Raw genomic sequence first — 115,343 nt, forward strand, 5'->3', positions numbered from 1 at the left:
GCAGTTGATGATAATGGTACTATGAGAAACACTATTTTTCTCCAAAAAATGGGAGCCAATTACATTAAAGATTGCTACCAATGGGCCAGAGATGCTGCAAATGCAGCTGGTGACACCAACTTAATATTGTTCTACAATGATTATGCTACATCAACTAATATCCCTAAACAGGACAAAGTGTTTAGTATCGTAGATGATTTAATGACAAGTAACCTTATTGACGGTGTTGGTTTTCAGATGCACAATACTTACTTAAGCCCTACTAAAGAACAAATAGAAACCGATATTAATAGAGCTGTTGTTTTAGGGTTAAAAGTTCATGTTTCTGAGTTGGATATTCAAGTGAATCAAAATAATGATATCACTCACCTTACAGAGGAAAGAAATTTGGCTCAAAAAGATAAATATAAAGAGATTGTTACAATATATAATGCACTTCCTAAGGCAAATAAATATGCCTTAACAGTGTGGGGATTTAAAGACAATGAGTCTTGGATACCTTTTAGTACAGATTTAAATCATCCAGGAGATGACTGGCCATTATTATATAATAATAAATTTGAAATTAAAAGTGCCCATACAGGGTTTTTAGAGGGATTAGATTGAGTTTTGTTAGTATTGGAGGATCGTCTGGAGAGAAATTTTCAGGCGATTTTTTTTGCGCTAAGATTAAAAATTTTACGCAATATTTATTTAAAGAATTTATAGCCTAAAGATGTTATTTCTTTGCACTGATTACATTTTTTATACGCAGTAAGGTTCGCTTATTGGTTTATGACTTTTTTTCTATTACACACTTATTTAAATTACTGAAACCATTTTTTGATGAAGAATAAATGCGTAATTCATTTCTTTTTCTAAATATCATTTTTATAAAACAGTAAAATATATTAAAGTACTAGAACTCTTTTTTAGAGAAAGGAACCATGTAAAAAAAGAGTCATTTAACATTCTTAAATTCTATTAAAAATATTTCTCAGGCACCAAAAATAAATACGTTTTAAAATCAAAGAAAAATCTCAGATTAGTAACCTAACCTGAGATTTTAAAGATAATTGTAATGGGGATATGTTTTTTTTAGTGTAGTGTTAAAATTACTTAACACTTATTGTTATGGTTTTAGTAACGTTGTTAGAAGCATTACCTACGTAAACTGTATAAGTTCCTTTTTCAATATTCCAATTAGAAATAGATTCATCATAAAAAGCTAATGAACTTATAGGAATACTTATATTAATAATTTTTGAATCTCCTTTGTCAAGATTTACTTTTTCAAAACCTTTTAATTCTTTTAAAGCACGTTTAACTTTAGATTTTTCTTTTCCTATATAGATTTGAACAACTTCGGAACCTTTAATTTCTCCTGTATTAGTTACTTTACATGATACATTTATAGTATCATGTAAGGAATATTTTGTTTTATTAGTTTCAATTTCAGAAAGGTTAAAATTTGTATAAGATAAACCAAAACCAAAAGCATATTGTGGTTCAATTTCTTTTGTGTCATGCCAACGGTAACCAACTAAAATGTCTTCTTTGTAATATTGATTTGTACCGTCTCCAGGGTACGATAATTCACCATAAAAATGAGCGCCATTGTCTTTTAATTTCTTTGGAAATGAAAAAGGTAATTTCCCTGAAGGATTTACATCTCCACTAACAACATCTGCAATAGCATGACCAGCCATACTACCTAAATACCATGTTTGTAATAACCCATCAATTTTAGATAACCAAGGCATATCTACAGCATTTCCTGTTACTAAAAGCATTCCTAATTTGGGATTTATAGCTTTTAATTGATCTATTAATTCTTCTTGATTATATGGTAATTTATAAGACTGCCTGTCATCACCTTCACAATCTTGCAAATGGCTTTTGTTAAGTCCGCCAATGTACAATATAATATCTGCTTTTTTTGCGATTCCTAAGGCTTCTACTCTAAGAGAATCTTGATTAAATTTAGATGGAATTACATTATCATAAACAGATGGTCCGGTTGCATAACCCATGGCATGAATTATTTTAGCTTTTTTGTAGCGTTGTTTTAAGCCTTCAAGTGGTGAAATTTCAAATTGAGGTTTTAGTTCTGAAGAACCTCCGCCTGCTGTCATAGAACGTGTAGCATTTTCACCAATAACGGCAATAGTTAAACCTTCTTTGTCTTCAATAGGGAAAAAATTATTTTCATTTTTTAACAATACAATGCCTTCTGTAGCTACTTTTTTAGCAACATCATGGTGTTCCTTATTATTTATTCTACCAAAGCCTCTACTTAAATTCATATTAGTACGATATCTTAAACGCAAAATTCTTCGAACCTTATCGTTAATAATTGACTCCGAAATATCTCCTGATTTTAATAATTCTAAAAATGGGTTTGCTAAAAAATAATTATCATAATGGTTTTTAGAGTTTGACCCTAACCCATCGGTACCTGTTCCCATTTCAATATCTAATCCATAAAGTGCTGCTTCTTTAGTAGAATGAGCAGAACTCCAATCGCTTATTACTACTCCATCAAACCCCCAGTCTTTCTTCAATATTTTATAAAGTGTAGGATTATGAGTAGTATATGTACCTCTAAATTTATTGTAAGCACCCATAATAGTCCATACTTTTCCTTCTAGTACAGCTGCTTTAAATGCAGGCAAATATATCTCATACAAAGCTCTATCACTAACTTCTACGTTAATAGTATTTCGCAAATGTTCTTGATTGTTTAAAGCAAAATGCTTTACACAAGCAGCAACCCCATTTTTTTGTACACCTTTAATATATGGAACTACCATTTTTGAAGCTAGATACGGATCCTCCCCTAAATACTCAAAGTTTCTTCCGTTTAAAGGTGTTCTGTATATATTTACACCTGGTCCTAATAATACATCTTTCTCTCTATAAAGTGCTTCTTCACCTATACTAACACCAAACTGAGAAGATAACTTAGGGTTAAATGTTGCTGCTAAACATGTAAGCGCAGGAAAAGCAGTTATAGAATCATTGGTCCAACCAGCATAGTTCCATGAATCCCAGCTTATTTCTGCTCTAACGCCATGGGGACCGTCAGACATCCATATTTCTGGAATACCTAATCTTTCAACACCCTTTGTGCTAAACTTTGATTGTGCATGGCACATAGCTACTTTTTCTTCTAGCGTTAGCAACATTAGAATACTATCTATTTTTTTATCAGAAACTTTTGGAATTATTTTTTCTAATAAATTGTTTTGCGAGAATATAATGTTAAAAAATAAAAATAATATTACCGAAATATAACGATGCTTTAGAGTACTCTTCATGAATAATTAATTTTAAAAAATGAATAGCTGTAAAACTACTTCAAAGACCAGTATTGCTTTAATACAAATTAAGCATTTGTTAGAATTTTTATTGTAACAACTAGTTTTACTAGTTACCTATATGTGCAGATATTTTTTAATTCCTATTTAAAAGTATAAAGATAATTTAGCATTATTAAGTTACACCTTTTACCATTTAAGTTTTGGAGTTTTTAACAATGATTTTATATAAGGTTTTATTATTTACCCCTTAGTTTAATTTTTCTTTTTTTAAATATATGTTCTTCAAATTTTCTTTTTTCCAATACCTTGCCTTCTACTAAAATTATTAATATACTAATGGAAAAATCTAGTTTTTATTTACATAATTACACTAGTTTATTAAATGGACTAGCATCAACAATTCGGTACTAAAAGAAAGAAGACTAATAGCCTTTGCTTGAATAAGGATATATTACTTAAGAACTCATACAAAAATTTAATAGTTTTTAAAAAAGCTCTAGTATTCCTAAAACCCAATTATAAGAAACAACGCAGGCAAAAATAAGAGCAAGCCATAACCCTGCTTTTATCCAAATACTTGTCTTATTTTCTTTCATAATTATCATATTGTCTAGGATTAATAATATTCCTATAATTACCATTGGTAATACAAACACATTAAATACTTGAGATAGTATTTGCATTTACCGCAAATTCCGAAACTGTACTATAGTTTCCATGTGGTTCTACAGTGGAAACAAAAAGTGTATTCTGTGTTTTGGTCGTAGAATAATTAACCCTGCATCTCTTCTTAAATTATTTTCTAGATCATTTACTCCTACTCTAGAAAAAATTAATTCATCTGTTTCTTTTGTTATTGTAGTAAATGAATAGAATTTGCCTTAGTTTAACCCAAGTTAGCCTACTATTATTTTTGCCATAAATTGTAACCTAAGTATCTGGCTCGTGACGCCCTGGGTTAGTAAAAGTATAAATAATACATTCTTTTAGTCTACAGTTAAAATAATTGGTTCTTCCGCTGTTCGTTTAGCTTCAAACAACGGCTAGGTATTTTCACAAACTCCGTTTGCTAATGTAATTACATCAACAGGTTTAGTTTCTTTTACAAGCATATTAAAATATATTACAGTAAAAACTAAAGATTCTTCTTCTTTTTTCTTTGAGCAAGAAGAAGTTAAGATTCCTAAAAATAATACGGATAAAATTAGAATTTGCTTTATAATTACAAATTATACAAAATCACAAAGCTTATTATGGCATATGCTAATACCATGTTGTAATTGTATTATACTTTCAATACACTATTGAAAATTATTTTTTAAATCCGTAATAATACTATCTGTAAGAGGCTTAGCTATAAAATCTTTTACCAAAAAATATTCCTTAGCACGCTCAATATCCCTAGAATCTATGGAAGAACTTAGAATATAAATTTTTGTATTTACTTCTTTAAAAGATTCTTTAAATGCACCCAAAAATCCCCATCCATCTAAAACTGGCATATTTAAGTCTAGAAAAATTAACTCAGGAAGTTTATTATTTTCTTTAAAAAAGGACTTTAAACATTCTAGGCCTTCTTCACCGTTATTACTTACCAAAATTGTATCGCAAAAATTATTATTCTTCAATAAAATCTTGGTTCCAAAAACAAAAATTGGATCGTCATCTATTATACAAATAGTTTCTATACTCATCCTATTTTAAAATATGTTGTGAACTTGGTTCCTAAATGTTCTTTACTTTCTACTTTAATTTTACCGCCCATAGCCTCCAGTTGGTTCTTAACAAGAAATAACCCAATTCCTTTAGCATCTTTGTGCGCATGAAAAACTTTATATAATCCAAACAGTTTATCACCATGCTTATTTAAATCTATTCCCAAACCATTGTCTTCTACACTAAAAACTACATTGTCCCACTCTATCTTTGCAGTAATATATATTTTTAAGCGGCGATCAGGCATTCTATACTTTATTGCATTTGTAATTAAATTAAGTACAATACTTTCTAAATAAGCCTGTATTGCCAATACAGATATGCCTTTGGGAACATCTATAGCTATTTTTGCATTTGCCTCTTTTATTAATGAATTAGTGTTTTGGATAGATTTGTCTACAAAATCTATAAGTTTATAAGAAGACAAACTTGCACTAATATTAGATTTTATTTCTACAATTTTGTTAAGATCATAAATAGTATCATTCATATTATCAGATACTATTTTTATATTTTTAAGAAATTGGTTCTCCATTATTTTTGGAAAATCTTTGCCTGTTAAATCTAAGAGCATAGATATATTACTAGCGTGTGAGCGTAGGTTATGAGAAACTATGTGTGCAAAATTTACTAGACGATTATTATGTTCTTTTAAATTTTCTGTAAGTAATTTATTTTTTGTTGTATCATGAACTTGTAGTAACATGTGCACTAGCTTTCCGCTATCATTTTTTACAGCAGAAATTACAAGCGTTACCCATATTATGCGCCCATCTTTATGTATAATTCTTATTTCCCCTTTTACAGAGCTTTTTTTATTTGTAGAAACATCATTTAATAAAATCTTTGTTTTTTCTTTATCTTCTGGGTGTGCTAAACTACCATAAGTTAATCTTAATAATTCGTCTTTAGAATAACCTACAATTTTTGATAACGAATTATTTACTTTTAACACTTTGGCTTCTTGCCCTATAAATGCCATTCCTATAGATGCTTGGTTAAAAGTGTTACGAAGTTCTTCTTCTTTAATTGTTAATTCTTTAGAAACTCTAGTCTTTTTATCTACATCTTGGAAAAAACCATATAATCTATTACATTTTCCTTTAGAAAACTCTACAATTCCTGTAGTTCTTGCCCATATATACTTATTCCTTGGTTTAGAAAAAACCTCTAAAAACACATCAAAACCTACTCCTTTTTCTAAAGCATTTTTAACAGCAAGTGTAATTGTATCTCTAGAATATCCTTCTTTAAAATATGATATATCCTCTTCTAGTGTTGCGATATAATCTGCTGGTACCCCAAGCATCTTTTTTATGTTAACGTCCCAATAAACTTTATTATTTTCTAAATTTAACTCCCATATACCTATTTTAGCAGCGGTATTTATACGCGCCATTAAATTAGAGTAATCTGCTAGTTTAAGTTCTGTTTTCTTTTTTTCTGTTACATCTAACATTTGGATTAATAAATGTATAAGTTCCCCTTTGTCATTCTTTATAGCCGACAAATTCATAAACACCCATATTTCTTTTCCAAATTTGGTAACCCCTCTTACCTCTCTAGAGAAAAAATTTCGCCTTCCTTGTATTACCTCCTGAATTAATGGCATTGTAATATTATAATCCTCAGGATGCATTATACTCTCATAAGGTACTTTATAAGCCTCTTCTTTAGTATACTCAAATATATTAACAAGACTATTATTGGCTTCTTTTAAATTATTTTCTAAATCTACAACCCCCATGCCTATAGTTGCTTGATTAAAAGTTTGTCTAAATTCCTCTTCTTTAAATGCTAAGGTTTGTGATAATCTTGTTTCCTTATCAACATCTAATAAAAACCCAAATAAACGAATACACTTCCCATTTTTAAATTCAGACATTCCTATTATCCTAACCCATTTTGTTTTCTTTGCTACTCTTGTTAAAATTGGGTAAATAACATCATAGTCTTCCCCATATTTAATTGCTCTTTCTATGGTAGCCTTGTACTCCTTTTTGTTTTCTTTTCCTTTTATTATATCTATAGATTTACTAAGTGTTGGATGAAAGCCATTTGGAATCTCAGTTAGTTCTTTAAAACTATCATCTATTGTTATAGATGAGTCAAATACTTCATTATAATTAATAACTATATCCCATAATCCTATTTTAGCTACATGATTTATTTTTTTTATAATATTAGAGTAATCTAAAAGTAAAAGTTCATTTGTTTTTCTAGAAGTAATATCATATAAAAAACCAGAAGCTAATTTTGGAGTACCATCCTCGTTAACATCTGTTAATTTTCCAGAACTTATAACCCAAACCCAATGCCCTTTTTTATGTTTTAATCGCAATTCATTATCACAAGTATCTATGTTTTCTAATATAGAGGCGTATACTTTATGCATACTATCTTTATCCTCAGGATGCATTAAACTACTCCAACTCTCTATAGTTAATGAATCTAATTCAGAGACTTTATATCCTAAAATTTTTGAATAATTCTCATTAACACTAACTACACCAGTATTGTAATTAAGTTCCCAAGTGGCTACATTACCTCCTTTAATTATATTTTTATAGTAGTTTACTTTTTGCTCTAACTCTTGTTCTTTTTCTTTGATTTGTGTTACTGAAATTGCAGAACCTAATATTTTACAATTACCTTCTTCTTGGCTTATTATTTTTCCTCGTAATTTCATCCAAACAATTCCCCTTTTGGCATAAAATCTTATCGTGCAATTAAGAGTATCAGAATCATTTTTAATTTTATTACAAACAGAAATAAAATGTTCTCTGTCTTCATTATGAATTAAAGAAAGTAAGGTTTTTTTATTAGTAAATACTTTTTCTGATGTATACTCCAAAGTATTACAAAATTTTTGACTAAACCAAAAATCTTCTGAAATGGCAAGATTTATTCCCCAAAGACCATCAAAAAAAAATTCATCTATTGTAGTATCTCCATCAAGATTTCCTAACCAATTTGAAATATTGCTCTTTGTTCGAATCATACTTACCTTTTAAAGCGAAACACACCTAGTAAATGTAAGAAAATCAATCTATTTAATTTGTGCATTATAGGGTAAAACCATTAAAAAAGAAAAAGAAAACTCATTTTAGTGTTAGTTTTAAAGCTAAAATGTTTTCTATAAAACTATAATATTTGTATTCTTAATACTTAGAAAAATAAAATCTATTCATAGGCAAACTCTTTTAAAAGCAATAAAAAGATCTTAGTTTTCTAATTATCAAACACTTAAGATTTTTTTAAGTTTATTAATAAGTGACTTTAAAAAAAGGATAAATTATTTAATAATTTTTCTTTTAAAAATCTATATTTTTATTACCTTCGCCGCACCATTTAAAGAATGGTGGCATAGCTCAGCTGGATAGAGCACCTGCCTTCTAAGCAGGCGGTCGAAGGTTCGAATCCTTCTGCCATCACAAATAATTGGAAAAGCCTCAGAAGTTATATACCTCTGGGGCTTATTTTTTATAGCATATTTTTTAAAAAATTGTTAATCTTTCTTCCTAAAATAAATCTACTTTAATATGTTGTAAATTTGTTTATCTACTTCTTTTATAGAAGTTCTGCGAATTTTGGAACATAATTTGTAATTCCATAAAATAAAGAACCTAAATAAAAAATAAAATGAAAAATATTTTAAGCCTATTTTTAATTGCATTTATTTCTTTTACAGTTACTGCTCAAAGAAAAAACACAAAAGATTTAAAAAAATTTACCCAACTAAAAGTATATGACCGCATTATTGTTAGTCTTGTAAAAAGCAATGTTAACAAGATAGTAATTACTGGTGATGATAAAGATGAGGTAAGTATTTCTAATAAAAATGGATTATTAAAAGTACGTATGGAATTTGATAATTTTCTTGATGGCGGAGAAGCAAAAGCAACTTTATACTATACTGAAAGCCTTAGTTTAATAGATGCTAATGAGAACGCTAAAGTTACTTCAGAGGAGACTTTTAAAGGAAATTATACACAAATAAAAGGCCAAGAAGGAGGAAAAGTAGATTTAAAAGTAGACTTAGAAAGTGTGTATATAAAATCTATCTCTGGTAGTGAAATTACACTTTCTGGAAATGCTAACAAACAAGAGATTAATGTAAATACAGGTGGTAAAGCATTCAACAAAAACCTAGAGACAAAAGATACTAATGTAGTTGTTATGGCAGGCGGAAGAGCCGATGTTAAAGCTAGTGACAATGTTGAAGCGAAAGTAAAAGCAGGCGGCTATATTTACATTTATGGTAACCCCAAAAACATAGAAAAAGACAAAATGTTTGGAGGTAAAATAAAAATAATGGATTAAAGATATTTGTTTACTGCTCTATACTATTTGCAGTAACGCTTTGTAGTTCTTTATTTAAAAATACAGGTGTTATTTCTATAGGATTACAACATACCTCACAATCCTCTACATAGGTTTGGTTTGGTATGGAATTGTCTAGTAGCATAGAAATTTGTTCCCAACAATATGGACATTGAAAAAAATGCTCTTCCATAATTTTCTTATTAAAAAGGAACGTTTAAAAGTTGCCCTGTTAACTGTAATAATTGTAATTCTGATAATTTTGCATCATACTTAGCTAAATTTTTATTGGTCTGCGCATTTAATAAGTTAATCTGCGCTTGTCTAAATTCTATAGATGTTATTCTTCCTAATTGAAATTGTTCTTTAGAACGCTCAAAATTATTTTTATTTGTAATAACATTTTGTTCTTGAATTTTAAATATACGCAGTCGGTTTTCATAAATTCCTAGTGCATTTTCAATATCTCTATTAACCTCTAAAGTTATTTGTTTTTCTAAAAGCTCTTGATTTTGTTGGGCTATTTTAGCATTTTTTACTCTAACCGAAGTTCCTCCACCATCAAAAATATTCCAAGATAAACTTGCTCCTAACGCTATATTATAGGAAGTTCTATTGGTCCCTGGGAATACTTGTCCTGGAATAAAAGAAAAAGGTGCACTTTGATTTAAGTTCCAGCCATAAGAACCTGTTAAACCTACGGTTGGTAAATATCCAGATTTATTAACCTTAATATCGTAATCATTAATTTTTAATCCTTTATTTACAATTAATAAGTTTATATTATTTTCTTGTGCTTTTTTTATATACTCTTCTAATTGTAGCTTAGGCAAAAAATGCACTAAAGTGTCTACCATATAAAAAGCATTTAAATCTTGATTAAGAACTACATTTAAATCTCTCTTTGCATTGTACAAAGATTGTTTTGTAGTCATTACATTTATACTATCATTAGTAACATCTACTTGAGCATTTAATACATCTAACTTAGTACTTTGTCCATATTCAAAACTATATTCTTCTCTTGTCATTCTTTGTTTAGAAATTTTTAGTGCTTGTTCTAAAACTTTTTTATTTTCTTCTAATCTTGCTACTTCATAATACACACTAAACAATTGTATTACTGTGTTTTCAATTGTTTCTCTTGCCTGTAATTTACTTAAGGCATGTTGTTCTTTTAATCTCTTATAATTATATAAACGGCCTAAACCATCAAAAAGAGTGTAATTAATTGCTAACCCAGCATTATAGGTTTGAGATTCTGCATCTTTAATTTCAATATCTGCCCTTGGTGTCCCATCAGTTTCAAACTGACCAGGGTATTCTGTGGTACTATTTATTAAATCATTATAATTAGCCCCAGCATTTCCTGTAAGCGTTGGCAAATATCCTGTATTAAGAACGCTTTTGTTATTCTTGGCAATTTCGGCTCTGTTTTTTGCCATTTTAATACCATAGTTATTTTCTAATGCTATAGAAACTGCACTTTCTTTTGCTAATATATTTTCTTGCCCTATTATTTCTAAAGGAAAATACACACTAAGAATAATAAAAACTACACCTATTTTTTTTTTCATCTTTTTTATATCATCTAAATATAAATACATACGCTACGCGTTAAGAGTTGTGTTCTTGCTCTTTTTGTTCTTTTATTGTTCGCTCTACCTCTTCTTTAGAGACTTTATTACCTGTTGCTAACCACTTAATACTGACTTTTAATTTATTACTAAAAGATAAAAATATTGGTAACATTACAAGGGTTAATATTGTTGCAAACCCAATACCATAAGCTATAGAAATTGCCATTGGCTTTAAAAACTGTGCTTGCCTACTTGTTTCTAACATTAAAGGCGCTAAACCAGCAATGGTAGTAACCGATGTTAAAAATATTGCTCTAAAACGAGATTTTCCAGCATTAAACAAAGCATCATCAAAAGGCATTCCTTCTCTAAGATTACTATTAAATTTACCTATTAGCACTAAGCCATCATTCACCATAATACCTATTAAAGCAATGATACCTAACATAGATAAAATATTTACAGGAAAATCATGAATCCAATGTCCCCAAGCTACAGCTGTTAAACTAAAAGGAACTAGTAGTAATAACATTAAAGGCTGACTAAAACTTCTAAAAGTAAAGGCTATTGTTATGTATATTAATACTAATACTGTAAGACCTACTGATGTTAAAGAGTCTAACATTTTACCTGCTTCTCTATTTTGCCCTTCATATAATGGGGAGACTGTTGGGTATTTAGAAACAATATCTGGCATAATATTCTTTTGAATATCCTCCATAATATCTGTACCACTAGTTTCTTTTTCATTAACTAAATCTGCAGAAATTTGTATTTCTCTTCGCCCTTCTAACCTATTAATTGCCACATCACCACGTTCTATAACATAGTTTGCAATTTCTTTTAAAGGAACACGACTACCGCTAGGTGTAACTATTCGCATTTCATCTAGGTTTGTTATAGATGATCTATTATCCCTATCATACCTAACCCAAACACGAATTTCATCTTGCCCTCTTTGAAAACGCTGTGCTTGTACTCCAAAAAAACCAGCTCTTACCTGAGACATAATATCTCTTAGATTTAACCCTAATAAATAGGCATTTTCTTTAAGCTCTAATCGTATTTCTTTTATTCCTTCTGGGTCATTATCTGCAATATCTTTTAAGTTGGCATTATTTAAAAGTGCGTCTTTTAATTCCTTTTTAGCAGCTTTTAACTCTTTTATATTATTACTTAAAAGCGATACTGCTACAGGAGAACCTCCAAAATTACCTCCAGAGCTATATATTAAACTTTCTGCGCCTATTACAGGCCCCACAAGCTTTCTTAATTTTCCTGTTACCATATCTGCCCGTATAACATCTGGCCTTTCTTCTCCTGGAAGAAGGTTAATTGTTAGGGTTGCAGAGGAAGACCCTGGTCCTAATCTTTTAATCACATTCTCGAAAAGCATTTTATCTTGCTCATTAAGGTATTCTTCTGACAACTCCCTATTTACAATTGCCGCTTTTTCTTCTATTAAAGAAATTATAGAATCGGTAACTTTTTCATTTGTACCATTCGGCATCAACAATTCTACTTGTAATCTATCACTAGCTATTCTAGGGAAGAAAGATGTTCTTATTATTCCACCACCAACAGAACCAAAAGTTAAAATTAAGGTTGCCGCAAAGATTGCAAAGGTTAATAATTTATACTCCATAGAAAACTTAAGTAGAGGGCTGTATAAATTGTCTCGCATGCTTTTCATGAAATGATCACCCATCTCATTAATAACTCTTAATTTTGCAAACGCTTGTCCTATACGTGTTTTTGGCTTTTTTGCCATAGGCTGCAACGCTTTTGAATGCGCTAAATGGGCTGGCAATATAATTAAAGCTTCTACTAAAGAAACAACAAGAGTTAGTATTACTATTACTGATACTTCTCCAAAAAATTCTCCTATTCTACCATCTAAAAAGAGGAAAATAGAAAACGCCAAAATTGTAGTAATAATTGCAGATACAATAGGAGAAATTACTTCTAAAGTACCATCTATTGCTGCTTGTACTGGAGATTTCCCTTTTTCGTAATGTTGGTAAATATTTTCTGCTATTACAATACCATCATCTACTAGAATACCAATAACAATAATCATCCCAAAAAGAGACAACACATTTATTGTAACATCAAAAAAGCCTGCAAAAACAAACATTCCTAAAAAAGAAATTGGTAAGCCAAATGCTACCCAAAAAGCCAATCTAGTATTTAAGAATAGAGATAAAAAAATGAGCACCAATATCATCCCCATTACTGCATTTTCTGTAAGTAACTCAGTTCTTTGTATTAACGTTTTAGATTGATCGCTTACAACGTTTAATTGTATGTTATTGCGTTTTTGGTTAAAGGTTTCTATATACACTTTAACTTTTTCGGCAGAGTCTATTAAATCTTCCGTATTTGTGCTTGTAATACTAATATTTACTGCTAAATCTCCATTAAAATAAGACCCATTTGGAGTTTCGGCAAAACGATCTCTTAGTATAGCTACATCTTTTAGTCTAATTGTTCTCCCAAAAGCATTAGCCTTTACAATTAAATTTGAAAGCTCATCTCCATAATACGCTCTATTATTAGCTCGTATTAAATATTCTTCAGCATCTGTTTTTATATTACCTCCTGTAACAAGAATATTAGCGTTACTTACGGCTTGCGCTACTTCTGAAAAGGAGATGCTGTATGCCAACAAACTATTTTCATCTACAGCTATTTCTATTTCTTCATCTGGGTAACCTGTAATAGTTATTTGCGATATTCCATCAATTGCTCTAATATCATTTTCTATTTCTCTTCCTATTTGTTTTAAAGTAGCTAAAGGAACTTTGTCCCCGCTTACTGTAAAACCAATAGTTTGTCTTATGGCTTCTAATTTAGATACTATTAAAGGTTCCATTCCTGTTGGAAAGGTTGGTACACGATCTACAGCATTTTTTACTTCTAAGAGCATAAAGTCTATATCTCTACCTTTTTCTATTTCTACATTTATATTTCCACTATTTTCTTTAGAGGTTGATGTTACACGATCTACCCCTTCTAAACCTTTTAAATTATCTTCAATTTTTAAGACAATACCTTCTTCAATCTCTTGCGGAGATGCTCCAGGGTAGCTTATATTAATAGATATATTTTTAGAATCTGTTAATGGAAAAAAAGAAGACTTTAAAGTAATTGCTCCTGCAATACCAAAAATAGTTACCGCAATAATTAAGACACTTACGGCAACATGGTATTTTATAAAATACTCAATTATTTTACGCATTATTCCCTAGATTTAACTTGCTTCTTTTTATAAACTTTAACTGCCATTCCTGCATAAGAACCTACTACAGGTTTTGCTAAAATTACTGCTTCATCTGGAACTTGTTTTAGTACTACTTTCTTATCAGAAAAATATATTGGCCTTACATCTATAACCTCTAAAATTGAATCTTTTACAACATATATTTTGTCCCCTTCTAAAAGTAAACTTCGGTCTATTTCTATAGCATTTTCTTCTGGTTTTGCACTAAGATTAGCCTCTAAGTACATACCTTCTTTTAAGCTACTATCTTTTATTTCTATAAAGGTTTTTATGGTTTGAGAAGCAACATCTACTTTACCATTAACCCTTACTACTTTTCCTGTATACGTTTGGGTTTTATCTAAATTACTAAGTATTACTTTTTCGTTTATCTTTAATAAATCGCTATATTCTTTACTAATAGAAACTTCTAACTCATAAACGTCTGTATTAATAAATTCTCCTAATTTTTGCCCTGATCTAACTAAAGTTCCTTCTGTTACTAAAGCCTCTGTTACTACTCCTTTAAAAGGAGCTACTATTCTATATTTAGACAATCTTTGTTCTAAATTTTTAACATTATAATAATTAGTTAAAACACCTCTCCCAGAAATAAAAAATTTCTCTTTTTCGGAACCCATTTCTGGTAACTTCGGTGTAGCCTTATCTATATCAAAACCAGCTAAATAGGATTGCCATTTAGGGTAAATGTCTGGGTAATCTAAACGAACATCTGGCATCATAGAAGTAATTTGGTTATACAAATTACTTTTAGCAGATTTTACAGAAGCAATATATTCTGCGTTATCTATATTTATAATAGTTTCTCCTCTACGGTATACCGTTCCTGCTTTAAAAAGTTTACTTCCAGTTTTAAAAACACCCTGTACCTCTGCATAAATATCTACACGCCTTTTTGCTATTAAATTTCCATTAGCAGGTATTATAATTGGTATCGTTTTATTTTCTGCTTTTTCTACAAATACAGTTTTTACTACCTTTTCTACTTTAGGCTTCGGTTTTTTTTTGTTTGCTATTAGTTTTTGTGCAAGAAAAAATGCTCCAACAATTAACAGAACTCCTATTACAGATAAAATTATTTTTCTCATAGTTGGTTGTTATAAAGGCTCTTTTTGTAATGTAATATTATATTGAATTTTCTTTAAAATTTTAATAGCAATTTGTTTTTCTTCTACAGTAATACCGTTTTCTAAAAATGAAATGCAATTTTTTAAAACAGGGATTGTTTTTTTATATACTGCTCTTCCTTTATCTGTTAAAAAAACATGGCTTATTCTCTTATCTTCATTACTTCTTTTTCTTTTTATGTAATTTTTTGCTTCCATTTTAGAAAGCAGTCTTGTTAAGGTAGATTTATTTCTGAGGGTTAAAAAAGCTAACTCATTTTGATTTAAACCATTTTTTTGATGCAATTTTTTTAAAACAATTACTTGTTCTTTACTCAAATCTAAATTGTGCTTTTTTAAATCTTCGTGAAAATAATAGTCTATAATCTTTGATGTTTTCCCTAACCAAGGAATTATTGCGTTATCAAAATCGACAAAATCTTCAGAAAATTTCATAATACGAAACTAACACAAAACTATTTAGTTGTATACGCAACTAATGTTAAAAAAACCTTAAGACCTTATAGAAAAACAGAAAAGGGATGCTAATTAGCATCCCTTTTCTATAACTTTATTACTTAAAAGTTATTCTTTAATTCTTTTATCTTCATATTTAGTGTCTGCTAAACGAGAAAATGAAAATCTTGGGTTATTATATTTAAGATTTAAAGCGTCATTATCACTATCAAAAGTTAATAGTGTTTCGCTCTGTAAGTGCTTTAAACCTTTATAGGAGCTAAATTTATTTCCTTGTATTTGAACAAATTTTAATTTAGTTAAATTTTGTAAACTCTCGGGGGCTACTCCATCAAAATTATTATACGCTAAAACTAGCGATGTTAAACCAGATAATTTACCTAAATCAATATTTATTTGTCCAGAAAACTTATTACCAAAAAGCTCTAATTGTTCTAAGCTTGTAAGAGATTCTATTGCTTTTGGCAAATTTCCTGTAAAATAGTTACTAGATAAATTAAGTAATACTAAATTTTCTAAATCTTCTATTCCACTTGGAATTTCGCCTTCTAGTTTATTATTAAAAAGTGTTAACTCTTCTAAATTATTACACTTAGAATAATCTTCTGGTAAAGTTCCACTTAAACTATTCATTTCTAATTTTAGAACTTTAAGGTTTTCTAATTTTGTTATTTCTTCTGGTATTGTACCTTTTATATTATTAAAAGCTAAATTTAATTCTTCTAAATACTTTAAACCTTTAATGTCTTTGGTAATTTTACCATCTAAATTATTTCTATGTAAATTAATCGAAACAACGTGATTGTCTACCATTTGTACTCCATACCAATTACTTACTTGCTCTTTTAAGTCCCATGAATTAGTCCATCCAGCTCCATTGGTAGAATTATATAAGCTTAATAATGCTGCTTTTTCTTCTTTTGATACTTGTGCATATATAACACTTGTAAAAAGCAAAAATAAAAGAACCTTTAAGGGGAGTAAAATTCGTTTCATAATATATTATTGTTAGTGCTTGGCTTTTAACATATAATAAAAACAGCCTAATTTGTTATTTAGCTGGCAATTATTAAACTATAATAATATAGTACTAACGTATAATATTTAGTTTTCTGATAAATTATAAGCTATTTTTACTAATATGGTAATGATAAATAAAAAAAGGGGTGCACCACACACCCCCACCATTAACCAAACTAACTAAAATTATTTTTAATCCTCATCATTAAATTTTGTATCTGCCATTCTAGACTTGCTAAAGTTTAAATCTCTAAAATCTAAATTTTCTTCATCTTTATCGTAATCAAAAACCAAAAACTGCTTGCTATCCATCATTTGTAAATTCTTAAATGAGTTAAATTCATTATTTTGAATTTGCAGAACTTCTAAACTTGCTAATTGACCAAATTCTTCTGGTATAGCCCCATTTAATTGGTTATTTGCTAAAACTAATTCTTTAAGGTTACTTAAATTTCCCATTTCATTTGGGATAGAGCCATACAAAGAGTTTTCAAAAAGACCTAAAACTTCTAAGTCTTCTAAACTTCCTAATGAATTTGGAATTTCTCCTCTTAAATTATTACTAGATAAGTTTAATACTTTTAAACTTGCCATTTGTCCAATACTCTCTGGTATTTTTCCAGTAATAAAATTATTAAACATTGTTAATTCCTGTAAACCTGCCAAATTTCCTAATTGTTTAGGTAAATCTCCTTTTATACGATTCATCTCTAATTTTAATGTTTTTAGATTGTCTAAAAACACTATTTCTTTTGGAATTTCTCCTGTTATAGAATTAAAAGCAAGGTTTAATTTTGTTAAATAGGTTAACTTACCAATACTAGCTGGAAGTTTTCCCATTAAATTATTCCTAAATAAACTAATTTCTACTACATGATTATCTTCTACAGTAACTCCATACCAGCTAGATACTGGTGCATTTAAATCCCATTTTTTAATCCAATGCGCTCCGTTTGTACTTTCATACAAATCTATTAATGCTTTTTTTTCTTTTTTAGAAACTTTAGCCAACACTAAATTTGATGTTATAAATGCCAGAAATAAAATATATAATCCTCTTTTCATATCTATATTTTTACGCTTCTTGTAAATCTAATCAATAATTAAATACTGATGATTAAGAATTACCTTACAAATATGAGTAATTAACGGCTAAAAATCAAAAATAATCGGTGAACTACTGTATTTTGTTGTGTAGATACTGTTTTTTGTGGTGTAGGAATTTTACTACTATTATTTTTATTGTGTTTAGCTAATTCCTTCTAACTCTGTTGTTAAATTTTCCCAGTTCTGCATTAAATCTTCTAAATATTTTTTCTTTTTTTCATAACCATCAAAGAAGTTTGGCTTTGCTATAGTTTCATCATAGTTCATTAATAAGGAATGGTCTATTTCTGCAATCTCCTTTTCTAAACTAGATATTTTACTTTCTACAGAACTTAATTTATTCTTTAATGATTTAACTTTTTTCTGATCTTGAAAGTCATTTGTATTCTTAGAAACCACTTCTTTTTTCTTAGGATTGGTTTCTTTTTTCTCTATATTTCTAAAATTCTCTTCTTTACGCTGCTCTAAGTAATAGTCTACATCTCCAAGATATTCTCTTATACGCTTATCTTTAAATTCATATACACTATTAGTTAAACCTTGTAGAAAATCTCTATCATGTGAAACTAATATTAAAGTACCTTCAAAATTTTGTAATGCTTGTTTTAGTACATTTTTAGATTTAATATCTAGGTGGTTTGTTGGCTCATCCATTACCAATACATTAAATGGTTGTAGCAACATTTTTGCTAATGCTAACCTATTACGTTCTCCTCCAGAAAGGACTTTTACATATTTCTCCACATCGTCTCCTCGAAAAAGAAAAGACCCAAGTATATCTCTTACCTTACTCCTATTTTTTTCATTTGCAGCGTCTATCATAGTATCTAATATGGTTTTACTACCATCTAAATACTCTGCTTGGTTTTGCGCAAAATATCCTATTTGTACATTATGCCCTAATTTTAGATGCCCATCATGCGTAATATCGCCAACCATTATTTTTGCTAAAGTAGATTTTCCTTGGCCGTTTTGACCTACAAAAGCGGTCTTGCTATTCCTTTCTATTAGCAAGTTTATATTTTCTAAAACTTGTTTTTCTCCATAGCTTTTTGCTAAATCTTCTATCTCTACTACAACTTTTCCTGGAGTTATAGATATAGGAAAGCGTAAATTCATAACACTATTATCATCCTCATCTACCTCTATACGATCCATTTTGTCTAGCTTCTTCATTAGGGACTGCGCCATGGATGCTTTTGTAGATTTTGCTCTAAACTTTTCTATAAGTCTTTCAGCTTGCTGTATTTCTTTATCTTGGTTTTTCTGAATACTTAGCTGTTGATCTCTTATCTCTTGTCTTAAAACTAAATACTCTGTATAAGGTTTATTATAATCATATATTCTCCCTAAAGAAATCTCTATAGTTCTATTAGTTACATTATCTAAGAACATTTTATCATGCGATACAATAACTACTGCCCCAGAATAATTATTTAAAAACTGCTCTAGCCAAATAATAGATTCAATATCTAAGTGGTTTGTAGGCTCATCAAGCAACAATACATCATTACTTTGTAATAATAGCTTAGCTAGTTCAATACGCATACGCCAACCTCCAGAAAAAGTCTCTGTCTTTTTATCAAAATCTTCGCGCTTAAAACCTAAACCCTGTAAAATTTTTTCGGTTTCCCCTTGGTAATTATATCCTCCTAATATCTCATAATGATGCGTAGCATCACTTAAATCTACTATAAGTTGGTTATAACTTTCGCTTTCATAATCTGTACGTTCTGCTAATTGATGATTTATCTCATCTAATTTAAGCTCTAAAGCCTTTATTTCTTCAAATGCCTGGTAAGACTCTTCTAAGACCGTTCTACCCAATACAAAATCAATATCCTGTCTTAAAAAACCTATTTTAATATCTTTCTCTATTGCAATAGTACCAGAGTCTATTGGCATATCTTTAGAGAGTAATTTAAGTAAGGTAGATTTTCCTGCACCGTTTTTTCCCACTAACCCAACTCGGTTACCTCCGTTTAATCTAAAAGATATTTCTTGAAATAAATATTCGCCTCCAAAAGAAACAGAAAGGTTATGGATATTAAGCATTTTTTATAATTGATTTATATATTAAATAGTACACATTCTTGTACTTTTACAAAAACATTTTGCAAATGTTAAAAAAAGGAAACAAACTCTACAGTATTTTAACAGGAACTTGTCCTAAATGTCATGAAGAAAGCATGTATTTAGACAAAAACCCTTTCCATTTAGGAAATGTTTTAAAAATGCATGAACGTTGCTCCCATTGCAATACAAAATATAAGATAGAACCTTCTTTCTTTTATGGTGCAATGTATGTAAGCTATGGCGTTGGTATTGCCTTTGCTGTAGCTGCTTTTATTATCTCTAGATTTTTTATACAAACTACACTTTTAAACAGCTTTTTTATTATAATGGGTACTTTGGTTGTTTTTATGCCAATTATAATGCGCCTGTCTAGAAATATATGGATTAATCTTTTTATAAAATATGATGCTACTGCAAAGAAAAAAGTACGACACTAAATAGGTTTATAGTATTTTTTTGTAAATCTAGAAATATCTATCTCGGTAGGTAATGCCTTATTATTTTCTATATATTCTAATAATACCTTTGATGCATAAGGAGCAATCATAACTCCTCTAGAACCAAAACCATTTAAAATATACATATTTTTATGTTTAGGATGCTTACCTAATAAAGGTCTTCTATCTGCTACTGTTGGTCGTATTCCTGCAACATGATTAATAATAGTGTAATTACATTTTAAAAAAGCACTTAATTTTTCTAACAATTCAGACTTAGCTTCTTCTGTCGGGGTATTGCTCTTATCTTTCCATTTATAGGTTGCTCCTATACGGTATAAATCTTCTCCCAAAGGAATAATAAATACCGATGATTTTATTACATTATTTTCCTTTAACTCTGGCGTTTTTATAGTTAAAAGCTCTCCTTTTGTACCATTTAATGGCAAATAATTAAAATACGGGTTGTTTTTTAAACCATAGCCAGTGGCAAAAACTATTTTTTTTGCTTTTATAGTTTTATAAGAAACATGGTCTTCTTCTAAAATAAGTACATCATAATTAAAGGTTTCCTCTTTTAATACATTTTTCTCTTTTAAAAAAGATTGATACATATTTAACAACACCTTTGTATCTATTCTACCAGTATCTAAAACTTCTCCGTAACCAAAGGGAGCATCAATTGCAGTATTATTATTTGCTTTTATTTGGGTGGATAAAAAAGGTTGTAACGTATTCTTATCTGCCGCTTCAAACCACATATTTTGTTCTTCAATAGATGCAAACCTTCTATATACCGGAACTTTATAATCTAATTTAGTTTTTAGTTTTTCTTCTAAATTTTGATAAAAAGGCTTTGCCAATTCTAATTGATGCTTTGCATTCCATGCCAAAGTAAATCTCTTAAGAATTACTGGATTATACAGTCCCCCAGCAACTATAGAAGATGTTTGAGAAGCATCACTAATTACTTTAAACGTTTTATTATTTTTTTCTAATTGTTCGCAAAAAGATATTCCAGCTAATCCTAAACCTACTACTAAATAATCTACCATAGCGCAAAGGTATTATAAGTTTAAATGAAATGTCTGACCTATTTTAAAATAAAAAAATCCTCAGTTTTCACTGAGGATTTTCATCATATTATATTGAATTGGAATATTCTGTGGTTAATATGCCCACATATCTTGTTCCCTGTCTCGGATAACCTCTTTTATACGTTTGGCTTCCAATAATTGAAACAATGCATTATCTGCAATATAATCGCTTACCTTACGGTCTCCATGCACATTATCTTCTCTATAAATTACGGCATTAAACCTTCTTGCATTAAGTAACATATCAAAAGATATTGGCTGTGCAGAGTTACGTTGGTTAAAAACTTTTGCTTCGTGCAGAATTTGTCTTGCACTTGGGTACCATACCCAGAAAAGTTCTACTTTCGCATCTCCTGGATCCATAGATTCATCATCAATAAAGTTAACATCTGGCGCAACTGGAGCAATACCTAATAAACGATATTTTAATTCTCCTTGTCTTTTGTCAAAATACCAGATTCCTTTAATACGGTACTCTTCTATATCTGCAGCAGTTAAATCTCTTCTGTTTATATATTCTTCAGAAATTTGTTCTCCTGCATTTAATTGCTCGTATCCGTAATCTGTTGTATCTACTTTTTGTAACGTAGCTTCTAAATCGCTAAATTTTCTTTTCTCGGTAAAATAAGAATCCACATATACATCTTCTAGTTTCCCGTTTTTAATGTTTTTAATTAAAACATCGTATAACGATCTTCTATCTGCTCCTATATCAATAGTATCTATAGGGTAGTATAATGGAAAATTTACACGCTCATCTAAATCTACTGTCTCCCATATAGTTTTAGACCAAAGAATGTCTCTGTCATCTACATAACCATATTTTAAAGGAGCATCATTATCTAAAGCTTTTTGCTCTGTTGTTCTAATCCCAATATCTTGCGGCTTTTTAGCGTTCAAAATGTTCGCTTGGGCCATCATAGATAATGGTAAAAAACTAACAGCTCCGATTAATAAAACTTTTTTCCAATTCATTTGTAACTATTTAATGTTTTTACTTTTTAAAATGTAATGAGCTATTTAAAAAATAACTCATTACATTTTTGTATTTATAAACTATTAGTTAGTAATCTCAACAACTACTGGAGATACTTTCTTTAATTTATAACCTTTATTGTTTGTGATATATGCGTTAATATCAAATATTTGAACTGCATCACCTCTTTTAGCTCTCTTAAGCGCAGATTTAGCTCTTGAGTCTAATCTACTACCTTTAACACTAACTGTAGGTTGTCCAGGAACTTTAAATTTAAATCCGCTTACTTTTAGATTTAAGTCAAAATCAAAGTCTTCTAATAATGCACCAACTGTAGACATTTCTAAGTTTTTTCTTGGCATTTTAGCAGAACCAGATTCTCCTCTAATAGCTCCAGATGGTCTTGGAATATCTTTAATTCTAAATTCAGATTTAGAAGATACTCTTTGTCCGTCAGGTAATGTACCAGAAGCAACAATACTAACTGTTCTTCCTTTTCCAGGGGTCATAATATACTTGCTACCAGAGCTTTTTCTAAGACCAGCTGCAGATGCACTAACTTTATTGTTAGGTATACCAGGTATAGAGATAGACATTGGGTTAGGAACACCACGATAAACAACGTTCATCTTATCTGCTGCAATTAATGCTGCATTAGGCTTAGATATTGTTGCAAATGTTGAAGATACAGGTACTTCTGTACGCTCTCCATCTTGCATAAACACTAGATTACCTTCAATCTTATGATCTCCAGGGGCACCAGCGCTAACTAATAACTTTACCTGACCATCTTTAATCTCGTAATCTTTTCCTTCTACTAATTTTCTACCGTCTAACTTTAAGTTAACTTCATTTGGCTTTGTAGTAGCATCTTTACGACCTAATACTACGCTTCCTGAAAACTTTTCTCCTGCATAGAACGCAGATTTCTCTTGCTCTAATAAAGTAGTATAGTTTGTCATAGAAACTTCACTACTTAATTGTCCTTGTAACATAGATTTTAAAGCATCTTCTTCTGTAGCTTTAATATCAGACTGTAAAGCTGTGATTTTAGCTAAAGAAGCAATTAATGGGAAACCTTCATAATGATAGTTAATCCAATCTTGCTTAGTACCATCTCTCTTTTCAACTTTACCATTAGCATCACCAGTTTCAAATCTAGTAACAACAGAAGACTTAACATCTTTCATGTTTGCTGGTAAAACAGCAGATACTTGTGTACGATAATCGTTAATTCTTTTTAAGAATTCTTGGCCACCTTCGGCAAGGTTTTCTCCTTGAAAGAATTTTTGATCTAAGAAATCTGATTTATCCATTACTGCATAATCCGTTGGATCTTCAACGCCTGTCATCATTTCTGACTTAAGACCTTCCAAGTAATCATAGTAATCTTTAGATAATTCTTTTATCTTCTTTGCATCCTTATATAAAGGACCAAATTTTTCAGCATTTTCTGATGCTTTTGTTTCTAAACCTGTTAAGAAAGCTAGGTTACTTTCTGTGGTTTTTGCATTAGAAGCTTCCATTTTTACATTCATAATACCGAATGCTGCTAGAACTTCTTTACTCATATTTAAAGCCAGCATACAAATGAAAACCAAATACATTAGGTTTACCATTTTCTGACGTGGTGACTGTTTTCCTCCTGCCATGTTTTTCTAATTAGATTTTGTTATTAATTTGGGGTTATTTACTAATCTCTAATTAGTTTTTGCTCATTGCAGATAACATTCCACCATATACTCCATTTAATGAAGATAAGTTTGTAGATAAAGAAGCCATTTGCTCTTTTAATGCACTTGCATTTTGTACTACTTCTTCATTTACAGAAGCTTGCTTACTTGCACTTTCTAACTGTACTTTATAAAGACTGTTTAAAGATTCCATTTGAGCGGCAGCATGTACCATTTCTTCAGAATACTTTTTAGTAGACTCCATTGCATCTACAGTAGGTGCAATTCCTTTTGCAGCTCCTTCAAAGTTTTTAATACTAGAACCTAAGCTCTCCATTAAGTTAGCATCTACACCTGCTTCTTGTAATAAGTTATCTAATTTTTTAGATAAAGATGCTTCTGCTTCTTTAACTTCAGCAGCTTCACTTGCAGCTCTTGGAGAACCTTCTCCACCTGCTAATTCTGGATATACTAAAGACCAATCGTACTCGTCCTCTATTGGCTCGAATGCACTAATAGCAAAAATTGCTGCCTCTGTAATAAGACCTATCGCTAAAAGAACTCCTCCATTTAATGGTCCTAATTCCCAGTGAAGGATTTTAAATAATGCTCCGATAATTACAATAGATGCCCCAAGACCGTAGGCCATATTAAATAATTTCTTTGTTGATTTTGACTGTGCCATAATTTAATTTAATTTAAGGTTTAATAAATAATAAAGATTTGGTTAAAATTTGATACTTGTTTAATTATAATTGTTTAAAATAATTCTTATCTAGTTGAATCTTCTTCTCCCATGTAATCTTGTACGGTTCTAAAACCAACATAACTACGTGCAGAATCTGCATATTCATAATCTCTTGTACTTACTTGTAGGAAATAAGCAACATCTTTCCAAGAACCACCTCTAATAACTTTTCTTTCGTTACTACCATCGCCACCATTAGGGTTCATAGTAGATACATATTCGTAAGAGTTTGGATCATAGCTAGAGTTTGTCCATTCCGAAACATTACCTGCCATGTTATACAAGTTAAAATCATTTGGTTCGTATGATTTAGCTTCTACAGTATATAATGCTTGATCGGCTGCATAATCTCCACGTTGTGGTTTAAAGTTTGCCATAAAACATCCTGTATCACTAATTACATAAGGACCACCCCATGGGTACGTTCCTCCTTCAATACCACCTCTTGCTGCATACTCCCATTCTGCTTCTGTAGGTAGTCTAAATTTATTTACAAATTGCTTTCCTTTACTTTTTTGGTCGTCATTTTTGTGTTTAGTTCTCCAGTTACAAAAAGCTTGTGCTTGCTTCCAAGAGATACCAACTACAGGGTATTCACTATATGCATCATGCCAAAAATAATCGTTGTGCATTGGCTCATTATAAGAATACTCAAAATCGCGAATCCATACGGTTGTATCTGGATAAATTTCTAACTCTTCATGACGAATAAAATCTTTTCTACTCTTATTTTCTTTTCTAGAAGAACGTGCAGCAGCTTCAATATCCATCCAACTATACTTATATTTAAGTTTAGTTACGTCTATTGTTCTTTGCCCATTGTATGATTCTTCTTCAGGAATATAAAGAGAGTCCATTACTTCGGTATAATATTCATCTGGATATTCTGAAACGTCCCAAATAAGATTTTCATCTTTATTAAGCGCTCTTCCTTCAAAACCAGTTTCTCCCATACCAGAATAGTTATCTAACATATACTTGTCATAAACTGAGGCTTTGGTTGTATCTGCATCTTTAAATACAAAATCTCCTATTCCTCCTTCTTCTGGACCAATACCTAACTCATCAGCAAGAATAGCTAATTTTGTTCTAGTAATAGAATCTTTTACCCACTCTACAAACTGACGATATTCGCTATTTGTAATTTCAGTATCATCCATATAAAAAGAACGAACGGTTACTGTTTTTGTTGGTGCGTTAAGAACTTTAGCTTGGTCTTCCTCACTTTTACCCATAATGAAAGATCCTCTTGGGATTAATTCCATTCCGTAGGGTTTTTCCGGATACCACTTCTTTCCTTGGACTCCGACTAGCTCTCCTTTAGTTTTAGACCCACAACTCGTGAGTAAAAAAACAAACGCTATAGATGATAACAATAGCTTCTTCATACTTTAGGTTAAATTTCGATTATGGTTAAAAATTGCAAACACAATTGTTTATTCTACTCTCTAAAACTACGTTTTGAGCAAATTATTGTATTGTACTTGTAATCCTTTTAAAAAAATTTTATGTTAATTAAAGCCTTTCTTATATGCTTTAAACCACCTTTCCGGAATATTTTGATTACATGCATCTAAATAGTCCTTTTCTGTGCATGGTAATAACGCAGGTGAATTTGTTTTAGTATGTGAAGATATTATTGATGGTACTTCTACCCACCACCTTTCTGTTAATAAGCTTTTATGAAAAATAAGTTCCTCGGTCTCATTAGGTACTATATACTTATTAAAGTCTGTATTTGAGTATGGAGACTCTTCTATTCTAAAGTTAAAACCTTCTACAAAATACCACATCATTTGTGCAATTAATTGGCAAGATTGTACTGTATTTTCCATTTCATAAACACCAAATACACTAACTTTATCACTAATGCCTGCATATCTTGCAATAGCACAAATTTCAGGCCCACTAAACCCGTTTGGAGAAAAATTTGCAGATAGGCATATTTCACTAGCTCTTATTGCTCTTGCATCTAAGCTTACCATATGTGCATTTCTTAACACTGGTTCTGACAAAGTAATGTCATTAACTATTTCTCCTAACCTATAGGAATCAAAAAAAAGGCGCTCCATAAGATCTAATTCTTCTTGCGCATTAAAATAACTTTGATATCCTATGTTAGAAAAGTTAAATAAATTATTAGGCTTATCTGTAATAATTTTGCTCATATAGGAATGAGAAGAAATAAGTTCATCTTCCATTCCAAAATCAAAGCGGCTATCTACAGCTACTAAATTAATCATGTCTTTTATCCCATCAAAAGCTCTGTAAGCCGCATAGGTAATATCTTGTGTTGCTCCTAAAATAATAGGAACAATATTTTCTTCTAATAATCCTGCAACAATTTCTTTTACTACAAAATAGGTATCTTCAACAGACTCTCCTTCTTCAATGTCTCCCATATCTACAATGGTAGAATTCCAATTACCAGACATTAATTTGTAAAACTGTATCCTTATAGCAGAAACATCTAACTTTTCTGTTTTCTTTTCAAAAGCATTCCTAGACTCTTTTACTCCTAAAAGGGCTATAGATGCATTTGCTAATACTGGTAAACCATCTCTTTCTGTATGTGCATAAATATTTTTCCCTAAAGCTTGCTCTGGTAATAACTCACAATGTGCCATTACTTTATCTTCCACAGGCACTAAAAAATCATACGCCATATTATTTCTTAGCTTTTGGTTTTGCTTTCGCTTTTGGTTTTGCTTTCGCTTTTGGTTTAGCCTTTGCTTTTTTCTTTGGCGTTTTTGCCTCTATTAACGCTTTTGCTTCTTCTAAAGTCATAGCGGCAGCATCCACTGTTTTAGCTAGCTCTACTTTAATTTTACCTTTTAAAACATTATGCCTTCCCCATCTTGCTTTTTCTATACGAATACCTTCTTCTTCCCAGTTATGGACAACCTTATCTATTTCTTTTTGTTTTTTAACCTCTATAAGTTCTTCTATGTTTTCTTGAGTAAGGTTATCAAAATCGTACTTTTTGTTAACATTAATAAACATACCATTCCATTTTATAAATGGCCCAAAACGCCCTACGCCTTTAACTACATCTTTATCTTCATAAGAAGCAATTGGTGCATCTGCTTTTTGCTTTTCTATAATAAGTTCTATGGCTCTTTCCATAGTAATGTTCATAGCACTTTCATCCTTTGGAAGAGAAATAAATTTCTTTCCAAAACGAACATAAGGCCCAAACCTACCAACATTTGCTGCAACTTCTTCTCCTTCATAAACTCCTAAATCTCTAGGTAATTTAAAAAGTTCCATTGCCTCTTCATAGGTTATACTTCCCAAATTTTGTTCTGGTAATAAACTAGCAAATAGCGGCTTCTCTTCTTCTTCTGCAGTACCAATTTGTACCATAGGCCCAAATCTTCCTAAACGTACAGATACTTGTCTGCCAGATTTTGGGTCTTTACCTAAAATTCGTTCCCCGCTTGCACGCTCTGCATTTGCTTCTACATCTAGAACTGTTGGATGAAAATCTTTATAAAAAGTTTTCATTACTTTTTTCCAGTCTTCTTCGCCTGTTGCTATTTCATCAAAATCTTCTTCCACTTTTGCTGTGAAATTATAATCTAAAATGTTTGCAAAATTACTTACCAAGAAATCGGTAACAATCATTCCTATATCTGTAGGAACCATTTTACCTTTATCAGAACCTACTGTTTCTGTAAGGTTCTTTTCTGATACCGTATTAGATTCTAAAACTAATTGCGTATATTTTCTTTCTACACCTTCTATAGTTCCTTTTTCTACATATCCTCTATTTAAAATTGTAGATATTGTTGGCGCATAGGTAGATGGTCTTCCAATTCCTAATTCTTCTAATTTCTTAACTAAAGAAGCTTCTGTAAATCTATATGGTGCTCTAGAAAAACGCTCTGTAGCAGTTATATATTTATTGCTTAAAGCTTCCCCAACTTCCATTGCAGGTAACATGCCTTCCTGCTCTTCTGCTTGATCCTCATCATCAGAACTTTCTAAATATACTTTTAAGAAACCATCAAATTTTATAACCTCTCCATTTGCTGTAAATTCTTCAGAATGGGTATTGGTTTTTATTTTAACATTTGTTCTTTCCAATTGCGCATCACTCATTTGGGATGCTATAGTACGTTTCCAAATAAGCTCATATAACTTAGATTGATCACGTTCTAAAGAAACCGATGAACGCGACATATCTGTAGGTCTAACAGCTTCATGCGCTTCTTGTGCTCCTTTTGTTTTCCCAGTAAAATTACGTACTGTACTATAGGATTCTCCGTAGTTTTGAATAATAGCGTCCTTTGCTGCATTAACCGCCTCGGAAGAAAGGTTTACACTATCTGTTCTCATGTAAGTAATAAGTCCTGCTTCATATAAGCGCTGCGCTACTTGCATGGTTCTACCAACCGAAAAATATAACTTTCTTGCCGCTTCTTGTTGTAGGGTTGATGTTGTGAATGGTGCTGATGGCGATTTTTTAGCTGGTTTTTTATCTAAATTACCTACTGAAAAATTAGCATCTATATTCTTATCTAAAAACGCTTGTGCTTCTTCTTTAGAAGCGAATGTTTTATTAAGTTTCGCAGTAAACACGCTACCTTCTTTAGTAACAAATTGTGCTGATATTCTATAGGAAGCTACTGGTGTAAACGCTTCTATGCTACGTTCCCGTTCTACAATTAGACGTACTGCTACAGATTGTACTCTACCTGCTGAAAGTCCTGGCTTAATTTTTTTCCAAAGTACTGGTGATAATTGGTACCCCACCAAACGGTCTAACACCCTTCGGGCTTGTTGGGCATTTACCAAATTATAATTTATTTCTCTTGGATTTTCAATTGCTTTTTGAATTGCCGATTTAGTAATAGAGTTAAAAACAATTCTTTTTGTTTTGTCTTTATCCAATTTTAGCTCCTCTGCTAAATGCCAAGAAATAGCCTCTCCCTCACGATCCTCATCACTCGCTAGCCATATAGTATCTGCTTTCTTTGCTAAATCCTTTAGTTTTTTGACTAAGGCTTTCTTATCCTTATCTACTATATATTTAGGTTCAAAATCTTTGTCGACATCTACACCTAATTCTTTAGAAGGTAAATCTGCAATATGCCCAAAACTGGACTCTACTTTAAAATCTTTACCTAAAAACTTCTCTATGGTTTTTGCCTTTGCTGGCGACTCTACTATTACTAAATTCTTAGCCATTCATTCCTTTTTGAAGCAACAAAAGTAGTCGAAATTTTTAATTAAATGTTATACCTAATATATATGTATAAAAAAAGCTCCTTTTTAAAGAGCTTTTTACTAAGTATTACAGCACTCTAATTTAGCTCTAAAGTGCTTATTAACTTTATGTTATTATTTAAATACTCGTATTGATATAAAATTTCATCGCCTACCATTAATAATTGGTTTTCTAACGGAATTACATCAAAAGTATCTATATCTTTAAAATGATTTAGCTCTTTTAAATTCTCAATATTTGTTTTATCGTATACTTTTAATCCTGCTTCACCATCACAAATAAATAGTTTTTCATCTTTTATCCCCAAACCATAAGGGCTCTCTAAAGGATAATTTTCTGCTAAAACAGGGTTAGATATTACAGAAATATCTACAATAAATAAACCGCTCTCTGTTGCACCACAAGCATTGCCTCCTCTTAAAGTAACATACGCATAATTGCCATCTACTACAACGGGATCACATGCAGTACCGTGTTGAAATTCTGAAACAAAAGTAGGAGTAGCTGGTGTAGTAATATCATAGATATACATACCGCGCATACTTCCTAAAAAAAGATGATTTCCTTTATTAAAAATAGTTTCAATATCAAAACCTGCAAATACATCTTCTAAATCTTTTGGCGCACTTAAATCTTCAATATTAAAAACATTTATAGTATGACTATCTACCGCATATAAATAATCTTCCACAATCTTAAAACGTGCTAAAGACCCTCCTTGCCCTACAGAACGAGCATTTGTATCTTCAAAAAGAACAATGTCTGGCCCTCCAAAACGCTCCTCATACTCTTCTATTAAACGTCTTTCTGTTACAGTTTCCCAACCAATAACAAGTTCATTTTCATAATCTACCTCATCATATTCATAAAAATCTGCCACTGGCCACACCACATTATCTCTTAAAACATTCTTTAAACGATTTACAATTTTAATAGTATTAATATCCGATATATCTAATACCATTAAATCTGTAATACTATCTGCATATAAATAATCATCTTTTATAGATATATCTACATTACCAGCTATTTTAATAAAGGCTATTTTCTTTGGAGAAGCCGGATTTGTATTATCTATTACATGCACCCCTTTGTACTTGTCATTTATAAAAATATAATTCTTATAAGCATATATTTTTCCAGACTCATCTATAGGCATAGGAGCAATAATATCTACTCCTTTATTAAATTCCGTTTTAGATATTTTTAAAGGTCTTGCTACTAAATAATCGGCATACTTACCATCCTCCTCTTTTTCACAAGAAAGAAGTCCAAAAGTTATAGCAAAAACGAATAAAACAATCTTAATTTTCATAACTATTTATTTTTAAGTGGTTATAAATTAGATGCATTACTTAGAAGTTGGTTGCAATATTTCTTTATTTGTCCTTAAAAATTCTGATACAAATTGGTTAAAATTGCGCTTTTACTATCGTAAGAAGAGATTGTTAAATTTTTAATTAATTTGGTTTTTGCTAAAAAAGGCAGTTGTAAAATATCTACTCCGCTGTTCTTTTTTAATCGTATTCCTTGACCAGATATAATATCTTTATTTGGAACAAAACTATGTATAGGTAAGTGCTCTGTAATTATAAGATATTTGTACTTTCTTAGTTTTTCAAGAAGGCTCATAATTTCTGCATTACTTATGTGTTGCATTACCTGCCTAACAATTGCACAGTCTGCATTTGGCAATTTATCTTTGCTGATATCTAAACACAAAAACTCTAAATTATCTTCTTTAAAAAGATGTTTATTCCGTTCAATAAGGTTAGGAACAATATCAACCGCAATATATTTTTTAGTTAAAGGCACTAATTGTATCCCAACATTAAAATCTCCACAACCCAAATCACAAACCTCCAAACGCGTATTAAAAGAATTTAAAAAAAGAGAAACTTCTTTTACATAAGGGGCTACAAATTTTGAAGAATGAGAACCCAAACCAGAATAAAAATCAACATCTCCGCCCCACATCTTTTTTTCGTAAATCTGTTGCATTACTGCCTTTGTAGGCCATGGTTCTTTTTTGCGTTTTATTGTCATAAAAAAATTAATTTCAAATTTTTTAAGTAAAAGTATCTTTTAATTTATAAATAGTTCTTTTTACATCGCAACATTTAAGAAATCCTCCTTTAATTTTATAAAAATTTTACAACTGTCAATTTGTCATAAATTTGTTTTTAGCGTTATCTTTGCAATTCTTTTAAAACTAAATGAAGCCAGCAACTCCATGGAGAAAACCATAGACGAATCGATACAAGGAACCACCGTTTCTATTGAAACTAAAAATAGTAGTAGCCGCAAGCTTTATTTAGAAAGTTACGGCTGCGCTATGAATTTTGCCGATAGTGAAGTTGTAGCTTCTATTTTAACTAAAGAAGGTTTTAGCACAACTCAAAAACTAGAAGATGCAGACTTAGTTTTAGTAAATACTTGTTCTATTCGTGATAAAGCAGAACAAACAGTTCGTAAACGTTTACAAAAATTTAACGCCGTAAAAAAAGATAGACCGCATTTAAAAGTTGGGGTTTTAGGTTGCATGGCAGAAAGACTAAAAAGTAAATTTCTTGAAGAAGAAAAAATAGTAGATATGGTGGTTGGTCCAGATGCCTATAAAGACCTTCCTAATCTTATCCAAGAAATTGATGATGGTAAAAATGCAGTAAACGTAATTTTATCTAAAGAAGAAACCTATGGAGATATTGCTCCAATACGTTTACACACCAATGGCGTAAATGCTTTTGTATCTATTACCCGTGGCTGCGATAATATGTGCACCTTTTGCGTAGTTCCTTTTACTAGAGGAAGAGAACGCAGTAGAGAGCCACAATCTATTTTAGAAGAAGTAAACGATTTATGGAACAAAGGATATAAAGAAATTACCCTTCTTGGTCAGAATGTAGATAGTTACTTATGGTATGGAGGTGGATTACGAAAAGATTTTGAAAATGCCTCTGAAATGCAAAAGGCAACAGCTGTAAACTTTGCAAACTTATTAGCTACAGTTGCTGAGGCGCAACCAAAAATGCGAATTCGTTTTTCTACTTCTAATCCGCAAGACATGACTTTAGATGTTATTAAAACCGTGGCTAAGTATAAAAACATTTGCAACCATATTCATTTACCATTACAAAGTGGTAGTAATAGGATTCTTAAAGAAATGAACCGATTACATACGATTGAAGAGTATTTTACTTTAATAGATAACATTCGTGAAATTCTTCCAGACTGTTCTATTTCTCAAGACATGATTATTGGTTTTCCAACAGAAACAGAAGAGGACCACCAAGATACGCTTAAGGCTTTAGAATATGTAAAATATAATTTTGGTTATATGTACGCCTATTCCGAAAGACCAGGAACTATGGCAGCAAGAAAATTAGAAGACGATATTCCCCAAGAAATAAAACAAAGAAGACTTGCAGAAGTAATTGCTTTACAAAGAGAGCATTGTCATTATAGAACGCAAACGCATTTAGGAAAAGTGGAAGAAGTTCTTATTGAAGGTTCTTCTAAAAAATCGGACGAACATTGGATGGGAAGAAACTCGCAAAGCACCGTAGTTGTTTTTCCAAAAGAAAATTACAAAATAGGAGATTTTGTAAATGTAAAAATTGAAGATTGTACCTCTGCAACGTTAAAAGGAACTGCTGTAGGATATTCTGATAACAATTAAAGTATACCATGGAAAGCATTCAAGCCATAAAACAGCGATTTGAAATTATTGGTAACGACCCAAAACTAAATCGTGCCTTAGAAAAAGCAATACAGGTTGCCCCTACCGATATTTCTGTTTTGGTTACAGGAGAAAGTGGTGTTGGTAAAGAATCTATTCCGAAAATTATACACTCTTTATCGCATAGAAAACACGCAAAATATATTGCTGTAAACTGTGGAGCCATTCCAGAAGGCACTATAGATAGTGAACTTTTTGGACATGAAAAAGGTGCCTTTACTGGAGCTACATCTACTCGAAGTGGGTATTTTGAAGTTGCAGATGGCGGAACCATTTTTTTAGATGAAGTTGGCGAATTGCCCCTTACCACACAAGTACGTTTATTACGTGTTTTAGAAAATGGCGAATTTTTAAAAGTAGGCTCCTCCCAAGTGCAAAAAACAGATGTTCGTATTGTTGCTGCTACAAACGTGAATATGTTTGAAGCTATAAAAAAAGAAAAATTTAGAGAAGATTTATATTATAGGTTAAGCACTGTAGAATTAAATATTCCACCTCTTAGAGAAAGAGAAGGAGATATTCATTTACTATTTAGAAAATTTGCTTCAGATTTTGGTCAAAAGTATAAAATGCCAACTATTAGGCTAGATGATAGTGCAATACAATTATTATTAAAATATAGATGGCCAGGAAATATCCGCCAGCTAAGAAACATTGCAGAGCAAGTTTCCGTATTAGAAGAAAAAAGAAATATTACTTTAGAAACACTAAACGGATACCTTCCTAATGCTAGCAAAAACAATTTACCAGCTGTAATTGGGCAAGAGAAAAAAGAAAGTGACTTTAGTAACGAACGCGAAATTCTTTACAAGGTTTTGTTTGATATGAAAGGGGATTTAAATGACCTTAAAAAACTAACCATGGAGTTGTTAAAAAACAACGACACCCAAAAAGTACAAGAAGAAAACGAGCACCTTATTCAAAAAATATACGGTGACACTAACGCTAACGACAACGAAGAATCACAAACAGAAGATTCTATATTACCTATTTTACAGTTACCAGAACCAACAACAGAGAAAGCAAATATAACTAGACCCCTATCTACTATAGATGATAAATACCATTTTGCAGAAGAAATTGAAGAAGAAGAAACCCTATCTTTACAAGAAAAAGAAATAGAATTAATTAAAAAATCTTTAGAACGCAATAGAGGTAAACGTAAAGCTGCTGCATCTGAATTAGGCATATCTGAAAGAACATTGTACAGAAAAATTAAACAATACGATTTATAAAAAATGAAAGTATTACTTAAAATAAAAAATAGTGTATTACTTATTTTTATTGCCTTGCTCCTAAATGGCTGTGGTGTTTATAATTTTACGGGCGGTAATCCTGGTACTGCAAAAACATTTCAAGTAAGCTATTTTCAAAACTATGCTTCTCAGAGTCCAGGCTCTACTTTTGAACCAGGTATGGATCGCGATTTTACATTAGCATTACAAGACCGCATTTTAAACCAATCTAACTTAGACTTAGTAAATAATGGCAACGCAGATTTATTATATGAAGGCGAAATAACAGAATATCGTATTTCCCCTATGACTGCTACAGCACAACAAACAGCAGCGCAAAACCGCTTAACTGTTCGCGTAAAATGTCGCTTTTTTAATAACACTAAAGAAGATGTAGATTTTGAACAAAATTTTTCCTTCTTTTACGATTTTGATGCCAACTTACAGTTAATTAATGTAAAAAGTACCGCGCATGAAGTTATTTTTGAACGTATAACCCAAGATATTTTTAACGCCTCTTTAGCAGATTGGTAATTTCTTATGAATGTAGAAGATTTCACATATTTGTTAAAAAATCCGAATAAGGTTGTTACTCCTATTCAAACAAATCAATTAGAAGAAATTCTTGACGAATACCCTTATTTTCAAGCTGCAAGAGCACTACACTTAAAAGGATTAAAAAATTTAAATAGCTATAAATATAATAATGCATTAAAAATTACTGCTGCCTATACTACAGATAGAGACGTTCTTTTTAATTTTATAACAAGTAAAGACTTTTTACAAAGAACAAAAGAATCTAACCCCCCCTTTAAAGAAGTAGAAATAGCCGATTTAAACGTTCGTGCCGAAGAAATAAAAATTCCTAAGAAAGAAGAAAAACTTCTTATAGAAAAATCTGAAGACAAACCATTACCGCAAGACAAAGAGGACGCCAACAAAATATTAGACCCAAAACTTTTTAAGAGCAAAGAAACGCCAAACACCTCAAATACTGAAAAGAAAAATATAGACCCTATACAATCTCCCAAAGACAAATTAGAAATTGGAACTCCACTACCTTTTGATAAAAAAGAAAAACATTCTTTTGCACAATGGCTTCAATTAACATCTTTCAAAGAAATTAATAGAACAGAAGACCCCACTAAGCAAAAAGAAACAAAAGAAGCAACTAGTAAGGAGCCCGAAAAAAAGGTTTCTAAAAACAAAAAATTTGATCGTATAGATAAATTTATTGCAAAAAGCCCTAAAATTGTACCGCAAAAAAACACTACCCCAAAAATAGATATAAAAGCCTCTACGACCATTAATAAAAATGAATTAATGACACAAACCTTAGCCAAGGTTTATCTAGAACAAAAAAAGTACAAAAAAGCAATACAGGCCTATAAAATATTAAGTTTGAAATATCCAGAAAAAAGTAGTTTCTTTGCAGACCAAATTAAAGCGGTAGAAAAATTACAACAGGATAATAATTAAGCACAATGAGCACCTTTTCCATTTTTTTGATTCTTATAATCATCGTATGTTTCTTACTAATATTAGTAATAATGGTACAAAACCCTAAAGGTGGAGGACTTTCTTCTTCTTTTGGTGGCGGTGGCACACAAGTAGTGGGCGGTGTTAAAAAAACCGGTGACTTTTTAGATAAAAGCACATGGACACTAGCTGCTCTTTTAGTTGTTTTAATACTAGCATCTAACATTGCTTTAAAAGGAAACTTTGGTGATGCAGATTCTAAATTATTACAAGGAGATGATATAGAAACCGTTGTTCCTGAAGAAACAGCACCTATAGAAACGACAACTCCTGCTCCAGCAACACAAGAAACTACTCCAGCTGAGTAACAACTACAGAAAATATATTTTAAAAAAATGCCAGCTTTATGACAAGCTGGCATTTTTTATTTAAATATGGCAGAAAAATAGCAATGGCATAATTACTGCCTAAATAAATCTAGAATTTAATAAACCAAATTAAAAATTTATATAATGGCAAAAGTAAAAATTCAACCATTAGCAGATAGAGTTCTTATAGAGCCAATGGCTGCTGAGACTAAAACTGCTTCTGGAATTTATATCCCAGATACCGCAAAAGAAAAACCTCAAAAAGGGAAAGTTGTTGCAGTTGGCCCAGGAACTAAAGATGAAGCTGTAACTGTAAAAGTTGGAGACTCTGTCCTTTATGGAAAATATGCAGGAACCGAATTAAAATTAGAAGGAACCGATTATTTGATGATGCGTGAAAGCGATATTCTAGCAATTGTTTAATTGCTTTTGGCTATTAGCTTTTGGCTATTAGCTTATTTTATTAATTCTAAAAGCCAATGGCTAAAAGCTAATGGCTAAAAATAAATTTACACACAATGGCAAAAGATATAAAATTTGATATTGACGCAAGAGACGGCCTTAAAAGAGGTGTTGACGCTCTAGCAAACGCAGTAAAAGTTACCTTAGGACCTAAAGGTAGAAATGTAATTATTAGCAAATCTTTTGGGGCTCCTGCAGTTACTAAAGATGGTGTTACAGTTGCAAAAGAAATAGAATTAGCAGATGCTCTTGAAAATATGGGCGCTCAGATGGTTAAAGAAGTTGCTTCTAAGACTAATGATTTAGCTGGTGATGGTACCACTACAGCAACTGTTCTTGCACAAGCAATTGTAAAAGAAGGGTTAAAAAATGTTGCCGCAGGTGCAAATCCAATGGATTTAAAAAGGGGTATAGACAAAGCGGTTGAAGCTATTGTTGCAGACCTTGCTAAGCAATCTAAAAAAGTAGGAGATTCTTCAGAGAAGATTAAGCAAGTTGCTTCTATTTCTGCTAATAACGACGAAACTATTGGCGATTTAATTGCTAAAGCTTTTGGAAAAGTTGGTAAAGAAGGTGTAATTACTGTTGAAGAAGCTAAAGGGACAGATACGTATGTAGATGTTGTAGAAGGTATGCAATTTGACAGAGGATACCTTTCTCCTTACTTTGTTACAGATTCTGAAAAAATGATTGCCGATTTAGAAAATCCATACATCTTATTATTTGATAAGAAAATATCTGCAATGAAAGATTTACTTCCTGTATTAGAGCCTGTTGCTCAATCTGGGAAACCATTATTAATTATTGCAGAAGATGTAGATGGCGAAGCATTAGCAACTTTAGTGGTAAACAAATTAAGAGGTTCTCTTAAAATTGCTGCTGTAAAAGCTCCAGGATTTGGAGATCGTAGAAAAGCAATGTTAGAAGATATTGCAATCTTAACTGGCGGTACTGTTATTTCTGAAGAAAGAGGTTTTTCTTTAGATAATACTACATTAGAGATGCTTGGTACTTGTGAAAAAGTTGCTATAGATAAAGACAACACAACTATTGTTAATGGTGGTGGCGATGCTAAAGTAATTAAAACTAGAGTTAACCAAATTAAAGCGCAGATAGAAACTACGACATCTGATTATGATAAAGAAAAATTACAAGAGCGTTTAGCTAAATTAGCTGGCGGTGTAGCTGTTCTTTATGTTGGTGCTGCTTCTGAAGTAGAAATGAAAGAGAAAAAAGACAGAGTAGATGATGCTTTACATGCAACTAGAGCTGCTGTCGAAGAAGGCATTGTTGCCGGTGGTGGTGTTGCTTTAGTAAGAGCTAAATCTGTTTTACAAAAAATAAAAGCAGAAAATGCAGACGAAGAAACAGGACTACAAATTGTTGCTAGAGCTATTGAGGCTCCTATAAGAACTATTGTTGCCAATGCTGGTGGTGAGGGCTCTGTTGTAGTTGCTAAAATTTTAGAAGGAAAAGGCGATTTTGGTTATGATGCTAAATCTGAACAATATGTTGAGATGATGAAAGCTGGTATTATTGACCCTAAAAAAGTAACACGTGTTGCTTTAGAAAATGCTGCTTCTGTTTCTGGAATGATACTTACTACGGAATGTGCTTTAACAGATATTAAAGAAGATGCTCCTGCTGCTATGCCTCCAATGGGTGGTGGTGGAATGCCAGGCATGATGTAAGACTAATACATAGATATAATTTACTAAAAACCGTTTCTAAAATTTAGAAACGGTTTTTTTTATAGCCACATACTTACCCCCCTAAAAAGAAATACAAAAAAATGTTTAAAAACAGAAGAAAATAAATTTATAACAGTCTTAGCTATTAACTAATATTATTTATTTTTCTTATACTTTATCGTTAGTAAAAAAACACATCAACTTGTTTCATATTAGAACTTTAAATCAAATTTTAATAGTAAACTTATATACTGATATAATCACTAAGACACCCTGAAAAACTCAAACTATTTACTATATTTGGTAGTATTCTTTTTTAAGAATTCACTAATTTCCATTAGGGTTTTTCAATATCATATATATCCTAAAGAAATGGCGTTAAAATAGATTATTCACTCGAAAAACTAAATATGAGATTTACTCTTCTTTTAATACCTTTTTTTTTGATTTTCGCAACTGGATGTAATACAGATAAATCAAAAATATCTGAAGTTATAAAATTGACTAGCAGTAATAAAAATAATTTAAAAAAAGTTATTGAAGCTTATAAAAATACTGATTCTAATAAACTAAAAGCTGCTTCTTTCCTAATAGAAAACATGGATAATCATTATTCTATAGAAGGACACGATGGTTACAATAAAGTATTTAAAAGTGTTACTAATTATCTTAAGAACAATAAATTTGAAAAAGATACCATTACTAAAATATGGAATTTAGCAATGGAAAATAATCCTAGTGTTAGTTTAATTAAAAAAAAAGATGTAAACTCAATTAATGCCGATTATTTAATAGAAAACATAGAAATGGCTTTTAAAGCTCGAGAAAGGCTACCAGAGTCTTTTCGTTGTTCTAATGATTTGTTCTTAAATTATGTACTCCCTTATCGAATAGAATCAGAACCACTAGAGAAAGGCTTAAGAAAAAAACTTCATGAAAAATATTCCTGGGCATATTCTGTATTAAATGAAACTAAATCGCTAGAGAGAACTATATGTCAGCTCTATGACTCTCTTAACGTACAATTTGCAGGTAAAATAAGATACCCTGCCGACTTACCAATAAGCCAACTAGAAAAAATTAAAGGTGCTAATTGCAGCAACCTTGTTAATCTGGTAGTTCATGTTCTTAGAAGCATTGGAATCCCATGTACTAAAGATTATACTCCACATTGGGGAAATCATCTTTCCAATGGACATGCATGGCTGGTTATCTTTATTAGAGATAAAGCTATTCCTGTAGATGTAATTGACACCAGAATTCTAGATAGCTTATACGCTAAAGCGAGTATCCCAAAAGTTTACCGCAAAGTATTTTATTCAAATCGTAAAGGCGGAATTAAAGGAAAACAAAAAGATGTTACCCATTTGTACAAGTCTAAAAACAATATTGAAATTGATATCATAGTGGATGGCCGTACCGCGCCACTCTATGTCTTTGAAAGAAATGGAAATTGGAAGACAGTAGGTTATTCTGAAAAAGGTAACAAAAAAATTACATTTACCAACATTGGTAAAAACATAGTATACGCAACTCAGAATCCGAAAAATCCCGAAGTATTTTATCCCTTTTATTTAGATAATAACTCTAATGTACAACCCTTCATTCCAGATTATAAAAACACGATTTCTACTGCTGTAATTACTAGAAAATGGCAACCTTACAAAGCTAGAAATCCTGTTAAATTAGATTGGATTTATTCGGTTAACGGCTGCAAAATAATGGGCGCAAACAAGAGTGATTTTTCGGATGCACAGTTCATTGCTGAAGTTAATTTAAGTAATTCAAGAAGACAGATTATACATTCGAAAAACCAAAATAAATATTCATATTATTTTCTAAAAACACCTGAATCTAAGGAAACCCCCGTTCATCTTTCCAGTTTTCATCTTTTAAATGAATCAGGAGAAATTATTCGTACAAATTCTACAGTAATGTCTAATGATGTTGAATTGAGTATGACAGAATCCAATACGGTTACCGATACTCTTCCCCTTACTTTTATTGAAAAGAAAAAATTAAAGGTTATTTACCATTTTCCAGAGCAACAGAAAATTAATTATTTTGCAGTACAATCAAGAAATGATGATAATAATATTCGACCGCATGATGAATATGAGCTTATGTTTTGGGATAAAAGCTGGATATCTACTGGTCGTAAGGTTGCAAAAACAGATTCATTAATTTATTCCAATTTACCTTCTAAAACAGCTTATTGGCTAAAAAACCACACTAGAGGTAAAGAAGAACATATTTTTATGATTGACTCCAATGGAAAGCAGTATTGGCCAGTATCTGTATATGACAAAAAAGAACATTATGACAAACATATGATTTTTAAGCAACCGCAGCTATGTAATATTAAAGTGAAACTATAAAGTTTAGGTTAAAAACACACTACAATTTAATTTATATAAAGAACTGACCAATCTCAGTGGTATAAAATTTAAGGTACCTTGCTCATTTTTAGTACTCCAATTAAAAGGGTAACCTTACAACCCAAAAGTACAAGGCTTTAAAATTTAACTATTTAATTCTATTTACTACATAAGCTTCATCCGTTGCTTTTAGCTCTTTGGCATCATGCCCAACACTTACAAGTGCTGTTTTTATTTGCATAGAATCTATCTTACGTTCATCTACCTCAAAAGACGTTTTTTAATGAAAAAGAGCATGAAATTATTTTTCAAGCAAGTTTAACTAATCTTTTTTTTAGCTTATTCTTTGTAAGTTGTAGTACTAACGACAACTCTATTTTCTATTTCCCAGATGAGCTCAATAAACTCTATTAAGTGGGTTTTTTCATTAAAAAAGCGTATTTTTCTAAAGATATAACTCAAAGATAACATTAGAGCCCATTTAAAAGTGCTTTTTTTGCAAAACCAAACTAAAAATATAGTAAATGGATTTTTCTCTTGTTGTTATATATTTAGGGTTTACCCTAGCAGCTTACTCTGTAGTTGGAAATGACACCATACAAACACTTGGAACATTCTTAAGTTCTAATGAAAGAAAAAAATGGTGGGTACTATGGCTATTTGCCGGCGGTATACTAAGCGTCACTCTTATTTACGGATATATTACACATGCTGGTGATGTCTCGTATGGGCGTTTAGAAAAATACCCAATGCCAGACCCATTTGCATGGTATTATATACTCCCTCCTATAATATTAATGCTCTTAACAAGAACGGGAATCCCAGTTAGTACTTCTTTTATGGTACTAACTTTCTTTAATCAGAAAAATTTAAATGACATGATCATTAAATCTATTTCTGGTTACGCCGTAGCTTTTATTGCTGCAATTATTTTATATGCTATTGTAGCTAATTTATTAGAAAAGAAATTTATTGAAAACCCAATAACTCCAAAACAAAGAAAAATATGGACAACATTACAATGGTGTTCTACAGGATTTTTATGGTCGCAATGGTTAATTCAGGATTTTGCTAACATATATGTGTATTTACCAAGAGAGTTAAAAGTATGGCAGCTATTATTTTCTTTAGTTATTATTCTTGGAATGTTAGCTTTTATTATTGCCAAAAAAGGTGGAGAAATTCAAAAAATTGTAAAATCAAAAACGAACACTGTAGATATTCGTTCTGCAACATTAATAGATTTATCTTACGGTATTATTCTTTTCTATTTTAAAGAGTTAAACAATGTTCCTATGAGTACCACATGGGTTTTTATAGGTATTCTAGCTGGTAGAGAAATAGCATTGAACTTTATGCTCAGAAAAAAAGAAAACCGAAAAAATATGTTTAAAAATTTAGGAATGGATTTATTAAAAGTTTTTATTGGTTTAATAGTAAGTATTGTTTTAGTGTATGTAGTTAAATATTTAGCTACTCTATAATTAGAAGCGCTATATATTTTATTAAAAAGAAAAGAGATGAAAAGTATATTATTCCCTACCGATTTTACAGAGCTATCCTTAAATGCTTTTACATACGCAATGGAATACGCTCAAAAATCTAACTCAAAACTTATTGTTTACCATACGTATTCTGAAGATAGTGATATCCCGGAAGAAGCACAACAAGTTTATGACAAAGTAGATATACAGAATTTTAGAAACAAAAAAGACAAATTCCCTCCCTTTGAAAAATTAATAAAAGAAAGTAAAGCTGGTAACTTAAAGGTAAAATACGTTGTTAATGAAGGTAATTTTATTGATTCTTTAAAAAAATACATTACCCGTAAAGAAGATAAAATAGATTTAATTATAATGGGTACCCAAAACAAAGAAAATAGCTTGTTTAATATTTTCATGGAAACCAATACAATTAAAATACTTCAAGAAATAAATAAGCCAGTTATTGCCATTCCTGAAAAAGCTACTTTTGATGGTTACCTAAATAATATTGCTTTTTTAGTAGATTATCGTGAGGATGAAAAAGAACCTTTAGAGCAAGTAATCTTAAAAACCCAAGAATTTAATTCTATTTTACATGTTATACATTTTGATTTAGCACATGGTGAATCCATATCGCCTTTAATGAGTTCTTTTAAAGACTCATTGCAATTAAAAAATTTAAATAACACCAAGTTTATATCTATTGACACTATTAATCTAAAAAAATCATTATCAGAATACTGTGTTAATAATACTATTGATATGATTTGTGTTATTAACCATAAACGTAATTTTTACCAACGATTATTTTCTCTTAGTTTAGCGGAAGATATTTTAAATCATTTAGACATTCCTGTAATGGCTATTTATAGTGAATAAATATGAAAGCGGCTTTTATTTAAAGGCACAAATTAATGTGCTGCACCATCATCCGAATTATCTTCTCTGTATTTACAACATGGATGAACACTGTTATAAGCTTCTTCTGTAGCTTTTAATTCTTTTGTATCATGCCCTACCCCTACAATTGCCGTTTTAATCTGCATGGCATCTGTTTTACGCTCATCCATAATTACAGATAATTGATGCGTAGGTATATCCCAAGATGCATATTTTACTCCTTTTACGTTCAATGCTGCTTTTTCAATACGCTCTTTACACATGCCGCATTTTCCATTTACATCAAAAGTCATTTTTTTATTCTTTTCCTGAGCAAAGGTAATTACTGTAAACAATGCCATTGTTAAGGTTAAAATTGTTGTTTTCATTTCTCTTATTATTAATTAATATTAAATTTTAAATCTAAATCCGCCATAAAACATTCTTCCCATTATAGGTGCATATATAATGGTAGTATCAAAATTAGAGCCAAAAGGATTATCTGCTCCTAAAACAGGACTAACCTGCTGCACATTAGAAAGATTTTCTCCACCCACGTACACTTCAAATGCATTGGAGAAAACTTTTGTTATTTGTGCATTCATATGATTATAGGGCAATGAATACGCTCCTAATTGATATTCTTCAGGATTACTACTGGTATCTGGCAACCTTTTTTTCCCCATACTATGAAGCGTATAATCAAACTTCCATTGCGCTTTATTCTCTTTGGCTTCCGTTTCATATCCTAAATTAACAAAGAAGCGATGTTGTGCTAATAAAGGTTTTTGAAGATTCCCACTCCTATAATCGGTAGAAACGTCATAAAACTTATAGGATGTTCTTAGGTTTAAACGAGATAGCAATTCATAATTCACCTCTACCTGAAAACTCTTAGCACTACTCTCTCCATCTAAATTATAAAAGGATACCTCCTGCGGATTTTCCCAATCTACTACTATCTGATCTTTAAAATCTGTAATGTAATAATCTAACGAAATATCTCCTTTTTTATTTAAGAAATTAAATCCTTGCAAAAAGCTTAGTCCATAGTTCCATGCATCTTCGGGCTTTAAACCGTAAACACTACCACCGGTATCTGCAATATTAATTGTTCTAGCGGACCCAAATAATTGCTGGTTTTCTGCAAAAATATTGGCAGCCCTTTTTCCTCTACCAAAAGAACCTCGTAAGCTTCCTTTTTCCCATGGTGTATATCTAATATGAAATCTTGGTGTTACAAAGGTTCCTAATCTATTATGAGTATCTACACGTAACCCCGCAGTAAGACTCACTTTCTCCAAATTCTCATAGCTATATTCTAAAAAGGCTCCTACAGAATTATCTACTCTAGAGTAATCTGCTGTACGCACCACTTCATCATATCCATCATACGCAAAAGTAATCCCAGTTTTAAACTTGTTTCTAGTATCCCCAATAATAGAATTAAATAAGAGATTACTATACAAACTTTCGTGTTTAATATCATAGGTTCTATAGCCAAAATAAGAATCTTGCTTATGTAAACTATAGGAAGTCTGAAACCCAAAACTTTGAAACGGTAATTCAGGAAAAACATAGCCTAATTTCAGTGAAGTACCAAAACGACGCGTGTTAATTTCACTACCCCACACTTCGACTCCGCTCAGTGCAGGTTCTTCGGCTCCGCTCTGTAAAGGCCTATTACTATCTAATCTATGTATACTAGGGTCAAAATTGGTTTGTCCAACTTGTTTTTCATCATTTAAAAAACGAATATTAAAGAAACTCACCCACCCTTTTTCTGTATCTTGATATTGCCAACGGTTCATTACATTAATCTGGTCTGCTAAAGGCGCATCTAAAAATCCGTCCTTATTATCATCTTCCTTTTGGGTTCGTTTATTACCATGTATATATAAACCTGTACTCCATTTATCAGTAAGTTTTTTATTAAAATGGGTATTGAGCTCATAACGTCCATTTTGGTTTGCATACCCATTTACAAAAACAGCATTATCCGTTAGTGGTTTTACCAACTCTGTATTTATTTGCCCAGATATACTCTCGTAACCATTAACCACACTACCCGCCCCTTTGGTAATCTGAATACTTTCTATCCATGTACCTGGAGTAAAGGTTAATCCGTATGCTTGTGATGCCCCACGAACCATAGGAATATTCTCTTGGGTAATTAATAAATACGGACTAGTTAATCCCAACATTTCAATCTGCTTTGTACCTGTTAATCCGTCTGATAAGTTTACATCAATTGCCGGATTGGTTTCAAAACTCTCTGCTAAATTACAACAAGCCGCTTTTAGTAATTCTGCGCTATTTACCGTAATTACATTTTGCGAACTAAAATATGCTTTTTGTACATTTTCTCTTTCTTGCTTAACCACCACCTCATCTAATTCGTTTGATGGTTTTAAACTATGATGTATAGTTCTTGGTGTATTAACTGTAAGCGTATCCGACTTATATCCTATGTAACTAATAACAAGTTTATTATAATCCTTTAAATATGGAATAGTAAATAACCCATCAGCATTTGTAACCGTACCTGTTTGCGAGTATAACCAATACACATTGGCCCCTTGCAATGGAATATGTTTTTTAGCAATATTTGCTTCCATAACCATTCCTTCTACTTTCTCTTGTGAAACACAAAAAAAAGGAAGCACTACAAATAGTAGTAAATAAATATTTCTCATAATTCCTAGCTCTATACATTTAATAACATTACAAGAGCCATTACAATCATAATAGCATTTTCTATAAAAGTAGCTTGTGTCATAGGTAATTTTAATGCCGTACCTAAACATGCACATTGTATACTTTTTTTACCCAACAAAGATTTAAGCACGCCTATTGTAGTTACCCCTAGAATTATAATGGTTACTACAAGTGCCATAGGTATCTTAAATCTCATTAAAAAGCATAGTCCTAAAGCTATTTCAATAAAAGGATATACCCAACCATATAATGGAAATACTTTTGCTATTGGATCATACATTCTAAAACTTTCAGGAAACCCTTTTAAATCTAACAATTTAAAAAAGCTAAATACTATATAAAAAAGCCCCATAAAGTCTAACATAAAACTAGTAGTACTCCATACTTTTATGTGTAACAAAATTGCTGCAACAAATAGGTATAGAAAAATAAGCAACAGTGGTTTTAACTGTTGAATTTTTGACTTCTCGTTGGTTGAATTTTGGAGGTTAAAATCAACGCTAATACCATCTTTTTTTTCAGAAACAGTATACTTGTCTCCTAATGCAGATTTAAAAATTTCAATTTCTAAAGGACTCTCTAACTGCACTAAAGCTTCGGAAGTTTCTAAAGAAACGGTAGCGGAAACAACACCATTTATCTCGTGAAGCTTTTTCGTAACGGAAGCCACACAGCCACCGCACGTCATCCCATTAATACTATATATTTTTTTCATGTTTTTCTTTTAATGATTTATAATTTGCTTTCCTAAAAAAGCAGAAAACAATAACACATACGCCATTTTCAAATAAGAAAACAACGTTATTTGTTAAAAATCAAATTAAGAAAACATTATCAAGCAGCTGAATGTCCTCGATAATTTTTGGTGGAATGTATTTTGCATAGGGTTGGTTTTTTTCTACAGAAGAAACAAACAAACCTATAAAGGATTGGATATAGGTAACTAAAAATCTTTGATGCTCTAAATCAAAATCATTAAAAGAAGGCTTAACATTGTTTTGCCCTTCAAAAGCTATTAATTCCTCATCACAACAAGATTTTTTTTGAACCTTAGCTATTTCTTTAGAATTAGAAGACATATCCATTCCGCAATCTTGAGCATCCACAAAAAAAGCAACATCTACCAAATGCCCCATACAATAATGCTTCTCTACTTTCCAAGAGGTAGTAGAAAACAAAACTATAATAGCCATAAGGCAAGAAAAATAGCGATGTAGCTTTTCTTTCATGACAACAAAGGTACTAAATAACAGTATTTAAAATAATTTTTAGCATTCTATTAACTAACCTCTGCAAAAAAGAAAGAAAAAAAACACAAAGTAGTATACTTAAAACCTAACATTAAAGTTAATAAGGCTATATGCACATAACCGCATTTTTAAAACTATAAAAACATAAGTATGAGAAAGAGCATGAAATTATTTTCAAAAGTAAGTTTAGCTAGTATTGTTTTTAGCTTATTCCTAGTAAGTTGTAGCAGTGACGATGGTTCCATTTTTGATTCCCCTGGTGATGACGATACTGTTGCCACACTGGTAATAAACCAAGGAGATCCTTCCAAAGACATTTTTACAGCAAAAGCAAATGGCCAAGTTGGCACTAAAGTACCAGGAAGGGTTATTTACACCTCAACAGATATTACACAACGCAGATTATATATTACTCAAAATATTTCTGGAGCAGGAGATATGCCTTTTAATGATTTTGATTTAACAAGTAGTGACTTAAAAAAAGCTTTAAAAGCAGATGGTTCTATAGATTTAGATGGTGCTACCAAAAAAGAAATAGATTTTACTTTTGACCTACCTGTCCCAAATATAGATAATGGTTCTATAGTTTACAGCTTTTGGACAACAACAGGAAAAGGGGATTTTAGAGACCCAAACAAAAGAAAAGCTCTTGGGGTAGGTACAATAACAGTAACAGTTGGTACAGGAACAAATCCTAAAGCAGAAGTACATTCGTATACCGGAGTAAAATTATACGCTCCAGATGTAGAAGGAAGAACAGAAACCTTCTTTTCTCTATTAAATGAAACTGTTTATAAAATTAATGTAGGCCCAGAATTTAGAGCTTTTTGGGATTTTGGATACTATTACGGTGTTTCAGGAGCTTCTAGTGGAGAATTAGCTTCTTTTTCTTCCACTGCAACTTATGATGCTAATTTTGGTTTCCCTGTAGAAGGACTTAAACCTAGCGATACTGAAGATGCAGATGAAACTTTAAACGAAATGTTTTTTGGTTTATCTAATTTTGATGTAACTGCATTTGACAACATAACACTTTCTGGTGATTTAGATGTAGTTGTTAAAACTAACAGTCAAAACATAACAAACTTAGAAGTTGGTGATGTTGTGGAATTTGTAGATAATTATGGCAAAAAAGGTCTTATAAAAATTACTGCTATAAAAGCAGGGTTTGGAAACAATGACTTTATAGAGTTTGATGTTAAAGTACAGCCATAACAAAAGATTATTGTAAAATGTTAAAAAGTGGGTATCTAAAGCTATAGACACCCACTTTTTATTTTGTGCCTATCCGTTTTAGTGAAACAATTGTTAATAAATTAAGGGAGAAAGAAAAGATAACTTTAGAAGGTTGTAAATTTGGCTCTCACTTTTTATAATTATTGTTATTATGTTTGCTATATTAAAAACCAAAGTTTCTACCATTCTTAATTCTTCCAAAAAAGACACAGATGAAAAGCTAAAAGAAATTTGTGACCTTTTACAAGAATCTGTCCCCTATTATGACTGGGTTGGTTTTTATTTTAAAAATGGAGACAAAAAAGAACTTAAACTGGGTCCTTATGCTGGCGCACCTACAGACCATACTATTATTCCTTTTGGCAAAGGTATTTGTGGCCAAGTAGCAGAAAGCAATGAGAATTTTGTGGTACCAGACGTTGCTGCGCAAGACAATTACATTGCTTGCAGTGTTACGGTTAAGGCAGAGATTGTAGTTCCCTTATTTGTAAACGGAAAAAATATAGGGCAAATAGATATAGATTCTAACACACCAAACCCGTTTTCTGAAGAAGATGAGCGTTTTTTAGAATATGTAAATGAAAAAGTATCACAAATTCTTTAAAACTTTAGGTTTATTGTTAATAAACTACCTCCTTTTTTAGTTTCAAAAAAATTACTTTTGCAAGCTTAGAACTTTAATTTTAAGCAAAGTAAAAATGAGTACCAAAAAAGCAACATCAGCCTTAATATCTGTATTCCATAAAGACGGATTAGAACCAATTGTAAAAAAGTTTAGTGAACTTGGAATAACTATATACTCCACAGGAGGAACAGAAAAATTTATTAAGGACTTAGGAATAGATGTTGTACCTGTAGAAGACGTTACTAGCTACCCATCTATATTAGGTGGTAGAGTAAAAACATTGCACCCAAAAGTTTTTGGAGGTATCTTAAATAGACAAGACCATGATGGTGATGTTGCGCAATTAGAAGAATTTAATATTCCGCAAATAGATATTGTAATTGTAGACCTTTATCCTTTTGAAAAAACGGTTGCAAGTGGTGCTCCAGAACAAGATATTATAGAAAAGATAGACATAGGTGGTATTTCTTTAATACGTGCTGCTGCTAAAAACTTTAAAGATGTTCTTTGTGTTTCTTCTATGGAAGATTACAGTGAGGTTTTAGAACTAATTACAGAAGGTAATGGAACTACAACTTTAGAAGACCGTAAGCGTTTTGCAGCAAAATCTTTTAATGTTTCTTCACACTATGATAGTGCTATTTTTAACTACTTTAATAAAAATCATGAAGAGGCTGCTCTAAAAATTAGCGAGACAAAAGGAAAAGTATTACGTTATGGAGAAAACCCACACCAAAAAGGATTTTTCTTTGGCGATTTTAATGCTATTTTTAATAAACTTCATGGTAAAGAATTATCATACAACAATTTATTAGATGTAGACGCTGCAGTAAACTTAATGAATGAATTTAAGAATGATGCTCCTACCTTTGCTATCTTAAAACATAACAATGCTTGTGGTTTAGCGCAACGCGACACATTACACCAAGCGTATGTAGATGCATTAGCTGGCGACCCAGTATCTGCTTTTGGTGGAGTTCTTATTAGTAATAAAGAAATAGATAAAGCTACAGCCGAAGAAATTCATAAGCTTTTCTGTGAAGTTGTAATTGCACCTAGCTATGCTCCCGATGCTTTAGAAATTTTAAAAGGGAAAAAGAACCGTATTATCTTAATACTAAATGATATTGAGTTACCAAAAAACAATGTACGCACTTGTTTAAACGGAATTCTATTACAAGAAAAAGATGCTAAAACTGATGCTCTTGAAGATTTAAAAACAGTAACTACACTTACACCTTCTAAGGAAGATTTAGACGATTTAATATTTGCCTCTAAATTATGTAAGCATACAAAAAGTAATACTATTGTTTTAGCAAAAAACAAGCAATTGTGTGCTAGCGGTACAGGGCAAACCTCTAGAGTAGATGCCTTAAACCAAGCTATACATAAAGCAAAGTCTTTTAATTTTGATTTACAAGGTGCTGTTATGGCAAGTGATGCTTTTTTCCCATTCCCTGATTGCGTAGAAATAGCAGGAAAAAGTGGTATTAAAAGCGTAATACAACCAGGAGGCTCTATTAAAGATCAATTAAGTATTGACTACTGTAATGAAAATGAAATTGCTATGGTAATGACAGGCACACGTCATTTTAAGCATTAATTTTAGTACCTTTATCGACGAAATGCACTTTTAATCGAAACCAAACTTTAAACTATGGGATTTTTTGATTTCTTAACAGAGGAAATTGCAATAGATTTAGGAACAGCCAACACACTTATCATACATTTAGATAAAGTGGTTGTAGACAGTCCGTCTATTGTTGCACGCGATAGAATTTCTGGAAAAATAATTGCCGTTGGTAAAGAAGCCAACATGATGCAAGGTAAAACCCATGAAAACATAAAAACTATACGTCCTTTAAAAGATGGAGTAATTGCAGATTTTGACGCCTCTGAAAAGATGATAAATATGTTCATAAAGAACATTCCTGCGTTAAAGAAAAAGTGGTTTCCACCAGCATTACGTATGGTAATTTGTATTCCTTCTGGAATTACTGAAGTGGAGATGCGTGCCGTAAAAGAATCTGCAGAACGTGTAAATGGTAAAGAAGTTTACTTAATTCATGAACCAATGGCTGCAGCTATTGGTATTGGTTTAGATATTATGCAACCTAAAGGAAATATGATTGTAGATATAGGTGGTGGTACTACCGAAATTGCAGTAATTGCCCTAGGTGGTATTGTTTGTGACAAGTCAGTGAAAATTGCAGGGGATGTTTTTACCAATGATATTATTTATTACATGCGTACACAGCATAATTTATATGTTGGAGAAACAACTGCCGAAGCAATAAAAATAGAAATTGGTTCTGCCACAGAAGATTTACAAACACCTCCTGAGGAAAAATCTGTACAAGGAAGAGATTTACTTACCGGTAAACCAAAACAAGTACAAATTTCTTATAGAGAAATAGCAAAAGCATTAGACAAATCTATTTTACGTGTAGAAGATGCTGTTATGGAAACACTATCCCAAACACCTCCAGAACTTGCTGCCGATATTTATAATACAGGAATTTATTTAGCTGGTGGTGGTTCTATGTTACGTGGGTTAGATCGTAGATTATCGCAAAAAACAGATTTACCTGTATATATTGCAGAAGACCCTTTAAGAGCGGTTGTAAGAGGAACAGGTATTGCACTTAAAAACTTAGAGCGTTATAAGAGTATATTAATTAAATAAACTTTAAGTATATTCTTTTGTTTTTTGTTATCAATTTCCCCAAATTGAAACATACTATTTTTGGTAGTATATAATTTTGAACTGAATGCAGCAGATAATAAATTTTTTAATTCGATATAAAACCTTTTTGCTTTATATCTTTTTTATGATTATTTCATTGTCTTTCACTATTCAATCGCATTCTTTTCATCAATCTAAATTTTTTAATTCTTCTAATTGGGTAACAGGCGGAATTTTTGAAACTTCCTATAATATTACTTCTTATTTTGATTTAAAAAATGAAAACCAAAAACTAGTAAACGATAATAAAAGGTTACGTCAAATATTATATAACAGCAAGATAAAAGATACCGTTCTTATAGATTCTTCCAATATAAGCTATACTGTAATTTCTGGACAAGTAATAAAAAATAATTATGCAGATCAGCGTAATTATATTACTATAAACAAAGGAGAAAAAGATAGTATAAAACAAGATATGGGTGTTATAACCGATAAAGGCATATTGGGTATTATAGAAAACACCTCTAATAAATACGCATCTGTACAAAGTGTTTTAAATGAACACTCCAATATAAATGCTAAAATTAAAAATACGAACCACTTTGGCTCTCTAATATGGAATACAGAACACTATAACACGGTGCAATTAATAGATATTCCTAGATTGGTCCCTATTACTATTGGAGACACCATAGTAACTGGAGCCATGAGTAGTATTTTTCCTGAAAATATTCCTATAGGAACCATAAAAAAGTTTGACCTAGATGACTCTAAAAGTTTTTACTATATAAATGTTTCATTATTTAATGACATGACCAACATTAAAAATGTTTATATAATTAATAACCCTAATAGAAAAGAAATACTAAAATTAGAACAAGAGACCATTTCCAATGATCAATACTAATTTTTTTATAAATATTTTACGTTTTACACTATTAGTATTAGTGCAGGTTTTGGTGTTTAATAGACTTAACTTTTTTGGGTTTATTAATCCAATGATATATATATTATTTTTATACTGGTATCCTATAAAAGAAAATAGAGCAGCCTTTATTGGGCTAAGTTTTTTACTTGGTCTATGCATAGACTTTTTTTCAGACACTATGGCAATAAATGCAGCAGCAACAGTTACTATAGCATACTTAAGACCTGTTATAATGAATTTTGTATTTGGGGTAAACTTAGAATTTCAAAGTTTTAAACTTAGAAACACAACTAAAGTACAACAAATCACCTTTTTAGCGTTATTAATAGTAGTGCATCATTTCGTATTTTTTACATTAGAAATTTTCAGTTTTACTAACCTATTGTTAATCCTTAAAAAAACACTAGCCATAGGCCTAGCTACTTTAATACTTTGCTTACTATTTAGCACTTTATTTAGCGTTAAAAAAGAATGAAAAGACTATTATTATCCTCTTTAGTTATACTTATAGGAATTACCTTTTTGGGTAGGCTTTCTTATTTGCAAATATTTAGCTTTTCGCCAGACCAAATAGCAGAAGACCCTGCAATAAAAACAATTTATGATTACCCAGAACGCGGTTATATTTATGACCGTAATGGCAAGCTATTAGTTGGTAATGACCCCGCTTATGATGTAATGGTAATCCCTAGAGAAGTAAAACCTCTAGATACTTTAGAATTTTGTAGTTTATTAAATTTAGAGAAAGAAAAATTTATTAAACAACTCAGAAAGGCAAGAATTTATTCTCCACGTTTACCATCTGTATTAGTACATCAGCTTTCAAAAGAAGACTATGGCAGGCTCCAAGAGAAAATGAGAAAGTACAAAGGATTTTATATTCAAAAACGTTCTCTAAGATATTATGACACTAATAGTGGTGCAAATGTATTAGGATATATTAGTGAAGTTAATGAAAGAGATTTAGCCAAAAATAAATACTATGTACAGGGAGAATTAACTGGCCGTACAGGAGTAGAAAAACAGTACGAAGAAATTTTAAGAGGTCGTAAAGGCGTACAGTACATTCAAAAAGACCGTTTTAATAGAGATATAGGCCCTTATAAAAGTGGCTCTTTAGATACTATTCCTGAACAAGGAAAGCAAATTAGCCTTACTATAGATAAAGTTCTACAAGAATATGGAGAACAACTAATGGTTGGTAAACGTGGCGGTATTGTTGCTTTAGAACCTTCCTCTGGCGAAATATTATCTATGATATCTGGACCAACCTATGATCCCGCTTTGTTAGTTGGTAGAAAGCGTTCTAGAAATTACACCAAACTTTATAATGATACTATTGCAAACCCAACATGGGATAGATCCATTTTAGCACAACAACCACCTGGATCCCCATTTAAAACTCTAAATGCTCTTATTGCATTACAAGAAGGAGTAATAGATGTAAATACAACTATACGTTGTTATAATGGTTTTTATGTTGGGCGTTCTAAAAAAGGATGTCATTGTGGTGGTGGTTTACGAAATGTAAATTCTGGAATCTATAAATCTTGTAACGCCTATTTTGCTGGCACGTTCAGAAAAATATACGAAAAATTTGAAACTACCGATGAAGGCATGGATGTTTGGGAAAAACACATGAAGAGTTTTGGTTTAGGAAATTACCTAGGATACGATTTACCGTATGGCCAAAAAGGCCGAATTCCTAGTAAAGAATACTATGATAAATGGTATGGAGATAATAGATGGAGTTCTTCTTATATAATATCTAATTCTATTGGCCAAGGAGAAGTATTAGCTACTCCAGTACAATTAGCAAATATGACTGCAGCTATTGCTAATAGAGGGCATTATTACACTCCTCATATTTTAAAGAAAATTGAAGGAGAAGCCATTTCTAACCCAAAATTTACAGAACCCAAACATACTACAATAGACCGTAAACACTTTGAACCTGTAATACAAGGTATGGCCGATGTGTATAGAAAAGGTACCGCAAGATGGGTTCAAATACCAGATATAGAAATTGCAGGAAAAACAGGAACGGCAGAAAATTTTACTAAAATTGATGGTGTAAGAACACAACTAACAGATCACTCCGTTTTTGTTGCTTTTGCCCCTGTACATAAGCCAAAAATTGCAATTGCTGTGTATATAGAAAATGGGTATTATGGATCTAGATATGCAGGGCACATAGCTTCTTTAATGATAGAAAAATACATTAAAGGGGACGTAACTAGAAAAGACTTGGAAAAAAGAATGTTAGAAAAAACTCTAGAGCACGAATATGCTAAACCCTATAGTGGCGAAGAGTTTAAGATTAATGAATATGTCTGGTAAAAGTGTTCTAAAACGTATAGACTGGCTAAGTGTATTATTCTACCTTATTTTAGTATTCATTGGTTGGTTAAATATTTATTCTAGTACTGTTACAGAAGCAGAACCACAAATACTTAATTTTAGCGCCTTACATGGCAAACAGCTTTTTTTTGCAGGAGCAAGTATCTTAGCTATTTTAATAGTTCTAGCATTAGAAGTTAATTTCTATGAGCGCTTCTCTAGTCTTTTTTACCTAATTGCCATGGTAATACTCCTTGGCTTATACCCCTTTGGTAAAACTATTGCTGGGGCAACCTCATGGTACGATTTAGGTTTTTTTAACCTACAACCCTCAGAACTTGCTAAAGTAGCCACAGCACTAGCCTTGGCAAAATATTTAAGTGATATACAAACAGATATTAAACGTAGAAAAGACCAGCTATACGCCATTTTAATACTCTTAATACCTGCTATTTTAATTATACCGCAACCAGACCCAGGTAGTGCTTTAGTATTTTTTTCATTACTATTTGTAATATTTAGAGAAGGTTTACCGCTATACTACTTAGGAATCTTATTTTTAGTTATTCTCATATTTGTGGCTACCTTAAAGTTTGGTACTTTATGGCTTACAATTTCCTTAGCGTTATTAACTACCATTTTCTTTTTAATAAAAAGAAAAACATTTAAAGTCCCTATTATACCTTTTGCTTCTGCATTAGTTGCTATTGTGCTATTCTCGCTGTCGGTAAATTTTGTTTTTAATCATGTTTTTGAACAAAGGCACAGAGACCGTTTTAGTCTTTGGCTACGGTTAGAAAAAGACCCTAAAAAATTAGAGCAAATACGAAAAACTATTGGCTACAATACCTACCAATCTGAAAAGGCAATAGAATCTGGCGGATTAATAGGGAAAGGATTTTTAGAAGGTACACGAACTAAAGGAGATTTTGTACCCGAACAACATTCTGATTATATATTTAGTACCATTGGAGAAGAATGGGGCTTTTTGGGAACCTCTTTAGTTGTACTCACATTTACATTTCTTTTTCTAAGGTTAATACACTTGGCAGAACGCCAAAAAAACCCATTTTCTAGAATGTATGGCTATGGTGTAGTTTCTATTCTTTTTATTCACTTTTTAATTAATGTAGGTATGGTAATAGGAATATTACCAACTATTGGTATTCCTTTGCCATTTATGAGTTATGGTGGTTCTGGTCTACTATTTTTTACCATATTACTCTTTATTTTTTTACGATTAGATGCTAATAGATTAAAAGAAAGTTTTTAAAATTTCCAACCACTAGTGGTAACTTTCTTCTCTATTTTATCCTGTTTTTCTTTAGAAAGTTCTTTAAAAAAATCTATTCCAGTACGTTTTTCAATAACATCTACAGGCACTAAAAATTGTTTTATGGGAGAAGAACTCTCTTTATTTTTCATTAAAAAAGCTACTACACTTAAATTATCTTTTTCTCCTTTTGCAATAATTTTATAAAAATAATTAGGTACAGCAACATCTTCCTCCCCAATTTCCTCTAAACCATTTTCTAAAACCCCACCAGTTATTACAAATACACTCCCGTACTTTTTTGCCCAGTATCTTGTTTTCATTTCTAACCTATTCCAAATACCAGCATTAAAATCTCGGTTTTGTGGGCTAATGTTGCTTGTATAAAACGTTTCATCATAAGCTTGTTTAGAAAATCTACGATCCCCTGCAGGACATAAGTGCCCACGATCATAACCAGAACCTTTGTAATTTCGCCAATCTGCAGATTTTGTTTTTACCATTGGATCTTCTATAAAATAAGGTCTTTTTCTATCCTCATAAGTTAAATCCTTTTTATCTAACCTATATGCCACCCACTCTGCCTGTTCATAAGCCTCATTATACGATAAAGAATAATACGAATGTTCTACGATACTTCCTGTGGTAGAACTTGGCATTAAATAAGCAGAAATCTCTTTTTTTAAACCTTCCGAATTTTTATCGGAATACGTAGCTGGAGTATAAAAATTTTCAAACAACCAAAAACCAACCACACAAATTAGCATTAATATAGAATACGTAGTCTTATTAGAATAGCTTTTTCTCATGTTTCAAATTTAACTTAATTTAGTGGTATATAACGTAAGGTTTATACCTTGTGTAAGACTATTATGTAAGTTTAGTATTCATTAAAACAGAAAGGAAAATTACCATGCTAACATGGAAAGATATAATTAATTTTAGTGTTAAAGGAAACCCTACCCCTGATAAAAGAGTAGAAAAAACGAATGCCGAATGGCAAAAAATACTAACGCCAGAACAGTATAGAGTTACAAGACAAAAAGGAACCGAAGCACCACATTCTGGAGCGCTTTGTAGTGCGCACGAAGCTGGCAAATACAATTGTGTTTGTTGCAACACGCCATTATTTAATTCTACTATTAAATTTGAATCTGGTACAGGTTGGCCAAGTTTTACACAACCTGTAAAAGAAAATGCTATTAAGTATGAGAAAGACACCACTTACGGTATGATTAGGGTTGAAGTTATGTGTAACACTTGCGATTCCCATTTAGGGCATATTTTCCCAGATGGCCCAGAACCAAGCGGTTTACGCTATTGTGTAAACTCGGAATCATTAACACTAAACAAAGAAACAAATGCGTAATTCTAAAATACAAATTGCTACTATTGGTGGCGGCTGCTTTTGGTGTGTAGAGGCTGTTTTTAATCAAATAAAAGGAATACAAAAAATAGTATCTGGTTATAGTGGTGGTACGGCACCTGGTAAACCAACCTATAGAGAAGTTTGCTCTGGACTTACTGGCCATGCCGAAGTAATACAAGTTACTTTTGATGCCAACGTAATCTCTTATAAAGATTTATTGGTAATTTTTATGACCAGCCACGACCCAACTACCTTAAACAGGCAAGGTGGTGATGTAGGCACCCAATACCGTTCTGTAATTTACTACCATACTGCAGAACAAGAAAAAATTGCAAAAGAAGTTATTAAAGAAGTAAGCCCTTATTACGAAGACCCAATAGTAACCGAAGTTAGTAAATTGCCTATTTTTTACGAAGCAGAAGATTACCACCAAGATTACTATAGCAACAATACAGAACAAGGTTTTTGTAGTGCTGTTATAACCCCTAAGCTTGCAAAATTGCGAAAAATGCATGCTAACATGTTAAAATAAAGGTTTTTACCACTGGGCTACACTAAATAGCAACTGGGCTACAAAGCGCTAATAAATAGGGTTTAAGAAAGTACTTTAGCAGAACAATCTTAAACCCCATTACTATGAATACCACAAAAACATACTACCGTATTGCACTTACTTTATTCACTATAGCCATAGTATATGCTGTAGCAAATTCTTTTATAAACTATGATGCAATAGTACTTAAATTTCAACAATTAGGATACCCTACTTATTTAATATATGTTACTGGAGCAGCACAATTATTAGGTTTAACTATAATTTTATTAAACAAAGGAAAATGGCTTATAGAATGGGCCTATGCAGGATTTTTTATGAACTTCTTATTTGGTATTATTGCTCATTTATTAGCAAAGGATGGCAACGGAGCAGCAGCAGTTGTTTGTTTAGTACTAGTTTGGGTTACCTATATTCAAAATAAAAAGCTAAAATACCATAAAGAAACCCCTAAAGCTAAAAAGAATGAGGAACCAAAGTCTTATATAAAAGTAGCATAATTAAGATGTTATACTTTTACTTATAAAAGTCTGCTTTTTAAAAAGTGGGCTTTTATTTTTTATACAATCGCTGTTTAAAATTGCTTTATTCATGTGTTTTTTGTCTTCATTACAATTCCTTAATGGGTCGATTGATAGAGGTTATAGAAATAATATAAATGATATAACACCCTTATTTCAATTCCTTAATGGGTCGATTGATAGAATGGACTAATTGTTGTTGAAAGGCCTCAATATATGATTTCAATTCCTTAATGGGTCGATTGATAGAAATTCAATGCGATTAATCTCGACTTCCTTCATTATATTTCAATTCCTTAATGGGTCGATTGATAGACCAATTTTCGTGCCCTTCGATACACTCCATTTTAATTTCAATTCCTTAATGGGTCGATTGATAGTTAATTATACGCATTGTTGTAATGCCGAGAGCAAAGATTTCAATTCCTTAATGGGTCGATTGATAGCGTAGCGGTTAATTCTACTAGGATTTTAGATAGTCAATTTCAATTCCTTAATGGGTCGATTGATAGTTTAGCAGCAGATGCTACAACAATTAATGCTAACGAATTTCAATTCCTTAATGGGTCGATTGATAGCGTATATACAGTGTTACCTGCTGTGTTTGTTTACTCATTTCAATTCCTTAATGGGTCGATTGATAGCAAACAGGCTATTAACCTCTGTCGTCCTCTCTGTCATTTCAATTCCTTAATGGGTCGATTGATAGGGTAAGTCTAGAAATAAATTTATAGAAGATTTAATTATTTCAATTCCTTAATGGGTCGATTGATAGAAATTTTGAATTAAAAACTAATTAAATAATAAAATAATTTCAATTCCTTAATGGGTCGATTGATAGCGAAATAACATACTTCTCCTCGTAGGCTAGTTTTTTCATTTCAATTCCTTAATGGGTCGATTGATAGTAGCTCTCTGTTTAATCTTTTAGTTTCTTCTTCTTCATTTCAATTCCTTAATGGGTCGATTGATAGGGAGGGTAAGGATAATACAAGGTTAAGTAATTGGATTTCAATTCCTTAATGGGTCGATTGATAGCTCGTTTGCAGAGAAGAAAAAATTTATTGCTGTACTATTTCAATTCCTTAATGGGTCGATTGATAGATTTAATACTTATAATATGCGTACTTTTTTCCTCTTGATTTCAATTCCTTAATGGGTCGATTGATAGTGCAGCAATGGGGTTTGTGTTTGTATTGTTTTATAATTTCAATTCCTTAATGGGTCGATTGATAGCTTACCTCTTTTAGCTCCGTAATACCCATGTCCTGTATTTCAATTCCTTAATGGGTCGATTGATAGGCAAATGAAGATACTATCCCTAATAGTATGTATGAGATTTCAATTCCTTAATGGGTCGATTGATAGCTTAACAAAGTTCAAAATCTTGCTACAGAAGTAAAATTTCAATTCCTTAATGGGTCGATTGATAGACCAGAACCATCATCCGTAGAATCTAAATCTAAATTATTTCAATTCCTTAATGGGTCGATTGATAGATAAAGCTTCTTTTTGTATAAATGAAAGGTTCCTAAATTTCAATTCCTTAATGGGTCGATTGATAGTCCTGTAAACTCAACAGATTATTACATAACAAGTGCATTTCAATTCCTTAATGGGTCGATTGATAGTAATAGATTAAAGTTTCTTGTTAGATTGTTTTTTATATTTCAATTCCTTAATGGGTCGATTGATAGCGTTGGCTATTGCTTACGTGGTTGGTGTAATTATCATTTCAATTCCTTAATGGGTCGATTGATAGCTTTTGCTGTGCTTTGTCAAGTGCTTTTGTAGTTGCATTTCAATTCCTTAATGGGTCGATTGATAGAATGAAACCAAAAAGATATAAGCAAAGAGAAGTTAAATTTCAATTCCTTAATGGGTCGATTGATAGTTCCTTGACTAAATAAATTATCAATTGCTTTCTTTAATTTCAATTCCTTAATGGGTCGATTGATAGTCTAGCTTTAAATCTGTTTAGTGTTTTCATTGCATTATTTCAATTCCTTAATGGGTCGATTGATAGGCAAGAACTAAAGACGATAATTACCAGACTACTGTAATTTCAATTCCTTAATGGGTCGATTGATAGCCGTTATTTTCAATAAAATAAAAGCTTGATAATTAACTACTTGAAAAAACAAAACTACAAAAAATAAAACTATTTTTTAGTCTACCTTTAAAGCTAAGGTTTATCCCCTGCTTAGACAACTCTGTAATTTACTAACAAAGAGCATAATACAAACAAAATGCCAAAGAACTCAAATTTGTTATTCCATAAACAAACCTTTAGACGCTTATATAAAATGATCTAAGTCATTTTTTTCTTTTCCTATGACCTCTTTTGCCAACCAACCTTCTTGGCGACTTTTAAAGATAATTAAACTATCGGTTTCTTCATTCATTATTAGCTTTGCTCCTGCTAAGAACTCTTTTAATTTTACCTCCGAAATTGCTCCTTCAAAAACACTATTTTGTATCCAGTTTAAATAACATCTACAATGTTTTAGCATTTTACCTACCCTTCTTTTATCCATGTCATAAACCAAAATTACATACATTTTACCACCATGTTTTAAAAGGTTTATATTCTTGCATCCCCATTACGTGCTTTACCAATTTGTAGCACTCTAAACGTACTAATCTCTTATAACTAATGCTCCTATCTAAAGAACGGTGTTTAAATGTTTCGTTCAATTTTTCGTCCCATGAACGCAGCACTTTTTTTCTTCCGGACTCTTTTAAAAGACAGCTATTTAAAGTAAAATCAAAATCCGATTTTTGTATCATTTTCTTGTTAAACATAGAAAATATTAAACGATCGGCCAATAAGGGTTTAAAAACCTCGGCTAAATCTAGTGCCAAAGAAAATCTTCTAAACCCAGGTTCGTGTAAAAAACTAATTGTTGGGTTTAATTGCGTATGGTAAATTTGATCTAAACACTGGGTATAACACAGCATATTTACAAAAGAAATCATGGCATTTACCTCATTATTTGGAGGCTGCTTTGTTCTATTGTTCATTTCAAAATCAGTAATTATAGAACTAAAAGCGGTATAATACACTATTCGTATATTTCCCTCAATGCCCATTAATTCATCTATAGCAGTTGTGCTTGGTATTTGCTTAACTAACTTAGTTATTTTGCCTATTTGCCCCTCTAAATCTCTATTTTTTTTATTATAATATTTTAGGTTTTTTAGCATATTAAATGCCGCTCCTTCTATAAATAGTTGTGCTAATAGTATTCTTTTTTTAACAGCACTATAATGTGCTACTTGGTTAACTAATACTTTACCGCTTAACAAATACTCTTTGGGCATAAAGCTACCAGTATAATGCTCGTAATAATCGAAAAAATGTACACCTATTTGGTTTCTACCCAAAAAATTATACAAGGCACTATTGGCATCTAAACTTCCAAAACAAAATAAATTTTGAACCCCTTCTACTGGCAAATATTTTGCTTTACCTTCTATACCGTCTTCGTTTATAGGCACAAATTTTAGCGTATTGTCTTTACGTGATAAACGCCCCGGATTAAATAAATAATACGACTTTTTCATACCTCATCTATATAACACAACTCATAATAAGCGCATTTTTTACATATTTTGGAATGTAATATTGGAGGGCATTTATCTTGCTGTATAAATGCGCTTATATTGGGCACAATTTCTTCTAAATAAACACGGTCTGGTTCTGTAAAAAATACAGTGGTAGTTTTTCTTAATTTGGGATACTCTATTTTACCAGTTACGCCTTCTATACCGTTTAGAGTAAATAACCAAATGTAAAATTTTACTTGCCATTCATGAGCATCCTCTGTAGTTTTTCCTCTTTTTGTTTCGTGTATAATTTTTTCTTTGGCGTTGTAAAAATCTATTTTACCCGTTAAAGACACGTTTTGGTAGATTGCCGTTAACTCTATTTCTTGGTATTTTTCTGCTCTTTGTGCATAACTAGTCTCATGTAGTAACTTACCATCATAAACTATGGCAGAAGTATGTTCCATACCTATGCCATTGGTGAAAAGCCACAGTTTTCTGTGGCATATTTTGTAATAGTTTATGTGGGTGGCGGTTAGATGCAATTTAATGATATAATTAGTTGTCTAACTCACTATTATTGCTTTTCATAATCAAAAGCCATCATTAAATCAATTAATTTTTGTTCTGCCATATCGATTGCATCTGCTGAACCAACTGTTTCTTGTACATAACCGGAACAAGAAGGAGTAACAAAAATATCTGCCTTTGCTGTTTCATCAATTTTAGGAACTGCCGTTTGCTTTTCTAAATCTGTACGAAGTTCTCCGCGAATAGCATATGCAATTTGATTGGCATTATCACTAACAGCAATGGCAAGAGTTTCCATTAAACTAAAAGTACGAGCTTGATTACTTGTAATTCTCCAGTTTATTAAAGCATGCGCCAAAGCTGGAATTATTTTTTCACGCAGCTCTTTTGGTAATACCAAACATTTTCCAAAAACATTTTTTCCTTCTACCCAACCTGCTTCTCTTAATTTCGTTTCGATTTCGGGAAATAATTCAGGTTCTAATCTATTCGTAGAAACACAAAACAAGGTTCTTAAATCAATAGCAATATCATAAACAAATAAACCTGTAGCCCTTGTCATTCCGCTACCATTATAATATTTCGGGCCTAAACTTCTCTCATTAGAAACCAACCAATCTGCTAATTCTTCTTGCGGAATTTCAGTTCTTTTTTTGCCTTCAACTTGATATACTTTTACAATATGATTTTCGGGTTTTGAAGAACGGTCAAAAACAACTGCTTCTGTTTCTCTTTCCAATCCACCTAATAATGGATGTAAAGGACGCATTGCCGAAATAGACATAGGACTTCTTCTTTTTACGGTCATTTTATCACTCTGAGCTTTCATATAACCACCTAATAATTGGTCTGGAAAAGAGGGGTCGCATGGCGAATGAGGTTCAAGCATTCCTGCAATACCTTTTTCAATTTTCCAATTAAAAGTAATTGCTGCAAAAGGAACATTCAATTCATCCGACAAAGCCTCAATAATAGAACGCTTCACTTGTTGCCCACTTGAATAAGCCATTTGGCGACCAAATTGCGGGTCACGATATGCTTTTTGTCCATTTTGTACACCAAACACAGTATGTTCTGCATGACGTAATGCCCTTAAATAAATATATGGTTTCATATTTTAAATTTTAAAGATTATTAAATTGATTTTTTGTATTGATATTCAAAACGAATTAACGTTATAAATAATGGAAATAAATCTGATGGTAATACTATAACAGCATCTTTCACTTTTTTAAAGGTGATTGCACCTTCATTATGTATTTTCATTAAAGCTGTCAAATTTTCAATGAATAGTTTTAATGTCGTTGATGATTTTACATCTTCACTTAATCTACTTTGAGTAGATTTTCCTCGTCCTGTTTCTGAATTTTTAGATTTTTCTTCAAAATCTATCAATGCTTGTGCGACATCTATCGCCAAAGTATTTAATTGTTTTTTGTTATTCAACATAGCTCTAATCCAAGTTTTAAATATTTGAAAATTAATTACTTCACCTTTGTATTTATCCATTGCTTTTTGTCTACGAACTTCAAAATCTTCAACAGTTTCATGTTTTTTTTCTTTGATGTTCGGGTCAGAAAATATATAATCCTTTCCTTGCGCGTATTTAGCCGTTGTTAAAGGCATAAATGCCCTTAAATTCTTCGGTTCTAATGCTTTTAAACCAATGACGCCTAACTTAAATGCATTTTTCAAATTGTAAAAAGTAGAATACATTTGCTCAAAATTCTTATGATTTTGCCTTTCCTTCGGAAGTGTATATAACTCGCCTTTCAAACGAATTAGATTTCTAACTTTTGGCAATTGAAGGTTAATAAACCCAAGTGTTGTATTTGTTTGAGAAAGACTATAAACGTAAGCTGTAATCGTTTGGTTTGGATATTGTCTTGATAGAGCAAAGATTACCTTAATCCAATCAACTGTCGGAATTGCTAATTTTCCTAAGACTTTTTCAGGTTTTGGGTCAAATTCAGCTAATGGATTATTAGCATGAAAATATTCACTAAATGCATGTCTTAACCAATGTCCGTTCCACGTTTCAATTTGCTTATCTTTTAAATTGGGTGTTTGCGAAAGGTATTTTCGATAATTTTTCCAACCTTCGTGAAGTGTCCAAAGTATTTCGTTTTCATCAATTTGAATAGATAAACCACCACTAACACCAATTGCTAAAGCTTGACCAATCCAAGAAGCGTATATTTCATTATCTCCAAAATCAAAAGACATCGAAGTAATTTGCCCTGAAGAAGTTGCTTCTCTATTTTCAGCACCATAACCAACAAAAATAGCTCCACTTGGAACACTTTCTGTTACTTTTGAATGAAGATTAAATAATTGTGCATTAGCTTTTGAACCATGTTCTTCTACTGCTTTTTTTGTGGGCTTTTGAAAAAAGGGCGAATTTCCAACGTGCATCAAATGTTCTTCATTATCAAAAAACAATGGAAATAGCTCTTTATCAAAGAATTGCCGAGCAGTATAATCATCGGGTAGATTGTTTTTCTCCCGATATATTTTTAGAAATTTATTTCCTATATAACTTGTGTACATATCATAAAAATATTTCAGGTTCAACTAATTGCAATCCATATTTTAAATGATTAGCTTCCTCTTGCGGTACTACAAAAGGGCGAGAACCATGTTCTAATTGTTCGTATTGGTTTTTATATCGTGCCATTGTTTTAATACTAATTGGGATTTCCATTGGAATGCGTTCGCCCCATCTTGCATTCAGGTATTTTTCTCTATCACATATTAAAATACAAGTAGCAGATTGAATTTCTAAGGCTTCCACAATTACAGCACTTCGCCTATGACAAAGCTCTTTTATCTTGTATTGACCATCATGAAAAATCAAATGAATATCAATCGGTTTCGTATCTAAAGAAGGATAAACTTTATCAATTTTGGTTTGTAAACTTCTTTCTTTTAGTAATGTATTGTCTTCTAATTGGTCAAAACTCGCTTTCAAAGTTTCTGCTTTATAAGGCAAAGCATTTCCATTCAATTGAATAACATGAACAGGTTTGTATTTTCCAATTGTATCTTTTGACCGTTTTCGATTGACACGTCCAAAACGTTGTATCAAAGCATCCAAGGGGGCAACTTGCGTAATCATTCTATCAAAACTAATATCCAAACTGACCTCAACAACTTGGGTAGAAATGACAAAACAAGGCATTAACCCATTTCCGTATTGCTCTGAGCCATTTCCATTAAACTCAGTTTTCAAACGATTTTCTAATGCAAAACGGTCGCTTCGTCGAAAACGGCTATGAATAAGCATCGCAGGAATAGTTGGAAATTTTTTAGACAATCTGATATATTCCTCTTGTGCTTTTTTTACTGTATTAAAAATGACTAAAACCTTTTCTTTTTGTTCAAAAGCAGTTTCTAAAACAGCATCAATTTCTGTTTCATCATTCATTTTATGAACAATGTGCCTATCAAATCCATCTAAAATTTCATCATCTAATTTCACTTCATAGACTTCTCCATTTTCTTGTAACAGTTTTAAAACTTCTTTATACAAAAGCGAAGGCATCGTAGCTGTTCCAATATGAATGCGGCAATTCAATCTTAAAAGTGCCCGAATGATTTCTAAAACCATCGACCGACCAACATCAGAATAAGTATGTATTTCATCAAAAATGATGTCTGTTCCTTGTAAATCAAGCATCATACTTTCAAATTCGGCAGTTCCAAAAATGATAGAAGCCAATTGATGAGGTGTTAAAACCTTGATAGCTGCACCGCCAAAATGCTGTAAACTTTCTGCATCTTTATTACCTTTTACCAAAAGAGCAGAAGTCGAATGTAAAACCCTAACTTGTGTTTCTACATTTGGGTTTTCATTTTTAATATCGCCTTTGATGCGCTCATACATCGCATTGATAGAAGCCTGAAATGGTAATGTATAGAAAATTCTTCCTTGACATCTTTTTAATAAAAAATCTGTTTTTCCTGCTCCTGTAGGTGCAACGACCATCGTATGAGGTCTTTTATCTTCAGTATCAATTTGAGAGAGCGGATACAAATCACTTCTACGATTCGGATTTTTATAAAAACTCAAATCGGGAATAGCAAAAAGGTCATCTAATTTTGCAGGTGTCCCATTAATAAAGGCAGAAGCAAAATGGTCTGCCGACATTAATAAACCTCTTAAAGGTGACCAACCCAAAGGTTTTCTTTTACAATAGTTTAAAACATATTCCAAATTTTCTTCCGCTTCTTCTAATGATATTGGTCGAATATCAATGTTTTTAAAGTTGAATTGCTTCAAGATTTCCAAACCATAAGGCGACCAATTTTTCCAATCAATCAAGTGATTTTCTAACCAAAATCCATCATTTTCGTCTAAATCAATAATTCCTCGTGAACTTTTATCTTCTCTAATTGATTTGTGATGACCAACAACCATATCAATCAAAGGCGACCATTCTTCTTTTGGAAATACTGATAAGAAACCTAAAGAGGATAATTCATGCCTATGCGCATAATTCCATTCCTCTTTTTCCATTAAGGATTTGTAATCTTCATCACTATTAATTTTGTGTTGAAAATGTACATGAGCCTTTCCCAAATCATGTAAAGCAGCAGCTTTAATTGCTAGAGTTTTATCAAAATCAAATTGATATTTCTCTGCAAACGCCTCTATTGCCGAAGCAACATGGTGGGTATGTTCTAAAAGTGTTGTCCCACCTCTATCAATGCTTTTTGCTAATATTTCATCTAATGATTTCATTCTGATTAGCTTAAAGATTGACGAATAGGATTTCCAAATATTTTCAATTGACCTAACATTTCGGCAACATCATCAAAGCGATTATAACCAACTTTAAACATGGAATTTTTATCACCATCAAAAAGTAATTCAAAACCTTCAATTTCATCGAAATCAGCTTCTGAAAGTTTTAAAAGCTCATTTGGCAATATTATATCTTCATTTCTACAAAGACATAAATGTTCCTGCATTGCCTTTTCAGCATCTTCTTTATTTTCAAAAGCTAAGTACAAATGAGGCTCAATCATCACTCCACGCTCAATAATAGCTAGATTTGTTTTCCATTTTTTTCCTGACTTACTTGTTTTAAATCCTCCTTTTGACCAAGTTCTTTCTTGTTGAACATCAATTCCCATATAATTTAACCTATGTCTCTTTATTTTATGAATGCCTTTGGTTTCCAAGAGTTCAGGAAATAGCTTTTTTTCCATTCCTTCCACAATTGAAGGAGTAAGAAATTGTTGCGAAAAAGTTTCACTATCCCTAACCGCCGTCCATGGTTTAATAAAACCAAAAGCACTCGTATATTTTACAACAAATAATTTCTTCTCCATAAATCTTTACATTAAAGCTCCAAAGCCAATTCCCGTACTATTCCCTACACCTACATTCCATGCAAATGCAATTTGCTCTGGGCTGCCCTCTATAACTACAGGGCATATGTTAACTTTATTCTTTATCTCTTTATAGCTTACTATTTTTGTTTTAGACTTAGTATAATTAGAATCAAAACGAACCGAAACACCTTCTGTTGAAAGCCCTGCTTTTTCTAATTTTAATTGTAACGTTTGGGTAAGTAATTGGTTGGTTTCTTCCTCGAAGTACTGGTAGTGTTTTTTTCCTTTTTCGGTATCTCTTTTTACCAATACAGGGCTAGCCACATAAAAGTATGCCTTGTTAGCAAAATTTGGTGCTTCTTGCATATATACTTCTTGTACACTTACCCCATGAAACATTTCTGGAGCTGCTAAAATGCCTTCAATTACTTTTTTAGCAATTTCTGCATCATAAAAGTTTATAAAAAAAGAGGTCTCTGGCGTAACGTGTAATCCTTTTTTAGTTGCTTTTACATTCTGCAACCAAGAAAAAGAATACATACTTATAGCACCATGCTCTACATTACTTTTACCTAACCATTTATGAAAACAGCCTGTTAGTAAATGTTGATAATTAAAAGGTATTGGGCTACTACTTTTAGTTAGCTTTAAATGTAATCTCATTATTCGTTATTAATATGTACAAATAACGACCTAAGATTTAATTATTCCTTACAGAATTCTGTAAAGGCATAACTAACCTATATAAAAGGTCGCTTTCTTCTTATAACAAAGTAGAGAGGGAAAATTTAAACTCGTAAAGATTTAAAGGGATATAAATATACTAAATTGTAGTACTATTCTATAGTAAGTTTAAGAAAAATAAGTGCAAAAAAAATCCCGTTCAAATTAATAATTTAATCGGGATTTTTATTTTTAAAACGTAGCTTTTAGTCTTTTATACTTGCTAATTTTGCGTGTTTAATTGTATTTAATTTAAGATCTTGTAGTACATTAACCGCTTCTTCTACATACACATCTTTTGCAAGATTTTTATGCCAACGGTTTCTTTTTTCTCTTAACAAAGAATCTTTTGTAAATAAGTTTTCTTCATATTTTAAAGAGGTAAAGGTTAAATGCGAGTCATAGTCTGATAGGTTCTTAAAATAATCGGACTTTTCTTTGTCTTTAGACTCTTCTGCTTTATACACCTCATAATTTAAAGAAATCTCTGTTTCTCCTTGCTCCGCTTTAAGCCACTTTGCGTTTTCTTCTATTAACTTAATTTGAGGGTGCGCAGCCATACGTTTTGTACTACTCTCTACCGTTTTGTCATAATCTATATACCCATCCCAAATTTGGTAGTCTGCAGGTGTAATTTTATCCCACTTTAATGGGTTACTCTGGTCTCTTTCTCCTAAATCTATATAGCTATACTTGTCTGGCACAACCACATCACTCTTTACACCTTCTAATTGTGTGGAGCCACCATTAATTCTATAAAATTTTTGTGTTGTTAATTTTATAGCGCCTAAATCTCCGTGCTCGTTACTACGAACTATATTGTCTAAAGGTATTACGTTTTGTACCGTTCCTTTTCCAAAAGTTTGTTTACTACCAATTACAATAGCTCTTTTATAATCTTGCATTGCTGCCGCTAATATTTCGGAAGCCGATGCAGATAACTCATTTACTAAAATTACTAAAGGACCATCCCATTGTATTCTTTCATCTTTATCATCATATACATCTTTTCCTTTTCCGCTAGAACGCACTTGTACAATAGGTCCTTCTTTAATAAATAAACCAGCCATTTCTACCACTGTTTTTAAAGAACCCCCACCATTATCTCTAAGATCCAAAATTAACCCCTCTGCACCTTCTTCTTTTAAACGCTCTACTTCTTTTGCTACATCTGATGCTGCATTTCTATTACTATAATCTTCAAAATCTACATAAAATTTTGGCAGATTTATAAGTCCAAATTTTTGGTTTTCTTTAATAATATTTGCAGACTTTGCATAAGACTCTTCTAACTCTACCACATCTCTAGTAATAGAAATTACTTCTATAGATCCATCTACTTTACGTACGGTTAAATCTACTACAGTCCCTTTTGCTCCTTTTATTAGTTTTATAGAATCGTCTAAACGCATTCCAGAAATATCTATAGGGTCTTCCCCGTCTTGCCCTACTTTTGTAATTTCATCACCAACTTCAATACGTTGGTCTCTCCATACTGGGCCACCAGAAATAACTTCTACAATTTTAGCTCCTTCTGGCTTTTTTTGTAAACGTGCGCCAATACCTTCAAACTTACCAGACATACTGGTATCAAATTTTTCCTTTTCTTCTGGAGCAAAATAAAAAGTGTGCGGGTCAAACTCATCTACAATACTATTTATATACTGTACAAACCAGTCTTTACGCTCTAAATCATCTACAAAATCAAAAAATTCATCTAAAGTATTCTCTGTACTTTCTCTTGCTGCAATTTCTGCTTCAATACTAATTGTACTTTTTTCTTTAGTGGTTTCTTTTTTGGCTTCCTCATTATCTTCCGTAAGCCTTTTTAGCTTAGCATCATAAGTACCTAAAGTTGCATATTTTAATTGCTTTCTCCATCTTTCTTGTAATTCTTTTTTAGAATCTGCAAAAGACTCTTCTTCGTATTTAATATTTATAGTTTCGTTCTCGGTATAATCAAAAGGAGTTTTTAGTATGGTTTTATAAATCCCCTTTGCATCATTCATACGAATCATTAAACGTTCATATACTGCATTAAAAAAAGTAATGTCTGTATTTTTTATTTGATCGTCTATCTGAAACTTGTACTGCTCAAAATCTTCAATATCACTTGCTAAAAAATAACGTTTTGTTGGATCCAAAATATCTATAAAATCTTCAAAGACTTCTACAGAAAAATCATCATCAATAGATTTTGGTTCGTAATGCCCTTTTTCTAAAACATAGGTGATTAAATCTAATAACAATTTATCTTTATCGTCATTCTCAAAAGTCCTGTTTGTAAAACTACAGGAAGCCACAGCTATCATTAAAACTGTTAACACATAGACTAAATTCCTTTTCATAAATTCAATAATTTTATTTTTGCATTTTGTACGGCTATAAAAACTACCTACTTTTTGTGGCAAAATACATACAATTCTCTAAGATACTGAAAAAACCATGCCAGCAATATGCTTCTTAGATATTTTTTTGTTAATCGAGGTGGGTGCCATATCTTTTTTAAAAACGTATTTTTACTCTATAAAGTATACCCTATGAAAAAACCTCTTATTCTTGTTACTAATGATGATGGTATTACTGCTCCTGGTTTACGCAATTTGGTAAGCTTTATGGCAGAAATAGGAGATGTTGTTGTAGTTGCTCCAGATAGCCCCCAATCTGGAATGGGACATGCCATTACCATAGATAACACCTTGTATGTTAAACAAATGAAGACAAATTTGTTACGTAATATACACCAAGAATATAGCTGTAGTGGTACTCCTGCAGATTGTGTGAAATTAGCTTTGCAAGAAATTTTAGATCGCAAACCAGATATTTGTGTTAGCGGAATAAACCATGGATCTAACTCTTCTATAAATGTTATTTATTCTGGAACTATGAGCGCTGCTATTGAGGCTGGCATAGAAGGGGTTCCTGCAATTGGTTTTTCTTTATGTGATTTTTCTTGGGAAGCCAATTTTAAAGCCGCAAAAAAACACATTATAACAATTGTTTCCGAAGCACTTGCCAATGGTATTCCAAAGGGTGTTGTTCTTAATGTAAATATTCCTAAACTAGAGGAAAAAGAAATAAAAGGGGTTAAAATTTGCAGGCAAGCAAGAGCAAATTGGAAAGAAAAATTTGATAAACGAACCAACCCAATGGGCAAAGACTATTATTGGTTAACCGGAGAGTTTGAGCTACTGGATAAAGGGGAAGATACAGACGAGTGGGCTCTTTCACAAGGATATATATCTGTGGTTCCTACACAATTTGATTTAACTGCCCACCATGCTATTCACCATATAAATAACTGGAATTTAAATGAACACTAAAAAAGAAATTTTAATAGGATTTATTGTTGGTATTATTGCAAATACTATTGGTACTATTTTATATATCCTTATTTTTTCGGAATTTGGAATTGTAGAAACCTATAATGCAGCTGTTGCACAAGGGCATGTTGGTAGTTTACTTGCCCTAGGAGCTATTCTAAACTTAATAGCATTCTTTGGTTTTTTAAAAATTAAGAGAGACCAAAGAGCGCGTGGTGTATTGTTAGCAACCTTAATTACAGCCTTAGCTATTTTATATTATAAGCTTTTTTAATTTGGTTGATGGTTTTAGAAACAAAGAACTAATAAAAAGAGTAGAGAAAAAAGACAATAGATTTAAGGCTTATTACTTAGAACTAAAAAATAAAAGCTAATAGCAATAGGCTAAACGCCAATAGCTAAATTTAAAAAAATGAAATACTACATAATAGCTGGTGAAGCCTCTGGAGATTTGCATGGCTCTAACCTAATAAAAGCATTGCGTATTAAAGATGCCAATGCAGATATTCGTTGTTGGGGAGGAGATTTAATGCAACAGGCTGGTGGTAGTCTAGTAAAGCACTATAAAGAGCTTGCTTTTATGGGGTTTTTAGAGGTGCTTACTAACCTAAATAAAATCTTTAAAAACATTGCCTTTTGTAAAGAGGATATTACCAATTTTAACCCAGATGTATTAATTTTTATAGACTATTCTGGTTTTAATTTAAGAATTGCTAAATGGGCAAAAGCTAATAATTTTAAGACCAATTATTACATTTCTCCACAAATATGGGCCTCTAGAGAAGGGCGCATTGAAAAAATAAAAAGAGATATAGACAACATGTTTGTTATACTTCCTTTTGAAAAAGAATTTTATGGGGAAAAACATAATTTTCTAGTGCATTTTGTTGGCCACCCATTATTAGATGCTATAGAAAATATTCCAAAAACAGAAGCATCTGTATTTAGAAAAGAAAATAATTTAGACCTTGAAAAAGAAATCATTGCACTATTACCTGGTAGTAGAAAACAAGAGGTCCAAAAAATGCTAAACGTTATGCTTTCGCTCACGTCTTCTTTTAAAGACTACCAATTTGTAATTGCAGGAGCTCCTAGTTTAGATTTAGATTTTTATAAACCTTATTTAAATAGTACTATTTCTTTTGTAAGCAATAAAACTTACGATTTACTCTCCCATGCAACTGCTGCATTAGTTACTAGCGGTACTGCAACTCTAGAAACCGCTTTATTTAAAGTACCACAAGTGGTTTGCTATAAAGCAAACTGGATATCCTATCAAATTGCAAAACGTATTATTACTTTAGAATATATTTCTTTAGTAAATTTAATAATGAAAAAAGAAGTAGTAAAAGAGCTTATTCAGGACAATTTAACTACTAAAAATTTAACAGAAGAATTACACAAAATTCTAAAAGGAAAATCTAGAGACGAACAAATTAGTGCGTACCAACAATTAGAAAAAATGCTTGGTGGCGGTGGTGCTAGTGAAAAAACAGCTACATTACTAATAGAAAATAACTAACTTTATACACCTATTACCTTAATTCATGTATCGCAAAGTCTACTTTATTTCTCTATTACTCTTGCTAGGAAGTTGCGGTACTTCTAAAAAGAAAACGACTACTAAAAGCAAGACCTATAAAGTGTCTGTTGCTGGAGACCCAGAACCAACTGCTCCTACTCCTAAAAAGAGTACTACAAGAATAGCAGAAAAAACACTTTCTAAAGCAGATGCTATAATAAATACAGCACTTACTTTCTCTGGTGTACGCTACAAATATGGCGGTACCACTAAAAAAGGGATGGATTGCTCTGGTTTACTCTACGTTTCTTTTGCAGAACATGACATTGCTATTCCAAGAGTTTCTTACGTTATGGCTAATGAAGGTAAGCGCGTTAAAATTAAAGATGTTGTTAAGGGCGACTTACTTTTTTTTAAAACCAGTAGAAAAGGAAAAAGAATAAACCACGTAGGCATGGTGGTTTCTATAGATAACGATGAAATAAAATTTATACACGCCTCTAGCTCCAGAGGAGTTACTGTTTCTTCTTTAAGAGAAGGTTTCTGGAATTATGCTTTTGTAAAAGCCACCAGGATACTATAATTTTTGTTGATGGGTTTTCCTTCGTTTTAATAGCGATGCTATAAAATACGTTTAAAATAAGGTATTTTAGAAGGATACATTTTCCTTTATGCAGCTTTTAAAATTTGCTTCCATTAAACTCACCTTATTACTAGTTGTGGGAATTCTTATTGGGACTTATACAAAAATTACTATTCATAGCGCTTTTCTTTTTACTGGTATTTCTTTAACCGCGTTAGGAGTTTGCTTTTTTACTTTAAAAAAAGATATAAGGCACTTTCTTTTTACCGTTTTCATGATTTGTACCACCATAAGCTTAGGAGTGTTAACAACCACACTTAACACCCCTTTAAATTACGACTCGCACTACAGTCATCACAAAACTTCTTCACCAAAAACATGCACATTAAAAATTACAGAAGTTTTAAAACCAAATACCTACTACAAAAAATATATTGCCGAAGTAAAAACAATAGAAAACAAAAAATATTCTGGTAAAATTCTAGTAAACATTAGTAAAGATTCGCTCTATTTTCCTTTACATATTGATGATGAAATAAAAACCGTTGCTTCTCTTAAAGAAATTAATGCCCCATTAAATCCATACCAGTTTAATTATAAAAAATACATGCAAACATTAGGGGTTTACCACCAAGTAAACCTGAAGCATGAAAATGTAATTCGTAATAAAAACAGTAGTAGCACACTTTATGGTTTTTCCTCCAAAATAAGAAATCATATAATTAAAAAACTAAAACAAGCTCCTTTTGGCTCGCAAGAATTAGCAGTTATAGAAGCTCTTTTATTAGGACAACGCCAAGATTTATCGAACACTACTTATGATAATTACAAAAAAGCAGGAGCGGTTCATATTTTAGCGGTTTCTGGTTTACATATCGGTATTTTATTGCTTATTCTAGAGTTTCTTTTGCAACCCTTAACTTATTTACCGTATGGCAGAAAAATAAAATTAGCAACATTAGTTTTACTCTTATGGTCTTTTGCTTTGCTAGCAGGTTTTAGCGCATCAATAATAAGAGCAACTACTATGTTCTCTTTTGTGGCTTATGCATTATACTTAAATAGACCAAGTAACACCTTTAATATTCTTGCCTTATCTATGGGGTTTATACTATTGGTTATTAGTCCCAACTTAATTTTCCAGGTAGGGTTCCAAATGAGTTATGCCGCCGTTTTTGCAATTGCTTGGATATTTCCTATGTTGCAGCGTTTTTGGTTTCCTAAAAACATAGTACTAAATAAAGTTTGGCAACTCTTATCGGTTAGTATTGCTGCACAGGTTGGCGTGCTACCCATCTCACTCTTTTATTTTCATCAATTTCCAAGTTTGTTCTTTATTTCTAACCTTCTTATTATTCCTTTTTTAGGAGTTATTTTGGGGCTTGGAATCCTAGTAATTTTACTAGCAGTTGCTAATTGCCTACCAAATAACATTGTTCTTGTTTACAATACTATAATTTACTGGATGAACTATATTATTGGTTGGGTTGCAGAACAGGAAGCGTTTTTATTTTCCAACATATCTTTTAACCAATTACAGCTTTTTCTTAGCTACGGAATTTTAATTTTATTAGTTACTACACTAAGTAAAACTACCTTTAAAAAAGTAAGCTATTTTTTGGCTAGTTTACTGCTTTGGCAAATACTAACTATCTATCAAAATAATAATTTACAAAAGGAGCAGCAGTTATGGGTTTTACATGAAAGCAGAAATTCGGTTATATACCATCAAAATGGAACTAGTTTAACTGTTATCTCTTCTCAAAAAAAGGGGAACACATCTACCTTAAATAAGTATAAAATTGAAAAAAGAATAGATTCTGTTACCTACAGGCCTTTATTAAATTCTTATGCATACGATACTTTGGTTTTTAGAATAATTGATTCTACTGGAATTTACATGCCCACACAAAAATCTGGCATCTATCTATTATCAAACTCGCCTAAAATAAATTTAGATAGATTTATAGATACTGTACAACCAACAAAAATTATAGCCGACGGTAGTAATTACAAAAGTTATATAGCTAGATGGAAAGCCACTTGTGACAAAAGAAAACTCCCTTTTCACTATACTGGTGAAAAGGGAGCTTATCCTTTTAATTTAAAAAATATTAGTGATTAGAAAGTTCAAACCCCTCTGTTTCATCATCATGAATAATGGTTTCTTTATCTTCGGCCCCGTGGGTTAATCTTTTTAATGGTTTCATTAGTAGAATTACTAAAATTCCAAAAGTAACTGCAAAAATAAAAAGTCCTCCAAAAATATTGAGTTCTCCTGCTTTTGATGCATTTTCTCCAATAACACCTGCTACTTTATTTCCTAATCCCGTTGCAGCCCAATAAACTCCCATCATTAATGCCATATAACGTGCTGGCGCTAATTTAGTGAAGAAAGATAATGATACTGGTGATAAACATAATTCTCCAATCGTATGAAAAAGGTAAGCTAAAACCAACCAATACATTGCAGAACTTCCATTAGCTTCATATTCCATAGAGGCAAAGACCATATAAATAAAACCAATTCCCATAATTATTACACCTGTTGCCATTTTAAATAACGAGCCTGCTTCTTTCCCTTTTAACTTACGCTTTGCCCATATATTAGCTACGAATACCGCAAATAAAATAATAAACCCAGGATTTGCAGATTGGAACCAAGCTGATGGTACTTCCCAACCAAATAAATCTCTATTAGTTTTTTGTTCCGCATACAAATTCATTAATCCTCCCATTTGTTCAAAACATCCCCAAAAAACAATTACAATTAATAAGGATAAAAGCAATACAACGTACCTATCTTTTTCTACTTGTCCGTTTAAATTCTTGTAAATCATCATCATTATACCAGTAACTAATGCTATTACAATATATAATGCTGTGTATCCCCAATTATCTGCTCCCGCATAAGTAAATCCAGCATATATAGCATATGCTATAATTAATCCTACAATTCCTAAATGTATTGGAGATTTTAATAATTGACTCATTAATGTGGCTATACTAATATCATTAGATTTATCTTCTGGTGTTGGTTCATTACCTACATGCACCAAATAACGTTGACCATATATATATACTATTAAGCCAAGTAACATTCCTATTCCTGCCAAACCAAAACCAGCATGCCATCCATAAAATTTTGCGACTAACCCAACTGATAAAGAAGCTAAAAAAGACCCTAAATTAATCCCAACGTAAAAAACACTAAACCCTTTATCCCTTCTAATATCATTTTGCTTATACAATCCCCCTACCATTGTTGATATATTAGGCTTTAGCATTCCTACACCTAAAATTACTAATCCAAGACCTGTGTAATATGCCCAAATTGCATCAATTGCTAATACTCCATGACCTGCAGTAAGCAATATTGCTCCAATTAAAACTGCTTTTTTCTGCCCTATGTATCTATCTGCAATAAACCCTCCTGGAATACTCATTAAGTATACCAACATAGTATACCAACCATAAAGCGCTAAAGCCTCCCCCTCTAACCAACCTAAGCCACTTTGCCCATTAGCTTGCATTGTTTTTGCTGTCATATACAGTACTAACAAAGCTCGCATTCCATAATAAGAAAAACGTTCCCACATTTCTGTAAAAAACAAAACATATAATCCAATTGGGTGCCCAAAAAGTTCTTTCTGATGCGCTGGTTTATTTATATCTGACATATTCTAATTTGTTAGTTTTTTTATTTTAATTAAAGTTTATTTATAGTCTATCCTTTAACTTTAGTCGAAGTTTCTATAGACTTTTCCTTTTTACTTTTTCTAGGCTTATCTCTTAAATTTTCATTCCAAAAATTAGTCATTTTATTATATAAATGAATTCTTGTATTACCCCCATATATACCATGGTTTTTATCTGGATATATAGACCACTCAAACTGCTTGTTTGCTTGTATTAAAGCTTCAGCCATACGCATGGTGTTTTGCACATGCACATTGTCATCTCCTGTACCATGAATTAATAAATAATCTCCTTTTAAACGTTCAGGGTAATTTAATGGTGAGTTTTCATCATAACCACTTGCGTTTTCTTGCGGCGTTTGCATATAGCGTTCTGTGTAAATAGTATCATAAAAACGCCAAGAAGTAACTGGTGCAACAGCAATTGCAGTTTCAAAAACGTCATTACCCTTTAGAATACAATTGGTAGACATAAAACCGCCATAACTCCAACCCCAAATTCCTGTTCTATCTTCATCTATATAAGGTAACTCGCTTAATTTTTCCGCTGCGGCTATTTGATCTTGAACTTCAAATTTCCCTAATTCTTTTTGCGTTACTTTTTTAAAGTCTCTACCTTTAAAACCTGTACCTCTACCATCTACACAAACAACTATATATCCTTCTGAAACTAACATTTGATGCCAATAGTCATTTGCTCCTAACCAACTATTAGATACATTTTGAGAACCAGGGCCACTATATTGATACATTATCATTGGATATTCTTTAGATGCATCAAAATCTAGTGGTTTGATCATGTACATATTAAGTTCATTACCGTTAACAGATAAAGTAGAGAATTCTTTTTTGCTTAATTTATATTCTTTTAAAGTAGTTAAAAGTGTACTGTTGTCTTTTATATCTTTTACTTTTTTACCACTCAAAGCAGTATGTAATGTATATTTTGAAGGCGTTGTTGCACTAGAATAGGTATTAATATAGTAGGTGAAATCTGCACTAAAATCTGCAGAATTATGTCCCTCTACAATAGATAATTCCTTTTTGTTTTTACCATTACTCTCTATACTATAAACACCACGGTTTATAGATCCATTTTCTGTAGATTGGTAGTACACTTTATCTTCATTTTGGTCGTACCCATAATAACTAGTTACTTCCCAATTACCTTTTGTTATTTGATTTACTAATTCTCCAGAATCATTATAAAGATATATGTGGTTCCAGCCATCTTTTTCGCTAGTCCAAATAAAACTATCGTCTGCTAAAAAAGTTAAGTCATCTGTAATATCTACATACGCTTCATCTTTTTCTTCTAATAAAACAGATACCTTATTATTTTTAGCATTAACAGCTAGTAATTGTAAATTATTTTGATGACGATTTAAGGTCTGTACACTTAAATAATTAGCATTACGCATCCACTTAATACGTGGTATGTAATAAGGGTTGTTAAGATTTACTGCTGTTATTTTTCCAGATGCAACATCAAACATGTGTAAAGATACTTTAGCATTTTCTTCTCCAGCTTTAGGATATTTAAATACTTCTTGTGTTTGGTACAAAGCAGAACCATAGACATCCATAGAAAATTCTGGGACATTTGTTTCATCAAAACGTAAAAATGCAATTTTTGTACCGTTAGAATTCCACTCAAAAGCCCTAACAAATGCAAATTCTTCTTCATAAACCCAATCTGTAATACCATTAATCACTTCATTTTTTTTACCATCTGTAGTAATTTGCTTTGTTTCTTTTGAAGCTATATTAAATAAGAATATATTGTTATCCTTTACATAAGCAACTTGCTTACCGTCTGGAGATAATGAAGGTTCTTGAATTTTGTAATCTGCAATTTTTGTACTTTGCTTACTTGCAATGTCATAAATAAAATAAATTCCTAAAGCAGAATGTCTGTAAATAGATTCTAAATCTGTAGCTAAAATTAACTTAGATTCATCTTTACTAAATTCATAAGACGAAAAATAATTTACTTCTTGTAAATCTAACGAAGAAACTATAGTTTCCACTTTTTTTAAGGTGCTATAATCATATTTATCTATAGAAGTTGACCTAGTATTTCTATCAAAATTAAGTACGGTATACTGCTTCCCATTTTTTAAGGAACGTAGTACATCCATACCTTCTGTTCTAAATGTTCCTTGATAAATTTCTTCTACTGTTATTGTTTTGTCCTGCGAAAATGCTGTTTGTAAAAGACCTACTACAAAAAGAACAAAAATGTAATTTTTTCTCATAAATGTTTTAAATTTTAATAAATCCATCAAGAATACTAATAATTTTACTAAAAAGAGCATTTAATAAGAAAAATATAACAAAGAAATGTGTTAAATAGATTTTCCCGAATCTATTCCCTTTATCCTTATATTTACGTCTATTTTAATAGTTTTTTACATCTAGATGTAAATTGAAATAAACACACCTATGACCAAGCCTATTTCAGGTTTTTCTAAACTTACAAAAGCGGAAAAAATAGATTGGATTGCAAAAGAATACACAAAGCATCCAGAAGCTACAAAAAAAATACTTTCTGATTACTGGAATACAGATGCGCAACTACAAAAATTGCATGATGAGTTTATAGAAAATACTATCTCTAATTTTTATTTACCGCTAGGTATTGCGCCTAACTTTTTAATAAATGGAAAATTACTTTCTATACCAATGGTTATAGAAGAAAGTTCTGTTGTTGCCGCAGCTAGTAAAGCTGCAAAATTTTGGTTAGAACGCGGTGGCTTTAAAACTACTATTATTGGTACTGAGAAAATTGGACAAGTACATTTTATGTTTTCTGGAGACCTATCCAAATTACAAAGTTTTTTTAATACAGTATACTCCAAACTTATTTCCGAAGCTTCTTCTATAACAAAGAATATGGAAAAAAGAGGAGGTGGTATTACTAAAATAGAATTAAGAGATAAAACAGATAGCTTAGAAAATTACTACCAATTACATTGCACTTTTGAAACCATGGATGCCATGGGTGCTAATTTTATTAATAGTTGTTTGGAACAATTTGCCACTACTTTTAAAAAAGAAGCTCAAAACTATGCGTTGTTTAGTAACGAGGAAAAAAATATAGAGGTAGTAATGAGCATCCTCTCTAACTACACTCCAAACTGTTTAGTAAAAGCAGAAGTTAGTTGCCCTATAGAAGATTTAAACTTACATAAAAAGGTAAGCCCTAAAGAGTTTGCTCAAAAAATGATTAGAGCTATTGCTATTGCAAAAGCAGAACCCCATAGAGCTGTTACACACAACAAAGGTATTATGAATGGTGTAGATGCTGTAGTATTAGCAACTGGGAATGATTTTAGAGCTATAGAAGCTGGTGTACATGCCTATGCGTCAAAAAATGGTTCTTATAGTAGTTTAACACATGCTACCATAGAGAATAATATTTTTAAATTTTGGATAGAAATACCACTTGCATTAGGAACTATTGGTGGCTTAACTAATTTACACCCTTTAGTAAAATTAGCTTTTGAAATATTACAAAAACCTTCTGCCAAAGAACTTATGCAAATTGTTGCCGTTGCTGGTTTGGCTCAAAATTTTGGCGCTGTTAGTTCTTTAGTTACTACTGGCATTCAAGAAGGACATATGAAAATGCATCTTCTAAATATTCTTAATCAATTAGGAGCTACAGAAACAGAAAAAAAGGCTGTTATTAATCATTTTAAAAATAATACCGTTTCTCATAGTGCCGTGATAGAAGCCTATGAAAAACTTAAAAAATAAAAAAATGAACTCAACTTTCTACAGCAATGGCAAGTTATTATTAACTGGTGAATATGCTGTTTTAGATGGTGCTTTAAGTTTAGCAATACCAACTAAATATGGGCAACTACTTACTATTAGAAAAAATAATGCCCCAAAAATAGTATGGACTAGTATAGATGAAAAAGGGGACACGTGGTTTAAAGCAACATTTTTTATAAAACCTGATGATTCTACAAATTCCATACTCTTAGAAATTGAAAATAAAAATAATTTAGAAATTGAAGCGCAATCTACTGCTGATATACTAATTAAGATTTTGTCTGAAGCGCAGAAACTTAATCCTTTTCTTTCGGCAACAGCTGGTTACTTTGTAGAAACCAAATTAACATTTCCTAGAAATTGGGGGCTTGGCTCCTCCTCTACTTTAATTAATAATATTGCTAGTTGGGCTAAAGTAGATGCTTACAAATTATTATGGAATTCGTTTTCTGGAAGTGCTTATGATATTGCCTGTGCCCAACATAATTACCCTATAACATATAAGTTAAGTGAGGGAAAACCTGAAGTTAAAAAAACAACTTTCAACCCTCCTTTTATAGACAAACTCTATTTTGTTTATTTAAATAAGAAACAAAACAGCAGAAAGGGTATTGCTAATTATAAATCTATAGCTAAAGATAAAACAAACTTAATTGCAAAACTCTCTGAGCTTACACAGCAAATGCTCATAGCTGAAAGCCTTACTGATTTTAACTCTTTACTTTTAGCGCATGAGAATCTCCTTTCAAACTTTCTACAAACACCCACACAAAAAGAAGCTTTATTTTCTGATTTTGAAGGACATATAAAGAGCCTAGGTGCTTGGGGAGGCGATTTTGTTTTAGCAACCGGCACCCCAAGACAAATGCGTTATTTTAAAAGAAAAGGATATTCAATACTAATACCTTATAAAGAAATGGTACTATAAAAAAGTCTTCCAAATTGGAAGACTTTTTTATCTATATTAAGTATATACTACTAATAAAAAGTAGCTCTATTATCTTTAATCTCTGCTCCTTCTTTTAATGCATTATAAACTTCTGTAGTAACCTTTGTACCATTAGAGTTTTTTAAAGAATTTGCATACGTACTATAGTTGTCTAATTTAATGGCGTCTGTCTTTTTAGTAACCGTAACCATAAATACACCTGTATTACCTTCTATTAATTTAGAAGTTTCATTTTCTGCTAAACCAAAAGCATTACCAACAACTACAGGCTCATTACCTGCACCAGGGATTGTAGGAGATTTTACTGTTAAAGCAGATGCTGTAGCAACAGAAATATTATTATCCTTTGCAAAAGCATCTAAATCCTTACCACTGTTTGCACTAATAATTTGTGCTGCCTTTCTTTGTTTACGTAATATTGGTAACACAGAAGCAGAAGCATCTTCCGGAGACATATGACCCTTTTTATATTTTGCTGTTAATTGTGCTATAACGTAGCCATTATTAACATTAAACCTTTTAATGCTCCCATTATCCGTATCTTCATTAAACGCCCATTGCACTATACTACGTTGCGTTCCTAAGCCAGGTAAATTTTCATCCATAGCTTTTATTTTATTTACAGGACGCACGCTATATTCATTTTCCTTTGCCAAATCTAAAAATGCTTTTGAACCTTCTATAGATTCCATTTCAAATTTAGTAGCATCAGTAAATAACGTATTAATAGTTTCTTCTGATGGTAAAATTTCTCTAGTAATAGTTGCTATTTGATAAATATCTTGTTTGTCATCTATTTTAATAACATGAAAACCAAAATCTGTTTCTACCAATCCAATAGCACCAACTTTATTACCAAAAGCAAAATCATTAAATTTTGGAACCATAGTACCTCTTTGGAAATATCCTAAATCTCCACCATTAGCAGCAGATGGTCCATCTGAATTATCTCTTGCCAATTCTACAAAAACAGTTCCTGTCTTTTTAGCCTCTTTTAAAAGTTCCTTTGCTTTTTCTTCTGCCTCTTCCTTAGTTCTTTTTACTTCTGGGTTAGCTCTTGTTGCTCCTTCATAGGCAATTAATATATGACTAGCTTTAACAGAACCATTTGTCTTTTTAGCAACCATTTTAGATAACTTATATAAGTTACCATCTTTATATGGGCCATATATATTCCCAATATTTAATGTTACTAATGTATCTGCAAATAATGCTGGTAATTGTTTTTTATCTTTATAAATAGTATCAAATTTAGTATCTGAATTTCTATCTAAAAACGCAGCAACATTTTTTGTGTTTCTAAATCCTAAGATAGTATCGTTTCTATCTGTTTGCGAATTATACTCTACCGTGTTATCTAATAATTTTGTAATTTTTTCTTTTACTGCAGTTTCATCTGCAGCTGATGCTTTTTCTTCAAAATATACAAATTGAATATCTCTTGCGTCTTCTTGCTTATACTCTTCTTTATGCGCATTAACATAAGAAGAAATATCACTTTTAGAAACCGAGATAGTACTATCTGCTATAGAGGAGTAAGGAACTCTAGCATATTTTATATCTACTTTATCATTAGCTAACTTATAATCTAACTCTCCTTCTTTTAGAGTTGCTCCTACACCTGCTTTTATAAGGTTGTAATAGGTTTGTTCTTTTGCTAATTGAATAATTGTTTTTTCTGTCTCTAACCAAGCATCATACTGTGCTGGATTATTAGATTTCCAATCTGCAATAGTATTCTTAAATCTATTAGGATCAAAAACTCCATTTTCATTTTGAAATTCTGGATTTTGAGCATAGCCAGTAGTTTTAAGGAAATCAATAATTTGATCCTGCTCAACACCAATACCTAAATCTTCAAATTGTTCTCCTAAAATAGTGTTTTTAACTTCCTGATCCCAAACCTGATTTACAAGTTGTAAAGAGGATGTAGTTGGCCCAACTCTTCTAGATGCAGCTTCTACTTTAGATCTAAAAGCATCTATAGAAACTTCTTCTCCATTTATCTCTGCAACAGCAGAACCTACTTTTCCACCGCCCATATTACTACTAGTAAAAACACCTGAAATTACAAATGCGAATAGTGCTAAACCAATAATAAGGATTAAAACGGTTGTTCTTTTTCTTATATTTTCTAAAATTGCCATTGTTTGGAATAATTAAAATCAGTTCGCGAAATTACCATTTTTAATTGAAATAATAAAACCTAAAAAATACCTTAAAGCACTTATTATTGCTTCTAGTCTTCTTCTATTATTTTAAGAGCTACTAAATCTATTTTTGTATTAGAAACTTCGAGAATTGTAAATTGAAAATTATCTATTATTATTTCTGAATTTTGCTCAGGAATTTCTCCTGTTTTATATACTATAAATCCGCCTAAAGTTTCATATTCATCACTTTCTGGTAATTCTAATTTATAGTTTTCATTTATATAATCTACATCTAACCTAGCAGAAAACAAAAAGTTAGCTTCATCTATTTTTTCTTCTCGCAAATCTGTAGAATCATGCTCATCTTCAATCTCTCCAAAAAGCTCTTCTACAATATCTTCTACAGTAATTATTCCTGAGGTTCCGCCATATTCGTCTAAAACTACTGCTATACTTTTTCTTTTTTTAGTAAGTATTTTAAGAATGTCATGAATTAAAATAGTCTCTGGAACTAACTCTACTGGCAATAAAATACTTTTTAATGTCTTCGGCTTTTTAAACAATTCATAAGAATGTATATATCCTATAATATCATCTATAGTATCTTTATATATTAATATTTTTGAATAGCCTGTTTCTGTAAAAAGTTTTGCCAAATCTTTAGGAGATTCATGTAGTTCTACCGCAGTAATCTCTGTCCTTGGCACCATAACCTCACGAGCCTTAACAGCTGTAAACTCTAACGCATTCTGAAAAATTTGAATTTCAGAATCAACTTCATCATTAGCTTCTACAGTCTCCATTTGCTCAGTAATATAGTCTCCTAGTTCTATTTTACTAAAAGCCAACTGTACTTCGTCCCCATCTGTCTTAAAAAGTGTTTTCAAAATAAAATCGGAAACTTTTAATACAAAATCAGAAATTATTGAAAATAATATGTAAAAAATATAAGCTGGAAAAGCTAGTACTTTTAATAGGGTATTAGAATAGATTTGAAAAAGAACTTTTGGCAAAAACTCTGCCGTAACTAATATAATAAGTGTTGAGATTAGCGTTTGTGTAAACAAGCTAAAATCTGTTAAAAAGACATGAAAAAATCCTGTGGTTGTTCCTTGAATATTTAGAAAAATACTCATTAAAAGTTCTCCCATATACAAGCCATATATAACTAATGCTATATTGTTACCAATTAACATAGTTGCAATGAACTTTGATGGTTTTTTAGTTAACAGTGTAAGTATTCTTGCTAAAAAACCTTCTTGCTTTTTCTCTATTTCTATATGTATTTTATTAGCAGAAATAAATGCAATTTCCATTCCTGAAAAAAAAGCAGAAAACAAGAGAGAAATGATTATTATAATTATGGAAGTTTCCAAAATTGTTATTGGTTATCGCGTTTTCTTTGCTCAAATTTTCTACGGTAGTTTCTTCTAAAAAAGAACATACCAATAGATACTGCCGCAAAGAAAATAAATAAATATGCAGAATTTTTATCTATTCTCCAATCGGTAAACACTCTATATACAGAGAAAAAAAACACTATTAAATATAAATACTCTGTATAACGTAAAATCTTAATCATCTTTTTCTTCTTTAATAAGCATTAACCCATAGGTTTTATGAGCGTTTAAGAAACTTAAATCTTTATTAAAATCCATTCCTTTTCCATCCATTACGGTGCCATCTTCTGGGTTTGTAAATTTAAACTTTTCTTGCGTAAATATCCACTCATTAGATTGATCCCAATATAATTGTGGTGTTTCTAATAATTTACCATCATGACTTTTTATAACCACATTTCCTTGCAAATCTATAACATTAGTTGCACTATAAATTATACCATAATCTGCAGTTATGGTGCTCTTTTTTTTGTTTTCATCAAAAAAATCTACATGCACTCCGTTTGGAAAAGTTCTATGCGGAAATTTTAAATTATCATAATCTTCACTAATAGCACTAGTTAAAATAGCTAAAACTTTTGAATTTTTTTTATCGTCGGAATCTAATTTTTCTTTTGTTTCTGTATAGGTAAGCACGAAATTTTTAGCAACTCCTTGAGGGAATATATTGGGCTTAGCTTCTTCTCCTACTCTTTTATAATTGTCTTTACATGAAAAAAAAAGCATTGCCATGGAAAAAACCATGGCAATGCTTTTTAAATTATCGGTAAAAAACTTTTTCATCTTATAAGTTAGGAACTTTTACGCTACCACCTGCCCAACACTTAAAAGTAACTGTTTGGCCAGCTTTACCAGCTGTAAAAATCATTTCTTTTGTTGGCGCTTTTGCAGAATAACTTGCTGCAGATTGGTTTGCTCTACCACTTAATGATGGATCTACTCTTCCTGCTTTTCTTGCCATTTCTGCTGCTTTCCAATATATAGCACGTTTTTCAAAAGGTGTTGCTCCACAACTGTTTGCACTACTTGCATATAAACTTGCAATTAATAAATACGCTTTACCATTAGATGAATTAGCATTTATTGCTTTTTGCGCATAATTTCTAGCAGTAGATTTACTTCCTCCTTTTTTGTAAATAGTAGCTATTTTGTATAATAAGTTAGATTTTTTGTAAGAATCTGTTTCTAACTCACCAGCTTTATTAAAATCTGATATTGCACCATTCTTATCTCCAGACTTAAGCTTTAACATACCCCCGTACATATAAGCATCTGCTGATGGGTCTAATTTTAATTGCTCATCAAACAACTTTTTAAACATTGGCTCTTCAGTACATTCTTTACTAAACATTCTCCCTACTGCTCTTTTTACCCACTTTACATCACCCTTTTTTGCTTCAAAGTTTTTCTCATATAATGGTATTAAATTTCCACAGTCTGCAAGTGCTCCTAATTTAGAATCTATACTTCCTGCAATTTTACCAAATGATTTTGAGTTTGTTGTTGCAGAACTTAAACGTTTCTTCTCTTTAGAGGTTAATGTACCTGCCTCTTCTTTTGGTAATAACTTAGTAATAATGTTTGTTAATTTAAGATTTTCATCTTCTATTTTCTCAGTAACATCATCATAAACATCAAAAACTTCTTGAAGTTCTTTAGCACCTGAGTTATGCAAATCTACCAAACTAGAGAAATATAGGTATAGTGCTTTAGGATTTTTAAAGTTTGCTTTATCATTAACAAACGCATCTCCTAACATAGAATATATTTCTGCATCATTAGTCATTTTGTTATCATACTTTAATAACACTTTATCTATTGCTACCGATGCAGGTGTTGCTTTCTTTGGAAAATGTTTTACGCTATTATCATACAAACCTATTAAGTCTGTAATTAATGCATCTTTATCTGCTCCAGAAGATTTTTTAATTTTGTCTTTTAAAATTCTTTCTCCGTAGGCAAAATTTGCCCAGTTTAAAGCAGGGCAATTATCATATACCATTTTCCATGGTGTATATGCTGCTTCATAATTTTTAACTTTAGCATGCTCAACATATATAGATAAGTTGGTCATACATTCTTGATTTTGAGCCTGAGCATTGCTTACTCCTATTGCTCCCAAAAACAATATTGCTGTGAAGTAAAGTTTCGTTTTCATATTATATTTTATTTTAAAGTGGTTAATGTACTATTTTTTAATTAATTTTTCTTTTCTTGAACCACAAATCGTTTAAAGAAAGTCCTATATTAATCTTAAAGTAATTTTCTTCTATTAAATTTGCTGTAGAAGTCCCTCTTTTTCCTAATTCAAAACCTAGATTAATATTAGATAAACTTCGTCCTAGAGGTAAACCAAGTCCAAAAGTTATGCCAAAATCTTTAATTTCTTTATTATTCACTATCATTCCAGAATTATCTGCACGCAACCCAGCCCTATAAACAACTCTTTTTAAGTAACTTGTAAATGATGAGTATTCTGGTATATAAAAACCACCAACCGAAAAAGCAGAAGCATCCCCGTAGGTAACATTTGTTGCTCTAAGAAAGTCATTAGAAAAAGAATCTAAAGATTGTATACTATACTCTGCTCCTAAAAACCATTTCTTTTCTTCTCCAAAACCTATTCCTAAAGTAGTTGCTGGAGCAATTTTAAATTCTGTATTTCTTAAGCCTTGCGCATCTAAGTCTACATCTATTAATTCTATATTTACTCCATTATCTGGTGAAAAAGAACCAATTTCTTGGCTGTTACTTGAGGTTAAATTGCCCTGAGTCTTTACTCTTAGAGAAGTATAAAGTGTATGTTTTTTTGTTACCTTAGGTGTATAATTTACTGCTAAATTAAAATCTACACCATTTATTCTAGATTCTCTACGATCAAAAGTTCCAAATTGAATCCCTTCTATAGATTGCACCCTATTACTATTAATAGTACCAAAATTAAAGTTCGCAGTTGCTCCAAAGCTAAGATTCTTCATAAACTCATAGCCTACAGAAAAATAAACTTTATTTAATCCACCATCACCTGAAAATACATTTGATACAGCCCCCTGGCTACTAGTTGTTTCTTGTTCAATATTATACCCTACAGAAGAGCGAGGCATTATTCCAAAACCAATACCTAGGCCTTTTCCTAAACTAAAACCAAGTGCTAAATAATCTAAATTTGTTAAAGCGGTTTCTTCTTGTTCTGCAAAACTCTTAAGTGTTATTCTGTTATGAGAAATACCAGCTGTATACGTAGTTAAACCAACCTTATTGTTACCAGAAAGCCCTAACTTACTATAGGCTGCAGGGTTTTTGAGATTTACGTGTATACTATCTGCATAAACTCCTAAGCCCCCCATCATTTGGTTTTCTACAGTACTTGTAGTTCTTAACTCTCCTATTCCAAAGTAAGAATATGGAGAAACTGACCCTTCTTGAGCGTACATACCAACCGAAGCTATGCACACAATTGCAATTAAAATTTTCTTAATCATCTAGTGTTTGTTGTATTCCAACAAATAGTTTAGTCCCTTTAGCAGGAATTTGGAATCCGCAAATATGGTATTTTTTAATCGTTTTGACAAAAAATGAGTATCTCCTCCTGTTAAAATAACTGTTAAATCTTTAAATCTGCTTTTATATTGACCTATTATTCCTTCTATTTCTATACAAACACCATTAACTACGCCACTATGAATACTTGTTTCTGTAGAATTTCCAATAAAATCTTCGGTATGTTTTTTATCTAACAAAGGTAATTTTGCTGTTAAATTATTTAATGCCGTATACCTCATAGTAATTCCAGGAGAAATAGCTCCTCCCAAATATTCTGCACCACTAGTCACAAAATCGTAAGTTATACAAGTGCCAGCATCTATAATTAACACATTTTTATTAGGATACAAAAGAACTCCCGCCATTGCTAAGGCAATACGATCTACTCCTAATGTTTTTGGGCTTGCATATTTATTAACAAAAGCAGTTTTAGAACTAGATGTTAACTCATGTAACTGTGTTCTTTTAGCTATTTTTTTTAACGATTCATTATGTAACATACCAACAGAAGAAACTATAGTATTACTAATACTGGGATAATCTTTAAATATATTTTCTAAATTTTCTGATAAAGAAATTAACTTTACAGAAACCACATGCAACAAGCTATCTTCCTTGAAAACAGCTAGTTTTACATACGTATTACCTACATCCACAATTAAATTCATGTTACAAAGATTAAGAAATGTAAAAAAACAATCGTCTTTTTTTTCATTTTTGTTTGTATATAATAAATTTGAACATATATTTGCACCCGCTTAACGGCATGGTGCCTTAGCTCAGTTGGTAGAGCAATGGACTGAAAATCCATGTGTCCCTGGTTCGATTCCTGGAGGCACCACAATTAAACCCTGCATACGCAGGGTTTTTTGTTTTTAAGAACTTTATCATGCATTATTTATATATTATTTACTCTGCCACGCTAGATAAATATTACACTGGAGAATCGACTAAACCCTTAGTTAGACTTGAACAACATAACTCACATTACTTTAAAAAAGGGTTTACTAATGCTGCTAATGACTGGAAAATTGTTTTAACAAAAAAATGTAATTCTAAAACTGATGCAATCTATCTTGAAAAATTTATTAAACGAATGAAAAGCTCTAAGTTCATCAAAAAAATTATTCTAAATCCAAAAATTCTAGAAGATATACTTAACAAAAAATAACTATAACCTGGTTCCCCCGAAGCTTCGGGGCTGGAGGCAACACAATAAATCCTTACTCTTTTGAGTAGGGATTTTTTTAGTAATACGTAATTTTTTAAAGTATTTACGACGAATATCACATTAAAACTTTAGATAAAAAACAAGTTTACTACCAAATAATCCTAGTCAAAATTAAGCTAACATTTGTAAAACAGTATATTTGTTATACTCATTAAACCTATAATTATAGTATGCGTAATATATGGTTTTTTTTATTTTTAATTTGTAGTTTTTTTAGATTGCAATCACAATCTAAACTAGATAAAATTCTAAAAAGCTACAACAAAGAGTCTGTACCCTATATTCAAGTTGCTAATTTAATTCCTAATGATAGTATTGTTTTATTAGATAGCCGAGAAGAGGCTGAATTTAATGTAAGTCATATAAAAAATGCTATCTGGATTGGCTATGATACTTTTAATAAAGATAGTATTTCAAAAAAAATAACAAATAAAAACACTCCAATAGTTGTGTATTGCTCTATTGGTGTTCGTTCAGAAAACATTGGAGAAACTTTACTAAAAATGGGGTTCACTAATGTTAAAAATTTATATGGTGGCATTTTTGAATGGAAAAATCAAGACCAACCTGTGTATAATTTAGATCAAGAAAAAACCGAAAAAGTACATGCTTACAACAAACATTGGGGCAAGCTTTTAAAAAAAGGTGAAAAAATTTACAAATAAATACAAAGTCTACATAAATAATGGGTGTATTATCTCCAAATGAAAACAAAACTGATGAAAAAGCAATTCGTTTTGAACTCGCAAATTCTAAGAACTTACTTCTAATTTTTACTAGAAATCCTGAATTAGGAAAATGTAAAACTCGTTTAGCTGCCACTGTTGGCAAAAATGTAGCTTTAGATATTTATAAATTTCTATTACAACATACTGCTAACATTACAAAAAGCATTTATGCCACCAAACAAGTATTTTATTCTGAGGAGATTTGGGAAAAAGATACCTGGGACACATCCACTTATAGTAAAAAAATACAAAAAGGGACGGACTTAGGAGAACGAATGTTTAATGCTTTTAATGACGGATTTAATTCTGGTTTTGAGCATATTATTGTTATTGGTAGTGACATGTATGATTTATCTACTGAAGATATTGAAAATGCATTTATTCATTTAAACACTAACGATTATGTTATTGGCCCTGCAATAGATGGTGGGTATTACCTTTTAGGAATGAAAACTCCCAACTCCAAGTTATTTAAAAACAAAGAATGGGGAACAAATACCGTTTTAAAGAGTACTTTAAATGATTTAAAAAACACAAAAACACATATTTTAGAGGCAAAAAATGATGTAGATGTTTATGAAGACATTAAAGACATTGAAGCCTTTAAACCATTTATTAAAAACGTATGACAATTACAAAAAAACAATTACAAGAGTCTGTAGACTTTCTTGAAAAAAAAGGATTTTTAAACCCCGAAATAGGTATAATTTTAGGAACTGGCTTAGGCAAGCTAGTAAATGAAATAGAGAATCCAATTACAGCACATTATAATCACATTCCATTCTTTCCATTAGCAACTGTAGAATTTCATACTGGGAAATTAATTTATGGTACTATAGAAGGCAAAAAAGTAGTAGTTATGGAAGGACGCTTTCATTTATATGAAGGATATGATTTTATGGACATAACCTATCCAATTCGTGTAATGCACCAATTGGGAATAAAAAACCTTTTTGTATCCAATGCTGCAGGAGCAATAAATTTAAATTACAAGAAGGGAGATATTATGCTTATTGAAGACCATATAAACCTTCAGGGTGGCTCTCCTTTAGCTTTTAAAAATGTAGCAGAATTTGGGGATCGCTTTGTAGATATGTTAGAACCCTATGATCTTGCCATGCGTAAAAAAATAGAAGCCATTGCTATTAAAAACAATATCTCTATACAAAAAGGAGTATACGCATCTGTAGTAGGCCCGCAATTAGAAACCAAAGCAGAATACCGTATGCTAAAAATTATTGGTGCAGATGCGGTAGGAATGAGCACTGTACCAGAGGTAATTGTAGCAAACCATTTAAAATTACCTATTGTAGCAGTATCTGTACTTACAGATGAATGCGACCCTGACAATTTAAAGCCAGTTAATATACAAGAAATAATAGAAGTAGCAGGCAATACAGAACCTAAAATGATTCAGCTATTTAAAGAATTGATAAAACAATTATAACTTAAAAAATTACTATTGTATTGTAAGGTTTCAAAATTTTTAACCACTAAAAAATAAAGCTTTACAATGCAATTATATAGTTACACCTTCTTATTAATCTTTTCTTTGTTTAGTAACCTAGTTAATGGCCAAACTAATAAAATAGACCATAGCAGCTGGGATACCCTTTTAAAAACTCATGTAGATACTAATGGAAATGTAGATTATGAAGGGTTTTTAAAAGATACTATTACTTTATCTAATTATATAAGCGAATTAGGAAGCAACCCTACAAGCAACACAGCTAATAAGAATGAAAAATTAGCATATTATATAAATCTTTATAATGCTGCAACTGTAAAACTTATTTTAGATAACTATCCCATAAAAAGTATTAAGAAAATTTCTAAACCATGGGATAAGAAATGGATAGCCGTTGGCGATAAGACTCTTTCTTTAGGCGACATTGAACACAAGGTTCTTAGAAAAATGCAAGAACCTAGAATTCATTTTGCTATTAACTGTGCTTCTTTCTCTTGCCCAATGTTAAAAAACGAAGCTTTTATTGCTTCAAAAATGGAAGCACAATTAGAACAAGCAACTAAAGATTTTATTAATGACCCAAAAAGGAATATAATATCTATTTCTAAAATAGAAATATCTCAAATTTTTAAATGGTTTAAAAAAGATTTTACTACAAAAGGTACTATTGTAGACTTTATAAAACCATATACTACCATTAATCTTTCTAAAAAAACAAGTGTAAAATACCTAGACTACAATTGGAGTTTAAATGAAAAATAATCCCCCACAAATATCTATTATCATTCCTGTTTTAAATGAAGAAAAAAGTATTCCTAAATTACTTTCTCATTTAAAAACCAATATTTCTAAAAGTAACTATATACAAGAAATAATTATAGTTGATGGTGGCAGCACAGACAACTCTGTTACTATTGCAAAAGAAAGTGGCGCTACTGTTGTTTCGTCTAAAAAAGGAAGAGCCATACAAATGAATGTTGGCGCAAAAAAAGCAAAAGGAAGCATTCTATATTTTTTACATATTGATACTTTTCCTCCAAAAAAATTTGATGCCCTTATAGTAAATGCATTTCTTAAAAAACAGCCTGTAGGCTGTTTTCAGATGAAATTTGATAATAACCACTTATTTCTAAAATTCTTTGCGTGGTTTTCTAAAATAAATCATAAAATATGTAGAGGAGGGGACCAATCTTTATTCATTTCTAAAAAACTTTTTAACTCTCTAAATGGTTTTAATGAAAACTTTATTATTTATGAGGACAATGAATTTATAAGTAGAATCTACAAGGGGAAAAAATTTACAATTTTGCCTCAAAAAGTAACAACCTCCGCTAGAAAATATGAAGAAATAGGCATTTATAAATTGCAATATTACTTTGGCATTATTCATTTAAAAAAACACTTTGGAGCAAGCCCATTGGAACTCCATAATTATTACAAAAAAAAGGTTACTATTCACTAATTCTTACTAGTTGTTTCTCAAAAATCTTTATTAAAACCTAAGGGTAAAATAGTTAACAAACTGTATAATTAAGTATATAAATTATATATTTACATGCTATTTTTTACATAAACTAAACACACCATGATTAATAAAAGCGTTGAAGAATCTATTGTATTAAGTATTTTTGATTTAGCTAATCAACTTAAAAAGATTGGTGATGGTGTATATCTAAAAGTTGGTCTTACCACGCAACAATGGCTTATATTATTGCACCTTTCAGGGAATCCGAATCTTCCTTTTTTCAAAAGAGAAAAACACGTTAAAGACCTTATGGCTAGCGAACTAGCAGAGTCCTTAAACGTTTCTAGAGCAAATATAACTAACCTTATCAATGTACTTTTAGACAAGAAATTGATAAAACAGTTTGAAGATAACGAAGACCGTAGAAAAAAACGTCTTAGATTAACTAAAAAAGGAATTGCTTTAATAGATAAAACACAACCGTCTAGACTAGGTGTTATTCATTTCCTTACCGAAGGATTTTCTTCTGATGAAAAAGACTCTTTTCTTAGGTTTTTAGAACAATGCACTACTAAATTAGTTAATGAAGACGAAAAGATTAAATCTTTTCGCAAACTTATTAATACAGAAAAAGCCTAAAAGTAGGCTTAATCGTTGTCTAATAAAATCTCTAATATTTGTATTGCGGCAGCACTTATTTTTGTTCCTGGTCCAAATACAGCTACGGCTCCAGCTTCTAATAAAAAAGGATAATCTTGTTTTGGTATAACCCCCCCAACAATTACCATTATATCTTCTCTACCATATTTTTTTAGTTCCTCAATTACAGTAGGCACTAAAGTTATATGCCCCGCTGCTAGTGATGAAACTCCTAATATGTGTACATCATTCTCTACGGCCTGTCTGGCAACTTCTTCTGGAGTCTGAAAAAGAGGCCCTATATCTACATCAAAACCAATATCTGCGTAACCAGTTGCAATTACTTTTGCTCCACGATCGTGACCATCTTGCCCCATTTTGGCAATCATAATCCTTGGTCTACGGCCGTCTTGTTTTGCAAAAGTATCGGTCATTTTTTTGGCCTTCTCAAAACCATCATCATTTTTAATCTCTTTAGAATACACTCCAGATATTGCTTTTATTATTGCTTTATGACGCCCAAAAATTTTCTCTAAAGCGTTACTTATTTCTCCTAATGTAGCTCTTTCTCTTGCTGCATTTACAGCTAAAGCTAATAAATTAAACTCATTTTTATCTGTAATCTTAGAAGGGGAATTCATTTTATAATCTGCTGCTTGGGTAAGTTTCTCTAAAGCTTCTTTTACTTTTACTGCATTTCTCTTTGCTTTTATATTTTTTAAACGCTCTAATTGCTTACGGCGTACCTCAGCATTATCTACCTTTAAAATTTGAAGCTCATCTTCTTCTTCTAAAATATACTTATTTACTCCAACAATAACATCTTGCCCACTATCTATACGAGCCTGTTTTCTTGCTGCAGCTTCTTCTATCCTCATTTTAGGAATACCAGCTTCAATGGCTTTTGTCATTCCTCCAAGGCCCTCTACTTCTTCTAACAATTCCCACGCTTTTGCAACAAGGTCATTGGTTAAACTTTCTACATAATAACTACCTGCCCATGGATCTACAGTCTTCGTAATTTTAGTTTCTTCTTGTAAAAATATTTGTGTTTCTCTTGCTATTCTTGCCGAGAAGTCTGTAGGTAAAGCTATAGCCTCATCTAAAGCATTGGTATGCAAACTTTGTGTTCCTCCAAAAACGGCGGCGGCAGCCTCTATAGTTGTTCTTGCTACATTATTAAATGGGTCTTGCTCTGTAAGACTCCATCCGCTAGTTTGGCAATGGGTACGTAATGCTAATGATTTTTTATTTGTTGGATTAAATTGCTTTACCAATTTTGCCCATAGCATACGACCTGCACGCATTTTAGCAATTTCCATAAAATGGTTCATTCCTATTCCCCAGAAAAAAGAAAGTCTTGGTGCAAAATCATCAATTTTCATACCTGCAGCAAGTCCCGTTCTAATATACTCTAAACCATCTGCCAAAGTATAAGCCAACTCTATATCTGCAGTTGCTCCTGCTTCATGCATATGATATCCAGAAATACTAATGCTATTAAATTTAGGCATGTTTTTACTCGTATATTCAAAAATATCGGAAACAATTTGCATGGATGGTTTTGGCGGATAGATATAGGTATTACGAACCATAAACTCCTTTAAAATATCATTCTGTATTGTTCCAGAAAGTAATTTAGTATCTACTCCTTGTTCTTCTGCTGCCACAATATAAAATGCCATAATTGGCAATACGGCACCATTCATGGTCATAGAAACCGACATTTTATCTAACGGTATACTATCAAACAAAATTTTCATATCCTCAACAGAATCTATTGCCACACCTGCCTTACCAACATCGCCAACTACTCTTTCATGATCACTATCATAGCCTCTATGGGTTGGCAAATCAAAGGCAACAGATAATCCTTTTTGACCACCTTTTAAATTTCTTTTATAAAAAGCATTACTTTCTTCTGCAGTAGAAAAACCTGCATATTGTCTTATTGTCCAAGGGCGTTGCACATACATAGTTGCATAAGGCCCCCTAAGAAAAGGAGGTATTCCTGCAATAAAATTTAAATGAGAAACATCTTTAATTGCATCTTCCCCATATTGTTTTTTAATTGCAATACCTTCTGCAGTAGTATGTTTTTCTTCTTCTGGTATTGAAACGGAACTTTTAGAACTTGCTTTTAAGGTTATATATTGAAAATCTTTTCTACTCATCTTTTAAAATTTCTTGTTCTAGTTTTTCTGCTAACCTTCTCTCTATAATAGGCTCTACTTCTGTATTTTTTAAAATATCTGATGCAAATGGTTCAAAATCTAAATTTTGTTTCATCTTATCCGTAAGATTTCTGTACTTATTAGTACCAACTAGAACCTCTTCATTTGTATTAAATTTTTCTTGTTCCTTTAATGCGCTATTGTTTATTATCTTCTGAATTTCTCCTTTTTGCAAGGATTCTAAAAAACCGCCACCTTTTTCTATTTCTTTAAATAATTCTAATGCTTTTTCTGCTAACTGATTTGTAATACTTTCTATATAATAAGAACCATCTGCAGGGTTATTTACTTTATCTAATGAGCTTTCTTCTTTTAATAATAAAAGTTGATTTAAGGCTATTCTCTCTCCAAAATCATTTCTATTATGAAAAATAGCATCATAAGGCATATTAAATACTGTATTTGCCCCTCCTAATACTGCAGACATACTCTCTATTGTAGTTCTAAGCATATTTACATTATAGCTATATAATGTTTTATTACGCTTTGTAGGTTCTGTTATAATATATATTTGTATTGTAGTATTATAAGCTTCTTGCAAAACATTACATAATATACGAAGTGCTCTAAGTTTTGCTATCTCAAAAAAGTAATTGGTACCAATAGCTAATTTAAAAGTTATGGTTTTTATTTTTTCCAATTTTTTTCTTTCCTCAAAATAAGAAAAATACTCATTTACATGGGCTATAGAAATTGCTAACTGCTCTACCATATTTGCTCCTGCATTTTGGTATGATGCTGCATTAACCATTAACACATTTGGTACACCCAAATCTACAATTTCATCTAAAATTTTAAAATCGGTCTTTTTATTTATAAACCAATTTCCAGAGGTACTAAGGTTACTTAGAATAGCAACATTAAAGAATATATTGTTCCTAGATTTACCTACAAAGCTTATTATATCTTTAATATAATTAGAGGATAAAAAAGAAAAATTAAAGTATATGGAAATCTTATCTATATCGATTTCGTAGAGTAATAAACTTATATTTATCTCTTCGGATGTAATATAGAAACACAAATTTTCCGCACCGCCATTTAATGAAGATACTGCTTGTTTATTTGCACTAACAGCATCTAATACCGTAATGAACTGACCAATTTTCCAAGTTTTAGTTTGCAGTGGCGTTAGTGTTTCTGAACCTACTAAATCTTTATGGTAAAAAGGAGCTACTTGTATCCCTTCTGCAGATTCCCAAACCAAAGTTTCTTCAAAGCTGGCTCCTTTTAAATTTCCCTCAATAATAGAAGTCCATTCTTTAGAAGATGTTTCTGAAAATTCTTTAAACATCGTTTTTGTATCCATTCTATTTTTTTTACTCGATAATCAAGATATAAATGTTCCTAGGTTTGTCTCAAATTTTTAATTTTTTTCTTATAAATGCAGTGGGCTTACCCCAAATTTACGTACTTATAAAGGGATGTTTCCATGCTTCTTTTTAGGCAATGCAACACTTTTATTTTCTAACATTGCAAAAGCCTTTATAAGTTTTTTACGGGTGTTCTTAGGTAAAATAACCTCATCTATAAAACCTCTTTCTGCTGCACTATAAGGGTTTGCAAATTTATCTGCATACTCCTTTTCTTTTTCTATAAGTTTTGCTTCCGAATCTTCTGCAGAAGCTATCTCTTTTCTAAAAATAATTTCACTTGCGCCTTTTGCTCCCATCACAGCAATTTCTGCTCCTGGCCATGCATAATTCATATCGGCACCAATATGTTTAGAATTCATTACATCATAAGCTCCACCATAAGCTTTACGAGTAATTACTGTAATTTTTGGTACAGTAGCTTCACTTAAAGCATATAATAATTTTGCGCCGTTAGTAATAATCCCGTTCCATTCTTGATCTGTTCCTGGTAAAAACCCTGGAACATCTACTAATACTAACAAAGGAATATTAAAACAATCGCAAAAACGTGTAAATCTTGCTGCTTTTTTAGATGCTTCTACATCTAAAACACCAGCTAAACTTATAGGCTGATTGGCAACAACACCAATACTTTTTCCTGCAATTCTAGCAAAACCTACTACAATATTTTCTGCGTAATCTTTATGTATTTCAAAAAAAGATTCTTCATCAATAATACCGTTAATTACATGGCGCATATCATAAGGCTGATTTGCATTTTCTGGTACTATTTCTTCTAAAACGTTTCTTATTTCTTCTCCTAATTCATAAGGTAATTGTTCTGGAGTATCCTCACAATTTTGAGGCATATAACTAACCAATTGCTTTATTTGGTTAATACATGCAATATCATTAGCAGCAGTTAAATGGGTAACTCCAGATTTGGTAGCATGTGTACTAGCTCCTCCCAATTCTTCTGATGTTACTTCTTCATTTGTTACTGTTTTTACCACATTTGGTCCAGTAACAAACATATAACTAGAGTTTTCTACCATTAACGTAAAATCCGTCATTGCAGGAGAATAAACAGCGCCACCAGCACAGGGTCCCATAATAGCAGAAATTTGAGGAATTACTCCCGATGCCATTACGTTTTTATGAAAAATATCGGCATACCCTCCTAAAGATCTAACACCTTCTTGAATACGTGCCCCTCCGCTATCATTTAATCCAATTAATGGCACACCTATCTTCATAGCCATATCCATTACTTTGCATATTTTTTCTGCATGCGTTTCGGATAAAGCTCCTCCAAAAACAGTAAAATCTTGCGCAAATACATATACCTGTCTACCATTAATTGTACCATAGCCAGTAACTACACCATCTCCATAAAAAACCTGTTTATCCATACCAAAATCTTTAGTACGGTGCGTTACTAAAGCACCCATTTCTTCAAAAGAACCCTCATCTAATAAAAAATGAATACGCTCATGTGCCGTTAGTTTTCCTTTAGCATGTTGTTTTTTAATACGTTCTTGACCACCACCTAATTTAGATGCCTGTAATTTATCTTGCAATATTATTTGATTGTCTTTCATTGTATGTTTTTTACCTTTCTTTAGAAAAACTAGATTCTATTTTTTTTCCAGTTAGATGCTAGTACTTTACTTGTTTTAATCTTTTTTTGATTTTCTAGATATAACCACAAACCAACTTCGGCAGCTACTTCTCTCTCTTTAGAGAATTCTTTTTCTAAGCTTTCTGGATTATAATATTTTTTTACAAAATGAGTATCAAAATCACCAGATTTAAAAGCTTCATGCTCGCACACAAATTTCCCAAAAGGTAAGGTGGTAGAAACCCCTTCTATCTTATACCCTTCTATTGCTTTAATCATTAACTGTATTGCTTCGTCTCTATTTTTACCGTAAGTAATTAACTTAGATAACATTGGATCATAGTAAATAGGAACTGGCATGCCTTGCTCAAAACCATCATCTACACGAACACCATCTGCTGTTGGTATTATATATGTTTCTAAGGTTCCTATACTTGGCATAAAATTGTCTAATGGATCTTCTGCATAAACTCTAATTTCTAACGCATGACCATTTATACTAAGGTCTTCTTGTTTAAACTCTAACTCTTGATTACGAGCTACTTTAATTTGTTGTTCTACCAAATCTAGTCCTGAAATTAACTCTGTTACAGGATGCTCTACCTGTAACCTAGTATTCATTTCTAAGAAATAAAAATTCTTATCACCATCTAAAAGAAACTCTACAGTACCTGCACCAACATAATCACAGGCTTTTGCCACTTTTATAGCAGCTTCTCCCATTTCTTTTCTAATTTCAGGAGTTAATACTATAGATGGTGCTTCTTCTACCACTTTTTGGTGTCTACGTTGTACACTACATTCTCTTTCAAATAAATGCACAACATTTCCATGATTATCTGCTAATACTTGAATTTCTATATGCCTTGGTGAGGTTACATATTTTTCTATAAAAACGGCTCCGTCTCCAAAAGAAGCAACAGCTTCACTAATGGCTCTTTCCATTTGTTCTGGAAGCTCTTCTAGTGTTTCTACAACACGCATACCCTTACCGCCACCACCAGCAGATGCTTTTATGAGTATAGGAAAACCTATTTGTTTTGCTATTTTCTTAGCTAAATCTATATCTGTAATGGCCTCTTCTATACCTGGAACCATTGGAATATTATAATCCCTTACTGCTTCTTTAGCTGCTAATTTATTACCCATTACTTTTATAGCATGAGGTTTGGGGCCAATAAAGGTTAGTCCGTTATCTTTTACCTTTTGCGCAAAAACAGCATTTTCACTTAAAAACCCATAACCTGGGTGAATTCCTTGTGCTCCAGTAGTCTTTGCTGCATTAATAATTTTCTCCATTACTAAGTAAGACTCTGATGATGGTGCTGCTCCTAAAAGAACTGCTTCATCTGCAAATTTTACATGAGGCGAATTACGGTCTACATCTGAATATACTGCAACGGTTTTAATACCCATTTTTTGGGCAGTTTTCATAATACGCAATGCTATTTCTCCACGGTTAGCTATTACTATTTTTTTCATCTAACTATATTATTCTACCTCAATTATTATTTGACCTTTATCTACAGCATCCTCTTTTTTAACACCTATAGATGTTATAGTACCTTCTCCCTGCGATAAGATTATATTTTCCATCTTCATTGCAGATAGAATTAATAGTGGTGTGCCTTCTTTTATTTTTTGCCCTACTTTTACAAGAATATCTATAATAAGACCTGGCATTGGTGCTTTTACATTGTTTAATTTTTGAGAAGCATTAGAAAACAATCCCATTTCTTTAACCATTTGGTCATAACTATCTTCTATTTTAAGAACATGTGTGTTCCCGTTTAAAGCAATAGTTACTTCCTTTTCTAAAAAATTAGAACTAATTAACTCTACATTATAAGATTTTGTATTTTTTAATACATGAAAATGAGTATCATTAATACTACTTATATCTATTTTTTCTACTGCCTGTTTATCAATTATAATTTCTTCCTTATCAATAGTGATACGATAGTTGGCCATATTTCTTAGGTTTATTTTTTACTTCTATCTTTTTATATAAAATATAACTACAATAAAAATACTTAAAAATTAGTTAACTGAGTTAACTAATTTTATTAGAGACACTAATTCTATATTAAAAAGGTTATTTTACCTTCTTAAAATCTAGTATTTATTATCTTTTTTGGAAATCTAAAATAGCCCCTTCACTTATCCATTTAGCAAGGGCTTGCCTATTATCTGGTTCTAAAATTCTTTTTTGGTCTTTCTTATTTCTAATATTACCAATTTCTATAAAGGTCATTGCTGGCCATGTTTTTCTTACCAAGTAAAGTTCTGTTCTGTGCTCAAAAGTACCTGAGTAGGTTCTATTTGGCTGATACTTCTTATACTTTTTCTGAAAAGTTTTATGAATATTTTCTGCTAAATTTTTACCACTTTTACTTTTTTCATGGTGGTAAAAGAAAACATCTATATTCTGACCTTTACTTCTACTATCTACATGTGTAACAATTAAACGCTGGTATTGTCCTTTGTGCTTTGCGTATAATTCATTTACAATATCTACACGCTGTTTTAATCTAGCAAGTTGGTTTAGCGGAATAACTTTATTTTGGTACGCGACCTCATCATGGTCTATTTTTAAAATACGCTTATCTCTTATTCCATCATTATTATCTCTTATAATAATATAAACAAGTGCTCCATGCGAAATTAATTCTCTTGCCAACCTTAAAGTTATATCATAAGCATATTCATCTTCTGCAATAGGCTTTCCTGCATACGTTGCCATAGCCCCTGGGTCTGGCCCTCCATGACCTGCAACTAAATAAAAAACGGCATTTTTTAATTTGCTACTTTTAATGGGTACTTTTCTATACTTTTTTCCAAAAATACCATATCCTTTTCCTGCATTTGGCGCAACATTAGGTATTGCTTTTTTTGGCTCTTGTACTTTTACCTTTTCTTCTACATTAGGTATTTTATACGTACGCCCTTCATATACATGAATACTATCTCTAATATTATCTATATTAAGTGCTACAAAAGCATCAAAAGTTTCATAAGGGTTAACTCCTTTTTTTCGTAACAAGGCATAAATACCTTCTCCTTTTTCTGCAATAACAGTCTCTAAAGAATCTTTTTGAGCCGTAACATTAAAAGAGAGGAATAGAAAAACAAGTGTTATTACGTTTTTAAAAAAAGAAAGAGAGATAAATTTCATATAAAAAAAGGATTCAAAAATGATGCCTAACTTTTTAAAGTTCTGCATCAAAATTATATAACTTTTTTAAATGTGCTACAGGTTTTAAAAAAAGTAATTAAATTTTTATTCCTATTAAAAATACTGACCAATACCAAAAACTAAACCTCTAGATGCATTTTTAGTAATACCGTAACCATAATCTATCCTAAAAATAGCATTAAATATTTTTTTATGCATAAAACGCAATCCTACTCCTGGGTATATTCTCAAATTTTGGTCATCACCAAAATCTCCAAAATTTCCTCCAGGGTTTCTCCAAGAACCACCGTCTATAAATACATTACTCTGCAGAACAAACCAATCTTTATCTATTAAAGTATGCCTGTATTCTGTATTAATTATAATTGCTGCTGTACCACGATCTATAGTATTACCTACTCCTCTTATATTTATATTATTATCTACTGTAAATGGCGCAAAAGGAGTATTTACATTTGTTGCCAATCCTAAACGAACTCTACTAGCCCAATTTCCTTTTTCTTTAATTCTTTTGTAGAAAGCAAAATCATTAAAGCCTATTAAAAACTCTGGTAAATTTTCGTTTGTACTACCAACGTATTGAAAATTAAGGTTACTCCTAAAACCAGATAAATATTGGTAATGATAATCTATATCTGAGTAATTATAAATAAGCTTAAATAAATGCTTATCTACCTTTAATGCTTGCGGAACTGAGGTGTTTGTTGCTCCAGAAATATAATTATAATCTTCTGTAAACAGACTAAAACCAAGCTCTACTCTGTTTTTAAAGTTTATTTGATATAATCCTAAAAGTTCTGCTCCTTTATTATTATACTTATAATCTGCGGTATCGTTATCAAAAAAAACAGGCTCTTGTGTAGTTAAGTCTTTATAACTAAATGCTAAACCAAATTTAGTACTAAACAAATAAGGTGCTCTAACATTAACCCCATAAGAATTAAAAATATCATATTGATAAAAACCTCCTAGGGTAACACCACGACCAAATAAATTAAACTCTTGCAAACCAACTCTAAAAGCAAAATCATCATTAGAGGAACTAAACAAATTAGCAAACGGAATTAAAGTTATATTCTCTTCTAAATGGTAATTTACCTCACAGGTATTATCTATATTTTTAGTTACTTTGAATGTTGCATTTGCAATAAATGCTAATCTTTTTAAATGTGCAATGTCTGATACTAATTGAGCAGAGTCTAAAACTACACCTTCCTTTATTTTTATTAGGTTCTTTACAAAAGAGGTCTTAGTTCTCTTTGCTCCTGTAATTTCTATTTTAGATATTGTAAATTTCTCTTCTTGAGCACTACCTATTGCTACCGCTAAAATTAATACTAGAACAAGAATACTTTTGTACATTTTTTAAAATTGTGTGGTAAAAGTTTTTTCTGAAAATAAATTTACCCAATTATCTTCACTCACACCCATTAATGTAAAGTTATAATTGGTATTGTTATTTAATTCTGGTGGATTATCTCTGGTTACATTTAAAATTACATTATCTAAATTATAATACACAAACTGCTTTTCATAGGTATAGGTACCAGACAAAAGATTATTTTGAGCGTTTGATATTACTTGAAAATATATTTTAGTATCTAAAAAAATCCCATCTTCCCATATAAAATTAGGCATTTGGGTACTGGCATCTATAGTAACATTATCTACTAAATACTCTGTAGGTTTTGTAAATTGTTTTAACCTAATTGGGTTACACAAGTGCGTTTTATCTTCTTCATCAAACGTTACAATAACCCATTTTTCAGAATCAAAATCTACATCAAACTTCATTAAGTAACCATTAAATACATTAGATAATGATGCATTAACTTTTGTATAATTTCTATAATTATTTTTATCAAAATCTTCTGTGGCTGTTGCGTAACATTGAATATTGGTAGCTCCAGGTCTAGGGTATAAAAATATGCTAACTTTAGATTCATTTTTGCCACTAGCTGCACAGGCAATTACATTATCTACAACAATATTTTTGCCGTCTATGTTGCTTTGTAATGTTTCTTTAGTTTCTTCTAAATCTTCAGAACAACTAACGAACAAAATACAGCATATAAAAAGAATATAATTTTTCATTTTAATTATTCTTATAAAAACTCTTTATTATTTTATCGGCTGGTTTGTTTTGGGGTGTAAACCTATTATCCTTTTCTCCTCCACTACTTTCATGGTCTATAAACCATTTCCAAACGTACCCGCCTGCAAACCATTTTTCTTCCCAAAACTCACTAAATATAACCTCTATAGCATTGGCTTGTGCTTTTAAATTAACAGCCTCATTAGTACGGTCTACTGTCCATGGTTTTTTAGCATTATAATCCACACTTCTATACCCATACTCCGTAAAAATTATAGGCTTATTATTTTCTTTAGAAATAACCCTCATTTTGCTTTTCCAAGGTTGCCACCCTTCTTTCAATTCTTCAACAGATGGAGTTTTGGATTCTGACAATGGAAAATATGCATCTATTCCTATAAAATCTAATTCTTTCCAAAAAGGAACTTTGGGGTATTCATCCCAATTAGCAGCATAGGTTAATTTCCCTTTGTAAATGCTTCTAATTTTTATAATTAACTGCTTCCAATATTCTGGTCTGTTAACAACAAATTGCTCTAACTCTGTACCTATACATAGTAAATCTGTTTTACTTTCTTGAGCCAACTTAGCATACGTAATTATAAATTTCTCATAAGATTTTTCTAAAGCAAACCAATCTTCTTCTGTTTTCATTTTTAAGGTTCCTGTAAATTCGCCTCGCCAAATCCAAATTTGTGGCTTTAGCATTACATTAATCTTATTCTTATGTAAAAGCTCTATATATTGCTTTGCCCCTTTTTTTGTTTCTCCAAACCATTGTCTATCGGTATTAAAAATAATTTCAGGAGAATTTATATCTCTAATAAAACCAAATGGCATTATTGCAGCATGATTTGCATTAACATTTAAAACATTACTTACATGTTCTTGTGTTACCCGCTCTCTAGAAGCTACAAAACTAACTCCGTTAATTTTTATGTTTTTTTGACTGGCACAAGAAAATTGCAACAATAAAAAAAGGAGTCCTAATTTTTTCATTTAAAGTAATTAAGACTCCTAAAATACAGTAATTATTTTTCTCTATAAGATAACTCTAAGTCCTAAATTAAAAGTTTGTCCTAAACCTGTATTATTTCCTCTTAAAAAATTTGTATACAAAGCTTCTAAGTTTAAAGCATTTGTTAACTGGTACTTAACACCACCACCTACAGCTGTAAAATCTTGTGTAAAATTATTTCCTAAATCTATGCGCTGTGAGTGTTGCACTAATGCCAAAACTGTAAATTTAGAGCTTGGAAAATAACTTAAAAACACTCCTGGTGTAAGGTTCAAACTATTGTTTGCAAAACTTTCTTCTTTATCTCCAAAATTTAACTCGGAGTTTAACTCTGTAAATAACTGCCATTTATCTCCAGGAAATGTATAATCATAAAAAAATCTATTTTGCCAAGTATATCCTTTTTGATCTAGAAAAACTCCATTTTCGGTTTCATTATCTACTAGAGGAATAAAGAAGGAACTTTGAATACTAAAATTACTAACCGATTTAAAAGGCACAAATTTTACAGATGGCGCTATAGAAGTTAATCCAGAGCGGGCTGTAGTATCTTCTCCATCAAATTTAAAAACATCTAACGCACCTCTATCCCCTATAACATTAGAACGGAATTCAAAAATTGCTCCAACATTCCATCTTTTATTCTCACCAACTCCCGTATACGCCTCTAAAGTAGATGTAAAAAAACTTTGTCTTGGTTCTTTTCCATCAGAAAAAGTACTTTTTGTTTGCGTATATAAATTATTGAACCATTTAATATCTACCTGTCCCTTTCCTATTAATTTAGATGGTGTGTATTGTTGAATATTACTTTTTTCTTGTTCTGGTTCAGAAGACATCATTTTTTTATCTTCCATTTCTTCTTGAGCAAAACTTACACTAGTTGCTAAAAGAACTGCTGATGCAACTATATATTTTTTTATTGATTTCATTATATTTTTTTTAGGTTGTTTTTTATTTCAAATCATTTAACGTCCAGTCATAAGGATAATAAGACACCTTAGCTTTCATTGGTAATTTTTCTTTTTTGTATGTATTAATATATTCTACTAAGGATCCATTTTTAGTAAAATCTCCTTTATACCACTCAAATATTTGAGAAATTTTTACTTTGTTTTTATTTACCTGTATAAACTTAGTATCATTTAATGCTGCAACTGTTTGCACCTGTAATTGTTTCTCTAAAGTGCTTGGCTTATAAGCAGTGTTTATTATTGGTGGGCAGCCTAAACCTGCGCAAACAAGAACAAAATGAAAACGAGGTTCGTTTGGAAAATTACCTCTCAATAGTTTATTTTCAATATCATTAAGCGTAATATTTTTACCTCCTATATTATGTTTTATCTTATCAAAAAAACCTGCTTTGTTTAATGGCGATTTAATAGGGTAGTTATCTACTATACTCTTAATTACAGTTAAATTATAACCGTTTATCCAAAAGGCTTGATATTCTTTGGCATTACTCTTTTCTACTTTTATTTCTTGAGCCAACTGCAATATAGCATCTAATTCTGCAGTATTTTCTTTAATATTAGAGTATGCAACTTTACCATTTTTAACGTGCTTACCAAGAAAAGCGTCTGCTTTATTAATAAATTCTCCTGTACTTTGAGCAATGCCAATTGGCCCTATAAACCCAAGTAATATTAGTATCACTATTTTTTTCATAATTATATTTTTAATTGTTTAATTTTTTGAAAGAAAATTTTTATAAATAATATCGATAAACTATAAAACGAATTGTATTATTTACGTTTTAAATACAATTCACATATGCTATGTCGTGTATATTTTAAAAACTTAACAAAGCATTTTTTTTTCTTTCTGATGCCAAAGGAACTTCAAAAGTATCACACAGTTATCACGAAAAAAAAATTAAAAATTTAATTAAGTTTTTATAATTAACTTCGACCTAAACCTAATAACTAATTAAATTTATGGAACATATAGTCATTATAGGTAACGGTATTTCTGGTATAACAGCTGCTCGCCATATTCGAAAATTATCTGATAAGAAAATTACTATTATATCTGCAGAGACAGATTATTTTTTCTCTAGAACTGCTCTTATGTATGTGTATATGGGTCACATGAAATTTGAACATACGCAGCCGTATGAAAATTGGTTTTGGAAAAAGAATAGGATAGATTTAGTGAAAGGATATGTAAAGACTATAGACCACAAAAACAATATCCTCAAAATAGAAAACAGTACTGATATTGTTTACGACAAATTAATTATAGCTACTGGTTCTAAACCTAACAAATTTGGGTGGCCAGGGCAAAATTTAGGGGGTGTCCAAGGCTTATATTCTAAACAAGATTTAGATACTTTAGAAAAAAATGCTCCTAATAAAGAGGTATGTAAAAGAGCTGTTATTGTTGGTGGCGGTTTAATTGGGATAGAAATGGCCGAAATGCTGCGCAGTAGAGATATTCCTGTTACATTTTTGGTTCGTGAAAGTAGTTTTTGGAACGGAGTACTTCCGAATGGAGAATCACAAATGATAAATGAGCACATACTAGAACACCATATAGATTTACGCTTAGAAACTAATTTAGTTGAAATTTTGGCAGATGAAAATGGTAATGCTAAAGCTATTGTAACAGACAAAGGAGATACAATAGAGTGTTCTGTAGTTGGTTTAACAGCTGGTGTTTCTCCTAACATTAATTTCCTTAAAGATTCTGGTATAGAACTGGGTCGTGGTGTTAAAGTTAATAGGCTATTAGAAACTAACATTCCTAATATTTATGCCATTGGAGATTGTGCAGAACAGCACCAAGCAATTGGTAACCGTAGACCTATAGAAGCTGTTTGGTACACCGGAAGAATGATGGGAGAAACTCTTGCGCAGACTATATGTGGTAATCCTACAGAATACAAGCCTGGACACTGGTTTAACTCTGCCAAATTTTTAGACTTAGAATACCAAACTTACGGCTGGGTATTTAGCGAACGAAGTAAAAGTGAAGAAGAAAAACACTTTCATTGGAGGCATGCGAAAGAGAAAATTTGTGTAACCATTGCTTATCATAAAGATACCAAAGCATTTTTAGGAATAAACACTTTTGGAATTCGTATGCGCCATAACATTTTTGACCGTTGGCTAACCGAAAACAAAAGTATAGAATACGTTTTAGAGTATCTTAAAGATGCCCATTTTGACCCAGAATTTTATGCCCATTATGAAAAAGAAATACTGGCAAAATACAATCAAGAAAACGGAACAAACATAACTCCAAAGAAAAAAAGTTGGAAAAGAATTTTCGCAACGTCTAAAGCAAGAGCATAATGATGAAAACAATACAAAATATAGGGATAACCATCTTTTTAGTAGGATTCGGGATTTTTGCCGCCCTCCCTTTTTTAGGCAATTTTAAACTTGATGAAAAAAACTTTGAGGTATTAATTACGGATCAAGGCATTAAAAGTGAAATTTTTATACAAAATCTTAAAAGCAAAATTGTTGGTAAAGATTTTTCAGGAATAACTTCGCTAGCCCCAATAGTAGAAACTACTATTAATGATGCTAACACGGTACATTCAAAAAACAAAGAATGGGGTAAAAAAGTATATGCGGGAAGTGATGATTTTGCAACTGCTATCCGGAAAAAATCTGGCTACGGATTTATACCAGAAAATAAAGGGTTAATGTGGTTCTTAACCTTTGGCTTAGGTATTATTGGAGCTCTCATGTTTATTCTTCCGCAAGTAGTTACCTTAGGAAAAAAAGGGATTAAAAACGACCATATATATCACCAAAGTTCTACTAATAAAGGATGGATTGCTTGGTTGGTATTTATATTCCTGGTAAGTTTTTACCTTGTCTTATACTTTAAATCAGAGTATGCCGTAAACTGGACGTATTTGGTAGACCCAATAAGCCAGTTCTTAAGCGGAAATTTAGCTGGGCACTGGTTTGTTTATGGCTTTATGTATTGTGTGGTTATGACCGTTATGGCAATTCGTATGTACATAAAATACCGTCATAATATGTACCAAATAGTAAGAACAACATCGGTTTTGTTCTTTCAAATTGTATTTGCTTTTTTAATACCTGAAATCATGGTAAGGTTACAATTGTCTTACTCCAAAGGCTACGATTTTAAAAATGCATTCCCATTAGATTATGACTTCTTTTTCAGTTGGAACTTAAAAGAGCTTATTTCAAGCGGTGGTTTAGGTTTATTTATTCTTGTTTGGGGAATTTTACTAACTGTAGTTATTGTTCCTGTAATGGTATACTTTTTTGGAAAAAGATGGTACTGCTCATGGGTTTGTGGTTGTGGCGGACTAGCAGAAACTCTAGGAGACCCATACCGCCAACACTCCAGTAAATCTTTATTTTCATGGAAAGTAGAGCGTTGGTTAATTCATGGTGTATTACTTTTTGCATTAGTTATGACCGGATTTACATTATATGGCTTTTTTGCAGAAACCGGAACTGTACTAGGTATTAAAGTTCAAAGTATAATGAATACCTACAGCTTTTTAATAGGAGCTATCTTTGCTGGTGTAATTGGAACCGGTTTTTACCCTATTTTTGGAAATAGAGTTTGGTGCAGATTTGGTTGCCCATTAGCTGCCTATTTAGGTTTTGTACAACGCTTTAAATCGCGTTTTAGAATAACAACCAATGGTGGTCAATGTATTTCTTGCGGTAATTGTTCTACCTATTGTGAACAAGGTATAGATGTTAGAGCTTACGCTCAAAAAGGAGAAAACATTGTGCGTTCTAGTTGCGTAGGTTGTGGTGTATGTTCCGCTGTATGTCCAAGAGGTGTGTTAAAACTAGAAAACGGACCAGAAGAAGGACGTATTAACCCTACCGAAGTATTATTAGGGAATGATGTAGATTTAATGGAATTAGTTAATAAAAAATAAAATGATTTTTAAAATACCCATGATGGCTATTCTTTGCCTTTTTCTTAATCTAAAAGAAAAAGAATACGCTACTTATCATAAGGAATTTTATAAAACAGGAAAAATAAAGTCTGAAGGTTGGCTTAAAAACAATATAAAAACAGGATATTGGAAATTTTATCATGAAAATAGTGTAGTTTCTGAACAGGGACATTATTATAATGGCAAAAAAGAAGACTACTGGTATTTTTATAACAAACATAATGTTCGTATTAAAGAAGGAAATTATAAAAACGGACAAATGATTAAATGGTGGCTTTTTTATAATTCTAAAGGAGCTATTGTGCATAAGTGCCAGCTTACTAATGGTGTAAAAAATGGTTACTGCTTAAAGTATAAGAACAAAAAAATAACCGCTGCCGTAAGATACTCCAATGGTAAAAGAATAAAAGAGTGGACTAGCTTTTCTAGTTTTAAAAAAGAAAATAAATTATCTGATTTGTATTAATGGCCAATGTAAAAGTTATTATCCCTGCTTTTAATGAAGCAGATTCTATTGCACATGTAATAAAAGAAATACCATCTTTAGTCTCTGAAGTTATTGTTGTTAACAATAATTCTACAGACAATACCGTAGAAAATGCTAAAAATGCTGGAGCTACGGTTTTAACAGAAACCAAAATGGGATACGGTTATGCTTGTTTAGCAGGCATGAATTATGTTAGCAAACAACTCAACAAACCAGATATAATTGTATTTATAGATGGTGATTATTCTGATTACCCAGAAGAACTCACTAAAATAATACAACCAATTATAGATAAAAAAGTAAATTTTGTAATAGGTGCCAGAGTAAAAGAATTAAGAGAAGATGGTAGCATGACACCGCAGCAAATCTTTGGTAATTGGCTAGCAACCAGTTTAATGAAGTTGTTTTTTAGGGCAACATTTACAGACTTAGGGCCGTTTAGAGCAATAGAGTACCATACATTGTTATCTTTAAACATGGAAGATAAAACCTATGGTTGGACCGTAGAAATGCAATTAAAAGCTCTAAAAAAGAAAATAGCATATATCGAAGTACCAGTGCGTTACAAAAAAAGAATTGGTATCTCAAAAGTGTCTGGAACAGTAAAAGGTAGTATATTTGCGGGCATAAAAATATTAGGTTGGATATTTAAATATAGCATCAAATAAAATGGGACTAACTATTGCTTACATCATTATTGGTATTTACAGCATTGCGTTATTGCTGATATTCTTCTATAGTTTAGCTCAGCTTAACCTATTAGTAAATTATTTAGGCTATAAAAGGAGAAACCAAACCGCTCCAAAATATAACCTTTTAGACCCAAAAGAAATTCCGTTTGTTACCATACAACTTCCTGTTTATAATGAGGAATATGTAATGGATAGATTGTTAGAAAATATTGCTAAGTTAGAATATCCTAAAAGTAAATTAGAAATTCAGGTTTTAGATGACTCTACGGACGAGTCTGTTCATGACACTGCAAAGCATATAAAAAAACTACAAGCTAGTGGTTTAGACATAAAACACATAAGAAGAGAAAATAGAAAAGGTTTTAAAGCAGGTGCTTTAAAAGAAGGTTTAGAAATTGCAAAAGGAGAGTTTATTGCAATTTTTGATGCCGATTTTTTACCAGATTCAGACTGGTTAAAAAAGACGGTCATCTATTTTAAAGACCAAGAAATTGGTGTTGTGCAAACGCGTTGGGGTCATATAAACAGAAACTACTCTACCTTAACGCGTATACAAGCTTTTGCTTTAGATGCTCACTTTACGTTAGAACAAGTTGGGCGTAATGCCAAAGGACACTTTATTAACTTTAATGGTACTGCTGGTATTTGGCGTAAAGAATGTATTCTAGATGCTGGTAACTGGGAAGGAGACACCTTAACCGAAGATTTAGATTTAAGCTATAGAGCGCAATTAAAAAACTGGAAGTTTAAATATTTAGAAGATGTAGAAACTCCTGCAGAATTACCTGTAGTTATTAGTGCTGCTCGTTCCCAACAATTTAGATGGAACAAAGGTGGAGCAGAAAATTTCAGAAAAACTGTTACAAGTGTTATTTCTTCTAAAAACATACCTTTTAAAACTAAATTTCATGGCGTAATGCATTTGCTTAATAGCTCTATGTTTTTATGCGTTTTTATAGTTGCTTTACTAAGTATTCCTATGCTGTATATTAAAAACAGTTATGGTCACTTAGGTTGGGTTTTTGAAGTTACAAGTTTCTTTATTGTAAGTACTATAATTCTATTTATCTGCTATTGGTTTACCTATAAAAGTATTCAAGGCAGTAGTTTTGATAATTTTATAGATTATATAAAACTATTTTTCACCTTTTTCTCTATAGCATTAGGGTTCTCTTTACATAATTCTATTGCTGTTTTAGAAGGCCACATGGGTAAAAGAAGTGAGTTTGTACGTACTCCAAAGTTTAACCTTAATAATATTACAGATAGTTGGAAAGGCAATAAATACCTAACCAAAAAACTTTCTCCGAACATGATATTAGAAGCAGCCCTTATGTTATACTTCCTTTTTGGAATGTATAGTGCTGTACCGTTAAATGATTTTGGTCTTTTCCCTTTTCATTTTATGCTATTTCTAGGTTTTGGATACGTGTTTTTTAAATCGCTTACCGCTAGAGCATAATTTAAAATAGTGCTCTTATTTTAATATCTTGTATATCTTTATACAAGATGGATTTATTTAATACAGAAGAAACACCAAACATTTTACCTTTTGATGGCGAAGTACTTTATTATGGTACTATTTTAGACCTTTCTAAATGTCTATATTATTATGACATTCTTTTAAATACCATAGAATGGAAACCAGATGAAGCTATAATTTTTGGAAAACAAATTTTTACAAAACGTAAAGTGGCTTGGTATGCCGAAAAATCATTTGAATACACCTATTCTAAC

Annotated in this window: 99 protein-coding genes, 2 tRNA genes and 1 CRISPR repeat array (2 of these 102 cut by a window edge); of the genes, 46 read left to right on the forward strand and 55 right to left on the reverse strand. The window is 31.5% G+C overall.

The genetic code is table 11. The features are described from left to right. Positions 1-606, forward strand: the final stretch of a protein-coding gene (locus tag Q0945_RS12685; protein ID WP_299435105.1) for an endo-1,4-beta-xylanase. Its footprint begins 801 nt before the window's first position; the window shows 606 of its 1,407 coding nt (coding positions 802-1,407); its start codon lies off the left edge, out of view; its stop codon occupies positions 604-606. 488 nt (positions 607-1,094) lie between these two features. On the opposite strand, the gene Q0945_RS12690 is transcribed toward Q0945_RS12685, so the two are convergent. The 4 genes from Q0945_RS12690 to Q0945_RS12705 form a co-directional block, all read right to left on the reverse strand. Further along, positions 1,095-3,299 carry a glycoside hydrolase family 3 C-terminal domain-containing protein gene (locus Q0945_RS12690; RefSeq protein ID WP_299435107.1) on the reverse strand — a complete coding sequence of 735 codons (2,205 nt, stop codon included), beginning with the start codon at positions 3,297-3,299 and terminating at the stop codon, positions 1,095-1,097. Between the two features lie 488 nt (positions 3,300-3,787). After that, entirely contained in the window at positions 3,788-3,985 is a 198-nt protein-coding gene (locus Q0945_RS12695) for a hypothetical protein (protein ID WP_299435109.1), read from the reverse strand. Between the two features lie 618 nt (positions 3,986-4,603). Further along, positions 4,604-4,996 carry a response regulator gene (locus tag Q0945_RS12700; protein WP_299435111.1) on the reverse strand — a complete coding sequence of 131 codons (393 nt, stop codon included), beginning with the start codon at positions 4,994-4,996 and terminating at the stop codon, positions 4,604-4,606. Next, on the reverse strand, positions 4,993-8,019 hold the full coding sequence (locus Q0945_RS12705) for a PAS domain-containing protein (protein ID WP_299435113.1): 3,027 nt from the start codon (positions 8,017-8,019) through the stop codon (positions 4,993-4,995). Before Q0945_RS12705 ends, Q0945_RS12700 begins: the two co-directional genes overlap by 4 nt. A 359-nt stretch (positions 8,020-8,378) precedes the next feature. Between Q0945_RS12705 and Q0945_RS12710 the strand changes: the two genes are divergently transcribed. Together Q0945_RS12710 and Q0945_RS12715 are read left to right on the forward strand one after the other, a co-directional pair. Further along, positions 8,379-8,452: transfer RNA gene (locus tag Q0945_RS12710), tRNA-Arg, on the forward strand. A gap of 208 nt (positions 8,453-8,660) precedes the next feature. Next, on the forward strand, positions 8,661-9,341 hold the full coding sequence (locus Q0945_RS12715; RefSeq protein ID WP_299435115.1) for a head GIN domain-containing protein: 681 nt from the start codon (positions 8,661-8,663) through the stop codon (positions 9,339-9,341). A 10-nt stretch (positions 9,342-9,351) separates the two neighbouring features. Here the strand turns inward: Q0945_RS12715 and Q0945_RS12720 are convergent, their stop codons facing one another. From Q0945_RS12720 to Q0945_RS12755, 8 genes are all read right to left on the reverse strand, one after another. After that, positions 9,352-9,534 carry a CPXCG motif-containing cysteine-rich protein gene (locus Q0945_RS12720; protein ID WP_299435117.1) on the reverse strand — a complete coding sequence of 61 codons (183 nt, stop codon included), beginning with the start codon at positions 9,532-9,534 and terminating at the stop codon, positions 9,352-9,354. Between the two features lie 10 nt (positions 9,535-9,544). After that, on the reverse strand, positions 9,545-10,918 hold the full coding sequence (locus Q0945_RS12725) for a TolC family protein (RefSeq protein ID WP_299435119.1): 1,374 nt from the start codon (positions 10,916-10,918) through the stop codon (positions 9,545-9,547). A 40-nt stretch (positions 10,919-10,958) separates the two neighbouring features. Then, positions 10,959-14,162: an efflux RND transporter permease subunit gene (locus Q0945_RS12730; protein WP_299435122.1), complete on the reverse strand. Its 3,204-nt coding sequence runs from the start codon at positions 14,160-14,162 to the stop codon at positions 10,959-10,961. Next, positions 14,162-15,292, reverse strand: coding sequence for an HlyD family efflux transporter periplasmic adaptor subunit (locus Q0945_RS12735; protein ID WP_299435124.1), 1,131 nt, complete (start codon positions 15,290-15,292; stop codon positions 14,162-14,164). Before Q0945_RS12735 ends, Q0945_RS12730 begins: the two co-directional genes overlap by 1 nt. A gap of 9 nt (positions 15,293-15,301) precedes the next feature. Next, positions 15,302-15,766 (reverse strand): MarR family transcriptional regulator, encoded by a 465-nt coding sequence (locus tag Q0945_RS12740; protein WP_299435126.1) that lies wholly within the window; start codon positions 15,764-15,766, stop codon positions 15,302-15,304. A 129-nt stretch (positions 15,767-15,895) separates the two neighbouring features. After that, positions 15,896-16,783, reverse strand: a complete 888-nt coding sequence (locus Q0945_RS12745) for a hypothetical protein (RefSeq protein WP_299435128.1) — start codon at positions 16,781-16,783, stop codon at positions 15,896-15,898. A gap of 216 nt (positions 16,784-16,999) precedes the next feature. Beyond that, complete coding sequence (locus Q0945_RS12750) at positions 17,000-17,872, reverse strand: hypothetical protein (RefSeq protein ID WP_299435131.1); 873 nt, start codon at positions 17,870-17,872, stop codon at positions 17,000-17,002. A gap of 183 nt (positions 17,873-18,055) precedes the next feature. Further along, positions 18,056-19,969, reverse strand: a complete 1,914-nt coding sequence (locus Q0945_RS12755; RefSeq protein ID WP_299435133.1) for an ABC-F family ATP-binding cassette domain-containing protein — start codon at positions 19,967-19,969, stop codon at positions 18,056-18,058. 65 nt (positions 19,970-20,034) lie between these two features. Between Q0945_RS12755 and Q0945_RS12760 the strand changes: the two genes are divergently transcribed. Continuing rightward, entirely contained in the window at positions 20,035-20,427 is a 393-nt protein-coding gene (locus tag Q0945_RS12760; RefSeq protein WP_299435135.1) for a DUF983 domain-containing protein, read from the forward strand. On the opposite strand, the gene Q0945_RS12765 is transcribed toward Q0945_RS12760, so the two are convergent. From Q0945_RS12765 to Q0945_RS12805, 9 genes are all read right to left on the reverse strand, one after another. After that, the gene (locus Q0945_RS12765) at positions 20,424-21,482 is read right to left on the reverse strand and encodes an FAD-binding oxidoreductase (protein ID WP_299435137.1); all 1,059 of its coding nucleotides are present in this window, start codon (positions 21,480-21,482) and stop codon (positions 20,424-20,426) included. The genes Q0945_RS12760 and Q0945_RS12765 overlap by 4 nt on opposite strands. Positions 21,483-21,596: 114 nt before the next feature. Further along, positions 21,597-22,499, reverse strand: a complete 903-nt coding sequence (gene gldN / locus Q0945_RS12770; protein WP_298487613.1) for a gliding motility protein GldN — start codon at positions 22,497-22,499, stop codon at positions 21,597-21,599. Positions 22,500-22,583: 84 nt separating this feature from the next. Beyond that, the gene (gldM, locus tag Q0945_RS12775) at positions 22,584-24,152 is read right to left on the reverse strand and encodes a gliding motility protein GldM (protein ID WP_299435140.1); all 1,569 of its coding nucleotides are present in this window, start codon (positions 24,150-24,152) and stop codon (positions 22,584-22,586) included. A 52-nt stretch (positions 24,153-24,204) separates the two neighbouring features. Further along, positions 24,205-24,858, reverse strand: coding sequence for a gliding motility protein GldL (gene gldL / locus Q0945_RS12780; protein WP_121065291.1), 654 nt, complete (start codon positions 24,856-24,858; stop codon positions 24,205-24,207). A gap of 86 nt (positions 24,859-24,944) precedes the next feature. Continuing rightward, positions 24,945-26,309, reverse strand: a complete 1,365-nt coding sequence (gene gldK, locus Q0945_RS12785) for a gliding motility lipoprotein GldK (RefSeq protein WP_121065290.1) — start codon at positions 26,307-26,309, stop codon at positions 24,945-24,947. Between the two features lie 123 nt (positions 26,310-26,432). After that, entirely contained in the window at positions 26,433-27,587 is a 1,155-nt protein-coding gene (locus Q0945_RS12790) for a formimidoylglutamase (RefSeq protein ID WP_299435148.1), read from the reverse strand. 1 nt (position 27,588) lies between these two features. Then, entirely contained in the window at positions 27,589-30,114 is a 2,526-nt protein-coding gene (gene topA / locus Q0945_RS12795) for a type I DNA topoisomerase (RefSeq protein ID WP_299435152.1), read from the reverse strand. Positions 30,115-30,230: 116 nt separating this feature from the next. Then, entirely contained in the window at positions 30,231-31,469 is a 1,239-nt protein-coding gene (locus Q0945_RS12800) for a hypothetical protein (RefSeq protein ID WP_299435154.1), read from the reverse strand. A gap of 74 nt (positions 31,470-31,543) precedes the next feature. Beyond that, on the reverse strand, positions 31,544-32,200 hold the full coding sequence (locus Q0945_RS12805; protein ID WP_299435157.1) for a class I SAM-dependent methyltransferase: 657 nt from the start codon (positions 32,198-32,200) through the stop codon (positions 31,544-31,546). 187 nt (positions 32,201-32,387) lie between these two features. Between Q0945_RS12805 and miaB the strand changes: the two genes are divergently transcribed. From miaB to Q0945_RS12855, 10 genes are all read left to right on the forward strand, one after another. Further along, positions 32,388-33,833, forward strand: a complete 1,446-nt coding sequence (gene miaB, locus Q0945_RS12810; protein ID WP_299435161.1) for a tRNA (N6-isopentenyl adenosine(37)-C2)-methylthiotransferase MiaB — start codon at positions 32,388-32,390, stop codon at positions 33,831-33,833. An 8-nt stretch (positions 33,834-33,841) separates the two neighbouring features. Beyond that, a complete protein-coding gene (locus Q0945_RS12815) occupies positions 33,842-35,128 on the forward strand; it encodes a sigma-54 dependent transcriptional regulator (RefSeq protein ID WP_299435164.1) in 1,287 nt (428 codons plus the stop codon). Positions 35,129-35,131: 3 nt separating this feature from the next. Next, on the forward strand, positions 35,132-35,662 hold the full coding sequence (locus Q0945_RS12820; protein WP_299435167.1) for an LptE family protein: 531 nt from the start codon (positions 35,132-35,134) through the stop codon (positions 35,660-35,662). 6 nt (positions 35,663-35,668) lie between these two features. Then, positions 35,669-36,607 (forward strand): hypothetical protein, encoded by a 939-nt coding sequence (locus tag Q0945_RS12825; protein ID WP_299435172.1) that lies wholly within the window; start codon positions 35,669-35,671, stop codon positions 36,605-36,607. Between the two features lie 5 nt (positions 36,608-36,612). Then, on the forward strand, positions 36,613-36,975 hold the full coding sequence (secG, locus tag Q0945_RS12830; protein WP_299435174.1) for a preprotein translocase subunit SecG: 363 nt from the start codon (positions 36,613-36,615) through the stop codon (positions 36,973-36,975). A gap of 144 nt (positions 36,976-37,119) precedes the next feature. Beyond that, on the forward strand, positions 37,120-37,398 hold the full coding sequence (locus tag Q0945_RS12835; RefSeq protein ID WP_121065268.1) for a co-chaperone GroES: 279 nt from the start codon (positions 37,120-37,122) through the stop codon (positions 37,396-37,398). Positions 37,399-37,493: 95 nt separating this feature from the next. Further along, entirely contained in the window at positions 37,494-39,128 is a 1,635-nt protein-coding gene (gene groL / locus Q0945_RS12840) for a chaperonin GroEL (RefSeq protein ID WP_299435176.1), read from the forward strand. 410 nt (positions 39,129-39,538) lie between these two features. After that, positions 39,539-41,506 carry a transglutaminase domain-containing protein gene (locus tag Q0945_RS12845; RefSeq protein WP_299435178.1) on the forward strand — a complete coding sequence of 656 codons (1,968 nt, stop codon included), beginning with the start codon at positions 39,539-39,541 and terminating at the stop codon, positions 41,504-41,506. A gap of 524 nt (positions 41,507-42,030) precedes the next feature. Next, positions 42,031-42,990 carry a hypothetical protein gene (locus Q0945_RS12850; protein WP_299435180.1) on the forward strand — a complete coding sequence of 320 codons (960 nt, stop codon included), beginning with the start codon at positions 42,031-42,033 and terminating at the stop codon, positions 42,988-42,990. 36 nt (positions 42,991-43,026) lie between these two features. After that, positions 43,027-43,869: a universal stress protein gene (locus Q0945_RS12855; RefSeq protein WP_299435182.1), complete on the forward strand. Its 843-nt coding sequence runs from the start codon at positions 43,027-43,029 to the stop codon at positions 43,867-43,869. A 32-nt stretch (positions 43,870-43,901) separates the two neighbouring features. Here Q0945_RS12855 and Q0945_RS12860 read toward each other — a convergent pair whose 3' ends face one another. The 4 genes from Q0945_RS12860 to Q0945_RS12875 form a co-directional block, all read right to left on the reverse strand. Continuing rightward, complete coding sequence (locus Q0945_RS12860) at positions 43,902-44,258, reverse strand: heavy-metal-associated domain-containing protein (RefSeq protein WP_299435185.1); 357 nt, start codon at positions 44,256-44,258, stop codon at positions 43,902-43,904. A gap of 21 nt (positions 44,259-44,279) precedes the next feature. Next, complete coding sequence (locus Q0945_RS12865) at positions 44,280-46,565, reverse strand: TonB-dependent receptor (protein ID WP_299435189.1); 2,286 nt, start codon at positions 46,563-46,565, stop codon at positions 44,280-44,282. Positions 46,566-46,576: 11 nt separating this feature from the next. After that, positions 46,577-47,302, reverse strand: a complete 726-nt coding sequence (locus Q0945_RS12870) for a heavy-metal-associated domain-containing protein (protein ID WP_299435192.1) — start codon at positions 47,300-47,302, stop codon at positions 46,577-46,579. 100 nt (positions 47,303-47,402) lie between these two features. Further along, positions 47,403-47,816 carry a hypothetical protein gene (locus Q0945_RS12875; RefSeq protein WP_299435194.1) on the reverse strand — a complete coding sequence of 138 codons (414 nt, stop codon included), beginning with the start codon at positions 47,814-47,816 and terminating at the stop codon, positions 47,403-47,405. Between the two features lie 171 nt (positions 47,817-47,987). On the opposite strand from Q0945_RS12875, the gene Q0945_RS12880 reads away from it, so the two are divergent. The 8 genes from Q0945_RS12880 to rodA all read left to right on the forward strand — a co-directional run bounded on the left by Q0945_RS12880 (position 47,988) and on the right by rodA (position 56,928). Beyond that, positions 47,988-49,052: a hypothetical protein gene (locus tag Q0945_RS12880; RefSeq protein ID WP_299435196.1), complete on the forward strand. Its 1,065-nt coding sequence runs from the start codon at positions 47,988-47,990 to the stop codon at positions 49,050-49,052. A gap of 172 nt (positions 49,053-49,224) precedes the next feature. Then, positions 49,225-49,677, forward strand: a complete 453-nt coding sequence (locus Q0945_RS12885) for a GAF domain-containing protein (RefSeq protein WP_299435200.1) — start codon at positions 49,225-49,227, stop codon at positions 49,675-49,677. 94 nt (positions 49,678-49,771) lie between these two features. Continuing rightward, the gene (gene purH / locus Q0945_RS12890; RefSeq protein ID WP_299435202.1) at positions 49,772-51,301 is read left to right on the forward strand and encodes a bifunctional phosphoribosylaminoimidazolecarboxamide formyltransferase/IMP cyclohydrolase; all 1,530 of its coding nucleotides are present in this window, start codon (positions 49,772-49,774) and stop codon (positions 51,299-51,301) included. Positions 51,302-51,355: 54 nt separating this feature from the next. Continuing rightward, positions 51,356-52,384, forward strand: a complete 1,029-nt coding sequence (locus Q0945_RS12895) for a rod shape-determining protein (protein ID WP_298477967.1) — start codon at positions 51,356-51,358, stop codon at positions 52,382-52,384. An 85-nt stretch (positions 52,385-52,469) separates the two neighbouring features. Next, the gene (gene mreC, locus Q0945_RS12900; RefSeq protein WP_299435206.1) at positions 52,470-53,294 is read left to right on the forward strand and encodes a rod shape-determining protein MreC; all 825 of its coding nucleotides are present in this window, start codon (positions 52,470-52,472) and stop codon (positions 53,292-53,294) included. 91 nt (positions 53,295-53,385) lie between these two features. Beyond that, entirely contained in the window at positions 53,386-53,790 is a 405-nt protein-coding gene (locus tag Q0945_RS12905; protein ID WP_366136399.1) for a rod shape-determining protein MreD, read from the forward strand. After that, positions 53,787-55,655 carry a penicillin-binding protein 2 gene (gene mrdA, locus Q0945_RS12910; RefSeq protein WP_299435211.1) on the forward strand — a complete coding sequence of 623 codons (1,869 nt, stop codon included), beginning with the start codon at positions 53,787-53,789 and terminating at the stop codon, positions 55,653-55,655. The genes Q0945_RS12905 and mrdA overlap by 4 nt, the downstream gene beginning before the upstream one ends. Beyond that, complete coding sequence (rodA, locus tag Q0945_RS12915; protein WP_299435213.1) at positions 55,645-56,928, forward strand: rod shape-determining protein RodA; 1,284 nt, start codon at positions 55,645-55,647, stop codon at positions 56,926-56,928. The genes mrdA and rodA overlap by 11 nt, the downstream gene beginning before the upstream one ends. On the opposite strand, the gene Q0945_RS12920 is transcribed toward rodA, so the two are convergent. Beyond that, on the reverse strand, positions 56,925-57,737 hold the full coding sequence (locus tag Q0945_RS12920; RefSeq protein ID WP_299435216.1) for a DNA/RNA non-specific endonuclease: 813 nt from the start codon (positions 57,735-57,737) through the stop codon (positions 56,925-56,927). The genes rodA and Q0945_RS12920 overlap by 4 nt on opposite strands. A 104-nt stretch (positions 57,738-57,841) precedes the next feature. On the opposite strand from Q0945_RS12920, the gene msrB reads away from it, so the two are divergent. From msrB to Q0945_RS12935, 3 genes are all read left to right on the forward strand, one after another. Beyond that, positions 57,842-58,297: a peptide-methionine (R)-S-oxide reductase MsrB gene (msrB, locus tag Q0945_RS12925; RefSeq protein ID WP_299435218.1), complete on the forward strand. Its 456-nt coding sequence runs from the start codon at positions 57,842-57,844 to the stop codon at positions 58,295-58,297. Then, on the forward strand, positions 58,290-58,829 hold the full coding sequence (gene msrA / locus Q0945_RS12930; protein WP_299435221.1) for a peptide-methionine (S)-S-oxide reductase MsrA: 540 nt from the start codon (positions 58,290-58,292) through the stop codon (positions 58,827-58,829). The genes msrB and msrA overlap by 8 nt, the downstream gene beginning before the upstream one ends. A gap of 104 nt (positions 58,830-58,933) precedes the next feature. Then, entirely contained in the window at positions 58,934-59,350 is a 417-nt protein-coding gene (locus Q0945_RS12935; RefSeq protein ID WP_299435224.1) for a DoxX family protein, read from the forward strand. A 108-nt stretch (positions 59,351-59,458) separates the two neighbouring features. Next, positions 59,459-61,463: a CRISPR direct-repeat array (repeat unit 30 nt; unit sequence ATTTCAATTCCTTAATGGGTCGATTGATAG). A gap of 205 nt (positions 61,464-61,668) precedes the next feature. Here Q0945_RS12935 and cas2 read toward each other — a convergent pair. From cas2 to Q0945_RS12980, 9 genes are all read right to left on the reverse strand, one after another. Then, entirely contained in the window at positions 61,669-61,932 is a 264-nt protein-coding gene (gene cas2, locus Q0945_RS12940; RefSeq protein ID WP_299435228.1) for a CRISPR-associated endonuclease Cas2, read from the reverse strand. Position 61,933: 1 nt separating this feature from the next. Then, positions 61,934-62,938: a type I-B CRISPR-associated endonuclease Cas1b gene (gene cas1b / locus Q0945_RS12945; RefSeq protein WP_299435231.1), complete on the reverse strand. Its 1,005-nt coding sequence runs from the start codon at positions 62,936-62,938 to the stop codon at positions 61,934-61,936. Continuing rightward, positions 62,935-63,465, reverse strand: coding sequence for a CRISPR-associated protein Cas4 (gene cas4 / locus Q0945_RS12950; RefSeq protein WP_299435233.1), 531 nt, complete (start codon positions 63,463-63,465; stop codon positions 62,935-62,937). The genes cas1b and cas4 overlap by 4 nt, the downstream gene beginning before the upstream one ends. Positions 63,466-63,497: 32 nt before the next feature. Then, on the reverse strand, positions 63,498-64,565 hold the full coding sequence (locus tag Q0945_RS12955) for a hypothetical protein (protein WP_299435237.1): 1,068 nt from the start codon (positions 64,563-64,565) through the stop codon (positions 63,498-63,500). 20 nt (positions 64,566-64,585) lie between these two features. Continuing rightward, positions 64,586-66,001 carry a hypothetical protein gene (locus Q0945_RS12960; protein ID WP_299435242.1) on the reverse strand — a complete coding sequence of 472 codons (1,416 nt, stop codon included), beginning with the start codon at positions 65,999-66,001 and terminating at the stop codon, positions 64,586-64,588. 1 nt (position 66,002) lies between these two features. After that, positions 66,003-68,195, reverse strand: coding sequence for a CRISPR-associated helicase Cas3' (gene cas3 / locus Q0945_RS12965; protein ID WP_299435243.1), 2,193 nt, complete (start codon positions 68,193-68,195; stop codon positions 66,003-66,005). A gap of 5 nt (positions 68,196-68,200) precedes the next feature. Further along, positions 68,201-68,788, reverse strand: coding sequence for a hypothetical protein (locus tag Q0945_RS12970; RefSeq protein ID WP_299435248.1), 588 nt, complete (start codon positions 68,786-68,788; stop codon positions 68,201-68,203). A 6-nt stretch (positions 68,789-68,794) separates the two neighbouring features. Continuing rightward, positions 68,795-69,454, reverse strand: coding sequence for a CRISPR-associated endoribonuclease Cas6 (gene cas6, locus Q0945_RS12975; RefSeq protein WP_299435251.1), 660 nt, complete (start codon positions 69,452-69,454; stop codon positions 68,795-68,797). Positions 69,455-69,720: 266 nt separating this feature from the next. Then, positions 69,721-71,862, reverse strand: a complete 2,142-nt coding sequence (locus tag Q0945_RS12980; RefSeq protein ID WP_299435252.1) for a carboxy terminal-processing peptidase — start codon at positions 71,860-71,862, stop codon at positions 69,721-69,723. A gap of 192 nt (positions 71,863-72,054) precedes the next feature. Between Q0945_RS12980 and surE the strand changes: the two genes are divergently transcribed. The 5 genes from surE (at position 72,055) to Q0945_RS13005 (ending at position 77,067) form a co-directional block, all read left to right on the forward strand. Next, complete coding sequence (surE, locus tag Q0945_RS12985) at positions 72,055-72,837, forward strand: 5'/3'-nucleotidase SurE (RefSeq protein WP_299435254.1); 783 nt, start codon at positions 72,055-72,057, stop codon at positions 72,835-72,837. Further along, positions 72,827-73,111 carry a hypothetical protein gene (locus Q0945_RS12990; protein ID WP_299435256.1) on the forward strand — a complete coding sequence of 95 codons (285 nt, stop codon included), beginning with the start codon at positions 72,827-72,829 and terminating at the stop codon, positions 73,109-73,111. The genes surE and Q0945_RS12990 overlap by 11 nt, the downstream gene beginning before the upstream one ends. Before the next feature lie 138 nt (positions 73,112-73,249). Continuing rightward, on the forward strand, positions 73,250-74,359 hold the full coding sequence (gene lpxB / locus Q0945_RS12995; RefSeq protein WP_299435258.1) for a lipid-A-disaccharide synthase: 1,110 nt from the start codon (positions 73,250-73,252) through the stop codon (positions 74,357-74,359). A gap of 25 nt (positions 74,360-74,384) precedes the next feature. Next, the gene (locus Q0945_RS13000) at positions 74,385-74,942 is read left to right on the forward strand and encodes a C40 family peptidase (protein ID WP_299435260.1); all 558 of its coding nucleotides are present in this window, start codon (positions 74,385-74,387) and stop codon (positions 74,940-74,942) included. An 88-nt stretch (positions 74,943-75,030) separates the two neighbouring features. After that, positions 75,031-77,067, forward strand: a complete 2,037-nt coding sequence (locus tag Q0945_RS13005; RefSeq protein WP_299435262.1) for a ComEC/Rec2 family competence protein — start codon at positions 75,031-75,033, stop codon at positions 77,065-77,067. Here Q0945_RS13005 and Q0945_RS13010 read toward each other — a convergent pair. Next, a complete protein-coding gene (locus tag Q0945_RS13010; protein WP_299435264.1) occupies positions 77,057-78,622 on the reverse strand; it encodes an oligopeptide:H+ symporter in 1,566 nt (521 codons plus the stop codon). The genes Q0945_RS13005 and Q0945_RS13010 overlap by 11 nt on opposite strands. A 47-nt stretch (positions 78,623-78,669) precedes the next feature. Continuing rightward, positions 78,670-80,898: a S9 family peptidase gene (locus Q0945_RS13015; protein ID WP_299435266.1), complete on the reverse strand. Its 2,229-nt coding sequence runs from the start codon at positions 80,896-80,898 to the stop codon at positions 78,670-78,672. A gap of 187 nt (positions 80,899-81,085) precedes the next feature. On the opposite strand from Q0945_RS13015, the gene Q0945_RS13020 reads away from it, so the two are divergent. Both Q0945_RS13020 and Q0945_RS13025 read left to right on the forward strand, forming a co-directional pair. After that, the gene (locus Q0945_RS13020) at positions 81,086-82,402 is read left to right on the forward strand and encodes a hydroxymethylglutaryl-CoA reductase, degradative (protein WP_299435268.1); all 1,317 of its coding nucleotides are present in this window, start codon (positions 81,086-81,088) and stop codon (positions 82,400-82,402) included. 4 nt (positions 82,403-82,406) lie between these two features. Continuing rightward, positions 82,407-83,351, forward strand: coding sequence for a GYDIA family GHMP kinase (locus tag Q0945_RS13025; RefSeq protein ID WP_299435270.1), 945 nt, complete (start codon positions 82,407-82,409; stop codon positions 83,349-83,351). A gap of 50 nt (positions 83,352-83,401) precedes the next feature. Here the strand turns inward: Q0945_RS13025 and Q0945_RS13030 are convergent, their stop codons facing one another. The 7 genes from Q0945_RS13030 to Q0945_RS13060 all read right to left on the reverse strand — a co-directional run bounded on the left by Q0945_RS13030 (position 83,402) and on the right by Q0945_RS13060 (position 91,136). After that, complete coding sequence (locus Q0945_RS13030; RefSeq protein WP_299435272.1) at positions 83,402-85,519, reverse strand: peptidylprolyl isomerase; 2,118 nt, start codon at positions 85,517-85,519, stop codon at positions 83,402-83,404. Between the two features lie 92 nt (positions 85,520-85,611). After that, a complete protein-coding gene (locus Q0945_RS13035) occupies positions 85,612-86,901 on the reverse strand; it encodes a hemolysin family protein (RefSeq protein WP_299435274.1) in 1,290 nt (429 codons plus the stop codon). A 5-nt stretch (positions 86,902-86,906) separates the two neighbouring features. Next, positions 86,907-87,107: a hypothetical protein gene (locus Q0945_RS13040; protein ID WP_299435275.1), complete on the reverse strand. Its 201-nt coding sequence runs from the start codon at positions 87,105-87,107 to the stop codon at positions 86,907-86,909. Beyond that, positions 87,100-87,708: an LPS export ABC transporter periplasmic protein LptC gene (lptC, locus tag Q0945_RS13045; protein ID WP_299435277.1), complete on the reverse strand. Its 609-nt coding sequence runs from the start codon at positions 87,706-87,708 to the stop codon at positions 87,100-87,102. Before lptC ends, Q0945_RS13040 begins: the two co-directional genes overlap by 8 nt. 1 nt (position 87,709) lies before the next feature. Further along, a complete protein-coding gene (locus tag Q0945_RS13050) occupies positions 87,710-89,083 on the reverse strand; it encodes a hypothetical protein (RefSeq protein WP_299435279.1) in 1,374 nt (457 codons plus the stop codon). 37 nt (positions 89,084-89,120) lie between these two features. Beyond that, the gene (locus Q0945_RS13055; protein ID WP_299435281.1) at positions 89,121-90,407 is read right to left on the reverse strand and encodes a hypothetical protein; all 1,287 of its coding nucleotides are present in this window, start codon (positions 90,405-90,407) and stop codon (positions 89,121-89,123) included. Beyond that, a complete protein-coding gene (locus Q0945_RS13060) occupies positions 90,408-91,136 on the reverse strand; it encodes a type III pantothenate kinase (RefSeq protein WP_299435283.1) in 729 nt (242 codons plus the stop codon). It lies immediately after the preceding gene. Positions 91,137-91,236: 100 nt separating this feature from the next. Between Q0945_RS13060 and Q0945_RS13065 the strand changes: the two genes are divergently transcribed. The 8 genes from Q0945_RS13065 to Q0945_RS13100 all read left to right on the forward strand — a co-directional run bounded on the left by Q0945_RS13065 (position 91,237) and on the right by Q0945_RS13100 (position 95,999). Then, positions 91,237-91,309 (forward strand) — tRNA-Phe (locus Q0945_RS13065). Between the two features lie 48 nt (positions 91,310-91,357). Beyond that, a complete protein-coding gene (locus Q0945_RS13070) occupies positions 91,358-91,639 on the forward strand; it encodes a GIY-YIG nuclease family protein (RefSeq protein ID WP_299435284.1) in 282 nt (93 codons plus the stop codon). A 278-nt stretch (positions 91,640-91,917) separates the two neighbouring features. Further along, positions 91,918-92,364, forward strand: a complete 447-nt coding sequence (locus Q0945_RS13075; RefSeq protein WP_366136413.1) for a rhodanese-like domain-containing protein — start codon at positions 91,918-91,920, stop codon at positions 92,362-92,364. Between the two features lie 20 nt (positions 92,365-92,384). Next, positions 92,385-93,056: a TIGR04282 family arsenosugar biosynthesis glycosyltransferase gene (locus tag Q0945_RS13080; RefSeq protein WP_299435288.1), complete on the forward strand. Its 672-nt coding sequence runs from the start codon at positions 92,385-92,387 to the stop codon at positions 93,054-93,056. Between the two features lie 2 nt (positions 93,057-93,058). Next, positions 93,059-93,874: a purine-nucleoside phosphorylase gene (locus Q0945_RS13085; protein ID WP_299435339.1), complete on the forward strand. Its 816-nt coding sequence runs from the start codon at positions 93,059-93,061 to the stop codon at positions 93,872-93,874. Positions 93,875-93,940: 66 nt separating this feature from the next. Beyond that, on the forward strand, positions 93,941-94,657 hold the full coding sequence (locus tag Q0945_RS13090; RefSeq protein WP_299435290.1) for a DUF547 domain-containing protein: 717 nt from the start codon (positions 93,941-93,943) through the stop codon (positions 94,655-94,657). Then, the gene (locus Q0945_RS13095; RefSeq protein ID WP_299435292.1) at positions 94,647-95,357 is read left to right on the forward strand and encodes a TIGR04283 family arsenosugar biosynthesis glycosyltransferase; all 711 of its coding nucleotides are present in this window, start codon (positions 94,647-94,649) and stop codon (positions 95,355-95,357) included. The genes Q0945_RS13090 and Q0945_RS13095 overlap by 11 nt, the downstream gene beginning before the upstream one ends. Positions 95,358-95,480: 123 nt before the next feature. After that, positions 95,481-95,999: a MarR family transcriptional regulator gene (locus Q0945_RS13100; protein ID WP_299435294.1), complete on the forward strand. Its 519-nt coding sequence runs from the start codon at positions 95,481-95,483 to the stop codon at positions 95,997-95,999. 8 nt (positions 96,000-96,007) lie between these two features. Here the strand turns inward: Q0945_RS13100 and scpA are convergent, their stop codons facing one another. The 11 genes from scpA to Q0945_RS13155 all read right to left on the reverse strand — a co-directional run bounded on the left by scpA (position 96,008) and on the right by Q0945_RS13155 (position 109,186). Continuing rightward, positions 96,008-98,173 carry a methylmalonyl-CoA mutase gene (gene scpA, locus Q0945_RS13105; protein WP_299435296.1) on the reverse strand — a complete coding sequence of 722 codons (2,166 nt, stop codon included), beginning with the start codon at positions 98,171-98,173 and terminating at the stop codon, positions 96,008-96,010. Continuing rightward, positions 98,166-99,542: a methylmalonyl-CoA mutase subunit beta gene (locus tag Q0945_RS13110; protein WP_299435298.1), complete on the reverse strand. Its 1,377-nt coding sequence runs from the start codon at positions 99,540-99,542 to the stop codon at positions 98,166-98,168. The genes scpA and Q0945_RS13110 overlap by 8 nt, the downstream gene beginning before the upstream one ends. Before the next feature lie 105 nt (positions 99,543-99,647). After that, positions 99,648-101,189 (reverse strand): acyl-CoA carboxylase subunit beta, encoded by a 1,542-nt coding sequence (locus Q0945_RS13115; RefSeq protein ID WP_299435300.1) that lies wholly within the window; start codon positions 101,187-101,189, stop codon positions 99,648-99,650. 29 nt (positions 101,190-101,218) lie between these two features. Beyond that, positions 101,219-102,691, reverse strand: a complete 1,473-nt coding sequence (locus Q0945_RS13120) for an acetyl-CoA carboxylase biotin carboxylase subunit (protein WP_299435302.1) — start codon at positions 102,689-102,691, stop codon at positions 101,219-101,221. A gap of 9 nt (positions 102,692-102,700) precedes the next feature. Continuing rightward, the gene (locus Q0945_RS13125) at positions 102,701-103,180 is read right to left on the reverse strand and encodes an acetyl-CoA carboxylase biotin carboxyl carrier protein subunit (protein ID WP_299435304.1); all 480 of its coding nucleotides are present in this window, start codon (positions 103,178-103,180) and stop codon (positions 102,701-102,703) included. A gap of 154 nt (positions 103,181-103,334) precedes the next feature. Beyond that, entirely contained in the window at positions 103,335-104,384 is a 1,050-nt protein-coding gene (locus Q0945_RS13130; RefSeq protein ID WP_299435306.1) for an N-acetylmuramoyl-L-alanine amidase, read from the reverse strand. Between the two features lie 114 nt (positions 104,385-104,498). Continuing rightward, positions 104,499-105,767: a POTRA domain-containing protein gene (locus tag Q0945_RS13135; RefSeq protein ID WP_299435308.1), complete on the reverse strand. Its 1,269-nt coding sequence runs from the start codon at positions 105,765-105,767 to the stop codon at positions 104,499-104,501. Positions 105,768-105,770: 3 nt separating this feature from the next. Beyond that, on the reverse strand, positions 105,771-106,499 hold the full coding sequence (locus tag Q0945_RS13140) for a hypothetical protein (RefSeq protein ID WP_299435310.1): 729 nt from the start codon (positions 106,497-106,499) through the stop codon (positions 105,771-105,773). A gap of 1 nt (position 106,500) precedes the next feature. Beyond that, positions 106,501-107,499 (reverse strand): glycoside hydrolase, encoded by a 999-nt coding sequence (locus tag Q0945_RS13145; RefSeq protein WP_299435312.1) that lies wholly within the window; start codon positions 107,497-107,499, stop codon positions 106,501-106,503. A gap of 42 nt (positions 107,500-107,541) precedes the next feature. Then, a complete protein-coding gene (locus tag Q0945_RS13150) occupies positions 107,542-108,450 on the reverse strand; it encodes a hypothetical protein (protein ID WP_299435314.1) in 909 nt (302 codons plus the stop codon). Between the two features lie 22 nt (positions 108,451-108,472). Next, positions 108,473-109,186, reverse strand: a complete 714-nt coding sequence (locus tag Q0945_RS13155; RefSeq protein ID WP_299435315.1) for a DUF547 domain-containing protein — start codon at positions 109,184-109,186, stop codon at positions 108,473-108,475. Between the two features lie 269 nt (positions 109,187-109,455). Here Q0945_RS13155 and Q0945_RS13160 point away from each other — a divergent pair, with 269 nt between their 5' ends. The 6 genes in view from Q0945_RS13160 to Q0945_RS13185 are tightly spaced (at most 47 nt apart) and all read left to right on the forward strand, a layout consistent with a single transcriptional unit that may run on beyond the window. Then, positions 109,456-110,814 (forward strand): FAD/NAD(P)-binding oxidoreductase, encoded by a 1,359-nt coding sequence (locus tag Q0945_RS13160; RefSeq protein ID WP_299435317.1) that lies wholly within the window; start codon positions 109,456-109,458, stop codon positions 110,812-110,814. Between the two features lie 2 nt (positions 110,815-110,816). Continuing rightward, positions 110,817-112,406, forward strand: coding sequence for a 4Fe-4S binding protein (locus Q0945_RS13165; RefSeq protein ID WP_299435341.1), 1,590 nt, complete (start codon positions 110,817-110,819; stop codon positions 112,404-112,406). Position 112,407: 1 nt separating this feature from the next. After that, positions 112,408-112,893, forward strand: coding sequence for a hypothetical protein (locus Q0945_RS13170; RefSeq protein WP_299435319.1), 486 nt, complete (start codon positions 112,408-112,410; stop codon positions 112,891-112,893). Further along, positions 112,893-113,582 (forward strand): glycosyltransferase family 2 protein, encoded by a 690-nt coding sequence (locus Q0945_RS13175; protein ID WP_299435321.1) that lies wholly within the window; start codon positions 112,893-112,895, stop codon positions 113,580-113,582. The genes Q0945_RS13170 and Q0945_RS13175 overlap by 1 nt, the downstream gene beginning before the upstream one ends. Position 113,583: 1 nt before the next feature. After that, positions 113,584-115,068, forward strand: a complete 1,485-nt coding sequence (locus tag Q0945_RS13180; protein WP_299435323.1) for a cellulose synthase family protein — start codon at positions 113,584-113,586, stop codon at positions 115,066-115,068. 47 nt (positions 115,069-115,115) lie between these two features. Then, on the forward strand, positions 115,116-115,343 hold the start of the coding sequence (locus Q0945_RS13185) for an alpha-ketoglutarate-dependent dioxygenase AlkB (RefSeq protein WP_299435325.1). The gene runs 378 nt beyond the window's last position; only the first 228 of its 606 coding nucleotides appear in the window; its start codon is at positions 115,116-115,118; the stop codon falls past the right edge of the window.

The organism is uncultured Maribacter sp., from assembly GCF_947500405.1.
In the GTDB taxonomy this organism is placed as follows: domain Bacteria; phylum Bacteroidota; class Bacteroidia; order Flavobacteriales; family Flavobacteriaceae; genus Maribacter_B.

Bases quoted from the DNA above. Each gene is read 5' to 3' on its own strand.
- Q0945_RS12690 (WP_299435107.1), bottom strand. From the start codon at position 3,299: ATGAAGAGTACTCTAAAGCATCGTTATATTTCGGTAATATTATTTTTA.
- Q0945_RS12695 (WP_299435109.1), bottom strand. From the start codon at position 3,985: ATGCAAATACTATCTCAAGTATTTAATGTGTTTGTATTACCAATGGTA.
- Q0945_RS12700 (WP_299435111.1), bottom strand. From the start codon at position 4,996: ATGAGTATAGAAACTATTTGTATAATAGATGACGATCCAATTTTTGTT.
- Q0945_RS12705 (WP_299435113.1), bottom strand. From the start codon at position 8,019: ATGATTCGAACAAAGAGCAATATTTCAAATTGGTTAGGAAATCTTGAT.
- Q0945_RS12715 (WP_299435115.1), top strand. From the start codon at position 8,661: ATGAAAAATATTTTAAGCCTATTTTTAATTGCATTTATTTCTTTTACA.
- Q0945_RS12720 (WP_299435117.1), bottom strand. From the start codon at position 9,534: ATGGAAGAGCATTTTTTTCAATGTCCATATTGTTGGGAACAAATTTCT.
- Q0945_RS12725 (WP_299435119.1), bottom strand. From the start codon at position 10,918: ATGAAAAAAAAAATAGGTGTAGTTTTTATTATTCTTAGTGTGTATTTT.
- Q0945_RS12730 (WP_299435122.1), bottom strand. From the start codon at position 14,162: ATGCGTAAAATAATTGAGTATTTTATAAAATACCATGTTGCCGTAAGT.
- Q0945_RS12735 (WP_299435124.1), bottom strand. From the start codon at position 15,292: ATGAGAAAAATAATTTTATCTGTAATAGGAGTTCTGTTAATTGTTGGA.
- Q0945_RS12740 (WP_299435126.1), bottom strand. From the start codon at position 15,766: ATGAAATTTTCTGAAGATTTTGTCGATTTTGATAACGCAATAATTCCT.
- Q0945_RS12745 (WP_299435128.1), bottom strand. From the start codon at position 16,783: ATGAAACGAATTTTACTCCCCTTAAAGGTTCTTTTATTTTTGCTTTTT.
- Q0945_RS12750 (WP_299435131.1), bottom strand. From the start codon at position 17,872: ATGAAAAGAGGATTATATATTTTATTTCTGGCATTTATAACATCAAAT.
- Q0945_RS12755 (WP_299435133.1), bottom strand. From the start codon at position 19,969: ATGCTTAATATCCATAACCTTTCTGTTTCTTTTGGAGGCGAATATTTA.
- Q0945_RS12760 (WP_299435135.1), top strand. From the start codon at position 20,035: ATGTTAAAAAAAGGAAACAAACTCTACAGTATTTTAACAGGAACTTGT.
- Q0945_RS12765 (WP_299435137.1), bottom strand. From the start codon at position 21,482: ATGGTAGATTATTTAGTAGTAGGTTTAGGATTAGCTGGAATATCTTTT.
- gldN (WP_298487613.1), bottom strand. From the start codon at position 22,499: ATGAATTGGAAAAAAGTTTTATTAATCGGAGCTGTTAGTTTTTTACCA.
- gldM (WP_299435140.1), bottom strand. From the start codon at position 24,152: ATGGCAGGAGGAAAACAGTCACCACGTCAGAAAATGGTAAACCTAATG.
- gldL (WP_121065291.1), bottom strand. From the start codon at position 24,858: ATGGCACAGTCAAAATCAACAAAGAAATTATTTAATATGGCCTACGGT.
- gldK (WP_121065290.1), bottom strand. From the start codon at position 26,309: ATGAAGAAGCTATTGTTATCATCTATAGCGTTTGTTTTTTTACTCACG.
- Q0945_RS12790 (WP_299435148.1), bottom strand. From the start codon at position 27,587: ATGGCGTATGATTTTTTAGTGCCTGTGGAAGATAAAGTAATGGCACAT.
- topA (WP_299435152.1), bottom strand. From the start codon at position 30,114: ATGGCTAAGAATTTAGTAATAGTAGAGTCGCCAGCAAAGGCAAAAACC.
- Q0945_RS12800 (WP_299435154.1), bottom strand. From the start codon at position 31,469: ATGAAAATTAAGATTGTTTTATTCGTTTTTGCTATAACTTTTGGACTT.
- Q0945_RS12805 (WP_299435157.1), bottom strand. From the start codon at position 32,200: ATGACAATAAAACGCAAAAAAGAACCATGGCCTACAAAGGCAGTAATG.
- miaB (WP_299435161.1), top strand. From the start codon at position 32,388: ATGGAGAAAACCATAGACGAATCGATACAAGGAACCACCGTTTCTATT.
- Q0945_RS12815 (WP_299435164.1), top strand. From the start codon at position 33,842: ATGGAAAGCATTCAAGCCATAAAACAGCGATTTGAAATTATTGGTAAC.
- Q0945_RS12820 (WP_299435167.1), top strand. From the start codon at position 35,132: ATGAAAGTATTACTTAAAATAAAAAATAGTGTATTACTTATTTTTATT.
- Q0945_RS12825 (WP_299435172.1), top strand. From the start codon at position 35,669: ATGAATGTAGAAGATTTCACATATTTGTTAAAAAATCCGAATAAGGTT.
- secG (WP_299435174.1), top strand. From the start codon at position 36,613: ATGAGCACCTTTTCCATTTTTTTGATTCTTATAATCATCGTATGTTTC.
- Q0945_RS12835 (WP_121065268.1), top strand. From the start codon at position 37,120: ATGGCAAAAGTAAAAATTCAACCATTAGCAGATAGAGTTCTTATAGAG.
- groL (WP_299435176.1), top strand. From the start codon at position 37,494: ATGGCAAAAGATATAAAATTTGATATTGACGCAAGAGACGGCCTTAAA.
- Q0945_RS12845 (WP_299435178.1), top strand. From the start codon at position 39,539: ATGAGATTTACTCTTCTTTTAATACCTTTTTTTTTGATTTTCGCAACT.
- Q0945_RS12850 (WP_299435180.1), top strand. From the start codon at position 42,031: ATGGATTTTTCTCTTGTTGTTATATATTTAGGGTTTACCCTAGCAGCT.
- Q0945_RS12855 (WP_299435182.1), top strand. From the start codon at position 43,027: ATGAAAAGTATATTATTCCCTACCGATTTTACAGAGCTATCCTTAAAT.
- Q0945_RS12860 (WP_299435185.1), bottom strand. From the start codon at position 44,258: ATGAAAACAACAATTTTAACCTTAACAATGGCATTGTTTACAGTAATT.
- Q0945_RS12865 (WP_299435189.1), bottom strand. From the start codon at position 46,565: ATGAGAAATATTTATTTACTACTATTTGTAGTGCTTCCTTTTTTTTGT.
- Q0945_RS12870 (WP_299435192.1), bottom strand. From the start codon at position 47,302: ATGAAAAAAATATATAGTATTAATGGGATGACGTGCGGTGGCTGTGTG.
- Q0945_RS12875 (WP_299435194.1), bottom strand. From the start codon at position 47,816: ATGAAAGAAAAGCTACATCGCTATTTTTCTTGCCTTATGGCTATTATA.
- Q0945_RS12880 (WP_299435196.1), top strand. From the start codon at position 47,988: ATGAGAAAGAGCATGAAATTATTTTCAAAAGTAAGTTTAGCTAGTATT.
- Q0945_RS12885 (WP_299435200.1), top strand. From the start codon at position 49,225: ATGTTTGCTATATTAAAAACCAAAGTTTCTACCATTCTTAATTCTTCC.
- purH (WP_299435202.1), top strand. From the start codon at position 49,772: ATGAGTACCAAAAAAGCAACATCAGCCTTAATATCTGTATTCCATAAA.
- Q0945_RS12895 (WP_298477967.1), top strand. From the start codon at position 51,356: ATGGGATTTTTTGATTTCTTAACAGAGGAAATTGCAATAGATTTAGGA.
- mreC (WP_299435206.1), top strand. From the start codon at position 52,470: ATGCAGCAGATAATAAATTTTTTAATTCGATATAAAACCTTTTTGCTT.
- Q0945_RS12905 (WP_366136399.1), top strand. From the start codon at position 53,386: ATGATATATATATTATTTTTATACTGGTATCCTATAAAAGAAAATAGA.
- mrdA (WP_299435211.1), top strand. From the start codon at position 53,787: ATGAAAAGACTATTATTATCCTCTTTAGTTATACTTATAGGAATTACC.
- rodA (WP_299435213.1), top strand. From the start codon at position 55,645: ATGTCTGGTAAAAGTGTTCTAAAACGTATAGACTGGCTAAGTGTATTA.
- Q0945_RS12920 (WP_299435216.1), bottom strand. From the start codon at position 57,737: ATGAGAAAAAGCTATTCTAATAAGACTACGTATTCTATATTAATGCTA.
- msrB (WP_299435218.1), top strand. From the start codon at position 57,842: ATGCTAACATGGAAAGATATAATTAATTTTAGTGTTAAAGGAAACCCT.
- msrA (WP_299435221.1), top strand. From the start codon at position 58,290: ATGCGTAATTCTAAAATACAAATTGCTACTATTGGTGGCGGCTGCTTT.
- Q0945_RS12935 (WP_299435224.1), top strand. From the start codon at position 58,934: ATGAATACCACAAAAACATACTACCGTATTGCACTTACTTTATTCACT.
- cas2 (WP_299435228.1), bottom strand. From the start codon at position 61,932: ATGTATGTAATTTTGGTTTATGACATGGATAAAAGAAGGGTAGGTAAA.
- cas1b (WP_299435231.1), bottom strand. From the start codon at position 62,938: ATGAAAAAGTCGTATTATTTATTTAATCCGGGGCGTTTATCACGTAAA.
- Q0945_RS12955 (WP_299435237.1), bottom strand. From the start codon at position 64,565: ATGAAACCATATATTTATTTAAGGGCATTACGTCATGCAGAACATACT.
- Q0945_RS12960 (WP_299435242.1), bottom strand. From the start codon at position 66,001: ATGTACACAAGTTATATAGGAAATAAATTTCTAAAAATATATCGGGAG.
- cas3 (WP_299435243.1), bottom strand. From the start codon at position 68,195: ATGAAATCATTAGATGAAATATTAGCAAAAAGCATTGATAGAGGTGGG.
- Q0945_RS12970 (WP_299435248.1), bottom strand. From the start codon at position 68,788: ATGGAGAAGAAATTATTTGTTGTAAAATATACGAGTGCTTTTGGTTTT.
- cas6 (WP_299435251.1), bottom strand. From the start codon at position 69,454: ATGAGATTACATTTAAAGCTAACTAAAAGTAGTAGCCCAATACCTTTT.
- Q0945_RS12980 (WP_299435252.1), bottom strand. From the start codon at position 71,862: ATGAAAAGGAATTTAGTCTATGTGTTAACAGTTTTAATGATAGCTGTG.
- surE (WP_299435254.1), top strand. From the start codon at position 72,055: ATGAAAAAACCTCTTATTCTTGTTACTAATGATGATGGTATTACTGCT.
- Q0945_RS12990 (WP_299435256.1), top strand. From the start codon at position 72,827: ATGAACACTAAAAAAGAAATTTTAATAGGATTTATTGTTGGTATTATT.
- lpxB (WP_299435258.1), top strand. From the start codon at position 73,250: ATGAAATACTACATAATAGCTGGTGAAGCCTCTGGAGATTTGCATGGC.
- Q0945_RS13000 (WP_299435260.1), top strand. From the start codon at position 74,385: ATGTATCGCAAAGTCTACTTTATTTCTCTATTACTCTTGCTAGGAAGT.
- Q0945_RS13005 (WP_299435262.1), top strand. From the start codon at position 75,031: ATGCAGCTTTTAAAATTTGCTTCCATTAAACTCACCTTATTACTAGTT.
- Q0945_RS13010 (WP_299435264.1), bottom strand. From the start codon at position 78,622: ATGTCAGATATAAATAAACCAGCGCATCAGAAAGAACTTTTTGGGCAC.
- Q0945_RS13015 (WP_299435266.1), bottom strand. From the start codon at position 80,898: ATGAGAAAAAATTACATTTTTGTTCTTTTTGTAGTAGGTCTTTTACAA.
- Q0945_RS13020 (WP_299435268.1), top strand. From the start codon at position 81,086: ATGACCAAGCCTATTTCAGGTTTTTCTAAACTTACAAAAGCGGAAAAA.
- Q0945_RS13025 (WP_299435270.1), top strand. From the start codon at position 82,407: ATGAACTCAACTTTCTACAGCAATGGCAAGTTATTATTAACTGGTGAA.
- Q0945_RS13030 (WP_299435272.1), bottom strand. From the start codon at position 85,519: ATGGCAATTTTAGAAAATATAAGAAAAAGAACAACCGTTTTAATCCTT.
- Q0945_RS13040 (WP_299435275.1), bottom strand. From the start codon at position 87,107: ATGATTAAGATTTTACGTTATACAGAGTATTTATATTTAATAGTGTTT.
- lptC (WP_299435277.1), bottom strand. From the start codon at position 87,708: ATGAAAAAGTTTTTTACCGATAATTTAAAAAGCATTGCCATGGTTTTT.
- Q0945_RS13050 (WP_299435279.1), bottom strand. From the start codon at position 89,083: ATGAAAACGAAACTTTACTTCACAGCAATATTGTTTTTGGGAGCAATA.
- Q0945_RS13055 (WP_299435281.1), bottom strand. From the start codon at position 90,407: ATGATTAAGAAAATTTTAATTGCAATTGTGTGCATAGCTTCGGTTGGT.
- Q0945_RS13060 (WP_299435283.1), bottom strand. From the start codon at position 91,136: ATGAATTTAATTGTGGATGTAGGTAATACGTATGTAAAACTAGCTGTT.
- Q0945_RS13070 (WP_299435284.1), top strand. From the start codon at position 91,358: ATGCATTATTTATATATTATTTACTCTGCCACGCTAGATAAATATTAC.
- Q0945_RS13080 (WP_299435288.1), top strand. From the start codon at position 92,385: ATGGGTGTATTATCTCCAAATGAAAACAAAACTGATGAAAAAGCAATT.
- Q0945_RS13090 (WP_299435290.1), top strand. From the start codon at position 93,941: ATGCAATTATATAGTTACACCTTCTTATTAATCTTTTCTTTGTTTAGT.
- Q0945_RS13095 (WP_299435292.1), top strand. From the start codon at position 94,647: ATGAAAAATAATCCCCCACAAATATCTATTATCATTCCTGTTTTAAAT.
- Q0945_RS13100 (WP_299435294.1), top strand. From the start codon at position 95,481: ATGATTAATAAAAGCGTTGAAGAATCTATTGTATTAAGTATTTTTGAT.
- scpA (WP_299435296.1), bottom strand. From the start codon at position 98,173: ATGAGTAGAAAAGATTTTCAATATATAACCTTAAAAGCAAGTTCTAAA.
- Q0945_RS13110 (WP_299435298.1), bottom strand. From the start codon at position 99,542: ATGGATACAAAAACGATGTTTAAAGAATTTTCAGAAACATCTTCTAAA.
- Q0945_RS13115 (WP_299435300.1), bottom strand. From the start codon at position 101,189: ATGAAAGACAATCAAATAATATTGCAAGATAAATTACAGGCATCTAAA.
- Q0945_RS13120 (WP_299435302.1), bottom strand. From the start codon at position 102,691: ATGAAAAAAATAGTAATAGCTAACCGTGGAGAAATAGCATTGCGTATT.
- Q0945_RS13125 (WP_299435304.1), bottom strand. From the start codon at position 103,180: ATGGCCAACTATCGTATCACTATTGATAAGGAAGAAATTATAATTGAT.
- Q0945_RS13130 (WP_299435306.1), bottom strand. From the start codon at position 104,384: ATGAAATTTATCTCTCTTTCTTTTTTTAAAAACGTAATAACACTTGTT.
- Q0945_RS13135 (WP_299435308.1), bottom strand. From the start codon at position 105,767: ATGTACAAAAGTATTCTTGTTCTAGTATTAATTTTAGCGGTAGCAATA.
- Q0945_RS13140 (WP_299435310.1), bottom strand. From the start codon at position 106,499: ATGAAAAATTATATTCTTTTTATATGCTGTATTTTGTTCGTTAGTTGT.
- Q0945_RS13145 (WP_299435312.1), bottom strand. From the start codon at position 107,499: ATGAAAAAATTAGGACTCCTTTTTTTATTGTTGCAATTTTCTTGTGCC.
- Q0945_RS13150 (WP_299435314.1), bottom strand. From the start codon at position 108,450: ATGAAATCAATAAAAAAATATATAGTTGCATCAGCAGTTCTTTTAGCA.
- Q0945_RS13155 (WP_299435315.1), bottom strand. From the start codon at position 109,186: ATGAAAAAAATAGTGATACTAATATTACTTGGGTTTATAGGGCCAATT.
- Q0945_RS13160 (WP_299435317.1), top strand. From the start codon at position 109,456: ATGGAACATATAGTCATTATAGGTAACGGTATTTCTGGTATAACAGCT.
- Q0945_RS13165 (WP_299435341.1), top strand. From the start codon at position 110,817: ATGAAAACAATACAAAATATAGGGATAACCATCTTTTTAGTAGGATTC.
- Q0945_RS13170 (WP_299435319.1), top strand. From the start codon at position 112,408: ATGATTTTTAAAATACCCATGATGGCTATTCTTTGCCTTTTTCTTAAT.
- Q0945_RS13175 (WP_299435321.1), top strand. From the start codon at position 112,893: ATGGCCAATGTAAAAGTTATTATCCCTGCTTTTAATGAAGCAGATTCT.
- Q0945_RS13180 (WP_299435323.1), top strand. From the start codon at position 113,584: ATGGGACTAACTATTGCTTACATCATTATTGGTATTTACAGCATTGCG.